The sequence below is a fragment of the Paenibacillus sp. NN59 genome, assembly GCF_057597225.1.
In genome coordinates, this window is the sequence record NZ_CP199678.1 from 3,056,326 (window position 1) to 3,171,668 (window position 115,343).

107 protein-coding genes and 1 pseudogene (1 of these 108 running past the window's edge) are annotated in these 115,343 nt (G+C 44.7%); 88 read left to right on the top strand and 20 right to left on the bottom strand.

What is annotated here, in order from left to right; translation table 11 throughout:
* The 15 genes from ACT89M_RS13550 to ACT89M_RS13620 form a co-directional block, all read left to right on the top strand.
* Positions 1–211: the final stretch of an alpha-mannosidase gene (locus tag ACT89M_RS13550; RefSeq protein WP_487345285.1), read on the top strand. The gene continues 2,594 nt to the left of window position 1, outside the view; only the last 211 of its 2,805 coding nucleotides appear in the window; its start codon lies off the left edge, out of view; it ends in the stop codon at positions 209–211.
* 258 nt (positions 212–469) lie between these two features.
* Positions 470–1,474 carry a Gfo/Idh/MocA family protein gene (locus ACT89M_RS13555; RefSeq protein WP_154889330.1) on the top strand — a complete coding sequence of 335 codons (1,005 nt, stop codon included), beginning with the start codon at positions 470–472 and terminating at the stop codon, positions 1,472–1,474.
* A gap of 256 nt (positions 1,475–1,730) precedes the next feature.
* On the top strand, positions 1,731–2,654 hold the full coding sequence (locus ACT89M_RS13560) for an AraC family transcriptional regulator (RefSeq protein ID WP_261769280.1): 924 nt from the start codon (positions 1,731–1,733) through the stop codon (positions 2,652–2,654).
* A gap of 12 nt (positions 2,655–2,666) precedes the next feature.
* The gene (locus tag ACT89M_RS13565; protein WP_154889579.1) at positions 2,667–3,752 is read left to right on the top strand and encodes a Gfo/Idh/MocA family protein; all 1,086 of its coding nucleotides are present in this window, start codon (positions 2,667–2,669) and stop codon (positions 3,750–3,752) included.
* Between the two features lie 169 nt (positions 3,753–3,921).
* Complete coding sequence (locus ACT89M_RS13570) at positions 3,922–4,635, top strand: glycosyltransferase family 2 protein (protein ID WP_261769279.1); 714 nt, start codon at positions 3,922–3,924, stop codon at positions 4,633–4,635.
* A gap of 267 nt (positions 4,636–4,902) precedes the next feature.
* A complete protein-coding gene (locus ACT89M_RS13575; protein ID WP_154889326.1) occupies positions 4,903–5,655 on the top strand; it encodes a FadR/GntR family transcriptional regulator in 753 nt (250 codons plus the stop codon).
* Positions 5,652–6,863 (top strand): M20 metallopeptidase family protein, encoded by a 1,212-nt coding sequence (locus ACT89M_RS13580; RefSeq protein WP_308721864.1) that lies wholly within the window; start codon positions 5,652–5,654, stop codon positions 6,861–6,863. Before ACT89M_RS13575 ends, ACT89M_RS13580 begins: the two co-directional genes overlap by 4 nt.
* The gene (locus tag ACT89M_RS13585) at positions 6,860–8,431 is read left to right on the top strand and encodes an ABC transporter substrate-binding protein (RefSeq protein ID WP_308721863.1); all 1,572 of its coding nucleotides are present in this window, start codon (positions 6,860–6,862) and stop codon (positions 8,429–8,431) included. Before ACT89M_RS13580 ends, ACT89M_RS13585 begins: the two co-directional genes overlap by 4 nt.
* Positions 8,432–8,535: 104 nt before the next feature.
* On the top strand, positions 8,536–9,453 hold the full coding sequence (locus ACT89M_RS13590) for an ABC transporter permease (RefSeq protein WP_145412920.1): 918 nt from the start codon (positions 8,536–8,538) through the stop codon (positions 9,451–9,453).
* Between the two features lie 15 nt (positions 9,454–9,468).
* On the top strand, positions 9,469–10,401 hold the full coding sequence (locus ACT89M_RS13595) for an ABC transporter permease (protein WP_090915740.1): 933 nt from the start codon (positions 9,469–9,471) through the stop codon (positions 10,399–10,401).
* Positions 10,402–10,419: 18 nt separating this feature from the next.
* On the top strand, positions 10,420–12,531 hold the full coding sequence (locus ACT89M_RS13600) for a S9 family peptidase (RefSeq protein WP_154889320.1): 2,112 nt from the start codon (positions 10,420–10,422) through the stop codon (positions 12,529–12,531).
* A gap of 203 nt (positions 12,532–12,734) precedes the next feature.
* Entirely contained in the window at positions 12,735–13,097 is a 363-nt protein-coding gene (locus ACT89M_RS13605) for an Asp23/Gls24 family envelope stress response protein (protein WP_186809671.1), read from the top strand.
* A 47-nt stretch (positions 13,098–13,144) separates the two neighbouring features.
* A complete protein-coding gene (locus ACT89M_RS13610; RefSeq protein ID WP_154889316.1) occupies positions 13,145–13,753 on the top strand; it encodes a GNAT family N-acetyltransferase in 609 nt (202 codons plus the stop codon).
* An 86-nt stretch (positions 13,754–13,839) separates the two neighbouring features.
* Positions 13,840–14,445 (top strand): pentapeptide repeat-containing protein, encoded by a 606-nt coding sequence (locus ACT89M_RS13615; protein ID WP_090915749.1) that lies wholly within the window; start codon positions 13,840–13,842, stop codon positions 14,443–14,445.
* 65 nt (positions 14,446–14,510) lie between these two features.
* Positions 14,511–15,077, top strand: coding sequence for a TetR/AcrR family transcriptional regulator (locus ACT89M_RS13620; protein WP_154889575.1), 567 nt, complete (start codon positions 14,511–14,513; stop codon positions 15,075–15,077).
* 155 nt (positions 15,078–15,232) lie between these two features.
* Here the strand turns inward: ACT89M_RS13620 and dapA are convergent, their stop codons facing one another.
* The gene (dapA, locus tag ACT89M_RS13625) at positions 15,233–16,102 is read right to left on the bottom strand and encodes a 4-hydroxy-tetrahydrodipicolinate synthase (RefSeq protein ID WP_154889314.1); all 870 of its coding nucleotides are present in this window, start codon (positions 16,100–16,102) and stop codon (positions 15,233–15,235) included.
* A 122-nt stretch (positions 16,103–16,224) separates the two neighbouring features.
* On the opposite strand from dapA, the gene ACT89M_RS13630 reads away from it, so the two are divergent.
* The 7 genes from ACT89M_RS13630 to ACT89M_RS13660 all read left to right on the top strand — a co-directional run bounded on the left by ACT89M_RS13630 (position 16,225) and on the right by ACT89M_RS13660 (position 23,749).
* Positions 16,225–17,130, top strand: a complete 906-nt coding sequence (locus ACT89M_RS13630) for a LysR family transcriptional regulator (RefSeq protein ID WP_308721862.1) — start codon at positions 16,225–16,227, stop codon at positions 17,128–17,130.
* Positions 17,131–17,444: 314 nt separating this feature from the next.
* Positions 17,445–18,599 carry a glycosyltransferase family 2 protein gene (locus ACT89M_RS13635; protein ID WP_186809670.1) on the top strand — a complete coding sequence of 385 codons (1,155 nt, stop codon included), beginning with the start codon at positions 17,445–17,447 and terminating at the stop codon, positions 18,597–18,599.
* A gap of 55 nt (positions 18,600–18,654) precedes the next feature.
* On the top strand, positions 18,655–19,941 hold the full coding sequence (locus ACT89M_RS13640; protein ID WP_154889310.1) for an aminotransferase class III-fold pyridoxal phosphate-dependent enzyme: 1,287 nt from the start codon (positions 18,655–18,657) through the stop codon (positions 19,939–19,941).
* Positions 19,942–19,985: 44 nt separating this feature from the next.
* A complete protein-coding gene (locus tag ACT89M_RS13645) occupies positions 19,986–21,017 on the top strand; it encodes a zinc-dependent alcohol dehydrogenase (protein ID WP_154889308.1) in 1,032 nt (343 codons plus the stop codon).
* Between the two features lie 150 nt (positions 21,018–21,167).
* On the top strand, positions 21,168–22,394 hold the full coding sequence (locus ACT89M_RS13650) for an MFS transporter (protein WP_487345286.1): 1,227 nt from the start codon (positions 21,168–21,170) through the stop codon (positions 22,392–22,394).
* A gap of 79 nt (positions 22,395–22,473) precedes the next feature.
* The gene (locus ACT89M_RS13655; RefSeq protein WP_186809669.1) at positions 22,474–23,067 is read left to right on the top strand and encodes a DUF1349 domain-containing protein; all 594 of its coding nucleotides are present in this window, start codon (positions 22,474–22,476) and stop codon (positions 23,065–23,067) included.
* A gap of 40 nt (positions 23,068–23,107) precedes the next feature.
* Positions 23,108–23,749 carry an HAD family hydrolase gene (locus ACT89M_RS13660; RefSeq protein WP_154889304.1) on the top strand — a complete coding sequence of 214 codons (642 nt, stop codon included), beginning with the start codon at positions 23,108–23,110 and terminating at the stop codon, positions 23,747–23,749.
* A gap of 4 nt (positions 23,750–23,753) precedes the next feature.
* Here the strand turns inward: ACT89M_RS13660 and ACT89M_RS13665 are convergent, their stop codons facing one another.
* Positions 23,754–24,554, bottom strand: coding sequence for an AraC family transcriptional regulator (locus tag ACT89M_RS13665; protein WP_186809668.1), 801 nt, complete (start codon positions 24,552–24,554; stop codon positions 23,754–23,756).
* Between the two features lie 250 nt (positions 24,555–24,804).
* On the opposite strand from ACT89M_RS13665, the gene ACT89M_RS13670 reads away from it, so the two are divergent.
* From ACT89M_RS13670 to ACT89M_RS13760, 19 genes are all read left to right on the top strand, one after another.
* Positions 24,805–25,938, top strand: a complete 1,134-nt coding sequence (locus ACT89M_RS13670; protein ID WP_154889300.1) for an NAD(P)/FAD-dependent oxidoreductase — start codon at positions 24,805–24,807, stop codon at positions 25,936–25,938.
* A 24-nt stretch (positions 25,939–25,962) separates the two neighbouring features.
* On the top strand, positions 25,963–26,211 hold the full coding sequence (locus ACT89M_RS13675) for a hypothetical protein (protein WP_251503372.1): 249 nt from the start codon (positions 25,963–25,965) through the stop codon (positions 26,209–26,211).
* Between the two features lie 46 nt (positions 26,212–26,257).
* Positions 26,258–26,800, top strand: a complete 543-nt coding sequence (locus ACT89M_RS13680) for a GNAT family N-acetyltransferase (protein WP_154889296.1) — start codon at positions 26,258–26,260, stop codon at positions 26,798–26,800.
* A 105-nt stretch (positions 26,801–26,905) separates the two neighbouring features.
* Positions 26,906–27,583, top strand: a complete 678-nt coding sequence (locus ACT89M_RS13685) for a response regulator transcription factor (protein ID WP_154889294.1) — start codon at positions 26,906–26,908, stop codon at positions 27,581–27,583.
* Positions 27,576–28,946, top strand: coding sequence for a sensor histidine kinase (locus ACT89M_RS13690; protein ID WP_154889292.1), 1,371 nt, complete (start codon positions 27,576–27,578; stop codon positions 28,944–28,946). The genes ACT89M_RS13685 and ACT89M_RS13690 overlap by 8 nt, the downstream gene beginning before the upstream one ends.
* A 181-nt stretch (positions 28,947–29,127) precedes the next feature.
* The gene (locus ACT89M_RS13695) at positions 29,128–31,257 is read left to right on the top strand and encodes a serine hydrolase domain-containing protein (protein ID WP_308721860.1); all 2,130 of its coding nucleotides are present in this window, start codon (positions 29,128–29,130) and stop codon (positions 31,255–31,257) included.
* A gap of 174 nt (positions 31,258–31,431) precedes the next feature.
* On the top strand, positions 31,432–33,150 hold the full coding sequence (locus tag ACT89M_RS13700) for an ABC transporter ATP-binding protein (protein ID WP_154889288.1): 1,719 nt from the start codon (positions 31,432–31,434) through the stop codon (positions 33,148–33,150).
* Positions 33,151–33,327: 177 nt separating this feature from the next.
* Positions 33,328–33,789 carry a MarR family winged helix-turn-helix transcriptional regulator gene (locus tag ACT89M_RS13705; RefSeq protein ID WP_260510866.1) on the top strand — a complete coding sequence of 154 codons (462 nt, stop codon included), beginning with the start codon at positions 33,328–33,330 and terminating at the stop codon, positions 33,787–33,789.
* Entirely contained in the window at positions 33,786–34,889 is a 1,104-nt protein-coding gene (locus ACT89M_RS13710) for a threonine aldolase family protein (protein ID WP_308721859.1), read from the top strand. The genes ACT89M_RS13705 and ACT89M_RS13710 overlap by 4 nt, the downstream gene beginning before the upstream one ends.
* Positions 34,890–35,124: 235 nt before the next feature.
* On the top strand, positions 35,125–35,934 hold the full coding sequence (locus ACT89M_RS13715) for a class I SAM-dependent methyltransferase (protein WP_308721858.1): 810 nt from the start codon (positions 35,125–35,127) through the stop codon (positions 35,932–35,934).
* Positions 35,935–35,988: 54 nt separating this feature from the next.
* Positions 35,989–36,618 (top strand): pentapeptide repeat-containing protein, encoded by a 630-nt coding sequence (locus tag ACT89M_RS13720; protein ID WP_308721857.1) that lies wholly within the window; start codon positions 35,989–35,991, stop codon positions 36,616–36,618.
* A gap of 105 nt (positions 36,619–36,723) precedes the next feature.
* Positions 36,724–38,271 (top strand): DEAD/DEAH box helicase, encoded by a 1,548-nt coding sequence (locus ACT89M_RS13725; RefSeq protein ID WP_154889281.1) that lies wholly within the window; start codon positions 36,724–36,726, stop codon positions 38,269–38,271.
* Positions 38,272–38,377: 106 nt separating this feature from the next.
* The gene (locus ACT89M_RS13730; RefSeq protein WP_154889279.1) at positions 38,378–38,731 is read left to right on the top strand and encodes an MmcQ/YjbR family DNA-binding protein; all 354 of its coding nucleotides are present in this window, start codon (positions 38,378–38,380) and stop codon (positions 38,729–38,731) included.
* 68 nt (positions 38,732–38,799) lie between these two features.
* Positions 38,800–39,702: an alpha/beta hydrolase gene (locus tag ACT89M_RS13735; RefSeq protein ID WP_308721856.1), complete on the top strand. Its 903-nt coding sequence runs from the start codon at positions 38,800–38,802 to the stop codon at positions 39,700–39,702.
* Between the two features lie 184 nt (positions 39,703–39,886).
* Positions 39,887–41,044, top strand: coding sequence for a type III polyketide synthase (locus tag ACT89M_RS13740; RefSeq protein WP_487345287.1), 1,158 nt, complete (start codon positions 39,887–39,889; stop codon positions 41,042–41,044).
* Positions 41,031–41,759: an SAM-dependent methyltransferase gene (locus tag ACT89M_RS13745; RefSeq protein WP_154889273.1), complete on the top strand. Its 729-nt coding sequence runs from the start codon at positions 41,031–41,033 to the stop codon at positions 41,757–41,759. Before ACT89M_RS13740 ends, ACT89M_RS13745 begins: the two co-directional genes overlap by 14 nt.
* Positions 41,756–42,895 carry an NAD(P)/FAD-dependent oxidoreductase gene (locus tag ACT89M_RS13750; protein WP_154889271.1) on the top strand — a complete coding sequence of 380 codons (1,140 nt, stop codon included), beginning with the start codon at positions 41,756–41,758 and terminating at the stop codon, positions 42,893–42,895. Before ACT89M_RS13745 ends, ACT89M_RS13750 begins: the two co-directional genes overlap by 4 nt.
* Positions 42,896–43,073: 178 nt before the next feature.
* Positions 43,074–44,264, top strand: a complete 1,191-nt coding sequence (locus ACT89M_RS13755; RefSeq protein ID WP_154889269.1) for an aminotransferase-like domain-containing protein — start codon at positions 43,074–43,076, stop codon at positions 44,262–44,264.
* A 305-nt stretch (positions 44,265–44,569) separates the two neighbouring features.
* Positions 44,570–44,833 carry a hypothetical protein gene (locus ACT89M_RS13760; protein WP_253500458.1) on the top strand — a complete coding sequence of 88 codons (264 nt, stop codon included), beginning with the start codon at positions 44,570–44,572 and terminating at the stop codon, positions 44,831–44,833.
* 94 nt (positions 44,834–44,927) lie between these two features.
* Here the strand turns inward: ACT89M_RS13760 and ACT89M_RS13765 are convergent, their stop codons facing one another.
* A complete protein-coding gene (locus tag ACT89M_RS13765) occupies positions 44,928–45,353 on the bottom strand; it encodes a MaoC family dehydratase (protein WP_154889266.1) in 426 nt (141 codons plus the stop codon).
* Positions 45,354–45,549: 196 nt separating this feature from the next.
* Here ACT89M_RS13765 and ACT89M_RS13770 point away from each other — a divergent pair, with 196 nt between their 5' ends.
* The 8 genes from ACT89M_RS13770 to ACT89M_RS13805 all read left to right on the top strand — a co-directional run bounded on the left by ACT89M_RS13770 (position 45,550) and on the right by ACT89M_RS13805 (position 54,395).
* The gene (locus ACT89M_RS13770; RefSeq protein WP_090915779.1) at positions 45,550–46,425 is read left to right on the top strand and encodes an AraC family transcriptional regulator; all 876 of its coding nucleotides are present in this window, start codon (positions 45,550–45,552) and stop codon (positions 46,423–46,425) included.
* An 86-nt stretch (positions 46,426–46,511) separates the two neighbouring features.
* Positions 46,512–47,789 (top strand): ABC transporter substrate-binding protein, encoded by a 1,278-nt coding sequence (locus ACT89M_RS13775; protein WP_154889264.1) that lies wholly within the window; start codon positions 46,512–46,514, stop codon positions 47,787–47,789.
* A gap of 239 nt (positions 47,790–48,028) precedes the next feature.
* Positions 48,029–48,919 carry a carbohydrate ABC transporter permease gene (locus tag ACT89M_RS13780; RefSeq protein ID WP_154889262.1) on the top strand — a complete coding sequence of 297 codons (891 nt, stop codon included), beginning with the start codon at positions 48,029–48,031 and terminating at the stop codon, positions 48,917–48,919.
* Between the two features lie 15 nt (positions 48,920–48,934).
* On the top strand, positions 48,935–49,816 hold the full coding sequence (locus tag ACT89M_RS13785; RefSeq protein WP_487345288.1) for a carbohydrate ABC transporter permease: 882 nt from the start codon (positions 48,935–48,937) through the stop codon (positions 49,814–49,816).
* 163 nt (positions 49,817–49,979) lie between these two features.
* The gene (locus tag ACT89M_RS13790; protein WP_487345289.1) at positions 49,980–51,752 is read left to right on the top strand and encodes a spore germination protein; all 1,773 of its coding nucleotides are present in this window, start codon (positions 49,980–49,982) and stop codon (positions 51,750–51,752) included.
* Between the two features lie 43 nt (positions 51,753–51,795).
* Positions 51,796–52,911, top strand: coding sequence for a GerAB/ArcD/ProY family transporter (locus ACT89M_RS13795; protein WP_154958647.1), 1,116 nt, complete (start codon positions 51,796–51,798; stop codon positions 52,909–52,911).
* Positions 52,904–54,106: a Ger(x)C family spore germination protein gene (locus ACT89M_RS13800; protein WP_186809666.1), complete on the top strand. Its 1,203-nt coding sequence runs from the start codon at positions 52,904–52,906 to the stop codon at positions 54,104–54,106. The genes ACT89M_RS13795 and ACT89M_RS13800 overlap by 8 nt, the downstream gene beginning before the upstream one ends.
* Before the next feature lie 70 nt (positions 54,107–54,176).
* On the top strand, positions 54,177–54,395 hold the full coding sequence (locus ACT89M_RS13805) for a hypothetical protein (RefSeq protein WP_487345290.1): 219 nt from the start codon (positions 54,177–54,179) through the stop codon (positions 54,393–54,395).
* Between the two features lie 126 nt (positions 54,396–54,521).
* On the opposite strand, the gene ACT89M_RS13810 is transcribed toward ACT89M_RS13805, so the two are convergent.
* Positions 54,522–55,802 (bottom strand): stalk domain-containing protein, encoded by a 1,281-nt coding sequence (locus ACT89M_RS13810; RefSeq protein WP_154889252.1) that lies wholly within the window; start codon positions 55,800–55,802, stop codon positions 54,522–54,524.
* Positions 55,803–55,980: 178 nt separating this feature from the next.
* Here ACT89M_RS13810 and ACT89M_RS13815 point away from each other — a divergent pair, with 178 nt between their 5' ends.
* Together ACT89M_RS13815 and ACT89M_RS13820 are read left to right on the top strand one after the other, a co-directional pair.
* Entirely contained in the window at positions 55,981–56,349 is a 369-nt protein-coding gene (locus ACT89M_RS13815) for a hypothetical protein (RefSeq protein WP_154889250.1), read from the top strand.
* Positions 56,350–56,368: 19 nt separating this feature from the next.
* A complete protein-coding gene (locus ACT89M_RS13820; RefSeq protein ID WP_154889247.1) occupies positions 56,369–57,601 on the top strand; it encodes a sialidase family protein in 1,233 nt (410 codons plus the stop codon).
* A gap of 124 nt (positions 57,602–57,725) precedes the next feature.
* Here ACT89M_RS13820 and ACT89M_RS13825 read toward each other — a convergent pair whose 3' ends face one another.
* On the bottom strand, positions 57,726–58,151 hold the full coding sequence (locus ACT89M_RS13825; RefSeq protein WP_154889245.1) for a hypothetical protein: 426 nt from the start codon (positions 58,149–58,151) through the stop codon (positions 57,726–57,728).
* A gap of 213 nt (positions 58,152–58,364) precedes the next feature.
* Here ACT89M_RS13825 and ACT89M_RS13830 point away from each other — a divergent pair, with 213 nt between their 5' ends.
* From ACT89M_RS13830 to ACT89M_RS13865, 8 genes are all read left to right on the top strand, one after another.
* On the top strand, positions 58,365–58,673 hold the full coding sequence (locus ACT89M_RS13830; RefSeq protein WP_090915790.1) for a hypothetical protein: 309 nt from the start codon (positions 58,365–58,367) through the stop codon (positions 58,671–58,673).
* Between the two features lie 212 nt (positions 58,674–58,885).
* A complete protein-coding gene (locus tag ACT89M_RS13835; protein WP_090916475.1) occupies positions 58,886–59,458 on the top strand; it encodes an esterase/lipase family protein in 573 nt (190 codons plus the stop codon).
* A 300-nt stretch (positions 59,459–59,758) separates the two neighbouring features.
* Entirely contained in the window at positions 59,759–60,499 is a 741-nt protein-coding gene (locus ACT89M_RS13840) for a LytR/AlgR family response regulator transcription factor (protein ID WP_154984092.1), read from the top strand.
* A gap of 1 nt (position 60,500) precedes the next feature.
* Positions 60,501–61,799: a sensor histidine kinase gene (locus ACT89M_RS13845; protein ID WP_090915792.1), complete on the top strand. Its 1,299-nt coding sequence runs from the start codon at positions 60,501–60,503 to the stop codon at positions 61,797–61,799.
* Between the two features lie 111 nt (positions 61,800–61,910).
* Positions 61,911–63,962 (top strand): serine hydrolase domain-containing protein, encoded by a 2,052-nt coding sequence (locus tag ACT89M_RS13850; RefSeq protein WP_487345291.1) that lies wholly within the window; start codon positions 61,911–61,913, stop codon positions 63,960–63,962.
* Positions 63,963–64,208: 246 nt separating this feature from the next.
* The gene (locus ACT89M_RS13855) at positions 64,209–65,198 is read left to right on the top strand and encodes an SDR family NAD(P)-dependent oxidoreductase (RefSeq protein ID WP_308721852.1); all 990 of its coding nucleotides are present in this window, start codon (positions 64,209–64,211) and stop codon (positions 65,196–65,198) included.
* A 530-nt stretch (positions 65,199–65,728) separates the two neighbouring features.
* On the top strand, positions 65,729–66,622 hold the full coding sequence (gene murB, locus ACT89M_RS13860) for a UDP-N-acetylmuramate dehydrogenase (protein ID WP_090915799.1): 894 nt from the start codon (positions 65,729–65,731) through the stop codon (positions 66,620–66,622).
* Positions 66,623–66,831: 209 nt separating this feature from the next.
* Positions 66,832–67,551, top strand: a complete 720-nt coding sequence (locus ACT89M_RS13865; protein WP_308721851.1) for a hypothetical protein — start codon at positions 66,832–66,834, stop codon at positions 67,549–67,551.
* Positions 67,552–67,573: 22 nt separating this feature from the next.
* Here the strand turns inward: ACT89M_RS13865 and ACT89M_RS13870 are convergent, their stop codons facing one another.
* Positions 67,574–68,344 (bottom strand): DUF817 domain-containing protein, encoded by a 771-nt coding sequence (locus ACT89M_RS13870; protein WP_308721850.1) that lies wholly within the window; start codon positions 68,342–68,344, stop codon positions 67,574–67,576.
* Between the two features lie 225 nt (positions 68,345–68,569).
* Here ACT89M_RS13870 and ACT89M_RS13875 point away from each other — a divergent pair, with 225 nt between their 5' ends.
* The 7 genes from ACT89M_RS13875 to ACT89M_RS13905 all read left to right on the top strand — a co-directional run bounded on the left by ACT89M_RS13875 (position 68,570) and on the right by ACT89M_RS13905 (position 74,050).
* Positions 68,570–68,914, top strand: a complete 345-nt coding sequence (locus ACT89M_RS13875) for a YojF family protein (protein WP_090915805.1) — start codon at positions 68,570–68,572, stop codon at positions 68,912–68,914.
* A 20-nt stretch (positions 68,915–68,934) separates the two neighbouring features.
* Complete coding sequence (gene bshB2, locus ACT89M_RS13880) at positions 68,935–69,612, top strand: bacillithiol biosynthesis deacetylase BshB2 (protein WP_154889229.1); 678 nt, start codon at positions 68,935–68,937, stop codon at positions 69,610–69,612.
* Between the two features lie 282 nt (positions 69,613–69,894).
* Positions 69,895–71,292, top strand: coding sequence for a right-handed parallel beta-helix repeat-containing protein (locus ACT89M_RS13885; RefSeq protein WP_341180852.1), 1,398 nt, complete (start codon positions 69,895–69,897; stop codon positions 71,290–71,292).
* The gene (locus tag ACT89M_RS13890) at positions 71,289–71,891 is read left to right on the top strand and encodes a nitrous oxide reductase accessory protein NosL (protein ID WP_244159196.1); all 603 of its coding nucleotides are present in this window, start codon (positions 71,289–71,291) and stop codon (positions 71,889–71,891) included. The genes ACT89M_RS13885 and ACT89M_RS13890 overlap by 4 nt, the downstream gene beginning before the upstream one ends.
* Before the next feature lie 24 nt (positions 71,892–71,915).
* Positions 71,916–72,737, top strand: coding sequence for an ABC transporter permease (locus ACT89M_RS13895; RefSeq protein ID WP_154958632.1), 822 nt, complete (start codon positions 71,916–71,918; stop codon positions 72,735–72,737).
* On the top strand, positions 72,730–73,443 hold the full coding sequence (gene ccmA, locus ACT89M_RS13900) for a heme ABC exporter ATP-binding protein CcmA (protein ID WP_253494706.1): 714 nt from the start codon (positions 72,730–72,732) through the stop codon (positions 73,441–73,443). Before ACT89M_RS13895 ends, ccmA begins: the two co-directional genes overlap by 8 nt.
* 13 nt (positions 73,444–73,456) lie before the next feature.
* Positions 73,457–74,050: a redoxin domain-containing protein gene (locus ACT89M_RS13905; protein WP_308721847.1), complete on the top strand. Its 594-nt coding sequence runs from the start codon at positions 73,457–73,459 to the stop codon at positions 74,048–74,050.
* A 75-nt stretch (positions 74,051–74,125) separates the two neighbouring features.
* Here ACT89M_RS13905 and ACT89M_RS13910 read toward each other — a convergent pair whose 3' ends face one another.
* Together ACT89M_RS13910 and ACT89M_RS13915 are read right to left on the bottom strand one after the other, a co-directional pair.
* A complete protein-coding gene (locus tag ACT89M_RS13910) occupies positions 74,126–74,464 on the bottom strand; it encodes a hypothetical protein (protein ID WP_244159198.1) in 339 nt (112 codons plus the stop codon).
* 48 nt (positions 74,465–74,512) lie between these two features.
* Positions 74,513–74,644 (bottom strand): annotated as a pseudogene (locus ACT89M_RS13915) (TetR/AcrR family transcriptional regulator); the annotation flags it as partial.
* Positions 74,645–74,858: 214 nt separating this feature from the next.
* Between ACT89M_RS13915 and ACT89M_RS13920 the strand changes: the two are divergent.
* Positions 74,859–76,364 carry an NAD(P)/FAD-dependent oxidoreductase gene (locus ACT89M_RS13920; RefSeq protein ID WP_487345292.1) on the top strand — a complete coding sequence of 502 codons (1,506 nt, stop codon included), beginning with the start codon at positions 74,859–74,861 and terminating at the stop codon, positions 76,362–76,364.
* Between the two features lie 262 nt (positions 76,365–76,626).
* Here ACT89M_RS13920 and ACT89M_RS13925 read toward each other — a convergent pair whose 3' ends face one another.
* Positions 76,627–77,199, bottom strand: coding sequence for a flavin reductase family protein (locus ACT89M_RS13925; RefSeq protein ID WP_487345293.1), 573 nt, complete (start codon positions 77,197–77,199; stop codon positions 76,627–76,629).
* Between the two features lie 125 nt (positions 77,200–77,324).
* On the opposite strand from ACT89M_RS13925, the gene ACT89M_RS13930 reads away from it, so the two are divergent.
* The 4 genes from ACT89M_RS13930 (at position 77,325) to ACT89M_RS13945 (ending at position 81,484) form a co-directional block, all read left to right on the top strand.
* Entirely contained in the window at positions 77,325–77,669 is a 345-nt protein-coding gene (locus ACT89M_RS13930; RefSeq protein WP_154889219.1) for a winged helix-turn-helix transcriptional regulator, read from the top strand.
* Between the two features lie 235 nt (positions 77,670–77,904).
* Positions 77,905–78,579, top strand: a complete 675-nt coding sequence (locus ACT89M_RS13935) for an MBL fold metallo-hydrolase (protein ID WP_154889217.1) — start codon at positions 77,905–77,907, stop codon at positions 78,577–78,579.
* Positions 78,580–78,880: 301 nt separating this feature from the next.
* On the top strand, positions 78,881–80,305 hold the full coding sequence (locus ACT89M_RS13940; RefSeq protein WP_154889215.1) for a glycoside hydrolase family 1 protein: 1,425 nt from the start codon (positions 78,881–78,883) through the stop codon (positions 80,303–80,305).
* Positions 80,306–80,308: 3 nt separating this feature from the next.
* Positions 80,309–81,484, top strand: coding sequence for an MFS transporter (locus ACT89M_RS13945; protein ID WP_308721844.1), 1,176 nt, complete (start codon positions 80,309–80,311; stop codon positions 81,482–81,484).
* Between the two features lie 102 nt (positions 81,485–81,586).
* On the opposite strand, the gene ACT89M_RS13950 is transcribed toward ACT89M_RS13945, so the two are convergent.
* Positions 81,587–82,330 (bottom strand): MurR/RpiR family transcriptional regulator, encoded by a 744-nt coding sequence (locus ACT89M_RS13950; protein WP_154889211.1) that lies wholly within the window; start codon positions 82,328–82,330, stop codon positions 81,587–81,589.
* 280 nt (positions 82,331–82,610) lie between these two features.
* Here ACT89M_RS13950 and ACT89M_RS13955 point away from each other — a divergent pair, with 280 nt between their 5' ends.
* Positions 82,611–84,479, top strand: coding sequence for a beta-glucoside-specific PTS transporter subunit IIABC (locus tag ACT89M_RS13955; RefSeq protein WP_487345294.1), 1,869 nt, complete (start codon positions 82,611–82,613; stop codon positions 84,477–84,479).
* Between the two features lie 159 nt (positions 84,480–84,638).
* On the opposite strand, the gene metE is transcribed toward ACT89M_RS13955, so the two are convergent.
* On the bottom strand, positions 84,639–86,936 hold the full coding sequence (gene metE, locus ACT89M_RS13960; RefSeq protein ID WP_308721842.1) for a 5-methyltetrahydropteroyltriglutamate--homocysteine S-methyltransferase: 2,298 nt from the start codon (positions 86,934–86,936) through the stop codon (positions 84,639–84,641).
* 283 nt (positions 86,937–87,219) lie between these two features.
* Here metE and ACT89M_RS13965 point away from each other — a divergent pair, with 283 nt between their 5' ends.
* Entirely contained in the window at positions 87,220–87,909 is a 690-nt protein-coding gene (locus ACT89M_RS13965) for a hypothetical protein (protein ID WP_308721841.1), read from the top strand.
* A 143-nt stretch (positions 87,910–88,052) separates the two neighbouring features.
* Here the strand turns inward: ACT89M_RS13965 and ACT89M_RS13970 are convergent, their stop codons facing one another.
* A complete protein-coding gene (locus ACT89M_RS13970) occupies positions 88,053–88,865 on the bottom strand; it encodes an undecaprenyl-diphosphate phosphatase (RefSeq protein WP_154889202.1) in 813 nt (270 codons plus the stop codon).
* 299 nt (positions 88,866–89,164) lie between these two features.
* Between ACT89M_RS13970 and ACT89M_RS13975 the strand changes: the two genes are divergently transcribed.
* Positions 89,165–90,205, top strand: a complete 1,041-nt coding sequence (locus tag ACT89M_RS13975; RefSeq protein ID WP_308721840.1) for an ABC transporter substrate-binding protein — start codon at positions 89,165–89,167, stop codon at positions 90,203–90,205.
* Between the two features lie 114 nt (positions 90,206–90,319).
* On the opposite strand, the gene ACT89M_RS13980 is transcribed toward ACT89M_RS13975, so the two are convergent.
* Together ACT89M_RS13980 and ACT89M_RS13985 are read right to left on the bottom strand one after the other, a co-directional pair.
* Positions 90,320–91,234 (bottom strand): AraC family transcriptional regulator, encoded by a 915-nt coding sequence (locus tag ACT89M_RS13980; protein ID WP_154889200.1) that lies wholly within the window; start codon positions 91,232–91,234, stop codon positions 90,320–90,322.
* 24 nt (positions 91,235–91,258) lie between these two features.
* Positions 91,259–91,681 (bottom strand): MerR family transcriptional regulator, encoded by a 423-nt coding sequence (locus ACT89M_RS13985; RefSeq protein WP_090915837.1) that lies wholly within the window; start codon positions 91,679–91,681, stop codon positions 91,259–91,261.
* Positions 91,682–91,893: 212 nt separating this feature from the next.
* Between ACT89M_RS13985 and ACT89M_RS13990 the strand changes: the two genes are divergently transcribed.
* A complete protein-coding gene (locus tag ACT89M_RS13990; RefSeq protein WP_154889198.1) occupies positions 91,894–92,934 on the top strand; it encodes an NAD(P)-dependent alcohol dehydrogenase in 1,041 nt (346 codons plus the stop codon).
* A gap of 196 nt (positions 92,935–93,130) precedes the next feature.
* Here ACT89M_RS13990 and ACT89M_RS13995 read toward each other — a convergent pair whose 3' ends face one another.
* Positions 93,131–94,111 (bottom strand): aldo/keto reductase, encoded by a 981-nt coding sequence (locus ACT89M_RS13995; RefSeq protein ID WP_308721839.1) that lies wholly within the window; start codon positions 94,109–94,111, stop codon positions 93,131–93,133.
* 467 nt (positions 94,112–94,578) lie between these two features.
* Here ACT89M_RS13995 and helD point away from each other — a divergent pair, with 467 nt between their 5' ends.
* The 7 genes from helD to ACT89M_RS14030 all read left to right on the top strand — a co-directional run bounded on the left by helD (position 94,579) and on the right by ACT89M_RS14030 (position 102,245).
* Positions 94,579–96,999, top strand: coding sequence for an RNA polymerase recycling motor HelD (gene helD / locus ACT89M_RS14000; protein ID WP_308721838.1), 2,421 nt, complete (start codon positions 94,579–94,581; stop codon positions 96,997–96,999).
* A 327-nt stretch (positions 97,000–97,326) separates the two neighbouring features.
* Positions 97,327–99,312, top strand: coding sequence for a methyl-accepting chemotaxis protein (locus ACT89M_RS14005; protein WP_253494692.1), 1,986 nt, complete (start codon positions 97,327–97,329; stop codon positions 99,310–99,312).
* 220 nt (positions 99,313–99,532) lie between these two features.
* Entirely contained in the window at positions 99,533–99,733 is a 201-nt protein-coding gene (locus ACT89M_RS14010; RefSeq protein WP_308721836.1) for a gamma-glutamyl-gamma-aminobutyrate hydrolase family protein, read from the top strand.
* The gene (locus ACT89M_RS14015; protein ID WP_308721835.1) at positions 99,723–100,283 is read left to right on the top strand and encodes a gamma-glutamyl-gamma-aminobutyrate hydrolase family protein; all 561 of its coding nucleotides are present in this window, start codon (positions 99,723–99,725) and stop codon (positions 100,281–100,283) included. The genes ACT89M_RS14010 and ACT89M_RS14015 overlap by 11 nt, the downstream gene beginning before the upstream one ends.
* A gap of 334 nt (positions 100,284–100,617) precedes the next feature.
* The gene (locus ACT89M_RS14020; RefSeq protein WP_154889188.1) at positions 100,618–100,968 is read left to right on the top strand and encodes a DoxX family protein; all 351 of its coding nucleotides are present in this window, start codon (positions 100,618–100,620) and stop codon (positions 100,966–100,968) included.
* A 25-nt stretch (positions 100,969–100,993) separates the two neighbouring features.
* A complete protein-coding gene (locus ACT89M_RS14025) occupies positions 100,994–101,698 on the top strand; it encodes a response regulator transcription factor (RefSeq protein WP_154889186.1) in 705 nt (234 codons plus the stop codon).
* A gap of 121 nt (positions 101,699–101,819) precedes the next feature.
* On the top strand, positions 101,820–102,245 hold the full coding sequence (locus ACT89M_RS14030) for a MarR family winged helix-turn-helix transcriptional regulator (RefSeq protein ID WP_154889184.1): 426 nt from the start codon (positions 101,820–101,822) through the stop codon (positions 102,243–102,245).
* A gap of 184 nt (positions 102,246–102,429) precedes the next feature.
* On the opposite strand, the gene ACT89M_RS14035 is transcribed toward ACT89M_RS14030, so the two are convergent.
* Together ACT89M_RS14035 and ACT89M_RS14040 are read right to left on the bottom strand one after the other, a co-directional pair.
* Positions 102,430–104,751: an MMPL family transporter gene (locus ACT89M_RS14035; RefSeq protein WP_308721834.1), complete on the bottom strand. Its 2,322-nt coding sequence runs from the start codon at positions 104,749–104,751 to the stop codon at positions 102,430–102,432.
* Positions 104,752–104,831: 80 nt separating this feature from the next.
* Positions 104,832–105,449 (bottom strand): TetR/AcrR family transcriptional regulator, encoded by a 618-nt coding sequence (locus ACT89M_RS14040; RefSeq protein ID WP_253494688.1) that lies wholly within the window; start codon positions 105,447–105,449, stop codon positions 104,832–104,834.
* A 1,119-nt stretch (positions 105,450–106,568) separates the two neighbouring features.
* Here ACT89M_RS14040 and ACT89M_RS14045 point away from each other — a divergent pair.
* Complete coding sequence (locus ACT89M_RS14045) at positions 106,569–107,813, top strand: saccharopine dehydrogenase family protein (protein WP_154889177.1); 1,245 nt, start codon at positions 106,569–106,571, stop codon at positions 107,811–107,813.
* Between the two features lies 1 nt (position 107,814).
* On the top strand, positions 107,815–108,942 hold the full coding sequence (nspC, locus tag ACT89M_RS14050) for a carboxynorspermidine decarboxylase (protein ID WP_154889175.1): 1,128 nt from the start codon (positions 107,815–107,817) through the stop codon (positions 108,940–108,942).
* A 132-nt stretch (positions 108,943–109,074) separates the two neighbouring features.
* Here nspC and ACT89M_RS14055 read toward each other — a convergent pair whose 3' ends face one another.
* Positions 109,075–109,857, bottom strand: a complete 783-nt coding sequence (locus ACT89M_RS14055; protein ID WP_154984070.1) for an SDR family NAD(P)-dependent oxidoreductase — start codon at positions 109,855–109,857, stop codon at positions 109,075–109,077.
* 114 nt (positions 109,858–109,971) lie between these two features.
* On the opposite strand from ACT89M_RS14055, the gene ACT89M_RS14060 reads away from it, so the two are divergent.
* A complete protein-coding gene (locus tag ACT89M_RS14060; RefSeq protein WP_308721833.1) occupies positions 109,972–110,328 on the top strand; it encodes a MerR family transcriptional regulator in 357 nt (118 codons plus the stop codon).
* 143 nt (positions 110,329–110,471) lie between these two features.
* Entirely contained in the window at positions 110,472–111,344 is an 873-nt protein-coding gene (locus ACT89M_RS14065; RefSeq protein WP_154889169.1) for a YitT family protein, read from the top strand.
* A gap of 85 nt (positions 111,345–111,429) precedes the next feature.
* On the opposite strand, the gene ACT89M_RS14070 is transcribed toward ACT89M_RS14065, so the two are convergent.
* Positions 111,430–112,101 (bottom strand): cyclase family protein, encoded by a 672-nt coding sequence (locus ACT89M_RS14070; RefSeq protein ID WP_253494687.1) that lies wholly within the window; start codon positions 112,099–112,101, stop codon positions 111,430–111,432.
* A 181-nt stretch (positions 112,102–112,282) separates the two neighbouring features.
* Here ACT89M_RS14070 and ACT89M_RS14075 point away from each other — a divergent pair, with 181 nt between their 5' ends.
* Together ACT89M_RS14075 and ACT89M_RS14080 are read left to right on the top strand one after the other, a co-directional pair.
* Positions 112,283–112,480, top strand: a complete 198-nt coding sequence (locus ACT89M_RS14075; protein ID WP_145330658.1) for a hypothetical protein — start codon at positions 112,283–112,285, stop codon at positions 112,478–112,480.
* A gap of 221 nt (positions 112,481–112,701) precedes the next feature.
* A complete protein-coding gene (locus ACT89M_RS14080; RefSeq protein WP_154889165.1) occupies positions 112,702–113,835 on the top strand; it encodes a serine hydrolase domain-containing protein in 1,134 nt (377 codons plus the stop codon).
* Between the two features lie 235 nt (positions 113,836–114,070).
* Here ACT89M_RS14080 and ACT89M_RS14085 read toward each other — a convergent pair whose 3' ends face one another.
* Positions 114,071–115,105 (bottom strand): DMT family transporter, encoded by a 1,035-nt coding sequence (locus ACT89M_RS14085; protein ID WP_261769270.1) that lies wholly within the window; start codon positions 115,103–115,105, stop codon positions 114,071–114,073.
* Positions 115,106–115,343: the final 238 nt, after the last annotated feature.

A 115,343-nucleotide genomic window follows, 5' to 3' on the forward strand; every position in this document is an offset into this window, starting at 1 on the left:
CGCTTTGAAGATTGCAGAAGAAACAGGAGATGTGATTGCACGTTGGTTCAATTTGAGTGCTGATCCGGCTGATTTGCATGTACAGACTGGCTTCGAGTGTGTCTCCACATATGAGAGTGATGTGCTGGAGCGGGTGAAGGGTGCGCTTGAAAATAATCATCGGACGGTAGCGGGATATAAAATTGTTACGCATGGTTACGAGCTATTGTGATACCGAACGAATCAACAGAGTCAGCTGAAGTTTAGGCTTTAGAGCTTAAAGCGTTAACTGTTGGATGAGAAGCCGCCTGTGAGCGGCTTTTTCATATTTTAGGAGAATGAGGGAAAGTGCAACTGTGATAGTTTAATAATATTAAATGTCGTAATTTTATATATGAATTGTCGTGAGTTTCGATTAAAAATAAATAAATCATGTGATACCTTATAGATACGTTGTCAGAATATTATATACTATGGAGGGAAGACATCCGTGACCATTCGAATTGGAAAAATCAGTTTGTGGCATGTACATGCATGGGATTACATCAAGCAAGCCCAGGAACACGAGGATACAGTAATCGCCGCCGTGTGGGACGAAGACCCGAAGCGTGGGCAGGAAGCCGCTGACCGCTTGAACGTGCCCTTTTATGCATCGCTTGCGGATATGCTGGCACAAGATGACATTGATGCGGTAATTGTAGATGCGCCTACACGTCTCCATGAAGAGGTGATTACGGCTGCAGCCAAGGCGGGTAAACATATTTTTACCGAAAAAGTCATTGCCGCTACGCAAGTGGAGTCTAGTGTTATTCTGAGAGAGATTCAGGCAAACGGAGTCAAAATGACCGTTTCTCTTCCTCGTCTATATGCTGGATATACGCTGACCATTCAAGACGTGCTTGAGCGCGGATTACTCGGTCAAGTTACATACGTGAGGGCACGATTATCCCATGATGGAGCGATCACAGATTGGCTGCCTCAGCACTTCTATGATCTGCATGACTGTCAAGGCGGAGCTCTGATTGATCTGGGCTGTCACCCGATGTATTTAACGAGATTGTTTCTAAATCAGCCAATTACCGATGTGAGCGCACACTTTGGTTATATTACAGGCAAAGAAGTTGAGGATAATGCAGTGGCAACACTCTCTACATCAACAGGAGCTATTGGGGTAGTGGAAGCGGGATTTGTGAACAGTCACTCGCCTTTTACCATTGAAGTACATGGCACAGAGGGTACAATGTTATATGGAACGCCGGATTCCACATTGTTGATTCGCACGAAAGTAGCGGAAGGTCAGTATACGGATTGGACCGAACTTCCTGTTGCTGAAAATGTAGAAAGCGCATTCAATCAATGGGTAGGACACATTCAAAATGATACCGAGGACAGCGCAAACATCAACATGGCGATGGAATTGACCCGGTTGATGGAAGCGGCGAATCGCTCAGCGAAGGAAGGTAGACGAGTTGCGCTGACTGAGTTGCAAAGTTAGATATCAAGCTAGACAGGATAGATTGGATTATATAAGTTGAATGATTCATTTACACGTTAACGGAGAGGACAGGAAAAAGCTGAAAAAGCGAAGCGGTCGCCTTTATCACCGGATTTTTCCCTTTATAAAAGGGAATCAAAAAAATCTGGGGATAACAGCGATTGGAAGGTTATCCTGTCATCGGAGTGGACTGTGTAAAATCTGTTAGTTCAACTTATATAAATTACTCCTGTAAGGCGTTAAGGAGGAAGGCATCTTGAGTCTGTATCCGTATGAGAAAATGCTGGATCGGCAGGATCTCCTGGAGCGGCTTGATATTACCGTGGTATGGGGGCATTACGAGATTCGTGTGCTGCGATTTCATCTGACGACATTTCCAGCGGGGCGGATTGTCGATTTTCATAACCATGCGGAGTATGAGTTCCATTTCATTCCTAGAGGGAAAGGCAGAGTTATTATTGATGATCAGTCCCATGCATTATCGGAAGGGTTATTGTATCTGACCGGACCTGGGGTTGTTCATTATCAGGAAGCCGACGCCGAGCAGGATATGGATGAGTTGTGTCTTCATGTAGATATCGTGCATAAACCACGAGAGCATGTCGATCCATGGGAAGTTGCGGAATCAGAAGAGACCATTGAAAAACTAGAGACACTTCCGCATAAACCGGTTCAGGATTATCACCGTGCAATGCTCTGTTTTCTCGAAGCGTATGAAGCATGTGACCACAAGATGGTCGGATATTATACTTCGATTAAGCAGCTGGTTGTTAGCATTTTGTTAAAAACAGTTCGCGCTTACGATACGGGCGGAATTCGAGCTGAAGCTCCTGTACGGGATATGACAGTGTATCGATACGATTATGCTGTACAGTACATGGAAGCTAATCACGCTTCTGTGGTGACGCTGGAGCATGTCGCCGAGAAGCTGCACATCAGCAGCCGCCAGTTGCAACGCATTTTTTATCAGGTAAAGCCTGATATGCCGTTCAGCCGAGTGCTGGAGGACATTCGCCTGCGAGCGGTGTGCCGTAATTTACAGGAAAGCAACGTGTCTATTGAACAGATTGCGGTTGGCTCAGGCTTTAACAACGCCAACTATTTACATGCTGTGTTTCGAAAACGCCTTGGGATGACCCCGTCGGCTTTTCGCAAAATGAAACAACCAATACTAAAGTGAGGGTGACTTATGATGAGTAAATTATATCGCATTGGAATTATTGGCTGTGGCGGGATCGCAAACGGCAAACATCTGCCAAGTCTGAGCAAGCTGGAGAACGTTGAACTGGTTGCTTTCTGTGATATTGTGGAAGAGCGTGCCGCAGAGGCGAAGAAACAGTACGGTTCTGCCGATGCCGAGATATACACGGATTACCAGGAACTGTTGAAGGATGAGACACTCGATATTGTGCATGTGCTTACCCCGAACATCTCCCACGCAGAGATTTCAATTGCAGCGCTGGAGGCTGGCAAACATGTGATGTGTGAGAAACCGATGGCCAAGACTGCGGCTGAAGCTCAGCTTATGTTGGAAGCGGCCGAACGTACAGGTAAAAAATTGACGATCGGTTATAACAACCGTTTCCGTCAGGACAGCATGTACTTAAAGCAACTGTGTGAAGCGGGCGAGCTAGGTTCGATCTATTTTGCCAAAGCCCATGCGATTCGAAGAAGAGCCGTGCCGACTTGGGGTGTGTTTCTGGATGAAGAGAAACAAGGCGGTGGACCGCTGATTGACATTGGAACACATGCACTGGATCTGACCTTATGGATGATGGACAATTATCAGCCAAAAGTAGTACTTGGCACTACGCATCATGAGCTCTCCCAGAGAGAAAATGCAGCGAATGCTTGGGGACCGTGGGACCCACAGAAATTCTCGGTGGAAGATTCCGCCTTTGGTATGATTGTCATGGAAAACGGGGCAACGATCATGCTGGAATCCAGCTGGGCGCTGAACTCGCTTGATGTGGACGAAGCTAAATGCAGTCTGAGCGGCACCGAGGCAGGTGCTGATATGAAAAACGGACTGCGTATCAATGGCGAGAAGTTCAGCCGCCTGTATACCAATGAAATTGAACTCAGCTCTGGCGGTGTAGACTTCTATGAAGGACAGTCCGAAAATGCACCGGATGTGGAGATGCGCAAATGGATTGAAGCGATCGATAAAGATTTGGAGCCCGTAGTTACACCGAAACAGGCACTAGTGGTATCGCAGATTTTGGAAGCTATTTACGAGTCGGCACACACGGGCAAGGCAGTATACTTTAATAATTAACGGAGAAGCTTCAATAGATTGTTCTGTTAACATAATTAGATTCCTAAACCTTTGTCCGTTTATCCGGTCAGAGGTTTTTTGTTATTTTTCCATAATAGAGGGAGCCGTCCATACCTGATATGGATCAAACACATAGGATGAATGGAAATAAGCTGAAAGAGGGGATGTTGTGTCTAGGTATCTTACACCTATGGGAGTTTCCATCGTTGTTTGCACCAACCGTCCACAATTTTTGGATAACATCCTGCAGAATTATGTTCGCCAGCGTTACAAGGTCAAGGAATTGATTATCATTCTGAATCTCGACAGCATGAACATGCGTTTAATTCGGAAAAAGGTGCAGAAATACGCGAATGTCCACGTATACCAAGTACCCGAACGTATCTCACTAGGACAGTGTCTAAATGCAGGCATCACCAGAGCTCGTTTTTCACTCGTTGCGAAAATGGATGATGATGATTACTACTCTCCTTATTATCTGGAAGAACAGGTACGTGCGCTCAGGCAAACCGGCAGTGATATTGTGGGTAAACACTCCTGTCTGGTTTATCTGGAAGCTTCCCGAACATTGCTGATGAGGTCACCGGGCGAGAGCAATAAACCTGTGGAATTTATCCAGGGAGGCACGCTGTTATTCAGAAAAAAGGTGTTAAAAAGGATTCGATTTACGGATCGTTCGGTGGGGGAAGATGTTACGTTTCTAAGGCAATGCAGGAAGAGAGGGTACAAAACGTATGCAACATCACCTTACAACTATGTGTATCTGCGCAGGCAGAACAAAGCAAGTCATACGTGGAGAGCAGAGGATCAGTTCTACCTTGAAGGAAGCGAGCGACTGGCTGTAACCAGGACTTTTAAACCTTTTGCAAACAAAAAGTTGTAGAAAAGGGAGACACTGCATTTTTAAGCGAAGAGTCGGATATCGTCATTCAGAAAAAAGTATAACATCCATTTGATCCAGAGAGGTTCTGACCGGTGCAGAGCGTCTTTTTTCTTTATAGATAGAGTTTAATTTCGATGTGGAGAGAGTGATCTATATGGGGGATTAAAATAAATGTTGGATTTTAGCAAAAAAAGTATTGCATATCAGTTTAGTCGGAATTATATTAATGGTATAAGGTCTAGACCATATACAGATCGGAGTGATCAGATGTCTAATCCATTCTCCTTTCATTTCGAAAAAGTATCGACTAAAAAGGTTAGTGAATTTATTCGGGAACAACTGGAAGAAGCCATTATTCTAAAAGAGTTGATGAGTGAGGAGCAGCTTCCCGCTGAACGGGATTTAGCCGAGATGTTTGATGTAAGCCGTATTACGGTTCGCGAAGCGCTCTCAGCACTGGAAGATAAAGGACTGATAGAAAAAAGAGTTGGAGCCAAAGGTGGAACTTTTGTTCTGCCACTCACGACTAATTCGCATAAACGGACAAGAGAAGAGATCAAACGAGGCTGGGCTCAGATGCTCAAGGTGTTTGAGTACCGGACCATTATTGAGCCGGAGGCGGCTTTTCTGGCTGCTGAGCGGATCACCGCAGGCGAACTGGAACAGCTGTATAACTATATGGAGCAAAGTATCGAGCCGGATTGTACACGGGAATGGTTCAGGGCACTGGATGTGAAATTCCATCTGACTATAGCCAAAGCATCACGAAATCCATACTGTGAAACAGCCGTCAGACAAATTCGAACGAAGATTAACCCGGCGCTCGATCTGATGCCCTACGATGACCGAATTCGTTCCGTAAACTACGAAGTACATATGAAAATTCTTGAAGCACTGAAGTCAAGAGACAGCGTGAGGTCACGGGATACGATGAAAAGGCATATCGAATTCTCGGCTGATGCCATCTATGCGCGCTTGGTGTCAGAATCCGAGGAACATGAAAGGAATGAGATCCAATGAAGCAATCTGAATTAATACAACTGGCTCAGCCGCTACAAGCGAAGTTAAGTGCCTGGCGCAGAGACCTGCATCGCCATCCGGAGATTGGTTATGAGGAGCATCGTACCTCTGCCATTGTGGCCGAGCATCTGGAGAGCCTTGGACTTGAGGTTACTCGTCATGTTGGGAAGACAGGTGTAACTGGCCTGCTTCGCGGAGAAACAGATGGCCCTACCTTTGCACTTCGAGCAGATATGGATGCATTGCCGATTGAAGATCAAAAATCAGTGGAATATCGCTCAACGGTGAAAGGCAAGGCACACCTCTGTGGTCATGACGCACATACATCGATTCTGATGGGTGCTGCTGAACTACTCACAGGGCTTGGCAGACCGAAATCCGGTAACATTAAGTTCATCTTTCAACCTGCGGAAGAGGGACTAGCCGGTGCAAGAGCCATGATTCAGGACGGCGTGCTGGAGAATCCAAAGGTGGATGCCATTGCTGGCTTGCATATGACACCTGGTCAGGATACGGGAACAGTTGGGGTGAGCAGGGGAGTTGCTTTTGCTTCGGCTGATCCGCTCGTCATCAAGATTGTGGGTCAGGGAGGTCACGCGGCTCGTCCGCATGAAGGTATTGATGCGATCGCCGTATCCGCTCAGGTGATTACTGCGCTACAGAACATCGCCAGCCGTATGATTGACCCGCTTGAACCTGTAGTTGTCACGATTGGTAAAATCACCGGAGGTTATATGGGTACTGCTATAGCGCCTGAAGTCGAGATGATTGGCACAGTCCGCACATTATCTCCTGCAGTGCGTGAACGGATGCCATCTCTGATCAAACAAGTCGTGAACGGTGTCTGCAGTTCATTCGGAGCGGAATGTGAAGTCACCTACGGTGACGGTTATCCGGTTGTTGTGAATGACCTTGGCATGGTTGATCTGCTCACAGAAGTCTGTGAAGAGGTGAATGCGCAGAAGGGGTGGAGTTACATCAAACCGTCGACAGGCGGGGAAGACTTTGCTTTTTATTGCGAACATGTGCCTGGTGTGTTTTTCCGGTTAGGATCGGGAAATGAAGAGGAGCGTACACGGTATCCGCTTCATCATCCGAGATTTGATCTTGACGAAACGGTCATGCCTTACGGCGTAGGCTTGTTGTCAGCAATTGCATTTGAATTTTTGGCAAGGAATACAACTTCCAAGGGGGAAGAATCACAATGAAAAAGAGACAATGGACAGGCTTGTGGATTACTTTGCTGGCAATCGTGATGGTGTTAAGTGCTTGTGGTGGGGGCAGTAAAGGTACGACGAACAATGCAACCTCTGAAGGAAGCGGAAGCGAAAGTGCTGCTGCCAGTAGCACGTTAACAATTGCGGCGGCAACGGATATCGAAAGCTTTGATCCACACAACAATAACAATACCGCGAGTGAAGCTGTGCTTGTGAACGTATTTGATTATTTGATCAAAAACGACAGTCAGCAGAAAAAAGTTCCTGCGCTCGCTGCTTCATGGGAGCAAGTGAAAGATACAACGTGGAGATTCAAGCTGCGTGAAGGTGTAACGTTCCACAATGGCGACCCGTTCACTTCCGCTGATGTGAAGTACACGCTGGAGAGAGTCGCTAAAGATAATACGCTGAAGCAAAATAGTTATTTCAAAAACATCGTTGAAGTCAAAGCGGTGGATGAGCATACGGTAGACATCATTACCGATGGTCCAGACCCATTGTTGCTCAATCGCTTGTCCAAAATGGGCGCTGGCATCCTGCCTTCCAAATATATTGCAGACAAGGGCATGGACACGTTCCTGAAAGAGCCGGTGGGTACTGGCGCATACAAGTTCAGCAAATGGACCAAAGACGACCGGATTGAGCTTGTGAAAAATGAAAACTATTTCGGCGGTGAGCCGAAGTGGAATGAAGTGGTATTCCGTGTCATCCCTGAGGCTTCCACACGTGTATCTGAATTACTTGCTGGCGGAGTTGACGTTGCGTCATCCATCCCGTCAACAGATATTGCACGTATTGAAGGCGAAGCAGACAAAAAAATTGTGAAAGCACCTATTCAGCGTGTTCTGCAACTGATCTTCCGTCAAACGGAAGGCAGCATTACAGCTGATCCAAAAGTGCGTGAAGCCATTGATCTGGCGATTGATAAACAAGGGATCGTAGACAGCATTGCCGGGGGAGCAGGGATCGTTACACGTACATCTGTAACACCTGGAAACTTCGGAGCTGACCCGTCACTGTATAAGACATCATTGTATGATTTAGAAAAAGCAAAGCAGTTGCTGAAAGAGGCAGGCTACGCTGAAGGCACGGCCGAGATGACTATCTCCGTATCTTCTCAGTACAAGGAACAAGCTGAGGTTGTTGCAGCCATGCTGGATCAGGCCGGATTCAAAATCAATCTGGACGTGCTTGAGCCGAGTGCATTCAGCGAGCGTTATAGCTCCAAATCATTTAAAGAAATTTTCATGATCGGAATCGGTAACTCCCTGTTTGACGCGTCCAACAACTATAACCGCTATATGGTGGAAGAAGCCAAAGGGGAATCAGACTACAACAATCCGGAAGTGGAGAAGTTGCTGCAATCTGCGCTTGTAAACATGAATCCTGAGTCTCGTGAGAAAGAATATCAGCAAGTACAACAGATTTTCTCAGAAGAGCGCCCTGCCGTATATTTGTATCAGATGGAAGGCGTCTATGGAACAAATGACAAAGTGAACTTTGCACCACGCAGTGATGAGATGTTCTATGCGGATGAGATTACACCTGTTGCAAAGTAACAGAGGCTAATACCACCTGTCATTGCATGAGTAAGCCGTGAACGGCAGGGACTGAATGAACAAGTTCCTGCCGTTCTTTTTTGGAAAGAGGAGGTGAGCCGGGAGTGGGAAAATACGTATTCAAATCTTTACTGCAGGTCATTCCGGTGCTGTTTATTGTCTCATTAATTGTTTTTATTCTGGTTCGGGTCACGGGTGATCCTGTGGCTCTGATGTTGCCTGAGACCGCTACAGCAGAGGACAGGGCTGTGTTGACGCAGGCACTGGGACTCGACCAGCCTTTATACGCGCAGTATATGAAATTTCTCGGTAATGCCATTCAGGGAGATTTTGGTCAATCCTTCCGTTACGGTCAGCCTGCACTTGAGCTTGTGTTAGAGCGATTGCCTGCAAGCTTTGAACTTGCCGCGGCTGCCATGTTATTTGCAGTATTGATGGCTGTTCCGCTGGGAGTGATCTCGGCAGTGAAAAGAAATACATTTACCGATCTTCTCATTTCAGGTATTTCGGTGATTGGCAAAGCGATGCCAAACTTCTGGATGGGCATTATGCTCATTCTGTTATTCTCCGTTGTGCTGGGCGTTTTACCGGTTTCGGGTCGCGGAGGTTTATCCCATCTGATTCTGCCCGCTTTTACGCTGGGGGTGGGACTTGCTGCACAGATGACACGGCTAATCCGATCCAGCATGCTGGAGATTCTGAATCAAGATTACATTCGCACGGCACGCAGTAAAGGACTGGGACGCATGACAGTGATCGCGAAGCATGCGTTCCGTAACGGTTTAATTCCGGTTGTGACCATTATGAGTCTGCAGTTTACCAGTCTGATCGGAGGTACTTTGATTACAGAAACCGTATTTTCCTGGCCAGGCTTGGGTCAACTGTTAGTAGTGGCCGTAAATACACATGATATGGCGATTGTGCAAGCAGCCGTGTTTGTGATTGCATTCATTGTAGTGGTTGTTAATATTCTCACGGATGTGTCCTACAGACTGCTGGATCCACGTATCAAATATGACTAGAAGGGGGTGCGATCTATGAGAGACAACGATGAAACAAATGTTCTGGTTACCGAACCGGACAACAGAAGTTCGCGTACGATTGCCGGAATTCGATCCATCTGGCAACAGCTAATCATCAGCAAGACCGGATTCATCGGTGCAGTGCTTGTATTGGTTGTTGTCCTGATTGCAATAGCCGCACCTCTGCTAACGAGTCATGATCCGTCAGCGGTCAACCCGCTGAACCGTCTCAAACCGCCTGCGTGGCTCGAAGGCGGAAAGGCCGAATACTGGCTGGGAACCGACAATCTGGGCAGAGATATGTGGAGCCGTATTGTATATGGCGCACGCGTGTCTTTAATTGTAGGTATGGGCGCCGTCATTGTTTCCGGAATAATCGGAGCCGTTCTGGGTCTGATATCCGGATTCTATGGAAAGTGGCTGGATGCCATTATTATGCGTGTGGGTGATGCATTCATGGCGATACCAACGATTCTGTTCATGTTAGTAGTGATGGCTATTGTGGGTCCAGGTATGACCACGTTGATCTTTGTTATCGGTGTAACCAACTGGGTGCCATTCACCCGTGTAGTTCGTAGTGAAGTGCTTAGTATGAAAGAGCGGGATTTTGTATTTGCCGCCAGATCGATTGGTGCCAAAAATGGACGGCTGATTATCAAGCATATTTTGCCTAACGTATTGTCGTCGTTTATTGTCATCTGCGGCATGAATGTAGGCACAACAATCATCATGGAAGCGTCGCTGAGTTTTCTGGGACTTGGAATAAAACCACCGGATGTATCGTGGGGTGGCATGTTAAGTGACGGACGGCAGTATGTAGCCACGAGCTGGTGGGTTGCTACATTTCCGGGACTAGCTATTACGTTTACTGTGCTGGGTGTTATTTTTCTCGGCGATTGGTTGCGGGATGTGCTTGATCCTCGAACAGAGTCAGCTCAGAAATCATAACGGAAGGGAGTTATGGATATGAAAAAAAGCCAGATTACGCCGGAGGATCTCTATCACTACCGCTGGATCAGTCAGCCGGTGATCAGTGCAAATGGACAAGTAGCCTACGTTGAACAAACGATTGATCGGGCGAAGAACGAATATAACACACAAATTCGGGGAATTTCGCTGGATGGGACAGAAGATGTAGCGCTGACGGATGGAACGAAGGATTCCTCTCCTGCATGGTCACCAGACGGCAACAAGTTGACGTTTATTCGATCGACTCAGGCTGGAAAAGGACTTTGGTCTGTTCATACGGAATGTACAGAACCGTCCATGCTCATATCTCCTGAACGTAAAATCATGAGTTACGTCTGGTCTCCCGATGGGAAGTATATTGCGTTTACGAGTAAAGCTCAGATGAGTTCAGCTCAATTATCAACCGATGAGTTGGCGAAAGACGCTAACGATGAAGCAACCCGGCAACCAGAAGCGACATTGCGGGGAAAAGTCTACGAGCGCACTACGCCGAAAGCTGAGGGATCAGGTTGGTGGGATGGTCAGTACAGCCATTTGTTTCTTTACGAGATCAAGAGTGGACTTATCAAGCAGATAACCTCCGGGGTATGGAACATCACTACCCCCGTCTGGTCACCGGACAGCCTGAAACTTGCCTTTATCTCCAAACAAGTAGAAGAAGCAGGATCAGATCCGGATTTGCTTCATCATACGGACGTGTACATGACCAGCATTGAAGCAAGCTCAGGAAAAGTTGAAGAACCTTTCAAAGTTACGGATTCCAGTCTCCAGATCACCCAATTTTCTTTTACAGCCGATGGAAAACAACTGATTCTGATTGCAAGCGATCGTAAATACGGAAGTGGAAGTCATCATCAACTGTTTACACTTCCCGTGAATCGGGGGATACCCAGGCTATTCGCACCTGAGCTAGATATGCACATAGGTAATGCTGCACTGGGGGATATGAAGTCGGCAAGCGCCTCTCCTTCGCCAATCATTAGTCGTTCATCTTCTCAACCGGGAGTATATGTACTAGGCACACATCACGGTAATGTCGATGTATACCGAATTCAGTCCGATGGCAACTGCGAAATGATCACAACAGCAGGAGAAAAAGATGTTTATCAGTATACGATCTCTGCAGATGAAGAGACTTTGGTTGTAGCTGCACTCACGGATAAGCATCCAGGAGAGTTGTACACTGTCGGCATGAAAAGCGGTAAAATGGTCAGACTCACTCATCGTAATGATGAATTTATGGGGCAACGAATGGTTAACGTACCGGCAAGAGTGGAATTCACCTCATCGGACGGTTGGCGGATTCAAGGCTGGCTAGCGATGCCTGATTTAACGAAAGATGCAGATTGGACTGAAGCTACGGGTGCAACGACCCCATCGTCCGGAATTCAGATTGAAGATGAACTGCAATCTGATCGTAAGTTACCTTTGATTTTACAGATTCATGGTGGACCTCACGCGATGTATACTGGAGCATTCAGTCATGAGATGCAGACACTTCTCGCAGAAGGTTATGCTGTATTATGGGTTAATCCTAGAGGTAGCATAGGTTATGGCCAGGAGTTCGCCAGAGCTTGTCGCGGAGACTTCGCTGGCGGTGATTATCGGGATCTGATGGAAGCTGTGGATGACGCACTGGCAACGAATTCAATGCTGGATGTATCTCGTTTGGGTGTTGCCGGCGGTAGTTATGGCGGGGTCATGACCAACTGGATTGTCGCTCACTCAAACCGTTTCAAAGCAGCTGTGACACAACGCTGTATCTCCAACTGGTTATCCATGTACGGCACAAGCGACATCGGGATTTCTTACGTGGAGGGTGTTATTGGGGGTAATCCTGCGGAGAATGCTGCATACCTCTGGTCTCGATCGCCGCTTGCTCATGCGCACAACATCGAAACTCCGTTGCTTATCATGCACGGGGAACAGGATTACCGAACACCGGTAGCTCAGGCGGAGGAATTGTACACGACATTGAAGCGTTATGGAAAAACAACCAAGCTCATTCGTTACCCGGGTTCCAACCATTCACTGCTCAAAAGTGGCAAACCTTCTCTTCGAGTCGATAGCTTCGAACAGGTGAATGCCTGGTTTAACGAGTACCTGTAGCTCATCAAATGCAGAATGAATTCGAGAGTTAGCCTTTCGGCGAATCTTTTTATAGAATGAACACCTAATATAGAGAAGCAAAAAAAACCGCAATTGATGCGGTTTTTTTTGCTTTATGGAGAAATAGTTGAATTCAGTTGTTGAATGATATATATTTTAGTTAAATGATAGTATTTACTATCAAAAAAATGGAGGCGATTCATATGATGAATCAACAAACGTTAGGTCAGATCCAAATATCCGATGAAGTCATCTCCAAAATGGTCGGTAAAATAACAGGTGCTACCCGCGAAATTTCTTCCATGTCGGCTGGATTGGTTGAGAGTATTAGCAAAATATGGAGCGGTCGTAGCGGGCATAACGGCATTGTCATTCGCAGAGTAGACAATAGCGTGGAGATTAACGTGAAAATCATCGTTCATTACGGTAGTAAAGTACACGAGGTTTGCAGAGAGTTACAGCAAAAGGTCATTGACCAGGTAGAACATCTTACTGGGATATCCATTCAAGCGGTGAACGTTTTTGTAGATGGCATGACATCCGAAGCATATCCGTCCAAATCTTAAGATCGAAGAGACGAGAGCTTACTAAGCATACATGAGGAGTGATCACCATGAGCCAAATATCTATTCAAAAAGCAAATCCGCAAACCGCCGTCGGAGGAAAACTAACGGAGATGGCGCTTGATTACATGAAATATTCATTGGCGGGTTCCAGGGAGCCCGCAGTTATAGATAAGACCTTCCAGAAGCTTTGGAAGTCCCGAAATAATCGGTTTAGTCACGAGTACGCTTACGAAGCGGTTCGGGAGGGGAAAACACTCGGCATGATCATGTGTTATCCAACGACACTGATGAATAAGCTGGCATGGCCGACGTTCTCACAGCTGTTTGACATACACAAATGGAAGCTGATCGGATACAACCTGCGTAACTGGAAGGAGTTTTATACGATGGTAACGTTAAAAGAGGCAGAGAACGATGAATACCACATCGGAATCATTGCCGCTCTACCAGAAAGCAGGGGGCTTGGGATCGGGACAGAATTGATCCGTCATGCGGAGAAACAGGCGCTTCTGCAAGGGTTTGCAAAGTCTTCCTTAACCGTCAAACAGGAGAATGCAGGTGCCATCAAGCTCTATGAACGTCTGGGGTACAACAAAGTGGGAGTGATCAGTAAACCTGCTGTATCCATGTATCGAATGTCGAAAGCACTTCACTGAATGAAGTGATCTCATATGGTATAGTAGAATGAGTTGTTATTTAAAATGACTACGACGTTAACACGATACCAAATGAGGTGTAATCCATGTATCAATATAAGGATCAGGAATATGAGGGCGTTCATTTTGAGGGACGGGATTTGCGTTACGGCGAGCTAATTAGCTGTGTGTTCAAGCATTGCACGTTCATGAATGCCTCCATGGAAGAAGTCGAAACAAGCCATTGCCGTTTTATTGAGTGTGATTTCAAAGGGGCATCCATGAATGGTTCCATACATACGGAGTCTGCATTTGAGAATTGCCTGTTTGGGGGTGCCAACCTGTTTGCTTCCAAATTTACAGCTTGCAAGATGACGGGATCGGATTTTTCCGGTGCCCAGATGGACGGCATTACACTTGTCAAAGGAGATTGGTCTTATACCAATCTGAGATATACGCGACTTGGGAGACAGGATTTGCGAGGGATTCGTTTTTTTGAAGCGGATCTAGCTGAATCCGATTTAAGCAAAGCGGATTTGCGTGATTGTGACCTCACGAGAGTATCCATGAGTAAGGTGAAGCTACAGGGTGCGGATTTGCGGGGGGCCATTTTGGATGGCATTGATCTGAAATCTCTAGATCTGAAAGGGGTGCGAATGGATCGCGAACAGGCCGTTCTGATTGCACGCTCCTATGGAGCGAAAGTGGACTAGCTTGACCTCTGACTCGAAATTGCCATTCTTCACTTATAATGAATCAGACCGAGGTGCCGTTTGAGATGAAAAATGAGAAGTTAACATTTAAGCAAAATCGAATGCTAGCCATTCTGGATGAAGCCACAAAATTACTGATCGAGAAGCCCAATGCGTCGATGAACGACATTGCTGAAGCCGCGAACATCGGAATTGCCACATTACATCGGTATGTTGAGAGCCGTGAGCAACTGATGATTCACTTGGCGATGCGTGCAATTGATGTTGTTAACGAGACGTTGCAACACGTCAAGCTCGATGAGGAGCAGGTTGAACACTATATCCCGGAGCTGATTGAAGCGCTAATTCCACTTGGGGATAAGATATATTTTCTGGCTCACGATGCAACCGTCAATTATAATGCCGAGATTGAAGGGGCCGATCAGAAGCTGAGACAACCGGTGCTTCATGCCATTGGTATACTTCAAGAGAAAGGCTTTTTTCGTTCGGATGTGGACAAAACGTGGATTGTAGATGTTCTGTATTCAATTCTTTTCTTGACGTGGCAACAAGTGATCCATGGCAATATCGCCAGAAATGCTGCGCCTGCACTTGTTGTGGACACGTTCTATCACGGTTTTGTTACGAGATGAGCTGAAAAAGAAGCAGGATATCAAGCATTTTTACGTTGTTGCTTCTATGGAGTGTTAAACAAGTGCACAGCAAAAGCCGCAGATGAAACTGCGGCTTTTTATATTTCGACCTATGGCTATCTGTGGCTATGTTCTATAGAGGTGTTCCGCTTAATTTACAGTGCAATCTTTGCTTTTAATTGTTCAGATGCTGGCATGAGAGGCAGGCGCAGCTGTGCAGAAGCGATAATGCCTTGCTGTGCAAGCAGATGTTTCAGCATGGCAGGCGCAGGCTCTTCGAAGAGATTTTTAATGAACGGAAGCAACTGCGTATAGAGACGGTAGGCATCTTCTTTTTCACCAGCCACAAAACGGTTATACACTTCCAGGAACCGCTCTGGATTAATACTAGCCGATGCCATCATGCCACCGGCTGCACCTCTCGTTAACATATCGAAGAAGAAGGTATCATCTCCACACAAAATGGGCTTCGAGCCGCAACGTACCAGTTCAGTCATAAGATCGAGGTTATTTGTGCTATCCTTAAGACCAATAACACCATCGATGTTCATAATTTTTTTCATCATATCTATGGAAACTCTAACCCCTGTACGGGCTGGGATTTCGTATACCATCACGGGTATGCCCACGCTGGCTGCCATGCGGAAGTGCTCGTAAATGCCCTCTTCCGTGGGTCTGTTATAGTATGGAGTAACGACAAGAACAGCATCGGCTCCGAGTGCGGCAGCTTTCTTTGTTCTTGCCACCGTTGAAGCGGTATCATTGGTTCCAGTTCCAACCATAATGGGTACGGAGGAGTTGATGCTGCTCAGAGTTTCCTTAGCGGCCTTCACAAGTTGTTCCACTTCATCCCATGTCACGGTAGGTGACTCTCCAGTCGTACCATTAATCACCAAGCCATGGATGCCACTGTTAGCCATAACTTTGATGTAATTTTGGAACGAAGGAAGATCAAGTTCGCGTTCTTTGGTAAAAGGTGTGATTACAGGTATATAAATACCTTGAATCTGTTGTTCGGTTAACATCGTATTACCCCCAAATGTATGTTGGAATTCCATTTCATTCACTTTACCATGGGAAAAGGTATCATAGTTAGCTATAATAGATGATAGGTGTTATCAATAATTTCGATGATGTGAGGGAATAAATGATGGATTTGAATTATTTTCAAACCTTTCGTGAGGTGGCATTGAGGCAAAGCTTTACCAAAGCAGCCGAAGAGCTTGGTTACGCGCAGTCAAGTGTGACAACCCAGATTCAAAAGCTGGAGAAAATTTATCAGGTCAAACTATTCGAACGTTTTAATAACAATAAAATTAGGCTGACTTCGGCTGGAGAAGAGCTGTTTAAGTTGTCTGGACAGCTTCTGGAGATATTTGAACATTCTCAGGAGAAGCTGACCAAACAGGGCGGCGGATCACTTACCATTGCTACGATGGACTCGCTTGCTTCTTATTATCTGCCGGTGCCCATTCAAACGACACGTAAACAATATCCCGAGCTTGGCATTCGGCTACAGACCGATCGGGAAGATCTGATTCTACAAAAAGTCAGAGAAGGGGAGGCAGACGTGGGTCTTATTCTGGCCAATGCTTCACCGGAATCCGGATTACAATGGATTACGATTCGCGAGGAACCGCTGGTGCTTATCGTGAATTCAGACCATCCACTTACAGCTAAATCCGAGGTAACATTGAGTGATTTGGCGGACGAAGAATGGATCATGCCGGAGGATTCGTGCAATTACAGGCAGTTGCTGGAGAAAGTACTCCGAACGAATGGAATCCCTTATAAAGTAGGGCTGGAGCTGGGAAGCCCTGAGGCCATTAAACGAAGTATTATGGCTGGTCCGGGCATCTCGCTTTTACCTCGTATGATTGCCATGGATGAGATCCAAAGACAGAAGCTTACGGTGCTGCCTCTAGTTCATACGGACTTTACACTGGAAATTCAGCTTGTTATTCATGCCCGCAAATGGATATCGCATGCACTGCAACAATTCATCACGAATCTGGGTGCCAAAGAGTCCGATTGGTTGCCTGCAAAGGCATAAAGTTAAGCAATTATTGACGTATTTAATAAATGAAGAGCAACTCTAAAAACTCTTGATCGGTGTCGCATTAGATGCGAGGGGCCCATCGAGAGTTTTTTTGATTTTTAAAGAGATTCAGATATTAATAGAGTTCAGAATTTAAGATTTAAAACTTCCAAAAAATGATATAAATTTCTATTAGATTCAAATCATTACCAAATTAAGACAAAGTTTGAGTGGAGGAGGACGACAGAGAACAAATAGTTATATCTTGCACATATTCATAATCTTGGCCAACGGGTTCCATCAAAATTAACTTCATGAGGAGGAATTGTATGCTTTATACCATTATTGTACCGGTCAATCAGGACTATAACATTCTGAACCTGTTTACAGACTCGCTGCTTCGAACAGTCGTCCCATCAACACAAATTATTTTTATCAACGACGGATCTGGCTCTGCCGTCTTCCAGCACCTGGATAAACTCAAACAAGAGGTTGGAGAAGGTGTGACCATTGATATTCTTCAGCATGACTTTCCACTTGGCTGCGCCGTATCCATTAACAGCGCCCTGAATCTTGCTAAGGGAGAATATATCTTTTTCCTCGACTCCGACACGATATTGCAGCCCCACTGGCAAACGATGATGAAGGAGACGCTCGACACGGATATTACGATCGGTATGATCGGAGGCGTACTGTTGTATCCGCAGACTGGCGGTGTGCAGCATTGTGGTATCGCCTTTGCCGACTCGATTGGACGCCATCTTTTTCTGAACGCATCCCCGGATGATATCCCGAAGGAGACATTCTCCGTGCAACTTGTTGTATTTGCGATGTTTGGCATGAAACGGGAAGTTTATGAGACAATTGGCGGCCTGGATGAAAAGTTTTTCAACGGATATGAAGATTTTGATTATCAGATGCGCGCCAGAGAAGCGGGTTATGATACGGTTATTAACCCTAATATTCAAGCCTATCACTGGGAACGCAGCAGCGGCATTCATCGCAATTTTAACCGCAAGAACAATCTGGCACGATTTTGGAAAAAGTGGGGAAGTCAGATCGAAGCCGATGTATGGCCTTTCGTATTCAGTCATCTAAAGGAGCAATTGCATCATCAACGCGAATACGAGCATCTGCCAATGATCGGTATCGATCTTGCCGAGGTTCGAAGTGATGCGGACACGTTCTGGAGCAAGCTTGACGAGGCAGGTATCGCGCCCCTTGCCGACGTGCGAGACTACTCCAACCGCTTTAACTCGAATGGAGCCATATGGCTACCCCAAGTATTAGGCAAGGAGTTAATTCATAGCGAAAATCGGTTGCTGTTTCTGGTGGACAACTTCACCCGATTGTTGGAGAACCGCTATTGGATCGAAATGAGGCATGCCCATAGAGCCAAGGATCTAATTATTGACCTCTACGGTAACGTGATTACGATGGATCGCATCTATGATGGATGTTGGCCGGGCACGAAAGTGCGATAACTTAATCATTCAGGTTGTGATACACCACTATTAAGCCTTAGGGAGGTACTTCAAAGTGAGCGATGAAAAAAGCACGCTGGATCGTGCCGCAAGATTTACTCAAAATCTGGAGTGGCTGGAGAAGGTTGAAAAGGTTATTCCGAGCGGGTGCAGTACACTAGCCAAAGCGCCAGAACGCTTATTTCCGGGACATACCCCGGTCTGCTGTGCGGAAGCATATCATTCCCGATTCACAGATATTGACGGTAATGAATGGCTGGATTGTGAGATGGCCATGGGCACGGTTCCTTGGGGGCACGCCAGACGAGAAATTCAGCTTACAGTCATTCATCAGTTGAAAAAAGGAACAGGATTTTCACTCCCAGCGGATATTGAACTGGAGTGTGCCGAGTTAATTCTGGAGCGGTTCGAGGGACGTTATCCGTCCCTGCGCTTCACCAAGAGCGGTGCAGATGCGGTAAGCGGAGCGGTGCGGCTGGCCCGTGCGGGAAGTGGTAAAAGCAAGGTCATTGCAACAGCTTACCACGGGTGGCATGACTGGTCCGCGTATGGTTATTACGGCAGTCAGACCAAAGAACGAGGCATTCCGGTGGATATTGAGCGTTCCACGATTTGGGTGAACAAGCCTTCCTATACTAACATTCGGGAACACACTTCATCTATGGATGATATCGCTTGTATTGTCTTGTGCCCCAACGAGTGGAATAAAGAAGAACTGGAGAAGGTAGTGAATTTATGCCGCTCTCTGGACATCATTATTATCTTCGACGAGGTTACTTCGGGAATACGAATGGGCAAACAGGCGACTGCAGGAGAGTATGACATCTGGCCGGACTTGCTCTGCATCTCCAAGGGTATGGCCAACGGACTTCCGCTTGCAGCAGTAATGGGGCCAGAGCACCTCATGTCCCTTGCAGGACAGGTGCGATTTAGCAATGCGCATTCCAGCGAGACAACAGCGCTTGCGGCGGCTATTGCTTGCGAAAGGTTAATTAAAAATGCCAAAGTCTGGCCCACTTGGCGTGAACCCGCTACACGGATCATGAAACGACTGGAATCCGAACTTGTGCTGCTTGGTCTCACGGAACAATTAGTCTTAAAGGGAACCTACGCGAGCTTTTACATCCAATCTTTGGATGAGCAAAATTTTCAGACGGACCCGTTCCGCGAATTTATGGTGAAGAAGATGGCTCATTACGGCATTTTCACCAAAGGTTACTTTATTTTCTCGGATACGCATACGCGGGAGGAATTGATTTGGGTGGAGGATGCACTGCTTCAGATCTTGTCGGACTGGAAAGAAATGCAGAAGCTTGAACATCTGAAATATGCCAATCTGTAAGGAAAGTAACACGAAAATTTATGATATGACCAGGAGGATATCTCATGAAAGCACTCGTATATCAAGATTTGAAACAGGTGGAGCTACAAGAGATTGAGGAGCCCAGCATTCAAAGACCGAATCAGGTCAAAGTGAAAATCTATGGATCAGGGATCTGTGGAACAGATTTGAACATTGTTAAAGGTAAAGTCCCAGCAAATAAAGGAACCGTTATCGGTCACGAAGGTGTAGGGACTGTGGTCGAGGTGGGAGATGAAGTACGGGGTATTCGCGTAGGAGATCGGGTTCTCGTGGACCCGACTCAATCTTGCGGACACTGCTCGTATTGCCGTGAAGGCTTGTTCATTTACTGTGAAAATTTCGATGACTACCAAGTAGGAATGACCACACATGGAACGTTTGCCGAATACTTTGTGGGAGATGAAAAATATATCTATCCCATTCCCGATTCAATGAGCTGGGAAGCGGCCATGATGATTGAACCTCTGGGTTGTGTATTGCAAACATTCATGAAAGCAGGCGTGAAGCCAAGTGACTCTGTACTCGTGCTGGGGTCAGGCGCCATTGGTTCGCTGTGTCAGCTGGTGAGCAAACGACTGGCAAGACTTACGGTGGGTACTGAGATTGATCCTTATCGCAAACAATTCGCAGAAGGGATCGCTGATCATGTCTACTATCCGCAGGATCTAACACTGGACAAAGTATATGAGATCAACAATAACAAAAAGTTTGATATTGTTGTCGATGCTGTAGGGAATCAGCTTCATGTCGGGTTTGAGATGATTGCTAAAGGCGGCCGGATCATCCCAATGGGGTATGACGACAGTTACGAAGTGACTTTTAAATCAACCCATGTCATTAACGATGGACTCAGTATTATTGGTGCGGTAGCTGTACACTCCATGATTAGCACAGCGTTGAAATTCGCGCAAAGCATTCCTGAGCTAGAGCAGATGGTAACAGCCAAAGAATTTTTGACGGACTATGAGCAGGCTTTCAATGGCACCATCGGTTATGACCTGCAAAGCGGGGAGAAGCTGCCGATGAATTCGGTGAAAACCGCATTGATTCTATAATGATGTAGATATTGTGGGGTTCTCCGCTGTGACCAGTGAGGTATAAGGCGTTAAGCACAAGTGAGATGTGTTCTCGATTGGATCTTGCAGGTTACAGCGGAGCGATCCGCAGAGAGAAAGAAGGGATATGGAGTGAAACTGCTTCGGGATTTGCCGAGAAATCCGCGGTATTCTATTTTACTTGAGCCGGTGTGGGCCATTCCGGGAACGATTGTTTTGTTTTACGCTCCTTTGTATATGAAAGAGGCCGGTTTGTCCGACATTGAGATAGGCATCATTAATTCGGTGAATCTGTATTTTGCCTTCATTTTTCAACTATTTGCAGGGTCAGTGACTAATAAGCTGGGACGTAAACGAACGACACTGATCTTTGATTTACTCGCCTGGAGTGTACCCATGTTCATCTGGGCATTTTCACAAAATTTCTGGCTGTTTCTCATGGCTTATTTGCTTAATGCGACATCAAAGTTTGTCACGGTGTCTTTCAATTGTCTGATCATTGAAGACGTAGAAGAACATAAACGATCCAAGGTGTTCGCCATGCTGAACATGATTATTACCGGTGCGGGAGTGCTTACACCGATTGCGGGAGTTGTGATTGCAGACTTTGGCATCGCGCCTACGCTAGCAAGCATTTATTTTGTGGGCGGGCTGTTGATGACAGCGATGTTTTTTATTCGTAATCGCTACACGGAAGAGACTGAGGTTGGCAAGGAATTGATGGGCATACACAGCAAAACGCATGTATTTCGCAGCCTCGTCACCAGCCTTCGTCTGTTTGGAAGGTCGTTCTACAAGCGCAGGTTATTTCCGATCATTTTAATTACGGTATTGTCCAATCTGGTTCTACAGTTAAACTTCTTTCAGGTCATCTATTTTAAAGAGCAGTTAAGCTTTGGTGATCGAGTGATCTCGTTTGTTCCGGTCGTGACAGCGGTTACCGTCATGCTGCTCTATCTAGTTATTCTTCCGCGCTTGAAGCAGAGATCGGAAGAAAAGTATGTTAGCTTCTCCATTGTGCTTAGTACCGCGGGTGCTGTGTTATTTCTTCTGATTCCGGCCGGTAATATAGCGATGCTGTTTCTTACCCTTATTGTACTTGCTGCCGGGAACTTCATTCTGCAAACGTACCGTGATTCATTACTGATGAACCGACTGGGCACGCATGAGAAGGCGGATATGTTCTCGGCTGTACAGACGGTTATGACGTTAACAGCAATACCTTCCGGGTATCTAACCGGGTTGCTGTATCATTATCATCCGGTCCTTCTGTTCGGCGTTATTCTTGCACTTTATATTTTCTTGATGATTATCATGTTGTTTTTACATGATCCACAGCAACGCCCCCAAGTGATGGAATCTTACAAAAATATGTAGAAGAAGGGCTTTTCTGTATGTTGCCGAATATATAAAACGGTAAAATGCAGTTATTAGCACAATCCTTGGGAGGTTTTGAATGATGAATGTAATGACAACGGAAGCAAGGGAGAAACTGAGCTGGATCAATGAGCCGCACAACTGGTCATATACGGATCAAGGTGGACTGATCATAGAGGCGCAAGCCGACTCGGATTTTTTCCAAGACCCGGCAGGCAAGCATATTCGAGCGACCGCACCATTCTTGTCGATGCCCGTGGCTGGTGATTTCGAAATGACTGCACAGCTGACGGTAGAGATGAAGCATCAATATGATTCCGGTTGTTTGATGGTGATGGTTGACGAACGTAACTGGTGCAAACTGTGTTTTGAATATGATGGTAAAGTCGCAACGATCGTATCTGTCGTTACACGCGATGGTTCATCCGATGATTGTAACTCGACAGAGGTGCCTGTGTCAGATCCTTACCTGCGTATACGAAAAGTGGAGGGATGTCTATCCTTCTTTTACTCTCCCGATGGGGAAGAATGGAAGTTAATTCGATACTTTGGCATGCCGATGGATGGAGAGCTTAGAGCTGGAGTTGTTGCTCAGTCACCGACCGGCACGGGTTGCACTTGCCACTTTTTATCCGTAAGCATGACCCAGCCGGATTTGACTGCACGCTTCTGATCCGTTTCTCCAGCGATGGTTGAGAGAGAGGAATGGAACAATGGTACAGAAGTTAAAAGCATTTATATTTGATTTTGACGGCCTGATTGTCGATACAGAAACGCCTTGGTATTATGCTTTTCGTGATATTTATGAAGAGCATGGTGTGGAGCTGGGACTTGAGCTTTGGTCTAAAAACGTAGGCACCTCCTTCGAGGAATTTCATCCGTATCGATATCTGGAGCAGATGTTGCAAAAAGAGATCAATCATGAGCAAGTCCGCTTGCTCTCTGAACAGAAGTACGAAGCATATTTGGGACAAGCAAGCATACTCCCGGGCGTACTTGAATTGCTGGACGCTGCCCGGGAGAGGGGAATTCGGCTTGCGGTTGCTTCGAGCTCCACTCGTGATTGGGTACAAGGGTACTTGCAAAAGCTTGGGTTGTTTGATTATTTTGAAGTCATTCATACCTCGGATGATGTGAAGCGGGTGAAACCTGACCCGGAGCTGTACCTGCTCACGCTGCAGAAACTTGGTGTGGAGGCAGATGAGGCGATTGTTTTTGAGGATTCTCCCAATGGACTAAAGGCAGCAAATGCCGCAGGTATCCGTTGTTATATCGTGCCGAACGAGGTAACACGCGGTTTGGAATTCACCATGCATGAACGGCGGTTATCCTCGCTGGCTGAGATGAAGATATGATTTTTTATCTCTGAAACTTTTTGCGCAGTTCAATGGGTGAGATGCCTTCATATTTTTTGAATACGGAACCGAAATAACTGGCACTGTTAAAACCGACGGCTTTTGCAATCTCATGTGCGGTGATATCTTCTTGCTGGACAAGCATCTCCTTGGCCTTAAGCAAACGATAGCGAACCAGGTAATCGAGTGGAGTCATATGGAACTCTTTTTTAAAGATGCGGTTCAGATGTTGCTCGGTCACATTCATCTGATCCGCGAGTAGGGAGAGGGAGAGATCTTGTTGATAGTTTTCTTTGATAAAAGCAACAAGCTCTGTCAGACGCAGGCGAGCCTCAGAGCGCTCAACCTTGCTGTAGCGTTCACTCTCAATAGTTAAACGAACCAAAAGAGTATAGAGCAGTGTAGAACCGTGCCAGATGTAATCCTTGTGACGGGACTGTAGCGCCAGTGTGATCTCACGTAACAGAAGGCCAAGTATGCCTTCCGGTTTGAAGGCGCGCAGTTCCCCGATCTGCAAGGAGTGCAGGAAACGCGGCAAAATGTAGCCATTAAATGACAAACAATCAAACTGTAATGTGTTACTTGAATTGTTATAACGGTAGGGAACTTCAGGAAACATGATAAGCGCTGTTCCTTTCCGAACAGAAAGCTCGAGATTTTTGGCAGCGATTCTCCCTGTTCCGCCGATGCATTGTACAATGGTGTAATCCCGTGAATGGTCGCTCCAATCCATTAATTCATTAACGGTTAACCGGTTTTGCCCAGTAATCATGAGAGGCATATCGGGCACTAGCAGATTTCCCATGTTAGGTTTCAGCATCGTTGAATAATTCCTCTTTTCGTTAAAAGGTCTTGTGCAGGTAGCATGATTAGAGCATGAAAGAAACCTGAATAGAATTATATTACATAAATGGAATTATTTTAAATGTGTCGACATCTTAGCTTTGTATTTTACCGAAAACGGTATCCGCGGTATCCAGGTGCCACAGCTTGCCAACAGAATGGCAAAAAGGGTACGCTATATAGATGAATGGACGAAGGAAAGGAATACTCGTATGAAAAAAGTCATCGTAGTCGGAGCGGGCATATTAGGAGCATCAACAGCCTATCATTTAGCAAAATCAGGAGCAGAAGTGCTTCTTATCGATCGGAAAGATGCAGGGCAGGCCACGGATGCGGCTGCTGGTATCATCTGTCCTTGGTTGTCTCAGCGTCGGAATCAGGATTGGTATCAGCTAGCCAAGGCAGGTGCTCGTTATTACCCTGAGCTTATAACTGAATTAGAATGTACTGGGGAAACCGAGACGGGGTATGCACAGACAGGCGCACTCAGCATACATACGGATCAGGAGAAGATTAACAAAATAGCGGAGCGTGCCAAGTTGCGCAGAGAAGATGCGCCTGAGATTGGTACAATCACATGTCTGGATGAAAATGAAACCCGTGAACGGTTCCCTTTACTTGGGGAAGGTTATTCATCTGTACACATCAGCGGTGCTGCGCGTGTGGATGGAAGAGCGCTGCGTGATGCATTGATCCGCTCTGCACAGCGGCACGGCGCTCGTCTGATTGAGGGAGAAGCCAGAGTGCTCTATGAGGATGAGCAAGTAACTGGCGTTGAAGTGCAATCGAAGCATTATGTCGCGGATCGGGTGGTTGTGTGTGCAGGTGCGTGGGCGAATGAGTTAATGAAACCACTGGGGATTCATTTTAACGTCCATTATCAGAAGGGTCAGATTGTGCATTTGCGTACTTCTAATCAGCAAAATACAGAAGAGTGGCCTGTCATTATGCCGCCTACTGATCAGTATTTACTTGCGTTTGCAGAACAGAAAATAGTTATTGGCGCCACACATGAAAATGATGTTCACGGTTACGATACACGAATTACTGCCGGAGGCATGCAAGAAGTGTTGAACAAGGGACTAGAACTGGCACCTGAGCTTGCAAACAGCACACTTGATGAGGTTCGTATAGGTTTTCGCCCATTCACCCCAGGATTTTTGCCCGTTATGGGACATGTCCCGGGATGGTCAGGTCTGATCACAGCTAATGGATTGGGTGCTTCCGGTCTAACCATGGGGCCTTATATTGGTAGTCAGCTTGCCAAATTGGCTTTAGACATGGCACCGGATATCAATATAGATGCGTATGATGTAAGTAAAGCGATCGAGTCGAACGCAGAATAACAGCTACATGAATGAGGTGAGCAAATGACGTATTCACAGCGTTTATCCGGCGGAGCAAGCCTGTCGGAAGTATTGTATCTGGAACAGCAGATTGATCAAATCAAAGAAGAACATGTCGTAGCTGTTGAAAAACTGAAGCAGTATGAACAAGTCGCAGAGAACGAGCAGACAAAGGTTTTACAGAAAAAGATTGCTGACGCGAAACAACATGTGAATATGCTGTCAGCTCGGCTTGAAGAGCTGGAGAATACATTGGATGAACTAGTGGATTAGGCCGTTTTCAGATGACATGAACTGAACTTCTAAGGAGTAACTTGAGATGAAATATGAGGCGGAACGAATTTATATCAGAGCTTGGACGTTAGAAGATGCTACGTTGCTTCAGGAGTTTCAAATGGGCAATAGAGAAGAAATAGAGAGGACTTCGGCTGGTCATCGAGATGAAGCATTTTATAGTCTGGATGGACAGACCCGTCTGATTGAGAAATGGCTTGAGCTGAGAAAAGAAGGAACAAGACATTCTTTTGGCATTTTTCTTAAAGATACAGATGAACTGGTGGGCGAAATCTCATTATTTCGAATTGAACTGAACGGTGCAGATAAATGGGTGATAGGTTATGCAACCGATCGGCAACACCACGGTAAAGGATATATGAGCGAAGCGTTAAAACGTGTGCTTCAATATGCCAAACATGAGATGAGCATTACGCATGTTGAAGCTGGTGCTGTTCCAGACAACATCGGCTCCATTCGTGTGCTTTTGAAAGCAGGCTTCCAGGAAAGTGGCACACACGATGTACCTATTCAGGGAGTGATGAAAAAACATACGATGTTCACGATATCTCTGACGGATGTGGAATAAGCAAAGAGGATCGAATGAGATTGCAAAGAACGAGGATTCACTAAATTTACAAACTGGCGATATAAATGCATAACAATTCGTATAATGTTGCCGAAGGAGAAGCATATGGCTACCATATTAGTTGCAGACGATGATGCGAATATTCGTGAGCTGGTCTGTTTGTTTTTACGAAATGACGGATTCGATACCGTTGAGGCTGTGGACGGCTATCAGGCGCTCACGCTATACAAGGAACGCTCGATTGATCTAGTGGTACTGGATATTATGATGCCAGTGATGGACGGGTGGGCATTGTGCAGAGAATTGAGACAAATGAACGCAGATCTACCCTTACTTATGTTGACAGCTAGAGGTGAGACATGGGAAAAGGTGAAAGGTTTCGAACTGGGCACAGATGATTATTTAACAAAACCATTTGACCCGTTGGAGTTAACTGTACGTGTGAAAGCTCTGCTAAAACGATACAAGATTGGCTCCACACATATGATTCAATTTGGAGACGTCACACTGGATCGTCAGAGTTACAAAGTTATCCTGGGTACAGAGTCGTTAACTTTGCCACTCAAGGAATTTGAATTGTTATACAAGCTGGCCGGAACACCGGGGCAGGTCTATACACGAGAGCAATTGATCGATCAGATCTGGGGGCTGGATTACACAGGGGATGATCGGACAGTGGACGTACATATCAAACGTTTGCGTGAACGGTTTGCGACGACGCCTGATTTTCAGATTGAAACGGTTCGTGGTTTAGGATATCGGTTAGAGGTCAAGCATGATTAAGTCTTTGTATATCCGGGTTGTTGTGACTTTTCTCATTTCTGTGATTGCCGGGACCGTGATTGCTTTCCTCTTATCCACCTGGATTTTTGAAGATCAGCTCAATGAGAATTCACATATCAACATACGCAACTTCGGTCAGGATGTTGTACAGATATACAAAACGCTGCCACTCTCCGAAGCGGATGCATTCGTCAACAACATGAAGCAGCTCGATTTGTACTATATTCGGATGTATGAGCCGTCAGGACAGTTCCAAACGTACGGGAAGGCTATAGATCATAAACCGATTTCAGTGACGGAAGAGCAGCTTCAGAAAGTACTGGGAGGAGCCGTAGTCGAAGCGACTCCGAATGGTCTTGGTACAGTTCTACTGGGATTGCCGGTCCAGACTGCTGGCGGGACTCGAGCCATGTTTCTGGAGACGCTGTCGCCGCCTGCTGCCGCTGCTGTGATTCAATGGGGTACAATCTTTGCCACCTCATCTCTGGCCGCCGGAAGTCTGATCATTCTGATTGCTTCTATGTTCTTGGTTAGACCCATCAAAACATTGACCCAGGCAACCAAACGTATTGCAGCAGGTGATTTCAATGTAAAACTGAATATTAAGCAATCTAGTGAACTGGGCACGCTCGCTCGTAGTTTCGAAGATATGATGAAGGATCTACAGCAACTGGAGCAGATGAGAAGAGAGTTTGTAGCCAACGTCTCACACGAGGTACAATCACCGCTTACTTCCATATCAGGGTATGCCCAAGCATTGAAAAATGTAGAGTTACCGGATCAGGAACGAGGACGGTATCTCGATATTATCATTTCAGAGGCGAAACGCATGTCTAAAATGAGTGATAATTTGCTTAAGCTCAGTATGCTGGAATCACAATCTCATCAGTTGCAACTCGCCACGCGTGATCTTGATGAACAGATCCGAAGGGTTATCGTTGCATTACAGCCCCAATGGTCCGCTCGGGATATTCGTTTTGAGCTGGATTTACAGAAGGTTCAAGTCATCGCAGATCACGATCAGTTGAATCAGGTATGGACGAATATTCTCAGCAATGCGATTAAGTTTTCAGAGAATAAAGGCGTAATTCACGTCAGGATGGAACGGGATGTCAGGACTGTAACAGCATATATAACGGATGAGGGAATTGGTATTCCTCTCGAAGATCAAAAGCGTGTATTTGAGCGCTTCTTCAAGGCCGATCGTTCCCATAGTCGGAAATATGATGGTAGCGGGATGGGGCTTGCGATCGTGAAACAGATTATTTCGTTACATAAAGGGGATATCGCGGTGGAGAGTAAAATGGGCCAAGGAACAACATTTATAGTAAGCTTGCCAATTAGTCCACCGACGGCAGGCTAGTCAACTTCTTTTTGTGTGGTTCTTTGCTACGTTCATGTACAAGTTCGCTTGTATGTGATGTAGCTTTTTTGGTTTGTTCATGTTCCGTTCATATAGACTTCATGAAGAGTACATCTGAATCGATTAAGCTTGTTCCATATCGTAAGGTGAAGATCTGACCACAGAACAGGAGGAGATGTGAATGATAACCCAAGATATCAAGATCAATAAGGGCATGATCAAAACAATAGTTAAGAAACGGACTTCAATTGTTGCGTTGAGTCTGGTGATAATTATGTTAACACCAGGTACTATTATGGCTGCACCTTCTGTCACTAAGAGCAATGACCTGATGTATGAGACTACCAAGAAAACAGTGGTGGAGAAGGCTAGCCTACTTACCGAAACATACGGGGTAACCAGTGTGCAATATGCACTGATGGATCAAGGAGAGATTGTTGTTTCCGGGCAGACAGGCAAAAATGACTCCAAAGGGGAAGTTCCACTCACATCCGATACCATCTATGGCATAGGGTCGACTAGTAAAATGTTTCTTACAGCATCTGTGATGAAGCTTGTTGACGAAGGCAAGGTAGATTTGGATCAACCAGTGACGCGTTATATTCCAGAATTTAAGATGAAAGATCAACGTTATAAACAGATTACACCACGCATGTTATTGAATCATTCGGCGGGTCTTCTTGGCACTTCAAGCCACAATGCAACACTATACGGGGATAATGATACGCTCTCACATGCTACGTTCTTGGATCAACTAGCAACGCAACATCTAAAGGCAGAACCAAGTGCATATTCGGTATATTCTAACGATGCTTTTACATTAGCTGAACTTCTGGTTGAGAGAGTCAGTGGGTTGAGCTTTACGGCGTATATACACAAACATTTTACAGAGCCCTTGAAAATGGAGCATACGAAAACACCACAGGATGTGGTTAACCCGGCAAATATGGCGGGAATCTATTCACCGCTATATAAAGGTCAGCTCCCTCAAGAGAATTATAATATCATCGCTACCGGAGGCATATATTCCACCGCTAAGGATCTTGTGAAATTTTCGCAAATCTTCACTGGTGAGGTTAAAGGGATTCTTTCCGAGAAGTCGGTAAAAGCCTTGGAACAAAAGGAGTACCGACGAGGCATGTGGCCAGAAGAGAGTGATTCCTCTATCTCTTATGGATTAGGGTGGGATAGTGTGAACTTGTTCCCATTCAATGATTATGGCATCAAGGCGGTTACAAAAGGTGGAGATACGGTGTCATTCCATTCATCCCTCATCGTGCTTCCAGAGCATAATCTGGCTGCGGCCGTTACTTCTTCAGGAGGTTCGAGCGCAATTGACCAATTGATAGCGAGCGAACTGTTACTTAGCGCACTCGAGACTAAAGGCATCATTCAAGAACGCAAACCTGAAAAGTCGTTTGGCATGCCTGTAAAGGCGGATATGCCAAAAGAGATGTTTGAGTATGCGGGAACCTATGGTGGCAACAATTCGGTTATGAAGGTGGATGTAGGTTCTACTGGAGAACTGTCGATTACTCCCCAAATGGTTCCGAATAGTCCTTCGGATCAATACATCTATACGTCGGATGGAACGTTTGTTAATAAGGAAGGCACAAAAAAATTAAAATTTGTTAAAGAGTCAAATGGTCATATCTACTTGTGGTCTCGATCCTATCTGTCCATACCTGGCTTAGGGCAACTTGCTTTCTCGGAATATACGGCACAAAAGCTCGAAAACAATGAATTGCCTAAGGATATTCAGGCGGCATGGGATCAGCGTGATGGGCAGCGGTATTATTTGATGAATGAAAAATATACCTCCACGGCATATCTCCATTCTTCAGCAATCATTCCATTGGATACAGGGAATGGCGTTCCCGGGTATATGATCAACCACAAAATTGTTGGAGCCGACCATGCAGTGAACCAACTCCAGATTCCCGGCATGGCTGGTAGGGATGCGAGGGATATCTACTTTTCCAGTAAAAATGGTATAGAGTATATTCATTTTACAGGCTATGAATACGCCAGTGAAGAGATTGTCCAGACACTTTACAGTGGCAATCAATCTAAGATAACGATCCAGCCAGAAGGTTATAACAGATGGTTCTCCGTGCCATCAGCTGCCGTAGGTCAGGTTATGACAGTGAAGATGCCAGCAAATGCCGCCTTTGCTGTATATGATCAGACAGGAGTTTGTGTGAATCATACAGTGGTTAGTGGCAAGAATGAGGTTGTTCTACCTGAAAACGGGCGTATTGTATTCGCGGGTGAGACAGGTTCTCGATTTGAAGTTTCATTGAAAAAATAGAAAGCGTATTCGCACGTATTTACAGAATCAACATGTAAAAAGTCTTCTCTATGATATGGGGGAGGCTTTTTAGCTATCGATCAACGAGAATAGGTTTACATGTTTTGGAAGACTGTATAGAATGGTATACACTGTATAACGAAATATGAATGTGGAGAGTGAGTGTGAATCGAAATGCTTCGTCGTTTTTTTTCGTATTACCGACCGTATAAAAAACTGTTTTTGATCGATTTTGGCTGTGCTGTATTTGCGGGTTTGCTGGAGCTGGCATTTCCGCTTGCGGTTAGTAAATTTATCAATGAACTGCTACCAGGCCAAGACTGGCCGCTGATTTTACTGGCGTGTATCGTGCTGTTATCGATCTATGCACTTAATACGGTATTGAACTACGTTGTTACATACTGGGGGCATATGCTGGGAATTAACATCGAAACGAATATGCGGGAAAAAATGTTCGCCCATCTGCAGAAGCTTTCGTTCCGGTTCTTTGACAATCGCAAAACGGGGCATCTGATCGGTCATCTCACGAATGACCTCAATGATATTGGCGAAGTGGCTCACCACGGACCAGAAGATGTATTCATCGCCGTGATGACGCTGATTGGCTCATTCTGGCTGATGGCCAATATTAATCTGGAGCTGGCTTTGCTGACATTTATCATCATTCCGATTATGGCATGGGTGATCATTGTATTCGGTGGTCGAATGACCAAAACGTACCGCAGACTTTTCGGAGACGTCGGTAACTTTAATGCACGTATTGAAGACAACGTAGGCGGGATGCGTGTCGTTCAGTCTTTTGCCAACGAAGATCATGAGAAAAAACTGTTTGCTGTAGATAATGCCAATTTCCGTTTAACCAAACTGCTCGCGTACAAAACGATGGCGAAAAGCATCTCGGTGAGTTATATGATGATGCGTCTGGTGACCGTGTTTGTCATGATCAGCGGAGCGTGGTTTTACATCGATGGCAGAATCAACATGGGCGATTTCATGGCGTTCCTGCTATTGTCGAATATTTTCTTTCGCCCGATTGAGAAGATTAATGCCGTAATTGAGAGCTACCCGAAGGGGATCGCGGGGTTCAAACGTTACCTGGAGATCATTGACACCGAGCCTGAGATCGCGGATCGCAAAGAGGCGGTTGAACTGCGCGAGGTGAAAGGGGATATCCGCTTCGAAAATGTGTCGTTTGGTTACGAATCCAGCCGGCGTATCTTGAATCAGATTAGCTTGTCGATTCATCCGGGTGAAACCGTAGCTTTTGTCGGGCCTTCAGGTGCAGGGAAAACGACGATCTGTAGCTTGCTTCCACGCTTTTATGAAGTAGAAGAAGGCCGAATTACGGTGGACGGGATGGATATTCGAGACATTAAGCTGCAATCTTTGCGTAAACAGATCGGGATTGTACAGCAGGATGTATTTCTGTTCTCGGGTACGATTAAGGAAAATATCGCGTATGGCGATCTGACCGCAACCGAGGATCAAATCTGGGAGGCGGCGCGCCGTGCTTCACTGGAAGAACTCATTCTGAGCTTGCCTGACGGCATGGACACAATTATTGGAGAACGAGGAGTGAAGCTGTCCGGTGGGCAAAAACAACGTCTGTCCATCGCCCGCATGTTCCTCAAAAATCCGCCCATTCTAATCCTGGATGAAGCGACATCTGCCCTGGATACGGAAACGGAAGCACTCATTCAGCAATCTCTTGCCGAATTGTCGGTAGGCAGAACAACGTTGGTAATTGCTCACCGACTGACCACGATCAAAAATGCAGATCGAATTATCGTGGTGAACACCGATGGCATCGCTGAACAAGGTAATCACGAAGAGTTGGTTGCTGCCGGAGGTATCTACAGCCGCCTGCATCAAGTTCAACACAATCACTCTTAGGCTGGTGTCTCACCAAGTTCTTTAAATTGTTTGAAGTTGCCGCGCAATGCGCGGTTTTTTTGTGTTCGTTTAGAGATCCGATGTCTGGAGATGTTGAACTGGAAGAATAATGTTGACAGTGTCCACAATCCTTATTAATATAATGTTGACAATGTCCACTAAAAGGGAGGTTTCGTAATGAGCTCTCAACATATTCAACCGGAAGTTCTGGCAGACATGCGGCGGTTTAACCGTTTTTATACCAATATTCTCGGGGTGCTTGATAAGCATATTCTCGGAACAGGATATTCTTTTGCCGAGGTACGCGTCATCATCGAGATTGGCATGCGCGGCGAAAGCATTGCGAACAACCTGGTCGATACCCTCACCATTGATCGCAGCTATATGAGCCGCATCGTGAACAAGCTGACGAAGGAAGGGTTACTCATTAAGGTGGATTCCACAGAAGACAGCCGGGTTAGCCTCATTCGCCTGACGGAAAAAGGGCAAGTGTTGTTTAATGAGCTGAATGACCGATCCGATCAGCAGATTATGAAATTAATGCAAAATTTAAACGAAGAAGAGATTCAAGAGGTATATGCCTCTATGATGAACATCCAAGAGAAGCTGAACAAGAAAGCAGGAGAGAGAGCACGATGATACGATTTGAATGTGATTATAACGAAGGTGCGCACGAACGCATTTTGCAGCGATTAATGGAAACTAATATGGAGCAAACGAGTGGTTACGGCACAGATGATCATTGTGAGCGTGCGCGTATGCTGATCCGGCAGGCCTGCGGTCAAGAAGAGGCAGATGTACATTTTCTCGTCGGAGGTACACAGACCAACACAACGGTAATTGCATCTATTCTTCGTCCACATCAAGGCGTCATTGCAGCGGTATCTGGCCATATTGCTGTTCATGAGACAGGTGCGATCGAGGCGACAGGACACAAGGTGCTGACGGTTCCGAGTCTGGACGGTAAAATTACGGCTGCGCAAGTGAAAGCTGTCTATGATGCACATGCACAGGAATCGTCACCAGAACACAGTGTGCAACCGGGCATGGTATACATATCCCAACCGACCGAGTATGGCACAATGTATAGCAAAGCTGAACTTGAAGCGCTGTATGCAGTAAGCAAGGCGTGTGGTCTGCCATTTTTTGTGGATGGAGCACGTCTCGGTTATGCTCTTGCATCCAAAGATTGTGATATGACGATGGCCGATCTTGCTCGACTCTGCGATGTATTTTATATTGGCGGAACCAAAATTGGTGCATTGATGGGTGAGGCGGTTGTTATTCTCAATGATGCGTTGAAACGCGATTTCCGTTATATTATCAAGCAAAAGGGTGGATTATTGGCGAAAGGAAGACTTCTAGGTATTCAGTTTGAAACGTTGTTTGAGGATGGTCTGTATCTCGAAATTTCCCGTCATGCCGTAGATATGGCTTTGAAAATTCATGATACCCTTAAGCAACATGGTGTGCAGTTCTTGTATGATTCTCCAACGAATCAGCAGTTCCCGATTTTGCCGGATTCCTTGCTGGCACAATTGAGCCAAGACTACACATTTACATTTTGGGAAAAGGTTGACCATTCCCGCAGTGCCGTTCGCTTCTGTACCAGTTGGGCCACTCGTCCAGAAAACGTAGAAGCACTAACGCGTGATATTGTATCACTGCTGCAGAAGGATAAAGATCCAGCTGAATTCGCTGAAGCGGTTGCGGTGTTAGAGACAGCGGCAATGGTATAATTAGAGGCGTGCATACGATCATTCTATAGCTAATTATAGGATGAGATGTGCCTAAGATAGAAATGGAGAGTGTCTTGCAGGTGAGATGTAACCTGTAGGGCACTTCTTTTTATTTTATATGGAAATGATCCAATCCGGATTTTATGTAGAAGTGGTTAGATTAGATTGACATCATTCTCTGATTGATTTAAGTTATTGTAGATACTTTATGTCTTTAATATGAAGGAGAGATGTTATGCAACCGGAAGAGAAATCCTTTTCAACGAATAATTCACTGGCTGGGAATCAGTCTGCTTTTTCTTTATATGAATCAACTCAAGCGATCCAAACTCTACAAGCGATGCTTCCTATACAATCCATGCCTCTCCTAACGATGTTACAGCCATCTCCAGGAGAACGGATTCTGGATTTGGGATGTGGGAATGGCATACTGACAGCTAAAATTGCGGCAACCGGAGCGATCACCACCGGAATTGATTTTTTGAAAGAGAGTATTGCGCAGGCTATGGAGAAACATCCCGGACTGGATTTTCAGATCGCAGACGCTGCTCATTATCGGACAAAGGAACGTTATGACGCTGTATTTTCTCATGCTGCATTTCACTGGATGGCTGATGCTCCAGCTGCCTTGAAAACCGTGCAATTAGCGTTAAAGAGAGGAGGACGTCTTGTTACTGAGTTTGCAGGAAGCGGTAATACGGCGATCCTTCTTCATGCGGTTCGGGACGAGTTGCTCACAAGAGGATACACATGGGAAGGGCGGAATCCGTGGTATCACCCTACCGTAGGGGAATTTTCAAGCTTACTGGAGCAACATGGATTCCGAGTGTTATTCATACAGCATACCGACACGATGAGGCCGCTGAAACAAGGAGTCCGTCAATGGTTGAGCAGCTTTGCATCGTATCTGTTCCATGATATTGAAAGAGCGGAGCAGGAGATGATTATGGGGATCGTCGAAAAGAAAGTAGAACCGTTGCTTTATCATGATGGGCAGTGGAATCTGGATATCGCCAGATTGCGAGTTGTCGCTGTAAAAGGTTAACGAACGAGAATAGCCCGGCTGGCATAAACCACACAAAAATCCGAGGAGGCTCGCATGAAAATAGAGAAACCCAAGCTGACCTTGCAGTTGCTTGAATCGGAACCAATCTATACTTTGGATTCGAAAACAGAGTACAAGGACAGACTGTTTGAACATATGACACTGGACATGCTGGAAGTGAGCAAAGCATCATTCGAGAACGTCGTGTTTCGGCATGTAACCATTCTGGAGTCATCACTTGAACATTGTGAGTTTACGGATGTGCGGTTCGAGCACTGCGACTTTTCCAATGTGAATCTGCAAAATACGTTTATGCATCGCACGGAGTGGGCCAATTGCAAACTGGTCGGCACGTACTTTTCCGGTAGCAGGTGGCAGAACGTTAGCATTCTGCAGAGTATATGCGATTATAGCAATTTCCGTTTTACCCATCTTAAACAAGTGGAGTACCTCGAATGTAGTATGATCGGTGCAGACTTTGCCTATCTGAAATTACAAAAGATCGCATTCGGTGCATGTAGACTGGATCAGGTGACGTTTACCGGAACACCAATGAAAGGATTGGACCTGAGTGATAGTGAATTTGATGCTCTTTTCCTTACGCTAGAGGATCTGTCCGGGTGCGCAATCGCACCGCATCAAGCAGCAACGTTTGCCGGATTAATGGGACTGATCATCAAATAACGTTCAAAAAGATATACAGAATCGTGATTTAGTGTTATCCTTAACTGTTACGTGTGACATAAAGATTCGTTTTATGTAGAGATGTGCGTAGATGAAGGAGATAACATGACATTTCAGGAATTAAATATTATCCCTCCGATATTGGAAGGATTGAAAAAAGCAAATTACAGTAAACCTACTCCGATTCAGGAGCAATCCATACCTGCCGTGCTTGCGGGCAGAGATTTACTTGGTTGTGCGCAGACGGGAACAGGTAAGACAGCGGCATTTTCGGTGCCCATTATCCAGTTGTTGAGTCAAGGCAGCAAGCAGAAACAAGGGTCTCCCGGTAAACAGTCAGATCAAAAAGTAAAATCCGTCCGCGCGATTCGCTCACTGATCTTGTCCCCAACAAGGGAGCTGGCCATTCAAATATCCGATAATATTAAAATGTACAGCAGATACACCGACATTCGCTCCGTGGCAATTGTGGGCGGCGTATCCCAAAGAGTGCAGGAGCGCGCACTGCAACAGGGCGCAGACATTATTATTGCTACACCTGGACGCTTGATGGACCTGGTGAATCAGAAGCAGATTGATCTGAGCAAAGTAGAGATTCTTGTACTCGATGAAGCTGACCGTATGCTCGATATGGGTTTTATTCATGATGTGAAGCGCATCATTGCCAAGATGCCAAACAAAAAACAGACTTTGTTCTTCTCGGCAACCATGCCGCCAGAGATTGTGAAGATGGTGCAAACACTATTGGTGAACCCTGTGAAAGTGGAGATTACCCCGGTATCTTCAACGGTAGATCGTATTCAACAGTCTGTATATTTGCTGGAGCAAGGCAAGAAGCAGAACATGTTAAATCATATTTTGCAGGATAAATCTATCGCTACTGCACTGGTATTTACTCGTACGAAACGCGGAGCAGATCGGGTCACGCGAGATTTGGCCAAAATTAATGTAACGGCGCAAGCGATTCACGGCAACAAGTCACAGAACGAACGCCAACGGGCGCTGAACAATTTTAAAAGTGGTGTAACTCGTGTGCTGGTTGCAACTGATATTGCAGCGAGAGGTATCGACGTGGAGGAGTTGACTCATGTCATCAACTTCAATCTGCCGAACATCCCTGAGACGTATGTCCACCGTATTGGACGGACAGGCCGAGCGGGGAAAAGCGGGATGGCGATCTCGTTCTGTGAGAAGGATGAACTTCCTTTCCTGAAAGATATCGAGAAAGTTATCAAAAAATCGATTCCCGAAGTGAAGGATCATCCTTACCCGATGACGAACATGCCTGTGTTTGTACCAATGAATCAAACGAATCAAGGTAAACGGACAAAACCAAGTTCCAGAACAGTGGACAGTAGATCTGGATTTAATCGCGCTACTGCGGATAAACCGGCGAAATCCAAAGCCAATCCGGCGCGTAAGCCAAAGTCCGAATGGTTTACCAAACGAGACAAAGTAGCATCCGGTGGTAGAAGCGAAGAGCGTAGCTCGAATGGTTCACGTTCCGGACGTAGCGACAACCCTCAAGCCAAAGTTAAGGGTGCATCGTCATCTGAGAGAGTACGTAAAGCAGATCATAGCCAAACTGGTAGCCGTTCTACGTATCAGAGCCAACAGCGCCGTAGTAAAACGCGCAATGATAAAGTTAATTAACATACTAGGAACGAAGCCTTCTCCGATCTATTGGAGGAGGTTTTCTTTGTGTAAGGCTTCGATTAAAATGGAAGATAAACGAGTTCAGTTTAGAGGGGGAAATGTTGTGACTAATAGTATTATGAATTATTGTCTTGGCAAAAAAGGTGCTGTGAAGGAATTTCCATTCGGGCCTGACGCGGCAGTGATTAAGGTAGCCGATAAAATGTTTGCACTTCTGTTTGAAGGCAATGGAGAGAACAGTCGTTTGAATCTGAAATGTGATCCGATCATTGCGGAGAACCTGAGAGAGCAGCATGAGGCTGTTATTCCCGGTTATCACATGAATAAAAAGCACTGGAATACTGTTAAACTGGATGGTTCCCTACCAAATGAGGACATATATGCCATGATTGATCACTCCTATGACCTGATCGTGCAGAAGCTTCCAAAGAGGATTCAGGAGACACTGAGCGAATAGATTTAATGAGACCAGATGCGGTTGTAGCAGTTTTCGGAATACACAAAGATGATGAGGAGTGGATGTGAATGGATCAACAGCAGCAGATCGCCATGGTTCAACAAATGCGTCAGCAAACCTCGGGAAATGATCAGAGTCTCCAACCAAGTCTTACATATGATGTTATTGTAAAAGAATACACGATTCCTACCTCCGCCGGAGAAACCCGGGTGTTGGTGTATGTGCCGAACCGCAAGAAGAACGAACAAGCCGTAACTTGGCCCGTGTTCTTTAACATGCATGGAGGCGGCTTTGTGCTGGGTCAGGCTGACGGGGACGACCCTTGGTGTCGTTTGATTGCAGATCGTGCAGCATGCCTCGTCGTGAACATTGATTATAAGTTAGCACCTGAACACAAATTTCCCACGGCTGTCCATGAGTGTTATGACGTCGTGAAATGGATGCATTCCAATGCAGATCAGTTCTCTGCTAATGCAACTATGTTCGCTATTGGTGGTCATAGTGCGGGAGGCAATCTGGCAGCATCGGTATGCTTGCTGAATAGGGAACGTGGGGGCGAATTACCAATACTGCTCCAAATTATTGATTATGCTGTGCTGGACGTGGCTACAGAACCCGGGGAGAAACCTGACTTTCCGGAAGCTATCCCAGCCCATGTGGCTAGAACGTTTAATGCAATGTATTTATCAAAACCAGAGGATGCTTCGAACCCCTTAGTTTCTCCGTTGCTTGCCGAATCACTCTCTAATTTGCCTGAGGCTCTGATTATTACTGCGGAGAGAGATTCTCTAGCTGAAGAAGCGCGTGCATATGCCGCGAAGCTGGAAGCAGACGGTGTAAAGGTGACCCACAAAGAGTACGCAGGGGCAGTGCACGGTTTTACACATCATGGCGATATTGAAATGGCTGAAGATGCTTGGTATTTGATGAGTGACAAGTTAAGGAACGTTTTTAGCCGCGCAGAAGTTTGATATAGAACGATGACGTTGAAGCCGCCTATGGGCGGCTTTTTTGTGTGAAGTTATAAAGTTCGTCAAACGGGGCTTCTGAGTATGTCATCATCTTAATAAAATATATAATTGGGGATTACAACTTTTTCATAAAGGGTAAGAGGTGTTAATTGCAGGTAATCATAACCAAAATCAGGAGGTTCATATGAATCTAAATAATCCTTCGAGTGATATCGCCATTCTTGGCATGGGAACGGCTCTCCCTGTACACAAGGTAGCTCAGCTGGACATTGCGGAGCTTATCGCTTCTTCACTGGTTGATCGACCGGATTTGGCGAGGTTCGCCAAGCGTATTTTCAAATCTTGTGGTGTAGAGACACGGTATACCGTAGAGCCGAGTTATCTTGGCACATTGGAAGAATGCCGTTATATCCCCTCAGGTGAACAGCCAGATATTCCAACGACACGGGAACGCATGGATACATACCAGCGGGAGGCGCTTCCTCTGGCGATCAGAGCAGCGGAAGAAGCGATGCAAGACGCGCAGATATCTCCCGAAGCGATAACTCATATGATAACGGTTAGCTGCACCGGACAGTATCTGCCAGGACTAGATGTGCAACTGATCCAACATTTCGGACTTTCTGCTCGAGTGAACCGATTACCACTTATTTTCCAGGGTTGTGCAGCAGGATTAAAAGCAATCCAGATGGCTCGTGACGTCGTACAGGGTGCTCCAGGCTCGCAGGTGTTGGTTGTTTGCGTGGAATTATGCACACTTCATTTCCAGCCGGTGCAAGATCGGGAGGCACTGTTTGCTGCGTCGTTCTTTGGAGATGCCGCTTCTGCATCCATCGTGGGTACGCCAGAAGCGCAGCACAGAGACTACCTGAGTCTGGGAACCGGCTATTCGGTGTTGCTACCCGATTCGACGGAGGACATGACGTGGAAAGTGGCCGATTATGGATATGATTTGCATCTGTCGCCACGCATCCCGAAGTTACTTGGCAATCATTTGCAAGAAGAACTGAGTCTTTTGCTGCAAAGTGAACAGCTCCCCGAACTATGGGCAATACATCCGGGCGGACGAGGAATCGTAGATTCTGTTCAGGAAGTGATGAATTTGAAGTCGAAACAGACGAAGTACAGTCGGGATGTTTTGAGAGATTACGGCAACTTGTCTTCGAATACGATCTTGTTTGTGCTGCAAGCGATGCGCATGGATATGAAAAAGCAGGAACAATCATCGACGGAAGGCGTAGCTATGGCTTTTGGTCCCGGACTTACTGCAGAATTAATGAAATTCACGTATGTTCCGGCGTTAACATCGGTCATGGAGGAGCAGGATCATGTCCTTCTTTAGAAGATTAAGCAGTCGTGCCAGAGAAGACGAACTGATGGATGACTTTTCGATGGGTGGAGAAGAACTGCGTGAAGCGTTGCGACATTTACGGCGGTTGAACAAAATATTTGCTGCTCCGGGTCCCACCGTGTCCGGTGTGGAGAAGTTATGGAAATCCGTCGGTAAGCCGGATACCCTGACACTACTGGACGTTGGTGCGGGTTCAGGAGATGTGAATCAGAAGCTATTACATTGGGCGAAAAAAAAAGGGATAGATATGCAAATTACGCTAGTGGATCTGACCGAAGAGGCTTGTGAGGAAGCAAGACAGTTGTTTCAGAACGAGCCTCGTGTTCGAGTACAGCGTGCCGATCTAACAGCGTTGCCTGATGATTCAGCCGATATTGTGACAGGCTCACAGTTCATTCACCATTTCGAAGGAGAACAGCTTGTGGACATGGTTGGTCATATGCTTCGTGCTTCGAGATATGGCGTGGTTATCAACGACATTCACCGTCATCCGGTGTCTTATAAAGCGGTATGGATTACAACCAGACTTATCTCGCGTAACCGTTATATTCGTCATGACGGACCGTTGTCGGTAGCCAAGGGATTTACAGATCAGGATTGGCAGGAACTCAAGCAGCGGTTGAACCATGACACGATGACCTATGAGTGGAAACCGTTATTCCGGTATTCTGTGGTGATTCCGCGAAAGGGAGGCCTCGTAACATGATGAAATCAACCGATGTAATCATTGTTGGAGCTGGCATTGCGGGCAGTAGTTGTGCGATCGAACTGGCCAGGCAAGGTCATCGAACGTTGTTACTCGATCGGCAACAGTTTCCCAGACATAAAACATGTGGGGAGTTCATGTCACCTGAAACGAAGGAGATGCTGGAGCGTCTTGGCATTCATCTGTTGAATCAGGAGAAGAGCCCCAGCAGTATGGATCATGCTCGAATTACGATGCCGGATGGTGGTGAGATTGAAGCACCTTTGCCTGGATTCGCCTATGGAATAAGCCGATATGAGCTGGATCAACTTCTGCATCAGCAGGCTTATACCGCCGGGGCTGAAATTTTAACGAAAGTGAATATTACTTCGATCCGGCAACTTGAAAATCAGAGTTATGAAGTCGAGGTGAAGCAGGGCAATGAACGGAGATGTTATCAAGCCAAGGCGGTTATCGGGGCATATGGCAGCAAAAAGTTGAGAGGAACAAGTAGCGAAGAAGGGGTTCGGGACGAGACGATATATGTCGGTGTCAAATCTCATTACAGAGGTATTAACATACCGGCTAGGGTAGAATTATATTTTTGTGATGGTGGTTATGTGGGCATATCCCCGATTGAAAACGACACGGTTAATGTTGCCGCATTGTTAACACTTGATTCTGTACAGGGGAGCGGCAAGTCGGTAACAGAGATTTTGCAGGCGGCCGCGATGACGAATTCAAATCTGGCGGCTCGTTTAGCAGAAGGGGAAGCCATTCAGGGAACCCAAGTGTCTGTTGCGCCTTTGCAATTGTCTCATGTCCCGGAACCGTGGTCCGATTATCCGCATATTGGGGATACTATGATGGTCATTCCACCTCTGTGCGGAGACGGGATGTCCGTTGCCCTTCGTTCTTCGATCGTGTGCGTGCGGTGGACAGATGCATACCTTAAGGACGAGGTTGACTATACCACATGGCAAAGCGAGTATACACTCGAAGCGAATCGGGAGTTCGCACCATTGCTTCGAAGAGCCAGAACGATTCAGAATCTTGCCTTCGCCAAAACCAACCGCTTTTATCCTGCTCTAGCTCGAATGTTTCCAGGATTGGCAACCTACGTTGTAAAAGCGACGAGACTGTCTGAGATGAGATAAGCTGCCGAGAGCAGCTTTTTGTCGTTACTACAGGTGTTCAAAACAAGGATTCACAACATTTTGTATGAAAAAGGAGCATGACTCTTTGGCAAATTGAAAAATGCTCGTATAATAGAGTCTAATGTATCAATAGAGCTAGAACTCAGATAGATTAGATGCCGAGAGGATGTTACTAAAGATGAATTATACCTTTTCCAACCGGATTGCATCACTGCAACCGTCTATTATTCGTGAGATTTTGAAAGCTTCTTCAGGTCAAAATGTAATCCCATTCTCAGCAGGCAATCCTGCGCCAGAAACGTTCCCGATCGAAGCGATTCGTACCTTCACCCAGTCGATTCTGGAACAAGATCCGGTTACCGCGTTGCAATATGGCATTACGGAAGGATACGTACCGCTTCGTGAAGCACTCCAGCAACACCTGGAACAGAATTTCAACACAGGTAAGCCGTCTGACCAACTTTTTATCGTGTCAGGGGCACAACAGGGGATTGAGCTTGCGTGTAAAGTGCTGTGTAATGAAGGCGATACAATTATCTGCGAAAGTCCCAGCTTTATCGGTTCTCTGAATTCCTTCCGTGCTTCCGGTGCGAAGCTGGCAGGGGTTCCGATGGAGACGGACGGTATGGACATTGATAAACTGGAGCATGCGCTGCAAACCGAGCCGAATGTAAAAATGATCTATGTTATTCCTAGTTTCCAAAATCCTACAGGTGTAACCACCAGTCTGGAGAAGCGCCAAGCGATCTATGCACTGGCTAAGAAGTATGGTGTTATGATTCTGGAGGATAATCCATACGGGGAGCTTCGATTTAAGGGTGAGGATGTGCCAACGATTAAGTCTATGGACGAAGACGGCTTGGTCATCTATGTCGGATCGTTCTCCAAAATTTTGTCGGCCGGACTGCGAGTTGGCTTTGTACAGGCGCCGCATGAAGTCGTGGAGAAGATGGTTGTAGCCAAGCAGGGGGAAGACGTACATACAGCGATGCTTCCGCAGATTCTGGCTCATCGTTTTATGACGGAGTATGATTATGCAGGGCATATCAATCTTATTCGTGATGTCTACCTCCGAAAGGCTACACTTATGATGGACAAACTACAAGAGCATCTAGGCGATGCTGTGACCTATACTCGTCCAGATGGCGGACTGTTCCTATGGTGTGATCTGCCTGCTCATGTACCGATGGTGGATTATGCCAAAACTGCTGCTGCGCAAGGTGTAGCTGTAGTACCAGGAAATGCGTTCCTCGTGAATGAGCAAGATCCGTGCAATGCCATTCGATTGAATTTCTCAACACCGTCAGACGAACAAATTGTTAAAGGTGTGGAGATCCTTGGACAAGTGTTAAGGAACTCGTTCTCGTAAAAAAACAAATTTATGACGAAGCCGCCCATGGGCGGCTTTTTGTATGATCAGATTAGCCAGTCGTCATTATTGGGTTCGTAAAACAAGCGAAGATAGAGGTTATAAGTCTGGTACAGCATTTCATAACCGAATATTTATCTGCACGCCAGCAAACATTAAAATCTTGTTCAATGTTGACAGAAGTCTACGTGGCTACTATAGATGACTTATGTGCATTGACACAGATGAGCAAAGGAAACTTATACCATCACTTTAAAAATAAAGAGGTACTGTTTCTCCAGCTGCTTACTCAGCATACTGAACAAATGTCACAAAAATGGCTTCGTTTGATGGAGCATACTTCGTCTCCCAGCGAACAGCTGCTTGAAATGGCTGATTTATTCGGAAGAGATTGTGAAAGTCCATTAATCCAGGCGCTTGAAGAGTATTCCAGAACACTTTCTAGCGAATCCGAGTCATTGACTACATTAAAGGAGATCACAGAAGTAGCCTATACTGCAATTAGGCAGGTGTTGCAGACGGAGATGAATACGCGGCTCTGCATGTCAAAGCGGTTAAGTTGCTTTTAAAGGGAATTGCTATAGGTTGACCAGGGAGTCGTCACTATTCGGTTGTTTGTAGGGTACAAACATTTTACCGAGTAGACGACTCTTTTTTAGTCTTTTAATTGTCCACCAGCGCACTCAATTCTGCCCGAAATACATTCTGGCCCTTTTGGTTATATGTACTGAGCAATACCGTCACCGTGCCATTCCCGGTTCGTCTCGGACGAAGTTCGGTGACTTCAGCGATAACGTGAAGTTCATCCCCTGGATAGACAGGTTTCAAAAATTGAATATGGTTCATACCAGTGCCAGCGATAATATGCTCACCATACACGCCAACATCGATCCATAGTCGGAACGTGACATTCAGGGTCTGCATGCCTGATGCAATCAGATCTCCGAAGCGTCCTTTTTTCGCTTTGTCCTCATCCAGATGCATATATTGCGGATCGTAAAGTTCGGCAAAATGAAGAATGTCCTCCCTCGTTAAGAGAACCGATCCGGTTTCGTAACGCTGTCCTAGTTTAAAATCGCTGAATTTCATGTTTGACCACTCCGATTTCTTTGGATTTACTTAGCATATATTAACATGCTTATGTTCAATCTCCCTAACCATTGAGATCAGAAATTTGGATGTTTGGTCCTATTTTAGATAGAATATGAGAAACGGGGAAGTACATGCAGGCATAAGTATAGAAACATGAGGCAGATGTGTATGGAAAAAAGAGGAGGCAAATGACATGGGCGTACCTACTTTTCTCGAAACAGGTCACATGGCCGAAGGGTTTCCCATTCGGTTAATTTATACAGGTGCAGAATTCAATTATGCGGCACATTGGCATGATGAAGTGGAACTTGTTATCGTGACTGGAAAACATGCACGAATCGGTGTAAATGAGCAAATTTTTGAACTGAACCAAGGGGATATGGTTCTAATCAAGCCGGGGGACGTGCATTATTTTATGCCAGGCACCGGAAGGCTGACGATTTTGCTGTTTCGGCTTGAATTGTTAACCGGGAGCTTTACGAGTGAAGCGGAGATGCAAGAGCTGGGAACACTTTTGAATCAAACGTCCATCATTCCGTCGGGCAGTCAGTCCAACCCGGGTCCTTATATTGATGCGATTGCCGTGGAGAAAACAAATCAGAAACCCGGTTACCGCTGGATTATGGTATCTCGGTTATATGATCTAATCGTCTTGTTACTACGTACCACGCCCCCGGCTTCACAAACGGATTCGTCGCCATGCTGGCCTTGCGTATCTTCCAAAAAGTTCGAGTTTCTCGAATCCGTATGCGAGTATTTGGAAGAGCACTATGCCGAGCCGATTAAGCTGGAGCAGGTGGCAGAACATATGAAGTTCAGTAAGTTCCATATCTGCAAACTATTCAAAGAAATCAAGGGCATAACGTTAATGGAATATTTGAATCATTTTCGCATTATTAAGTCGGAGTGGGCGCTTTTGTTTCGTCAGGAATCCATTTTGGAGATTGCGATCAGTCACGGATTCAACAATGTGAACTCCTATAATCGTCTTTTTAAAAAATATAATAACTGCACGCCGTCCGAATTTCGCAAACGTCATCGTTCCAATATCGCAAAATATCAAGGATGATTGACAATATTTGTGGAGAAAGCCATCGCTCAAATTCTTATACTCAAATAAATTGTAAGCGTTTCCTTTTCAGGGAGGGTACTTTTATGAAGAGATGGTTTAAGCGGTTTGTTGTACCAGTCACGCTGCTTGCAAGTTCTATACTCTTGCTCGTCGGTTGTCAGACAGGTGCATCCAATCAAGCGAAGCAACAGGAGATTACGGTCTGGAGTTTTACGGATGAGGCAGGCTATGCGATTGAGAAATTCGAAGAGAAGTATCCAGATATCAAAGTGAATTTCGTTAATATTCCAGGCAACTTTTACCTGACCAAGCTCAAATCAGCACTTCAGACCAGTTCCAAAGCACCCGACGTGTTTATGATTGAAAATGCAAATATTCGGGAACTCATTGATGTACCATATTTGGAAAATTTATCAGCTGCACCATACAATGCAAACGAGTTAATTAAGGAGCAGTACCCTTTTGTTCAGGCTAATGAGCAGGATAGTGAGGGGAACGTTCGCGCCATTGGATATCAAGGTACACCTGGTGGCATCTATTATCGCCGTGATCTGGCGAAGGAATATCTGGGTACCGATGATCCAGAGAAAGTCAGCGCCCAGATTGATACATGGGAGAAGATTTTTGCTATCGGAGAAAAGGTTCAAGAACAAAGTGGCAACAAGGTACATGCACTGGCGAACTGGAACGGGATAGCCAACTCGTACGGTGGCATTCCTTGGGTGAAAGATGGGAAGCTCGTCATTGATCCTACGTATATGAAGGTGCTTGATCTGGTGCGTGAGGCAAGGGAGCGGCGTGTACTTGGTGAGTACGAGGATGGAAGTGCAGGGTATGCAGCGTCCATGCAAAAAGGTGAAGTGATGTTCTATCCTGCGGCGACTTGGGGATTGCAGTTTACATTCAAAGCAAACGCACCCGATACCGAAGGGTTATGGGGTTTGGCACACGGGCCTTCGTCCTTCAGTTCAGGAGGGACTTACATCGCGATGTATAACAAGAGTGATCAGAAGGATGCCGCCTGGAAATTCATTGAATTTTACAACTTTAATCACGAATTTCTGACGGGACTTGCCAAGGAGCAGGATTACTTTACGAGTAACATGGTCGTGAATGACCAGCTTGCAGACTCGCTGACTTCAGCCTATCTGGGTGGACAAAAGCATTTTGAATTTTTCTCAGAGGCCGCCAAGCAGGTTCCGGTGTATGAACGCACTAAATATGACGGTATCATCAGCAATGATATCTATCGAAACTTGCTGCAGTTGTATCTAAACGGCGATATTCAGACGAAGGAAGAAGTGGTGAAACGCATCAAACGTGACGTGCGCTTAAGGTTCCCAGAATTAGAGGTAGAGTAAGTTGAACAAATATGGTTACACAAGCACTCCGATGACAGAAGAGTCTTTCAATCGCTGTTATCCCCAAATTTTTCTGATTCCCTTTCTAAAAGGGGAAAATCCGGTGATAAAGGCGACCGCTTCGCTTTTCCAGCTTTCTTCTGTCCTCTCCGTTGATTGTGTAAACGCTTAGTTAAACTTAATGGAAGATAAATTAATAAGAGCAGTCATTTTCCAGGTTGATGATTGGAGGACAGCACATGTTTGCCAAGACAATTCGAAAAGACCATTACGGGTACTACTTTATTGCTCCTTTTTTTATCGTGTTTGCCATCTTCGGACTGTATCCGATTCTCTACTCGCTATATATCAGTTTCACGAATTTCGACGGGATCACAACACCTGAGTTCGTCGGAATTGGTAACTATGTCGCGGTGCTTCAAGACCCGCTTTTCTACAAAACATTGTTTAATACACTCTTCATTTGGGGTGTATCGGTAGTACCACAACTGACGGTCTCCCTTGTACTTGCTTTTATTTTGAACGACAAGTTGTTAAAAGGACGGGATATTTTCCGGGCGGTATACTTCTTCCCTAACATCGTTACGGCTGCTTCGCTCGGTTTGCTTGTCAGTCTGATCTTTGATTGGCAGTCGGGTGGACTGAATCATTTTCTCGTGCAGACAGGGATAATTCAAGACCCGATCAATTGGAAAGATGACCCTTGGTTTATGCGGCTAATCGTGTCATCCATTCTGTTCTTCCAGTACTTTGGTTATTCAATGGTCATCTATCTGGCTGGATTACAAGGGATAGATCCAGCGCTGCAAGAAGCTGCACAAATCGATGGTGCCAAGAAAAAACATATTTTTCTGCACATCATCGTGCCGATGCTCAAACCTATTATATTGTTTCAGATTATTACCTCGATCATTGGGGGCATTCAGATCTTTGACCAGCCGTTTACGTTGACCAATGGTACAGGAGGGCCGGACCGTGCGGCAATGACCAGCATCATGTACCTATATAATGTAGCGTTCCAAAGTACACGTTTTGGTTATGGAGCTGCCATTGCATTTTGTCTGTTCATCATTATTATTCTGTTATCGGTTGCATCCTTCATCATGACCAAACGGAAGAGCCGTTCATAGGGAGGGAGAGATTGTATGCCAACTGCTAAAGTTGCCGCGCAGCGAGAAGCCGTAGTTCAACATCATGCGCTTCGTCAGCGGCTGACATTGGGGAAAATCCTCATTTATCTGTTTCTGATCACCCTCGCTGTATTGTGTGTGATTCCGTTTTACCTGATGCTGATCTATTCTACACATAACAATGCGTCGATTGCTTCAAGCTTTACGTTTCTTCCGGGTGCGTTTCTGATAGACAATTATGTGAATATGGCTTCAAAAATCAACATTTGGCGTGGCTTTGCCAACAGTTTCTTTATCGCTGGCAGCTCTACAGTGCTGTCGCTGTATATCGGTGCTTTAACGGCTTATGGTTTTGCCAAGTTTAACTTCAAAGGACGCACCGGATTGTTTCTGTTTCTGCTCGCCACGATGATGGTTCCGGGTCAACTGGCGCTAATCGGGGTATACCGGTTGTTCAGTACACTTGGCCTGCTGGACAGTTATGCGGCGATTATTTTACCCGCGGCGGCGAATGCCTTTAACGTATTTTTCATCAAACAGTTTATGGAAAGCAGTATTCCGGATGAGATCATTGAGTCGTCAAGAGTAGACGGTGCAAATGAGTTCAGGACGTTTAATCAGATTGTACTGCCCATCCTTGGGCCAGCGATCTCGGCTCTGGGGATTTTCACCTTTATCGGGTCATGGAATAACTTTCTGACACCACTCGTACTCTTTTTCTCCTTAGATAAGTATCCGCTACCCGTCTTGGTCGCTCTCGTTCAGGGCTACTACGGTATGGATTACGGATTGTTGTATCTGGGCGTAGCGATTTCGATATTGCCGATTATTGTTGTGTTCGCCGTATTTTCGAAGCAGATTATCGGAAGCGTTGCACTGGGTGCTGTAAAAGGATAGCTACTACACACAATCTGTGCAGTGGCAGTTAAATGTTAGTTTAGAAGAGAGTCGCTCACGGAGCGGCTCTTTTCGTCGTTCGGATTGCATATTTCTGGTGAAGGAAGCAAATGATATCTTTTACTGAGAATACTTGGACGAATCGGCGGAAAGGGGGGAGCCCATGAGTCAAAACAGTCAAAATACAAATACCAACTCAGGAACAAACTCAAACACGAACTCAAGTACAAATACCAACTCAAGCACAAGCACCACGGAACAACAGGATTCGAAGCAAGGTACAGAGCGGTCAACCGAACAAAATATGAAACAGGATACAAAAGAAGAAAAAAGACAAGAACAAGATCAAGATCAGCAAGAAAAAGAAAAAGAAAAAGAAAAAGAAAACGACGAAAACAGCGGAAACAGCGAAAAATCAAAACAGAATAAGGATCAAAACGCGAAGAAAAATACGGATCAGGATTCAAACGAGAAAGAGAAAGAGAAGAAGAAAGAGAACAAAGAGAACAAAGGCAAGGATCAATCGGATCAAGAAAAACAAGAAACGCAGCAGGACTTGCCCTTAACAGGAGATTTGGTTATTGATGAAGAGACATTACGCGCCGTATTTACGGACTGTTCCGATGTCATATTTCATTCATTCGAGACCGCGGGCTTCACCTCGGCACTATGTGTATATTGTGTGGGTTTATGTGATACGGAGCGGCTTGAGCGTCAGGTGCTAACGCCAGTTCAGGAGATTGGCATGGAGGCTGCTCAGGTTCCTCTATCTTCCGTAAAAACCGTTGAAACGTCGAAAGAGGCCGCAGAAGCGATATTGGAAGGAGAAGCACTTCTGTTGCTGGAAGGCTCCAATGTCGCAACAACGTATCCGCTTTATAAAGCCGCTAATCGTTCGACAGAAGAGCCTCTAGCTGAATCAACGGTTCGTGGTGCAAGGGACGGATTCACTGAATCGCTCGCAACAAATCTTTCTTTGGTTCGTAAACGGCTCAAAACACCTGCACTAAAATTCCGAACACGCACCGTTGGAGAAAGCTCCAATACCAGCATTGCACTTGCGTACGTAGAGGGTATTATTGATGCCTCTCTGGTGAAAGAGGTGGAGCAGCGACTGGATCGGTTAAGAGTCCGGGACATTCTGGAAAGTCAGTATATTGAGGAAGATATCATCGATCAGCGATTCTCTCCTTTTCCTCAAATGATTGCTACAGAACGTCCGGACGTGGTGGCCTCCAATCTGATGGAAGGGCGATTTGCGATACTGGTGGACGGAACACCGTTCACACTGGTTGCCCCTGTAACGTTGTTTTCCATGCTGCAGTCGCCTGAAGATTACTATCAATATGTGTTTATGAGCGTATTCCTCCGCTGGCTGCGATACGTATTTTATGTTTTGTCCTTGTTGTTGCCTTCGGCTTATGTCGCGATCACGACCTATCACCAGGAGATGATCCCTACAGTGCTGCTACTCAGTATCGCTAGGGCCAGAGAGGAGATTCCTTTTCCCGCACTTGTAGAGGCACTGATTATGGAAATCGCCTTTGAAGCGCTCCGGGAAGCCGGTGTTCGCCTGCCGAAACAGGTAGGTTCCGCGGTCAGTATCGTTGGCGCACTGATCATTGGACAAGCTGCAACCACGGCGGGTATCGTCTCCGCTCCGATGATTATTATCGTGGCGATCACAGGGATTGCGTCCTTTATGATCCCTCGTTACTCTGCTAGCATATCGACACGACTTCTTCGTTTTCCCATTATGATTTTGGCTGGAACGCTGGGCTTAATCGGGGTTATGTTGGGCATCATTTTGATCGTCATTCATTTGAGCAGCCTTCGCTCATTTGGTGCACCGTATCTGTCTCCGGTTGCACCAACGAATGCCAAAGGGTTGAAGGATCTGTGGTGGCGTCCAGCACCTTGGAACAAGCCGCGATAGGGATTAGATTGCATTAAGGATGTAGGAGAGGGCGGGAAGATTCATGTTAACTGACCAAGGAAGAATATCGGAGACACAGCTGGCGTTCATGATCTTCCCGGCTGTTATTGCCACTGCGATCTTGTCTGTACCTGGAATTACAATGCATTATGCCGGACATGATATGTGGTTATCTCCTATTATTGGATCGGTTATAGGACTTGCCGCCATTGGTATATCACTTGGACTAGCACGGATGTACCCCGGAAAATCGCTCATTGAATCCAGTGTGCTCGTGGCTGGTCTCATTCCAGGCAAGCTAGTCGGACTTATTTATATTTTGTTCATGCCTCATCTAACCGGGCTGATTATAAGAGAATATGGTGAGTTTATCGCCAATAATGCACTTCCGCGCACACCGATGTTTGTAATCATGGGCACGATGATGCTCGTTTGTGCGATTAATGTCAGACTTGGCATAGAAGTGGTTGGCAGGACAGCCCAGGTTTTTGTAACACTGGTCATGGCTATGCTGGGTCTCGTCTTCGTACTGCTCATTGGGGAATTGCACCCGTCAGAATTGTTTCCTTTTATGGAAAATGGGCCGATGCCTGCCGTCAAAGGAGCGCTCGCTCCTGCCGCCTGGTTCAGTGAATATATCGTAATTGCCTTTCTCCTGCCGTATGTAAATCGCCAAAAAAGAACCGCTCGTGTGATGCTCGGCTCTTTATTGACAACAACGATAGTGATGACCGTTATTAATGTGGTTTGTCTCTTTTTAATTGGAGATTTGACCGATACATTTGTTTTCCCGGTGATGATCGCTGCCCGGTACATTACGATTGCAGACTTTCTACAACATATTGAATCCCTCATAATTGCCGTGTGGATCTTTGGTATGTTTGTGAAGGTTTCCGTATTTCTATATATATCTGTGACGTCCACAGCGGAATGGTTCGGTCTGAAGGATTACAAGCCCCTAGTGAGCCCGCTTTCCTTTCTCTGTATGATTTTTTCGTTTTGGGTAGCTTCGAGCAGTTCGGGGTTATCCAGTTTGGTAAGTCCTTCAGCCAATTTGTATACGATCGCCGTTTTACTGGTTCTTCCAGGGGTGACTTACGGGATAGCTTGGGTGAAAAAGGGGTGGGCTTATGTGCGAAAAAAACGTACGGATGGCTGATCCCATGAAAAAAAGAATGATCTCTGCATGCAATACTTGGCTTCTTATCTGTTTTTGTTGCACATTACTCACGGGATGCTGGGATCGGATTGAGATTAATGATCTCGCGATAGTACTGGCAACCGGAGTGGATTACAAAAATGATCAGATCGAACTGACATCACAGATCTTTATTCCCCGTAAAGCTGGGGGAGGAGACAGCACGGGGAGTGGAGGCAGTCCAAGCGGGGTAACACTAACTCGATCGGCTGAAGGTCATACCATTGCAGAGGCTTTGAATCGCTTGCAACGGAAAGTGCCGAGAAATATGTTTTGGGGACACTGCGAAGTAATTGTGATTAGCGAAGACGCCGGAAAAAAAGGCATACGCGAATTTATCGATTTTTTCCTTCGATACCCCCAGATCAGGGAACATGCTTATGTTTTTTCAACACCTGACCCTGCCAAAAACATTCTTGCCTTGCTGGACCCATTGGAACGAAGCTCTGCGGAATCTTTGCGTGAGATGGCCAATATGAAACTAGGTACACGGATAACCGTTCTGGAACTCGCTCAATCCATTGAAGGCCCTAACCAATCTGTCATTTTGTCCCGTATGTTGACTCTTGCACCTGACGAGGGACAGGATAAATTAACAACGACGCCATATATCAAAGGACTAAGTCTTTATAAGGGCGATAGGTTTAATCGGAGTGTACAGGAGCCGTTAACCGTTGGCATTTTAATGCTTGCTAATGAATTAAACAACATCATCATGCCTGTAAATGTAGAGCCTGAGAGAGGTTCCTTTTCGATCCAGCCGCTAGAAGTGAAGACGATTTTGAAGCCGAAAATTTCGGGTTCACAGTGGAGCATGCAGGTGGATGTACAGGCAAGGGGAGAGGTGTTGTTGAATACAACCAACGGGGATCTCACAGATCCTGCTGTGTTGAAAAAGCTGGAGGAAACCTGGGCGTCACAATTGAAAGACATGGCAGAGTCGGCCCTTCGATTATCCCAGCGAGAGATGCGAACGGATCTGTTCAAGTTCGCGGTGGAGTTCCGCAGATATTATCCGAAACAGTGGAAGGAGCAGGAGAAGAGATGGGAGCAGATCTACTCTGAGCTTGATGTGGATATCCAGATTCATGCGCAGGTTGTACGTACAGGTAAATCTGCCGGGCCTCAGGGCATCCCGGATGAGCAGGGGAGATGAGCGATTAACTGTGGAAGTAATGCCATCACTCATGGGGATACGAGATATGATAGACAGAAGGTGATAAGTTATGAAAATTGCTTCTATGTTAGGTATTCTGTTGTTAGCCGGAACGATCATCTATGTGGAATGGAAACATAGCGAAGAAAAAAAAGTCCGGATGATTACAACAGGAGTCAGTGCTATCAGTGCGGTTATTGGCACGATCCTGTTATTTGATCCCCAGTTGCCGGGACCGGGTGTGATCATTAAGCTACTGTTTGGTGGTATAGATAAGGTGATGAAATGAAAAGAAAAGGTGATGGAGTATACAAAAAAAGCACGTTCCTTGTACAGTCAGTCAAGGAGCGTGCTTTTTCCTGCTTATTTTGAATTAGATTATGAAGTTCAATATAGCTATGAGAAGGTAGCTTTATTATTCCTTAATTACCGATGCTTGCACAGCAGATTGCATATCAGCGCTATACGTGCGGAATAGGCCAAGCCGCCAGAAGGCTGCACCCTTCAGATCGTAACGCTTGGCAAGTCCGAGCTTGTCCCCGACAGATGCAGGTGTCTCACTATTGATGTTGATGCCAAGCAAAATCTTTTCTTTGGGCACTCCTGCCTTGAGTGCGAGTGCAATTGCCTGATTGACCAGACTGTTCGGCTCCGCAACTTGAGCTTTGGTTCCTGCAGGATTATATTGGTAGGCCATAATGATAAGGTCATCCGCCAGCGTAGCCAGTGTTTTGTAATCATACCCTTTGTAGGCGCTATTGAGCGGAGGAACAGCCAGAGAGATGGCGATCTCTTGAGGTAGCGATTCCCTTAGCTGTTTCACATACTGATTCAGCAATTGTTGTTGCTCTACAGCGTCCAGTTTGAAGCCGAGTCCCTCAAAATCAAGCACAACCCCACCAAAGCCATACTCCTGAATGGCTGCTTGAATGCCTTCAATGGATTTTTGCCTTAAAGTGCTGTCACCCAGTACTTTAGTTAGCTCGCCATTTCCATCCAGCGCATACACCATCAAACTGGGCTGGATTTGTTGACTTGCCGCGTCAGCTACAATGGATTTAGGGGTTACTTCACCCGCGGCAGCAGGAACCTGATATTCTTTCCCTTCCAGTGTAAACGTACCATCTCGGTCAATGCGGCTCCATCCAAAAGCAACCGAATTCATAGAAGGTAACAGATCGATTTCATGGTAGGCTTTTACGGCATAGAACGCTCGGAGATGCATTTCACGTTGAGGTGATACCATAGAGACGGTTCGTGTAGCCTGATCCCAGCCTGTACGGACATCGAATTGGCTACTGAATGAACTCAGCGGAATAAGTACACGTCCTTCCCGTTGCACAGGTGCGGCAGGGAGATTCACTTTCTCTCCATTTACAGTAGCTGTCTTGCTTCCAACCTGAAGAACAACTTTCGTTGTTTTTCCTTTGGATGTGTTCACCGCGGTTATGGTCTGTGTTTTGTTGTTCCAGCTAATACCAATGCCGAGTGCTTCTCCGACCGTCCGGAATGGAACATAGGTTACTCCTTTATCAATCCGGGGTGCTGCATCGAAGGTTAAGGGTACATGATCCAATTGAACAGAGATCGCAGGGGCTGCTTGAAGTTTTTGGGATTGAGTTGCAGGTATACTGCCCATCATGGATATTACCATGGCGGCTGCCACAGCGATTTTCCCAGTACGTTGTATAAACATAAATAGGTGTACCTCCAGGCGTTGTGGTTTGGCGTAAATCTACCAAACTAATGAAATTTGGCAAATCTATCATAACAAAATTTTCATATTGTTCCAATACAAGAAAACATAGAATCTGCATAACACAAGCTGAATGGAAAGTATAGTGGAGTATATGGTGTGAAAGGAGTGTGACTCTTTGCCGAACTCTACAGGGTTTATCTACAATCCAACTTCAGGTCCGACACAGTCTACACAAATTATCGTCACTTGCATTAACGATTCGTTGAATGCTCCTGTCAGTGTTGAATTGGAGGTATTCAGGTGGGATACAACTCAATTGACTCGGATTCCTATTGGTCATGATTTAGTTGAAATCTTGCCGCAAGCAACAAGGACTTTCATCTATCCGTTGATTAATGCTGCGTTTTTTGAAGTTCAAAGTGATTTCTTTAGCGCAACCAGTACGGTAATCCATGTCTATGGCGTTGATTCTACGGGTCAGATTATACAGCGCATTCTACAATCTGAAATGACGTTAATTGACCGATTCACCAATATCCCTTAGAAGAAAAGAGGTGAAGAGAATGGCCGTTGTAAATATTACTGGTGCTTTGGCGGGAAATCAGTTTGAACCCTCTATTGCAGTAAATATTTTAAATCCTAATATTATGTGTGTTGTTGCTGTAGATACCAGTACGGGACCAACGTTAACAGGATTTTATCGCTCCATCGACGGTGGAACGACATGGTCCACAACGGTTCTTCCGCAACCCGCAGGCTATTCGGGGGCGGAAGCACCAACCATCGACTATACGTTTCCGAGCACTTTTATCGTCACGGTGCATGTGTTTAACGGGATTAATGACGGGACCATTGTAAGTTATACTTCATTTGATGACGGTGCAACTTGGCAGCCGCCTATCATTGTACAATTAGGATTTGGAACAATCGTGCATAATGATGAACCTTTCATTGCTGTAGATCGCTCTCCTGGCAGTCCATATCGAGGCCATGCGTATGTAGGTTATACACCGCTTGCAACAACTTCTTCTGCTATTTTTACTCAAAGATCTGTTGATCAAGGAATCTCGTGGGAACCCCCGGATCGACAATCGAGTCCTCGTGGAATCCATGACCGGGCAGCTTTGGCCGTTGGCTTCTCCGGTGAAGTCTATGCAGGTTATATCATTACAGGGCCAGCCAGCCCTTCGGCATTGCTACGCATATCGTATGATGGGGGAATCAATTATCAACCGCCCATAGAACGGCAGTCTACGTTCATATCTTCCGTTGTGCCGGCGCCATCGCCGCTCCCTGTTCCGAACTATAATTTTCGAGTGCAGACCAATCTGAGTTTGGCAGCAGACATATCCATTGGACCGAACAGCGGTACCGTTTATGCCGTATGGAATGACGCTCGCGCGGGGTATACCGATGTTTTGCTTTGTGAATCTCCCGATGGACTTCTTTGGTCAGATCCAATAAGCATTACTAGCGCACCGCCAGGTACACAGAACTTTTTTCCTGCCATCACGGTGTCTCCATTTGCTGGAACCATTCGGGTAATCTATTACTCCAATCAAATTGACGGGTTCCTGCTTGATGTTTTTGTTGCCGAGTCCTTTGATGGCGGAGCAAGCTTCAGTAATCGCCGGCTAACAACGACCTCCTTTAATCCGAATGGTGTCTCCCCAGTGCCAACCGTTCTAATCGGTGACTATATTACAGCAGCTACATATGCTCCGGATAACCTGGCTGCCGTGTGGATGGCTACTACACCTCCGACAGGTAAGCTGGATGTTTATTTCGGAAATTAGCTGGACATATAAAAGCCCCAAACGTGTAATCTACAATACAGATGTAGATTACACGTTTGGGGGCGCTAAGCATTACATACGAGACCTTAATCTAAAACTTAATCTAAAGCGTTAATCTTAAACATTAATCCGAAACGATAAATCCGTCGAAGCTTTCAGGACCTACCCGGACCGTACCAAGCAGATTGGTACTGATAAAAGCGGTGTAGGTGATTTGCGGAGTTACAGGCGGATTATAATCATTGGCGGAAAAAATGATGACTTCAGGTACAAGCAATCCGTTCAGACCATACGTGTGATTGGCTGAATATATGAGAGGATCTGTCGCAACCGTGCCACGGACAATCGTAATTCGGACTTGGAAGAGAGCGAGTGGAAGCTGAACTGTAATCGTTCCTTTCATAGAAACTCTTGGATTAGGACCTGCCCCAGCAGTTAGTAACCCGATTTGTGCAAATAATGTAGGTGTATTGATGACAGGAATAGGAATGGCAATGGAATTAAATGTAGCTGCATTCAATGACACCCTTGCATCAAGTAATTGGGTCATGTGATATTCCTCCTTCACATTCAGATAGAATACTATATTCAATGAGGTCACATTCGCATGGACGAGCGCTCAGGACTAGCCAAATTAGGAAAGTTAGATGGAGTATTAAAGCAATTTTGAACGTATGTTTTGACACATTAAGAACGAAATGAGAAAATACCTTTCTATGATATGAAGAAAAAACAAATAATTTGAAGTTGGAGGCATAACGAGATGAACCAGCGTTTTAAAATAACGAGATCGATGCAGGAAAACAATCCGGAACAACATATTTCTTTGGAGGAGTGCAGCACATATTTTGCTACCAAGCCGGAGTTTACTTACTCCACAGTGCTAAATATCGTTGGCGCGGAGAGCACGATGACCATTGAGGGTGACTTTTTTATGTGGGAGCATGAAGGACAACAATACCCATTCCGATTGTATATGGGGGAGTTGTACGTTGCTATTTCGAATGAAGCGATTGTTCCGGTTATGATGGAAGCGGCATCGCAGCTGCATGCGGATATTGTAGAGGGATAGTTTTCTCGTGCTCCGAGTCGTACGATGAGCCAGGCTGAAAGAGGAGAACCTCTGTATTTCGACAAAATAATTAGCAGTAAACATCATACTCCATTGGTTAAATGAGACTAAAATACCATTTATTTTACAATTTTTAAATTGTAAAATGTGGATATTCCATTTACAGGAGGATGATCTGATTGAGAAGGTTAAGACCACTGCTAATTGTTTTGATGAGTGCGATTTTTGCTTTTGCTTTACCAGGAATTGGGCAGAGTACGACAGCTTCTGCTGCCACTGCGCGGACACCCATTGTTTTTGTTCATGGATTGACAGGCTCGGACAGTAATTTTGCCTTAATTGAAAGGTATCTGCGCGGTGAAGGATGGTCGAATAATGAGCTATTTGCCATTGATCTCCCGAGCAAAGCAGGGAATCAATTGTTGAATTCTGCGGCGATAAGCCGATTTGTGGACGATGTTCTTCGCCAAACGGGGCATTCCAAAGTTCATATCGTTGCACATAGCATGGGTGGAGCTAACAGCCTGTACTATATATTGAATCGCGGTGGCATAGATAAGGTGGATAAATTGATTACGCTGGGTGGGGCGAATCGGTTGACAACGAACAGCGCACCAAGCGGCATTAAAGTTACCTCAATCTACTCCACCAGCGACACCATTGTTTCGCCTCTTTTATCCAGACTGGACGGGGCAAACAATATTTCCGTTAGTCTGGTAACTCATATCGGATTGCTCTATAACTCAAGGGTAAATGCATTGATTAAGGCCGCACTCATCGAATAGCTGTGGTTGAAGAACTTATATACTCATCCTATATTAGCGGTATTAACAAGACTGACCACTCCTGGTCAGTCGTTTTTTTTTTTGTTCAAGAGTAAGGTGGTGCTTACAACCAAGGAAGTGGAAAGATCAAAAAACAACCAAAGGATGGAACAAGGACGCATGATCACGTCGTTGTTCTTTTTACGTTTGCATTTCAGGGTAGTGTAAATGCTTTTCAATCCATTCTTAACGATCTGAGCGTGATAAGATAGTATATTAGAATGAATAAAAACGGTTTGTGTTCGAGAAAGGCGGGATGAAATGTATCAGGTAGCGATATGTGACGACGACGAGCAGCAACGAGAATTGATGAGACATATGCTGACAGCGTTCTCGCTCAAAACCAATATCGAGTTTCATATCACCATGTTCAGTTCAGGAGAACAACTCCTGGCTCATTATAAGGATCAGAGAGAGACGTTTCACCTGCTTATTCTGGATGTAGAGATGGGTGGGTTGAATGGCATACAGACGGCACAGGAAATCAGAAAACTCAAGATCATGGATGTGCAGATCATGTTTTTGACCAGTTATCCCGAGTATATGGTTCAAAGTTTCGATGTGATGACGTTCCAATATTTGATCAAACCGATTCAAGAGGCTGTGCTGGAAGAGAAGTTGATCAAACTGCATCAGTATTATCAAGCTATGGATAAAAAGTATCTGGTGATTAAATCAGATTACGATGATTTGATGTTGAAATATGAAGATATTTTATGGATTGAGGTAATCAAAAGCCTCACGGTTAAAAACAAACTAAAGGTAATTACTCGTGATAACTCTTATGAAACGAAAGGTATTCTATCGGCTTATGCTGCAACGCTGACAGAGCATGGTTTTATGCAAATTCACCGATCCGTGCTTATTAATCTAATGCATGTACACAAGTTCACGGGGGCACAAGTCACGATGCTGGATGGAACCTCTCTGCCGATAGGTCGTTCCAAAATCAAAGAAGTCAAGGATACGTATACCAAATATATGATCATGAGGGTTCAATAAAATGAATATTTTGCATCTAGTACCCGTCATTTTGTTGACCCTGCTCATGACCTTTCAAGCCAATTATTACTTTGATGCTGTGCTGGGAAAATCCAGACGTAAACCTCGCAGAACGATTTATTTTGTTGTGTTTGTCCTGCTCAATTTCTTTTATTTGGCTACGCGATTACCTTCTTTTCTTTCGACCTTGCTTGCATTGATTTTTATCTTCACTCTGGCACAATCCTACCGGGTAGAATTAAAACTGAAGATTATGTTTACGGTTATGTATGCAGCGCTGTTAACCACGGTAAATATCATTTCAGTTTATGTTTTTAGTGTGATTGACGGCATCGACTACCTGAAAGTGCCTGTCTATGGCCCGGAAGCGATATGGTTGTTCTCCAAAGTTCTGCTGCTAGGATGCAGCATTATGTTTGTTGTGATCCCCATTGTTCATCTCATTGCCAAACGCAGGAGCTTCCGGGTGCACCATAGGTCTTATCTTTTATTTTTGATCGTTACTGCGATTACGGTGTACCAGATCAATGTCATTTCAATATATAGCGAAAAAAATATCTTTTATATTTTTTCGGTGCTGGGCTCCCTTTTTCTAAACGTATTTATTGTGTATGTGTTTGATAATATCGTGGAGAAGGCGCATCTCGCTCATGAAAATGAACAATTGCAGCGGCAGATGGATTACCAGGATGCCAACTACGAGAAGACCGTGCACAGTTTCAAAAGCATTAAAAGTATTATCCACGATATCAATCAGCAGTTTCTATATATCGAAGAGTGTGTGAAACGTAACGAACTTGCGGCAGCAACAGAGCATATGCATGTTACGATGAACACCATTGAGCATGCGTACCAACGTGTGAATAGCGGTAATCTGGTCATTGATGCTCTCGTTACAAATACGCTAACCGTCGGGCAGGCAAACGGCATTCGAATCGATACCCGCATCAATCTCCATTCTCAACACATAGGCATTGAGCGTTATGATTTGTGCGTGGTGCTCGGAAATATTCTAGACAATGCTGTTGAAGCATCCAAGAAAGTACGGGTCGCCGAGGATCGTTATATCGTAGTATCTATTCATTCTACAGCTTCTGCTCTGGTAATCCAGATTATGAACCATACCGCCCAACCGGCAACGGATCTGAAAAGTGACAAAACGGATTCAGAATTTCATGGTTTTGGCCTGACCAATATATCCAGAATATGTAGCAAATATGGAGGACATATGACCATTGAGCAAGGACAAGGGTCTTTTAACAATATGGTCGTTCTTCCTTACAACACAAACAACGTCTGAACTGTCGTTCAGGGGTTGTTTTTTTCCATTCGGGGTTCTTTTCCGCAGGCCACGTCTTTGCCAGGTATGATGAGTTCATTCAAGTATATCGATCTGAAGGAGGAAATCTGAATGAAAAGGATAATTACGGTTTTATGTGCGTTTATGCTTGTCATCATGCCTGTAGCAGATGTTAAAGCTGAGGCGACAGAAAAGCAGACAACCCAAGCGAAAGCTAAACAACTTGCTGACATGCTGGTTCAGAATTATGGCGTCACAAGTATGCAATATGCGATTATGGACAAAGGTGAAATGATTTTATCTGACGGTGCTGGATTTCATGATAAGGCGAGCCAGAAAGCCGTGGACAAAGATACCATGTACGGTATAGGCTCCGTAAGCAAAATGGTGGTGACAACTGCGGTCATGATGTTGGTCGATTCTGGTAAGGTTGACTTGGACCAGCCACTTACTACGTATATTACCGATTTCAAAATGGCAGACCCCCGCTATAAAGAAATCACACCGCGTATGTTAATGAATCATTCATCCGGGTTGTATGGTTCGCAGTATGGAAACAGCATACTGTTTGATGATAACGACACACGCAATCATGATGAACTACTGATCAAACTTCAGGCCGAACGTCTCAAGTCTAAACCCGGGGAATACTCCGTTTATTGCAATGATGGCTTTCAATTGCTGGAGATTCTGGTTGAGCGCGTGAGTGGGCAAAGTTACAGTAAATATGTGGAACAGTATATCAGCAAGCCGCTGGAACTGAACTCAACGAAGACGCCACTTGATTCCTTCAATAGAGACAGGTTGGCTGAGACATATTGGCCGACGCTCAAACCTAAGATGCCAGTTGAAAATGCAAACATCATCGGCACCGGGGGTATTTATTCAACGGCTGAGGAGTTGACACAATTTGCAGAGGTGCTGATGGGCAACCGCCCGGATCTTCTATCCAAGGCTTCGGTTACTGCGATGCAAAGTCCAGAATATCGCAAAGGCATATGGGTGTCTGACGAAATCAATTCGTTCAACTACGGACTCGGCTGGGATGCAGTAGAACTTGCTCCATTCAGTGAGTATGGCATTAAAGCACTGACCAAGGGCGGCGATACGATCATGTATCACGCTTCATTAATTACGATTCCAGAGCACGACATATCCATGGCTGTGTTATCTTCAGGTGGATCTTCTGTTTTTGACCAGATGTTTGCCTCTAAAGTGTTGCTGGAAGTACTGAAGGAACAGGGCATTATTGACAACATTAAACCGGATCGCACCTTCTCTGTCCCAGTCCAGACCGAGATGCCTGCTGAGTTGAAAGATTACTCCGGTTTGTATGGAACCGTTGGTGCAACAACGGAGATTAATATTCAAGACGGAGCATTCACCTTACCAGCTATGCTGGGCGGACTAATTGCTGAACAAAAGTATGTGTATACAGGTGACGGGTATTTTACCGGCAAGGACGGAAGCGTGAAGGTGAGTTTTGTAAAGGAGCGGAACGCCAAGACCTATGTTAAAGTCCAAGGATATCTTAGCTTGCCGGGACTGGGACAGATGGGCATGAGCACGTACGATTATCAAAAGCTGGAGCCTAACAAGCTGGATGCAGTTACCCAAGAGAAGTGGGCTGCACGGAACGGTGTGAACTATTTTGCGCTGGACGAAAAAATCACATCGCTCTTCTACCTGGTTCCATCACAGCTTATTAAAAATTTTAAGGTCAACGCAGAGCATGGCTATGTAAATGGGACGCAAATCAAGGATGCCAATTATGCCGTTAATGTTGCGGAGATTCCAGTCATGAATGGCCGAGATGCATTCGACTTGGAATTAATGATGAAAAAAGATGCTGAGATTCTCACGCAGAACGGACAGCAGTACATCTCGGAAAAGGCGATTCGGCCTATTTTCAGTGGGAAATCAGGAATTGCGACTATACCAGCTAACGGTCAAGCTCGATGGTATGCGATTGACGGGAAATCAGCTGAAAAAACGATAACGGTGGATTCTCCTAAGCACGGCGGTTATGCGGTTTATGATGATCAAGGTCAGGCGCTACAGTTCTCTATCGCGACTGGTGAACAGTCCACGAAACTTCCGAAGAAAGGCTTTATCGTATTTGGAGGTAACGCCGGTGATGTTTTCCACATTCGTCTGAAATAAAGAGAATAGAAATGGTTAAATGTTTCAGTACATTTAAATATATGTATATGGATAAAGCCGCCGAATGGCGGCTTTTTTGTTCATCCTGATGGCGAATGAAGATCAATGGTGAATTTTCAGGATAGACGTTTTAAGGGGCATGATTTGACTTCGAGTTTACTCTAGGGTGTAGACTGATTATAGAAGTCCTAATAGGGATAAATACTATAAGCAGTTACAAGTGCAAATATGAAGGAGCTGAGTCAGATGAACATAAACAAAGAGACAAGAACAGTTCAGCATAACATACATTCAGGTTTTGACAAGAGTAGTACAGCGGATGAGGTAGTAAACGGACTGGATCTGTCAGGGCATCTCGCTTTAGTGACAGGCGGATATTCCGGTCTGGGATTGGAAACAACACGTGCATTGATTCGAGCGGGAGCACACGTTGTTGTGACTGCGCGCAGACCAGATGTTGCCCGTGAAGCTCTGGCTGATCTTGAGAACGTGGAAGTGGACGAGCTTGATTTGGCTGACTTGTCCAGTGTTGCTGCATTTGCGGAACGTTTTCTTGCAAGTTCACGCAGTATTGACATGTTAATCCTGAATGCAGGTATCATGGCCTGTCCAGAGACCCGGATTGGTCCGGGATGGGAAGCGCAGTTTGCTACGAACCATCTGGGACATTTCGCGCTAACCAATCAATTGTGGCCTGCGCTGGTCAGTGAAGGTGGAGCCCGTGTCGTTTCGCTTTCCTCTGCAGGACATCATTTCTCCCCAATCCGCTGGCATGATATTCATTTTGAACAGGGATACGAGAAGTTTCCGGCATACGGTCAGTCCAAAACAGCGATCAGCTTATTCACGGTAGAACTCGACAGACTTGGCAAGCAGCATGGAGTTCGTGCATTTGCTGTACATCCGGGTGGAATCATGACTCCATTACAGCGTTATATGCCCAAAGATGAGATGGTTGCTCTCGGTTGGATTGATGAATCCGGCAACGTGGCTAATCCGGGGTTCAAATCACCGGAGCAGGGTGCAGCAACCCAGGTGTGGGCTGCGACTTCTCCCAAGCTTGAAGGCATGGGCGGTGTGTACTGTGAAGATTGCAATATCAGTGAGATGGCTCCCGAAGATGGCGGTTTTTACGGCGTGAAGCCATATGCGATTGATGCAGAACAGGCGGAGCGCTTATGGGCGTTATCTGCTGAATTGACAAAGACGGATATTCCGGATAACGATCGTGGATGAAGCGGACTTCTATTCAGAAGATAGAGAAGTTTAAGAATATGTGTTAGAATGTTCAAGCGCTGCGGGTGATAAATCCGCAGCGCTATTGCTTTTTTTGATGCCGTACAATCCGAAAATGGTTGTTCATGTATAATTTAACTTGTATTCAAGTATCTATTCAGTAAACAGGCGAATATCATGATAGTATAGGGTTGAATTTCATCGGCCTGTAAAGGGAAATATAAGGAAATATAAGTTGAACTATTTATTTACACATGAACGAAGAGGACAGAAAAAACCTGAAAAAGCAAAGCGGTAGCCTAAAAGCTTTCTGTAAGAAAGCTACATCGGAAGCATAAGCTCAGCGGATTTTTTCCTTTGGAAAAGGGAATCAAAAAAATCTGGGGATAACAGCGATTGGAAGGTTATTCTGTCATCGGAGTGGATAGTGTAAATTCTTTGGTTCAACTTATATAGATTGTCATTGGAGTGTGTTTCGATTTACAATGTAGGAATCATGTTCTTTTTGAAGAACGCAGGGAGAGAAAATCATGAATATTTTTGAAAATCACATACCTAACGAAAAAGTAAAATTTAATGAACCGCTAAAAAATCATACGTTTATCCAAATTGGAGGCAAGGCCGATATTCTCGTGCATCCAACGACGGTGGAGGAGATTACCAAAGTGGTTGAAATTGCGAACAGCCATCAGCTGCCGCTGACCGTTATTGGTAAAGGCTCCAACGTTATTATTAAGGACGGAGGCATCCGGGGAGTCACGATTTCGCTTAGCCGCTTCGATCAGATCGAAGTCAGTGGAACACGTATCATGGCACAGAGCGGCTCCGATATTATTGACGTATCCAGAGCCGCTTTGGCACATAGCCTGAAGGGTATGGAATTCGCCTGTGGCATTCCTGGCAGTACAGGAGGCGCTCTTTACATGAACGCTGGCGCTTACGGCGGTCAGATCGCGGATGTCATTGAAAAGGCGACGGTCATTACCCGTGAAGGCAACGTTGTTGTTATCCCTCGTGAAGAGATGAAGCTGAGTTACCGCAACAGTCTTTTCAAGATGGATCATTATATTATTTTAGATGCCGAGTTTACGCTTAACGAAGGGGATCAGGAGGAGATCTCTAGCAAGATGAAGGAATTAACGTTCCTGAGAGAATCGAAACAGCCATTGGAATACCCTTCTTGCGGAAGTGTGTTCAAACGTCCAGAAGGACATTTTGCCGGTAAACTAATTCAGGATTGTCAATTGCAAGGCACTCGCATCGGTGGGGCTGAAATCTCGACTAAACATGCTGGATTTATCGTGAATGTGGATCACGCCACTGCCAAGGATTATGAGGATCTGATTCAGTTTATTCAGAAAAAGGTGTGGGACACGTTCCAGGTGGAATTAGAAACTGAAGTGATATTCCTTGGAGAATATTAATTCAGGCACAGTTTATGAAGACTGGGGTACTAAAGCACATGTAAGCCATGACTAGAATATGAGTCGTTAATAAGATGGAGCCGCCATATGGCGGCTTTTTTGCTATATCTTATAAGAAGCGAAAAAACGATTATGATAATTTTGGTAATATTAGATGGGTTTATATGTTATATTGTTAATTTATCTGTTTTCAAGAAGGAGGCTCGAACATGAGTAAAGAAAAAGGAATGACTCTCAATATTATAGTCGCAACGATAGCGCTCTTAGTACTCTCAGTGATATCCGTAAACACATATATGTATTTAAAAGAAAAACCGGGTGGTCTGGCGGATCAGACATTGTCCAAAGCTATGGGGCTGGACGAAACCATGTCGATTCCGATCGGCAGTACGCCAGAGGATGCAGTTCAACAATTAAGAGCGTCGACTCCTAATGTCCGTGTAGTTCATCAGGAGCCTGTGGACGACGGTATGATCGTGTTTACGCAGAGAACGAACAGTGAAGCATCAAGTAATATGCAGCTGGAGTACGTACGAAAAAATAGTTTTGGCTGGAAGTGGGTGTGGGGCGGAGGTTATGGAATAGGAGATATAGATCCGTCTGAGTATGCATTGTATTATATGAACTTACCGAAGCTTGAAGGGATAGAAACTCCTTTTCCAATGGTGTTTGGTACAATCGAGCATCCGGGTATCCAGCGTGTAACTGTTGAAACAGAACAGAACGGCTCCATGTCCATTACTGAAGCCAAGTTGATCAGAACAGATATGGAAGAGTATATCTGGTTTGTGATGCTGCCTTCATCGGAGGGTACACCCTATACCATTAAAATATATGATGAAGAGGGAAAACAAGTGGGCAGCAAACAAAATGAAATGGTAAACGATAGCGGATCATTGACGCTGGGGAAAAGGTCAGCGTCAATGTGATCCGGACATGTTCTTCTTTAAATTATTTTGCTGTGCGATTGGCTTTCACGTGTTTGAGCTGAGCGACGATGATTACACTGATAATAACCAGTAGAAACCATGAACTGATCTTGCTGAAGCTCACCAGTTGCCAGCTCTCATGTTGATCCGGATATTTCCAGCCATTGAAGAAGGTAGCGATATTTTCTGCCAGCCAGATAAAGAAACCTACGATAATGAAAGCAAGAGACAATGGCATACGGTAGGTTGTATGGCGCACCCGGTAGATAATCCACGTTTTCCAGAAGACAACAAAGACAAGGGCTGTCAGCCACCAGCGAAAATCCGGGATAAAGTGGTGGGTGAAAAAATTAAGATAGATTGCTGCGCCGAGTAACATGGAGGGAACCATGCCCGGCCAGCCGATCATATCCATACGCAGTCTTCGCCAGATCTGACACATGAAGCTGGCTACACTGGCGTACATAAATCCGCTGTATAGCGGAACGCCAAATATTTTGCTGTATGCGGGCTCCGGGTAAGACCATGATCCCATATGTACTTTGTAAATTTCGAGTAAGAGACCGATTACGTGGAATACGCAAATAACCTTGATTTCGTCCAACGTTTCCAGTCCAGTGCGAAACATCAAATATTGAACAGCAAGCAGAATAAGCAGAATGGCATCATAGCGGTGGATAAAAGGAAATGGAATGATCGTTGAAAGAGCCAGTGTACCGAAAATGGCTACGGGAAAAATGCAGCTCATGGCCTGATGATAGCCAAAATGCAATAACTGAATGATTGATTTCATAGGAAGTAGCTCCTTTTGACACTTCTGATCTGGAGTAAATTTGAGTGTGCATGATCACTTATATTAATCTAATCGATTTTGTCCCATTTGAAAAATAGAAAAAAATAAAGAAGAAAGTTCATATTTTTGTCTGTCATTTTATGCAACTGAGCAGCTTTAAATGTATATTCTTTGATGCATATGATAAAATGGAGTTCATACTTTACAAGAAACAAGGAGGCCGTCATGCAACTGATACAACCACAAGATATCCAGCTTCGGCTCGATCGCCTTGTTGATCAGGATGTATATATGCATCTTGAGATGACAACGGGCGCTTACGCTCAACATTACGATAGTTCACGGCATCCGGCTTCAGCTTTTATCACCAATGCCGCCATTCGATATACACAGGGCTCCATTTCAGGTGAGGGACCTTACCGTGTCGGTCTCAAGACGACAGATGGCTGGGTGTATGCTGAAGGGCTAACCCATATTGATGAGCAGGAACAAGATAGATTGATTATGGCCGGCCATGACACCCAGGGCAAACTGGTTGTGGCTCTGCAGCTGAGCCGGGAGAAGTTCTAATGGAAGTGGAGGAACAACATATGACAAAGAATGCACACGATGAGCATCAACGCATCCTGGTGGTTTATCCTCATCCAGACGACGAAGCATTCTCCGTATCGGGCACGTTAGCCAAATACATTGATTCTGGAGCACACGTTACATATGCTTGTCTGACGCTGGGTGAGATGGGACGTAACATGGGTATTCCGCCGTTCGCGAACCGCGTGACCCTGCCATCTATCCGCAAAGATGAGCTTATTGAAGCGGCTAGTGCGATTGGTATTCAAGATTTAAGAATGCTCGGATTTCATGATAAAATGGTAGAGTTTGAAGATCCTCAATTGCTCGATGGCAGCATTATGGCTCTTCTTGAGGAGATTAAGCCATCACTGATCTTTACATTTTATCCTGGATACAGTGTTCACCCCGATCATGATGCGACAGGAGCTGCGGTGATCAGGGTTGTTAGCCGTCTACCGCTGGAAGAGCGTCCTGTCGTTCACTGCGTAGCTTTTTCTAATAATCATGAGCAGCATATTGGCAAGCCAGATGTAACCGTAGATGTCTCCCAATTTCTGGCGCAAAAGCTGGCTTCGATTCGTGCCCACCGCTCGCAATTTCAAGCCGCAGAGTTGCTTGGTAATCGCAAGCTGAACGACGAAGAACTTCAAGCACGCTTTGGACGTGAGCGGTTCTGGACCTATCGATTTGCATAAGTTGAAACTTACTAAAGTCGCCAATTTGGCGGCTTTTTTTCATTCAATCACAATTTGGACACAAAAGTAAGCAAGCTATAGCCTGATGGGGCTATATGGGAAATTTATCATTTTCGATACACTGTGTGAAGGACTGGGATCACACGATACTGTGACAACAATAAGAAGGAACTGGAGGAACGTGGTGATGATATGGATGCAAAATACAGGAGAATTGGGGGCTTATACATTCTGAACGTGAGAGATCGATGGAAGAACAATAACAAAAATACAATCAAAAATATGAACAGTAATAAACGATTCAATATCCGTAGGCTTGCAGCGAATACTCTGATCGTGATCGGACTGAGCCTCCTTCTAGTGTTTCAAACTACCGTGAATGCTACTGGAGTCACTGGAGATCGTGAATCCGTCCTACTTCAGCCCATTATAGACCAAGCGGATGCCGGAGCGGTTATTCATCTTGAACCTGGTCGATATGAAGGCCCCGTTCTCATCTCTAAAGCACTCACTCTAATTGGGGATGATTCGGTTACCATCCATAATGAACAGGAACAAAGTGCGATATCCATTCAGGCGGAAGGTGTGAAATTGGAAGGGTTTACAATCGAACATAACGGTCGTCAACCAGCAGCAGCTGTGCAGATTACGGGCAGCAATAACGAAATATCCGACCTTAAGATTCGTACCAAGGGGGCTGGTTTGCTTCTGCGTGATGCAGCTACTTCTGTAATACGAAATAATACGATTGAATGGGCAGGTGCAAGCACAGCATCCAGCAGTCAAAAAGGCAACGGGATCGATCTCTACAATTCGCATAACAGTAGGATTGAAGGGAATCAGATTGAGGGTGTGCTCGATAGCATCTATGTGGAGAACAGCCGAAACGTAGCGGTGAACAATAATCGTTTCATGCAAACCAGGTACGGTATTCATTGCATGTATATCGATGGATCATCTGTTACGAATAACACAGGAGAAGGTAACATGACAGGTGCCATGATCATGGGTGTTAAAAATACGGTTGTATCAGGCAACACGTTTCGCAAACAAAGTTCAAATGTTCATTCGCAAGGTATTTTGCTCTATGACGTGCATCAGTCCAAGATCCACAGCAATACAGTAGAGGGCAATCGTGTGGGCATGAATATCGCTGAGTCCTCAGGCAATGAAATTGATGACAACGGCTTAATCAGTAATTTCGTTGGAATCCAGATGGTGCTCGCTGAGGGAAATCAATTTACGCAAAATCGATTTGTTTCCAACGTTATTGATGCCTCGACAATGGACAGCAAGGATAATATTTTGAAAGAAAACTATTGGGATTCCTTTCAGGGGTTGGATCTGAATCAGGATGGAATCAGCGAGCTTTCCTATGCGATCAACCCGTTCTACGAACAAGTAATAAGCAGAAATGCAGCGTACCAGCTATTTTTTCAATCACCGGGCATGGTCTTTCTGAGTGAACTGCACTCGGAAGGGAAAAGCAATTGGACAACAGACGAGTCACCGCAGATGAGCATTGTGAAAAAGCATACTGAAGTTGCAGCAACATCGGGAACATCCGGGACAGCTAGAACAAATGTGGGAACCTGGTCTAGTCCCGTTATGATAATCAGTTTACTTTTACTTGGTTTGTCTGCTAGTACGATGATCTATATGGGGGTATGGAGAAAATGAATAAACGATGGATTTTGGCAATGGTGTTGCTGTTAGGGACTTTGATGTTAACGGCTTGTGGGCAGAAGTATGCGGCTGTGCCCATTAATGAGGACGTGGATATCTGTGCGATCTGTAACATGCAGGTGAAGGATGATGCGTTTGCCACACAGCTTACAACGAAGGACGGTAAAAACTTCAAGTTCGATGACCTTGGCTGCATGAATGAATGGAAAAAAGAAAATGGCACAGACAACATTGGCATGGACTATGTGCGTGATTATAACGATAAGGAATGGATCGAATTCAATAAAGCGACTTATGTATATGACCCTTCACTCAGAACACCCATGGCGTATGGCATTGTTAACTTCAAGGATAAAGCTTCTGCCGAGGCTTTCGTAGCCGAGCAGGGGGTAGGCAAGGTTATGACTGCGGATGAACTTGCTTCTCACGATTGGACTCAGAATATGGATAACATGAATATGGACGGAGACGGGCACGGACATGGTCACGATGAGGGCGGGACGGATCAAGGCTCGAAGCATGATATGGGTGAAGATATGAGCAAAGATATGCATCAAGAAGGTGAGTCGAAAGAAGGATCAGGCAACCACTGATGCTGATGGGGGGTGCTGAAGCCGATGTCTGATATGTTACAAATAACAAAAAGAGAGTTGAAAACGGGGTTTCGTAACCCCTGGTCGTATTCGTTTCTCGTTCTTTTTTGCACATTTAGCTTAAGTTTATTACTACTAAATGCACAGAATCCAGTAGAAGGATACTCGGGCACGACAGGTTCTATGCTGAACCTTATCCTCTATCTTTTGCCGCTGATGACGCTTTTTCTGGGTTCATTCTCATTGACTGCTGAAAAGGAAGACGGAAGCTGGCAGCTTCTATCGACGTATCCCATCGGTACGTTATCGTTCATTACAGGCAAATATCTCGGACTAGCCGCGGTGCTGCTACTCATCGTGACATTTGGCTACGGCCTGATGGGGCTAGTTAGCGGGTTGCTTGGCAATCCGATCGATCTACTGACCTATCTACTGTTTTTAGCGTTTTCTTGTGGACTTGTGCTGTTATTCCTAAGTGTTGCATTGCTGATCGGCTCACTGTCTCGCAATCGCTGGCAAGCTTTAACGATTTCCGTATCGATCTGGTTTTTCGCCGTTATTGGCTGGCCTACATTATTACTTGCAATATTAGGGCTAATGCCGTACCTCTGGATAAAACCGTTGCTGGTGGTGTTAACTTTTCTGAACCCGGCTGAATTGGTACGGCTGTTTATTGTGATCAAGCTCGGTGGCGGTTCTATACTGGGGCCTGAGTATTATCAATGGGTTACCTGGGTGCAACAGCCAAGCGGCAGTGCCATATTTGTTGGAATGTGCTTGTTATGGGTGAGTTGCTCGATCCTTGTTGTTTACGTTATATGGGAAAGGGGGCGCTCCCGTGCTTGAAGCGGAAGTTATCGTGAACGGTTTAGACAAACAAATCAAAAGTCAAAAAATTGTAGATGATATCTCCTTCCGACTTGGTTCTGGTCAGGTACTTGCCGTATGCGGCGGGAACGGTGCAGGCAAAAGCACCTTGCTACGTATGCTGGCAGGCATTCTGCGTCCAACGTCAGGGGAAATTATGGTGAATAACGTACGTTGGTCACAGGATCGCAAGCGGTATGCGAATCAGATTGGGTATATGCCGGATGATTATCAGTTCAGCCAAGGTCTTACGGCCGAGGAATCTTTATTATTCTGGGCATCTCTGCGTAAACTTCCCCGAGATAGGGTGCAGGAAGTATTAGTGATGGTTGGACTTGACGGGCAAAAACATAAACGGGTAACGACCTTTTCCAAAGGGATGCGCCAGCGTGTATTGTTTGCTCAGGCGATGCTTGCAAAGCCTGCTCTTCTGATCATGGACGAGCCTACCAATGGACTAGATCCCTTCTGGATGCAGGAGTTCGTACATTTGCTGAGAGGTATCAAACATCAAGGGCATATGGTTGTGTTCTCCACACATCAGCTTGAAGTGGCGAATGATATCGCAGATCAGGTGATGTTTATGAATCAGGGGTGTAATGTCGGGGAAGGTACTGTAGAAGATATTCGGAATCAGTATGGTTCACTTCATGCTGCTTTTCATCAGAGTCTGGGAATAAAGTGAAGGTGATGTGAACATGCAAAACAAGCCGCAAAGTATGGATACGAACAGTGCACAACAGGACGGACAAAAAAAGACAGGGTCGAAAATAAGACGGGTTGTTACGATGTTGATTGCACTGGCAGCATTGGCTACAGGTATATGGGCTGTGCTGACAAATTTATCGGACTCTGATTCGAAAAGTAGCAATCCAATTCGTACAGGAGTCGAGGCTCCTGATTTTACAGCAGTTAATTCCAAAGGGGAGCAAGTCCAGTTGTCTGATTACCGGGGCAAAGCCGTGATGATTAACTTCTGGGCATCATGGTGCACGCCATGTGTAAGAGAGATGCCCTTGGTTCACGAGCTAGCGCAGCAAAATCAAAATAAGGTGGAGACACTGTTTGTTAACGTGGGGGAGAGCAAGGGCACAATTAACGAGTTTATGAAAAGTCATCAGTTCGATTTTCCAGTGATCATTGACGCAACGGGCAAAGTATCCAAGCTGTACCGTATCACTGGCCTACCAGCCACAATGGTTATTGACCAAGCGGGACAGTTTAGCCATATTTTGCTCGGTGAACTGACAGAGGATATTCCTTTGCAGCAATGGCTGGAGGAAAGTATGTGAATGTTGATGATTAGCCAAATGAAGCAAATACAACTCACTCTAAAATCAGCCATTGATTTGAAAGTGAGTTGTTTGCTATTCCAACATGATTTTCTCATTAACCATTTGATAATAATACTCATCCATCTGTTCTGCCGTAATATCTTCTTCAAGATGATATATCCACCACGTCACAAGTAAACTAATGACTCCTGAATGATATTCGGCTAAAAGTTCAATTGGAGCTGAAAGCTGTTTACCTCTTCGTTTTAGTTCGAGAAAATCTCTTCTGGAAATATCTCCGATATAAGTTTTGAAAAAATCAGTAAATCCTTTATCATTCTTCTGATTTTGAACAATCGGTTCTAATAAATTCTCCAACATGAATCTGGATAAGCTTTGCAAGGGCTGCCGTAGCCGATCTTCTATATTCATGTGTAAATAATCCTGAAGCACCCAGGTTAGTGTCGAGTGTAACAGTGCAAATTTATCCTCGAAATGTTTGTAAAATGTGGTACGGTGAACCATCGCTCTGTCGCATATTTCATTAATCGTGATATTACTGAATGATTGTCCTTGCTCGGATAACAGATCTTTAAAGGCAGTGGTTAACAACTTTTTAGTTCGGGCAACTCTTAAATCAACCTTTTTCTCTATAATTTCATCTACACCTCCTGGTTATCGTAGTTTAACTATACAGCGTCTTTATATTGATTCTTACATAAGAGAGATTTTGATTATATATTGGTATTATAAGTAATATTTTTAGTGATCTACAACCGTACATTCAATATAATTCTGAAGAAAGGATGAAGTTGAAATGTCTGACATGAAAAAAGCGATAGTCATTGGGGCAGGGATTGCAGGGTTGATTACTGCAAGAATGTTAGCTGACTATTATGACGAGGTATGTGTGATTGAAAGGGATGAGTTCCCTTTGAATCCAGATAACAGGCAGGGTGTTCCTCAATCATTTCATCCACACCGTGTACAACCACGTGGCGCACTTATTATGGAGCATTACTTCCCGAGATACAATGATGAATTAATTCAAATGGGAGCGATATCCTCACATGATGAGCAGTTCCTGATTGCTAACCGATACGGCACATTAGTCAACAAGGAGGACTCTTCTTCGTTTGAAATTGCATCGTGTAGCAGAGCTTTACTGGAATGGGTGCTGCGCAAGCGAATCCAGAATATGTCTCAGATCAGCTTTTTAACAAACAAAGAAGTGACTGGACTAATCGTATCTGAAGATCAGCGTGCCATTACCGGCGTTTATACCAAAGAAAGAAGCGGAGAAAAGAAGGAAGAGCGAATTCCAGCAAATATGGTTATTGATGCTTCTGGACGTTCCTCCAAGATCATCAGATGGCTTAATAAGATCGGATTAACAGTACCAGAGCCTGAAGTGCTTAAGGTATCTCTTGGTTACAGTACCCGGTATTACAAAATAAAAGGCTCCATTCCGAACGAATGGGTGATGTCGGACTCCGATCCTGAGCGAGGTATTCGTGCAGGTATATTTACGCGTATTGAGGATGATATTGTTGGACTCATTCTTTTTAATGCAGGAGGAGATGAATACCCGTCTACTCAGCCGGAGGAGTTTCAAGAACAAATCAAACATCTGTTTGCAGCAGATAAAATCGTCGGACTTATGGAGCAATTAGAGCCCTTGCAAGGGCCTAGAGGATACCGTATTTCCGAGTCTGTTCGTCAGCATTTTGAACTGATGGAGAATTGGCCTTCGGGCTTACTCGTTCTGGGTGACGCATTGTGTGGTTTTGATCCTATTCACGGACAAGGCATAACTGTTGCGGCGATTGAAGCCGAGACGATAGGCAAATGTCTGGAAGAACAGCGCATACAACATGAACCACAGTTTGAGCGTAAGGCGTTACAGCGTATGCAGCAGGCCATCGAACCGGCTTGGTGGCTTAGTTCTGTGGCTGACATGCGTTGGAAAGGGGTGGAACATGGAGGACCTTACGAACTGAAAGGAGTTACTTTTGGTCAGAAATATATCAACTTATTTACGAAGAAAGCGATGGAAAAAGCGGATCAGGAAAAAGACAACTATCTCTTCTCTATGCAATTCCTGATGAATGCGCTGATCCTTCCTCCAAGTGAATATTTTAATTGTGACGTGCTGAATATGATTCTGGACGATAATGGTTCAGAAGAGGAGATGGAATTAAGGGCAGAGCTTGGTGTACATGATTCTGATTTGTTCCAGCAAAGATTGGATGAGATTCTTCCATCATTTGAACTGGAGTATGATGAGCAGATTAAACAACTGCTGGAATCACTTCAGCCTGCGATGAGCTAACCCTTTCATTGTAAAGTATTACTAGCTTCCTTAACCATTGAATATGCTTTTAATCGGAATTTGACTTATCATTAATAGTGAAAGATGAACTTAGCTTTAACCCCAAAACACAAAAAGAGTCGCTATTAGTAGCTACTTTTTTTGTGTTTTTTTGTATATTTCAAAAAAGATTCCCCTGTTCGTACTGAGAAAATTTATATTATCTCTTTGATCATTTCATGTAACCAAAATGGAAGTTGAGAGTTTTCTTTACGGATGTAATTTAGTCTTTACCAGGTCCGTGATTAAATTTAGTACCTTTTCCAATCGCATAGAATTGACCGCCAGCCACATAGTGTACTGTACGTAATTCATCAGGAGCATCATCAAAAATCCAATGTCCGTTGTTGAATACTCGATCATCACTCCAAGCACCGACAATTTCACCCATGAAAAGATCAAGTTCTTGTTCATTTTGAGAATTGGGGATAACCTTGCATACTAGCCAGCCAGCGGAACCTTCAACTAGTGGTAAATCAAACTCTTCTTGGTAAAAGATTGGGATATGTTCAAGTTTGTTGTCCATTCCTTTAGCGCTGTGCTCACCAACATACAAGACCGTTTCCATTTGTTGAAAAGTTGGAACATGTACTACATAGTAACCACTCTTTTCAACGAGTTCACGTGTGAAAGCTTGTTTGCCGATGTATGCCATCACTTTATTATTTCCCACCAGACCGACCCAAGCGGCTGCCATTACATTTTCTATCCCATCGTGTTTAGCAGAAATCATGGTTGTTGGACCTACTTGCAATAAACGGTATGCTTTCTTTAAATCAACAGGCTTAATTGCCATTATTTATTCACCTTTTCATTATTAGCTTATTTTCTTGTTGAACACTGATGTATAGTATAATGCAAGCATAAAAAAAGAATAGTATGCACTTTTTAGTGAGATACTATCCAAAAGGAGAGTATTAGATGATTCCAAGTAAAACAAAAAATGAAAAAGAAGACAGCAATGAATCATTTGTGTATACCTTATCGCTAATTAGTGGTAAATGGAAATTACATATCTTATTTTTACTACTGAAGGAAGACATTATGCGTTATGGTGAGTTGAAAAGAGCGCTTCAAGGAATTACACACAAAATGCTCAGTAATCAATTAAAAGAGCTGGAGGCTGATTCGCTCATTACACGCCATGAATACTCACAAGTACCGCCTAAAGTTGAGTATTACCTTTCAGAGCGTGGCAAGTCCCTCATCCCTGCTCTGCAAGAGCTATGCAAGTGGGGAGTAGATCATATGGATGATGAACTATAAGTTGCGAGTCATTCTGAATACAGCACTAAATAGTGAGAAACCCGGGTGAATTATAACCTTGGGTTTCTTTCATTTTCAAATGAAAACGTACAAAAAAGAAGAAGAGAAGGCATCTTTTTTAGCTATGTTTGTAGCATTAAGTACCAAACCAATAAGAGAGTGAGCTGAAAAAGTGTTGACTTCTGACTTACTTTAAGTAATATAATATCTTTACGAATTCAAGGAGTGAATGTCTATGTCTCAACCGAATACCGGAATCAAAACGATAAAGCTTGAAATGGAATATTATGGAGAACCATTTATAGTATATCCAACATTGTTATGGGATGAACAGAATGTAGTGCTCGTTGATACGGGCATTACTGGGCAATTGGCACAAATTCGTACGTTACTCGAAAAGAAGAATTTCAGTTTCAATAAGCTGACGCATATCATCATCACGCATCAAGATGGGGATCACATTGGCAGTCTGCCGGAATTAGTTGAGGCAAGAGGGAGCGAGGTGACGATACTTGCGCATGAGGAAACGGTACCCTATTTGACCGGAACCGTTCCGCTTATTAAAAGTAAAGATTTCGCACCGTCTGTGCACGTTCATACCGCTTTAAAGGATGGAGATATCCTGCCCTTGGCAGGTGGTATTCAAGTCGTCTTTACACCAGGACACACACCAGATCATATGTCGCTATATCATATCCCGAGCCAAACGTTAATTGCTGGTGATGCTTTAAATGCGGAAGATGGTCGTCTCTTGTCCTTTAATGACGAGCAAACTTTGGATCATACGACTGCGCTAGAGTCAATTGCCAAACTGTTAGAGCTTGATATTAAAAAAGTGATTACGTATCATGGTCACGAAGTTACGAATCAGATTAAGGAAAGTCTCCAGAACTTTGTAGATATGAAATAACTTATCATGGATGAAGTCGTCATTTTGGCGGCTTTTTTTATTTTGTTACATAACTATGATGGCGTAGTTGAATGCAGTTACCCTTGAGCTTGCACGTATTAAGCTTCTGAAACACTGTGTTACTTTTATGTTACAAATGTGAATCTCTGATACCTTGTACTAAATACGAAATAACATGTATTTTATGCACTAAACTATGTAACATAAGTTGTGAAAACAAATACAAGATAAAAAACCGATACAGCGTGATTCGTTTTATATCCAGATCCGCAGAAGGTTTAAAAGAAAGGTGGATTACCAAATGAGTAAAACATTTCAATTTCCTAACGGTTTTTTGTGGGGAGGTTCCGTCTCTGCAAACCAAATAGAAGGTGCATATCAAGAAGATGGAAAAGGACTTTCCATTCAGGATATCATGCCAAACGGCATTCAGACACCTCCGACGAATGAACCGACAGAGGATAATATGAAGTTATTTGCGATTGACTTCTATCACCGATATAAAGAGGATATTAAACTCCTTTCCGAAATGGGTTTCAAAGTTTTTCGTACGTCGATAGCTTGGTCCAGAATCTTCACGAAAGGGGATGAACTTGAGCCAAACGAAAAAGGTCTCCAATTTTACGATGATCTCTTTGACGAGTGCCTGAAATACGGGATTGAACCTTTAGTTACAATCTCTCATTATGAGACTCCGTTACATCTCGTTAGAGAATACGATGGCTGGGCGAACCGAAAAATGGTCGATTTCTATGAACGATATGTGCGAACCATTTTTGAAAGATACAAAAACAAAGTGAAGTATTGGCTCACATTTAACGAGATTAATTCGATTCTTGAACACCCGTTTGCAAGTGGCGGGATTAAGACCCCTAAGGATCAACTTAGCAAACAGGCCCTGTACCAAGCGGTTCACCACGAGTTTGTTGCAAGTGCACTGGCGGTTAAAATTGGGCACGAAATTAACCCGGATTTCAAAATTGGTTGTATGGTCATTGCTATGCCGATTTACCCGTTGACTCCTGACCCTAATGATATGATCAAAGTGATGGACGCGGATCATAAGAATACAGGCTTTACGGATGTTCACGTGCGTGGTTATTACCCGGGTTACATGAAACGTTATTTGAAAGATAACGGAATTACCATTCATTTCGAGCCTGGTGACGAAGAAATTTTGAAAAATACCGTTGATTTTATTTCCTTTAGCTATTATCAAAGCAGTTGCGAAACGGCTGATCCTGCCAAGCAAATTAAAGGAGAAGGAAACCTGATTGGTGGTGTTCCTAATCCGCTCTTGACTGCGAGTGATTGGGGTTGGCAGATTGACCCTCAAGGCTTAAGGTACATCATGAATGCGATGTATGATCGTTATCAGAAGCCATTGTTCATCGTTGAAAATGGATTAGGAGCCGTAGATGAACTGATTACGGACGAAAATGGTAACAAAACCGTTATTGATGACTATCGCATTAAATATTTGAAGGAGCACTTGCTTCAAGTCGCTGAAGCCATTAAAGATGGTGTTGAATTAATGGGATATGCATCATGGGGTTGCATTGACTTGGTGAGTGCCACAACTGCAGAAATGAAAAAACGGTACGGATTCATCTATGTAGATCGCCATGATGATGGTTCAGGAACATTGGAACGCTATCGTAAGAAGTCCTTCCACTGGTACAAAGATGTCATTGAAAGCAACGGGAGCAGTTTGTTTCGGGAGTAGAAGATGAGAAAAAAAAGTATATTTTTAATTATTGCATTATTTGTTGCTACATTGAATTTGCGCCCAGCTATTAATTCTATATCTCCACTGCTAGATACGATTCGGGAAGATTTGGGGATGAGCGCTGCACTAGCCAGTTTGCTAACGTCAATACCTGTATTATGTATGGGCGTATTTTCACCTTTTGCCGTCAAAGCAAGTGGGAGATGGGGAATAGAGCTAATCATTGGATATTCCCTGATTGTGGTGGGAATCGGAATAGCCACTCGGCTATTTACACAGTCTACGTCCGTTTTACTTTTATCTGCATTGATCGTAGGTATCGGGATCGCTTCGATTGGCCCGTTAACTTCAGGCTTTATAAAAAAGTATTTTCCCGATCATGTTCCATCTATGATTGCACTCTATAGTATTGCAATCACTGTAGGGGCTGCGGGCAGTTCAATGGTATCCATTCCCTTAGAGGCATATTTCAATTCTTGGCAGATCGCAGTAGGAGGGTGGGCAGTCATTGCCTTTGTAGCAACGATCATGTGGTGGATCATGGTGAAACCGCGATCTGAATCTGCTCATGTGAGTGGAATAAAAGAACGTCCGCAAATCAAACTTCCCTGGGGAAATAGAAGAGCATGGACGATTACGCTCTCATTTGGATTAATGGCGATGTTGTTTTATTCTTTTACAGCGTGGCTCCCGTTGATGATTCAGGAAATGGGGTATAGCAAATCCTATGCAACGCTTTGTCTGACCATATTTGTTGTCATCCAAATTCCGATTAGCTTTGTACTTCCTGTATTATTGAAGAACTTTCCTTCAAGAAGAGTATGGTTGGTTGGTGAATCTCTGTTCATGATTGTTGGGTTGGTTTTATTGATGATGAATTTCATGCCGATGGTTTCCGTTATACTCTTTGGAGTTGGGGCAGGGGGCTTGTTCACTTTAAACCTGATGTTACCGATTGATTCTACAACCAATGTGAACGATGCTACTTCTTGGTCAGCGATGCAGCAATCTGCTGGATATGTGATTGGAGCGATGGGTCCAATATTGCTAGGCTGGATTCATGATGCTTCACATAGCTTCACACCTGCTATGATTGGAATGATGGTGATCATCATTCTAATGATCATGACACAAATTGCAGCAACACGGAAGAAAAAAGGAATGGAAAGAGCTTAAAGTAAGCATTCATTTGAGAACTATAGCAGCGTAAAAGAGAGTCGAAATGACTCTCTTTTTGTTTGCGTAAATTTAGAAAGAATGGATGCTCCACTAAAACTCTTATTCTAGTTTTGCAATAAGATTGTAAACCTCTTTACCTAGCCATTCTAATAAGAAAATAACAGGTGTGTGTGTAGTGAGGTCAATACTTCCGAGATACTCTTCTTTTACATAATATGGAATACATACATCTGAAATTTTAGCCATGGTAGATTGGCGATTATTTGTAATTGCAATAATTTTATGCTTATCCTGCTTGATCCGCTCGAGATAAGGTTGAACATATGGGTTTTCACCTCGTGTAGACAAAGCAATCGTAATACTGTCTTTTTGAATTCTCGTATGAATAGGATAATGAGGATCTTTTATGTACATAGAGAATATCCCTAAATTTGAAAATAACCTAGCTCCATATTCACCCATTACTCCAGAGCTTCCGATACCAATAAAAATGACATTACTAGCTGTAGCAATTAATTTCGCTGCTGCTGAAATTTTTTCCACCAATTCAGGAGATTGAGAATGTTCAAAAAACGCATACACAGCATGATGAGGACTTTTCAACTCTTGCTTCGTTAATTTATCTTTTTGGGAAACGAGCATCTTAAGTTTTACTTTAAATTCGGAAAATCCCTCACATTGATTCTTTCTGCAAAATCGCAGAATGGTGGCTGTAGATACATGAGTTTCATTGGCCAGTTCTCTAATACGCATGTAAGCCACTTTTTCCATGTTCTGAGAAATATAGTTGTATAAAGATAGTTCTAAATCGTTATAGGATGAGATTTGCTCACTGGTGAACATAAATATGCACTCCTTAGACCATAGTCAAAATAATAAGTAGCCTGCTTAGACAGTATATATTACCTACGATTTAGAAACAACGCGTTACACTTTTGTAACAAAAATCATTTCGTGTCAAAGCAAACTAAACACTTAAATCATATATATTTTCTTCCCTGTTCTGAGTAACATGACGTTATAACATATGTTTTGTACTTCCATTATATCTGGCCAGACGCGTCCATGGTCAGAGAATACCTTATTCTACGTCGAAGGAGCCTTACAACATGGATAAACAACAATGTCCAAAGATATTATCAAACTGGTTGGTGGGGAAAAGAATATCGAACAAGTTACACACTGTATGACTCGACTCAGATTCAATCTGAACGATAACAATCAAGCTGACAAAACTACGTTGAAAAACACACCTGGCGTTATGGGTGTAACGGAAAACGGCGGACAGTTTCAGGTGATTATTGGCAATGAAGTTTCCGAAGTGTACAAAGCACTAATGAACAATATGAGCAATAAGCCTAGCGCAGAGAGTGCTCCAAAAAGCGAAAAGAAACAAAGGAATCCGATTAGCGCATTGTTTGATTTCATCTCGGGCATGTTCACGCCAATCCTGCCAGCCATTGCTGGCGCAGGTATGATCAAAGGGATCATATCCATTCTGGTGGCTGTTGGTTGGATGACGAATACAAGTTCAACCTATATCATTTTATCCGCCGTTGGCGATGGTGCATTCTACTTCCTGCCTATACTTCTAGCCGTTAGTGCTTCGAAGAAAATGGGTAGCAATGTTTATGTAGGAGCTGCCTTAGCTGCTGGTCTTATGCACCCTACCATTGGAGCCTTGTTTCAAGGGGGGAATACATCGTTTGCAGGGATTACAGTTATTGCTACATCCTATGCTTCATCGGTTATTCCCATCGTCATCGCAATCTGGATCACTGCTTACGTGGAGAGAGCGATAGACCGTATTACGCATGCTTCACTCAAAATGATTATTGTACCAACGGTAACGTTACTTATCATGGTACCACTAACCTTGATCGCGATCGGGCCACTGGGTGGTATTATTGGAAACGGTTTATCCGGAGGTATCAGATGGTTATTTGATAACGCATCCATTTTTGCAAGTATTTTGATTGGTGGCACAATGTCTGTACTGATTATTACAGGCATGCATTATGCACTGTTGCCGCTTGCAGTTGGTTCGATTGCAACACTTGGTTACGATTTTATCGTTCCGTTGATGTTCGCAGCTAATATGGCCCAGGGTGGTGCTGCATTTGGGGTTGGCTTCAAGTCTAAAAACACCGATACCAAATCACTTTCTTATTCGACAGGACTGACCGCTCTTATGGGGATTACGGAGCCTGCCATGTACGGCATTAACATGAAATTCAAAAAACCATTTATTGCAGCGCTCATTGGGGGCGCAGTCGCTGGAGCGTTTCTGGGAGCCTTTTCGGTTAAAGCCTATTTCATTAGCACAGTAGGTCTTCCGGGAGCTGCCTCATATGTGGGTCCAGACATTAGCAACCTGCTATATGCACTGATTGCTGCTTTAATTGCATTCGTTGTAGCTAGCGTCATTACTTATATTCTGGGCTTCCAGGAAGACGTACCTGCACCATCAGCAACGTCTGGAACTATACCTGTAGTAACTGAAGAGACTAATGTAGTAGCTGAAGATATTAAATTACAGGATGAACAAATATTCAGCCCAATCAATGGGGAAGTTAAGCCACTTAGCGTGGTTCCAGATCCTGCTTTTTCAGAAGAAATGATGGGTAAAGGATTTGCCATTCAACCTTCAGAAGGACGTGCAGTTTCCCCGGTTAACGGCATAGTATTCTCTGTTTCTAAGAGTGGTCATGCTATTGGTCTCGTAAGTGATCTTGGCGCAGAGTTGCTGATTCACATTGGAGTTGATACGGTAAAGCTGAAAGGCCAATTTTTCTCGCCAAAGGTGCAGGCTGGAGCTAAGGTATCCGTAGGCGACCTATTGATGGAATTTGATCGTGAAGAGATCGAAAAAGCGGGTTACAGCATGATTACGCCGGTCATTATTACAAACATGCATCAATATACCGATGTGGAATCAGCTGGTCGTACCCATATTCTTGAAAAAGAATGGATGTATACAGTCAAAGTTTAATCTGGTTCCCCTGCACAGGGAGATACTTTAAAAAGCCGCAATCCTGCATGATCAGGATTGCGGCTTTTTCAGTGTTGCTATTAGAACAAAACAGAGACTATGCAGATTAAGTTTATCTGTTATTAAAACTTCCATACGAATCATCAGTTGTAAGCTTATCTAGTTCAGAACAGGAGTAGCATTGTACTTCGCTCGGGCAATCCGGGTAGCATCTACCATGTTTCTTAGTGAAGCCACGGTTTCTTCCTGTCCGCGGGTTTTCAGGCCGCAGTCTGGATTAATCCAGAACAGTTTCGGATCGAGCACACGCAAAGCACGGTCAATCATGTTACTCATTTCTTCGACGCTTGGTACACGCGGGCTATGGATGTCGTATACGCCAAGTCCAATACCGAGCTCATACGTATTCTCTTCAAAGCTGTGAATTAACTCCCCATGGCTACGCGATGTTTCAATGGAGATCACATCGGCATCCATTGCTCCGATAGAATCAATCATATCGTGGAATTCGCAATAGCACATATGGGTATGAATTTGGGTGGTTTCCTGTACGGTGCATGTCGTAATGCGGAACGCTTTGACGGCCCAATCCAGATAATCGGTTTGTTTATTCTCCTTGAGCGGCAGGCCTTCACGGACGGCAGGTTCATCCACCTGAATCATGCCGATGCCTGCTTTTTCGAGCGCTTCAACCTCTTGTCTGAGTGCATACGCCAATTGATACGCGATGGTTTCCCGTTCAATATCATCCCGTACAAAGGACCAGTTCATGATGGTGATCGGGCCTGTCAACATACCTTTAACAGGGCGGTCTGTCTTCGACTGGGCGTACTTCGTTTCCTCAACCGTCATTTCACCTACAAATTCGACATCTCCGAAAATAACAGGTGGTTTCACGCAACGTGATCCGTAGGACTGTACCCATCCATATTGCGTAAAGGCAAATCCAGCCAGCTTCTCGCCGAAAAATTCGACCATATCGGTGCGTTCAAACTCACCGTGAACCAGCACGTCAATACCAATCTCTTCTTGAATGTTAATCCAGCTGTCAATCTGATCGCGGATAAAGGAAGCGTATTGTTCATTGCTTAGCTCGTTTTTGCGCCATTGTTGGCGAGCTTTTCGAACCTCCGTGGATTGCGGGAAACTGCCAATCGTTGTCGTTGGGAAGAGAGGCAATTGCCACTTTTCTTGCTGGGCAACATGACGTTTGGCAAATGGACGTGAGCGGTTAGGCTCTTGTACACGGATGGAAGCAACGGCTTCCTGCACGGCTTTGCGGTTACGATCTCCGGAGCTTTGCAATGCCTGTAGTTTTTGCTCGGCGTCTTTAATTTTAGCGGTGATGTCCGCATCAGTGCTGCGGATTGCTTGGGTCAAAATAACGATCTCATCCAGCTTTTCATCCGCAAATGCAAGTGCATCTTTGAGCTCAGCAGCAAGTTTAGCTTCGCGTGCTGTTGTGACAGGTACATGCAGCAAGCTGCAGGAGGATTGCACAATTAACCTTTCAGGGTTAACGAGTGAAGTAAGCGTCTGGAGTAATGTCAGCTTGTCTTGAAGGGATGCTTTCCAGATGCCGCGTCCATCAATGATACCCGCACCCAGCACTTTGTCTGCCGGAAAACCGTTCGTTTGAATAGATTGCAAGTTACCTTCCAATCCATGTACGAAATCAAGACCGATACCTTGAACTGGCAAGCTGATGATTTCGTTGTAGTTTTCAACGGATTCGAAGTAGGTTTGTAACAAGATATTTAAGCCAGGAACTGCGGATGCAAAGGCTGCATAAATCTTATTCAGGCGCTGAACATCCGCATCATTCAATTTCGTTACGAGCACCGGCTCATCAATCTGTACCCACTGTACGCCAGCATCTGCAAGTTCTTGCAGCACTTGAGTGTAGAGAGGAAGTAGCTGATCCAGCCAAGTGTCTGTTTCGGAGGCATCATAGCCTTTGGAGAGCTTCAGGAAGGTCAGCGGTCCAACGATGACCGGTTTGCCTTCAATGCCGAGTTTCTCTTTGGCTTCAAGGTATGCGATCAGCGGTTTATTCTCGGTTAAAATCGGCGAAGCATCATTCAATTCAGGTACAATATAGTGATAGTTCGTATTGAACCATTTGGTCATTTCACTGGCTGCGGCATCTTTCGTTCCACGGGCGATGCCGTAATAGGTGGAGAGAGGCACAGCACCTCCGGTATAAGCAAAGCGTTTTGGCACAATACCAAACATCACGGCTGTATCCAGAATATGATCATAATAACTGAAATCGTTCACTGGAATCAGATCGATACCTTTGGCTTGTTGCTTGCGCAAATGATCTAAACGAATCTCTTGTAATCTCGCGTGAAGTTCGTTTTCTTGTATTTTTCCTGACCAGAAGGCCTCAAGTGCTTTTTTCCATTCCCGATCGGCTCCAATTCGCGGGTATCCCAATACGCTACTTTTTGTCATTTGCCATAACCCCTCTGCAATGTGTTAACAACAAGGTATCACAGAAGTATGGTTATTAAGTAATTCCATTAAATTATATCCAGCTATAGCTATGGACTATAACAGACGGGACTAACAAGATAGAGGAGTGAGGATAAGAGAGTTAATTAGGAAAGGTTTGATAGGGAAGGTGATTTGAAGCAGTGACCTCCATTGAAGGAAGATAATCTGCTATGGAAGTAGACATAGGAGCGTTCCAATGGTTAACTAGGCTTATAGCAAGAAGGAAGGGAAGGCGGCATCCGTGAATCTATTTTATGTGCAGTCGATTGTAGGCGGAGTCAGTAAAGTGAAAAGTTTTCTGGAGGATAACTACATCGGCATCCCGTGGTCGGAGCTTGGCGATCTGGAGCAAGCGTCATCGGAGGAATTACGTGAACTGTTGGAGCAAACCTATGGAATTATTGCGGATAATTCAGGCGACGTTTTGGAGACGATCCAGCTGTTTGCAGACGCGATGAGTGACGGGGATTATGTTGTGATTAAGGATGAGGATTGGATGTATTTCGGAGACCTCGGCGATTACTATTATGACGACTCCATTGGCACAAGCGAAGACTTAATATGCCACCGCAGGGGTGTAACCTGGCTTGGACGGGTACCGCTGGAGGATATTAATGAACACATGCAAACTTTGCTGCAAGAACCCAACGTTGTTGCCCAATTTAAGTTGCCTGTAAAGCAGGCGAGGCTGGATCAAGCTCTTAGGGGGAATAGCGATACAGCGGGGAGTGTTGGGACAGCATTGAACCAAGAAACTCAGCGGGTAGCACCAGAATTATTCAAAACGTTAACACATGATCACACACTTCCACGAGTTGAGCAATCCACGATTGATAGCGCGCTGCAAGTACTTCAAGAGGCATTGCTGAGCAAAGATGAAGGACTGCGAGTACAAGCGGCTATCGCCATTTTGCAATATGCCAAACCGTAAGCTCAGCATCAAAGTGGAGTGTAGAACTAGTAAGAGTAAAAGCTATAACCGAGCGAATGAGAGGAAACCAGCGGATAAAACGAATTACAAGCACAAAGGGACAACCGCCATGGTTGTCCCTTTGCTGTGTATAGAGATCCTTTTTATAAAAAGATAAGTAACAATGTTCCTGCCGCAAAGCAGTAATATGAAAAATACTTCAGATTACCACGGGCCATAATGCCCATAAACCATCTCATTGAGAAATAGGTAACGACCAGCGTTGTGATAAACGCGATCAGGTAAGGAATAGCCAGCTGTGCACGGTTAGGATCATGCGCTATATCTGAAGCACCCATAATCACACCGCCGATACTGATCGGAATATAGAGCATAAAGGAGAATTTTAACGCCGTTTCCTGTTTCATACCGACCGCAATAGAAGAGATAACGGTAGCCCCTGAACGACTGATTCCCGGAATAAGAGCAACGGCCTGAGCGAGTCCAACCAGCACGGCGTCCTTTGTTTTTAAGTCACCGTCCTGTTTGCGGCCTCGCAGATTACGAATAAGCCAGAGCGCCACACCTGTAATTAACAGGGCAACAGCAACTGTATAGACGGATGAGAAAATTTCTTCAATCTGATCCTTGAAAAATACAGCGATAACAGCAGCCGGAATCGTTCCGATCACGATATATAAGCAAAACATAAAGTCTGCTCGATATTCCGGTTTACGAGTGGTTAAGTAACCCCATCCACCGGTAATCAGCTTCATGATGTCTTCCCGAAAAATAAAAACAATGGCAATTAATGAAGCGGTGTTCGTCAAAATTTCAAACGAAAGGCCATTTTGCTTCAGTCCCATTAGTCGCTGGGCAATAATTAAATGACCGCTGGAGGAGACCGGAATCGGCTCCGTTGCCCCTTGAACGATACCCAAAAAAAAGTACTTTAACCACAGTATAATCTGATCCATCTTGTCCTCCTTGAAACATTTCTCTACATTCTCAAAAATCATGTTCTAAAATCATTCTCTTTGTTAAATCTCTCTATCCACTCTAATGATGATAGCCTTTTAACTTACTAGATGGCAAGTTTGGAATGAAATTGTCAGTAGAAATGGGATGTATATTCTCTTTTTTCACTTAATAGACGAAGTTTGGAATGAATATATTAAACTTGTATTGTAAAAAAGCTAGAGTCGTGATATCGTTGATAACGATTATCAATATCATTTATTTGATTGAATCCAATACATTAAAGGTGGGGTTATTTTTGCGTAGTACAAAAAGAAGTTCAATTTGGATCATGATGGCGCTTGTGTTCATGCTGATCTTGAGTGCATGTGGTCAGTCTGCTTCAAATACAGCTAAAGATGGGGCGGAGAAGACTACTGCATCATCCGATGCGGGAAGCAAAACCAGTAACAATTCAGATGGTTCGACCGACACGGGAGCGGATGCAGAAGATGAGATGGTTTCATTCCAGTCTGATGCCGGTGAAGTGCAAGTGCCGAAAAATCCCAAGCGGATTGTGGATCTGACGGCCTTCTCTACGGGATACTTTGTCGCACTGGATGCTCCAGTGGTGGGGGCAACTACAGGTGCAATGAACAACAAATACATTAAAGAGCAGCTTGCTGCACAAGGAACAGCAGATTTAGGTGATCAGCCGCCAACACCGGAGCAACTGCTTGCTTTGAAACCCGATCTGTTTATTGTGTACACAGGTACAGAAGGCATCGACAAGCTGTCACAGATTGCACCTGTGGTTCAGATTGAGTACGGTAAACGTAACTACAAAGACTTAATGCTGGAGATGGGCAAACTTACAAACAGGGAAGAAGCAGCTAAGGCCTGGATAAGCAAGTGGGAAGCTCAGATTAACGAGTTGAAACCGAAGGTAGAAGCAGCTGTAGGTAATCGTACCGTATCGATCCTGAATCCGTATGATAAAGGGGTGTATGTCTTCGGTCATAACTATGGCCGCGGGGGAGAGATTATTTATGGTGAGTTTGGACTGAGAGCACCAACTAAGGCTCAAGCGGAAGCTATTGATAGCGGAACAGGCTGGGCTTCCATCTCGATAGAAGTGCTGCCGGATTATGCAGGAGACATTATTTTCACCAGCCCGTGGTCCGGGGACACGAGTGATTCCAAAAAGATTTACGAAAATAAGTTATGGAAGAACCTCCCGGCTGTCAAAGCCAATCATGTATTTCAGCTAGATCCATCGTCTGATACGTATAACGATCCGGTATCGTTGGAAGGACAGCTTAAATTTATTACGGATAGCTTACTTTCGGCATCCAAGTAGTTTCGGGCAGGCAGACTGTATTTTAGAGCAAATGGAACGAAGAAAAAAAAGAGGCTCTCACCGTTTAGGTGTGAGTCTCTTTACGTGGAACGGGATTATTTTCTGGAGATGAAATCAGTACGTACTGCCTCTCAAACGTTTAATATCCTCCATTGGCGGACAACCAAACATGCGTGAATACTCACGGCTGAATTGTGACGGGCTCTCGTATCCAACCTGATAAGCAGCCTCTGATGCGTCTACAGCTTGAGACATTAAGAGACGACGTGCTTCTTGTAGCCGCAGTTGTTTGATGAACTGAAGCGGGCTCATCGCAGTGACTGCTTTAAAATGTCGATGGAAGGAAGCCTGGCTCATATTCGCCAGCTCTGCCAGTTCTTCAATCCGGACGGGCCGACTAACATGTGTCACCATGTGTTCAATCACGTTACGAATACGGTACGCGTGAGATCCTTCTTGTGCCATCTGCTTCAGCGCACTGCCCTGAGGTCCTTTGAGTACTCTGTACAAAATCTCCTTTTTAAACAATGGAAAGAGCATGAAGATATCCTCCGCATCCCCTTCAAGCAACTGAGCTAATCGGATCACGGCATTCAGCAGCTCTGGAGAAGTTTTGCTCACATACATGGCTCGTCTGGTAACATCGTTTGTATCGTTCGAATTAGGGGAGAGACGGGTATGCTGAATTACCTCCAAAATTTCACTGCCTGTGAATTCAAGCTTTAATGCGAGATAAGGAGCGACAGGCGAAGCCTCTATGACTTGGCCGCTTACAGGCAAATCCATCGTAGCTACAATATAGCTGCCAGGTCCGTACTGGAAACGTTCCTGTCCCAGCAACATTTCCTTTTGACCCTGGACGACGATACAAAAAGAAGCTTCGTTCAACCTGAAAATCGGTTCAGTGATGTCAGATTCACGAATCAGAGAAAGGGAGGGAAGTTCGGTTGAATGGACCCCTTCATTGACCGTGTGCTGATGAATAAGTCTGGCAAGTTCATCTAACTGCTGCTGAAATGGCTTAGACATAGGATGAAATCCTTTCGTTTAACTCTAGGAGCTTGCTGCGTGCTCAGGCTTAGGAGCCAGTGTAGTTTTATGAATGTTCTCCGTTCCAGCTTCGATGGCCTGCTGATAATAACTGCGCTTATGCTCAATAACTTCCATTGTTCTCCGAAGTTCTTCCATTTGAGCCTCGACGCTGGCTTTGCGCTCGGTAAACATGTCATACCTCTGATGCAAGGTTGCGTCACCTTCCGAGCACCAGGCTATGAATTCCCGGATATCCTTGATCGGCATTCCGGTAGCTTTCAGACATTGGATTATTTTCAGAAAATCAATATCGGAGTCCTTGAATTGTCTCGTTCCGGTCGAATTACGTTCGACGAAGGGCATGAGTCCCTCTTTGTCATAATAGCGCAATGTATACACAGTCAGATCCAATTTTTTAGCGACTTCACTAATGGAATAGGTCATATCGAGTTTGTTCCTTTCAGTTCTAGATCAGATCGAGATTAAACCTTGTATGGTAAAGGGCTCTCGTTGATGCGAGTGAATTCTATCATGCGGCCTGGAGTGATGTCAAAACGAGCAATTTTTTTGAAAAAAGTAGATTAAAACATTTGACCTAGAGTTAACTATAGGGCGTAAGATAAAGAAGATTCCAAAATCATGAGGAGGTTATACTATTGATTACAGCTAAAGCCAGAGCCGTGGATGGACCCGATAAACCCTTCCGTTCCGCAGAGATTAACCGCCGTGATCTGGATACCACGGATGTATTAATTGAGATTAAGTTTGCCGGCATCTGCCACTCGGACATTCATACCGCTCATGGGGAGTGGGGACCCGTTAATTATCCACTCGTACCGGGACACGAAATTGCCGGTATTGTGACTGAAGTAGGTAGTGGTGTATCAAAATATAAAGTAGGCGACCGCGTAGGCGTTGGATGTATGGTTGACTCTTGCGGCGAATGTGAGAATTGCCGTAAAGGAGAAGAGCAATACTGCCTGAAAGGTAATATTCCAACGTATGCAGGAGTAGACAAATACGGTGAGCCAACCCAAGGCGGTTATTCCACACATATCGTGGTAACCGAGGATTTTGTAGTGCGCATTCCTGACAATATTGAGCTGGATGCTGCTGCACCGCTGCTATGTGCCGGAATCACAACCTATTCTCCACTACATCACTGGGGCGCTGGCCCGGGTAAGAAAGTCGCAGTCGTAGGGATGGGTGGCCTTGGTCATATGGCAGTTAAAATCGCACATGCGATGGGAGCTGAGGTTACGGTTCTTTCTCAATCCCTTAGCAAAAAGCAAGACGGGTTGCAGTTTGGCGCAGATCATTACTACGCAACGAGCGACCCGGAAACATTTGAAAAGCTCGCAGGCTCATTAGACCTGATCATTAATACAGTAAGTGCAAGCATTGATATCAACGCTTATTTCTCGCTACTCAAGTTGGACGGTACACTCGTCAATGTAGGAGCTCCGCCAGAGCCACTCCCCGTCAATGCATTTGCGTTGATTGGTCACCGCCGTTCATTCGCAGGTTCCATGATTGGCGGCATACGTGAGACACAGGAAATGCTTGATTTCTGTGCCGAGCATGATATTGCACCTAGCATTGAAGTCATTTCGGCAGATCAGATTGATGAAGCATATAAACGTGTGCTCGCTTCAGATGTAAAATATCGCTTTGTTATTGATACAAGCACCATTTAACAGAGCAGAGGGGAAGGAGTTCAGTTAACGCCTTCGCCTTTGAATAAATAAAACTGATGTATTAGCAAATAGCCCCTATTTCCGCATATGGAAAGGAGGGGCTATTTGTTGTTACGATAACATTTTAAAGACCGTATGCCACGGTACCTATCGTTGATAGATCATAAATATATTTCTTGTGCTCCATCAATGTTGTTTACTGTGCGCCCACGACAGGATGCGGAATATAAGGCCCTTCCAGAAAAGCGATGTCCTCTAGGGTAAGCTTTACCGACAATGCGCCTATGGCAACATCGAGATGTGAATGTTTCGTTGCGCCGATAATCGGAGCAGTCACGGTCTCTTTCTGTAACAGCCATGCCAGCGCTATGTGTGTACGAGGCACATCATACTTCTCGGCAATAGCCGCCACCCGTTCGACAACAATGCGATCCGCGTCACTTGTGGCATTGTACTTTGATTTCTGAATCATATCCGTTTCAGAGCGATGCGTCGTCACCGACCAATCTCTTGTTAACCTGCCGGAAGCGAGTGGGCTGTATGGCGTAACGCCAATCTTTTCCTCTTTGCAAAGTGGCAGCATCTCCCGTTCCTCTTCACGGTAAATCAGGTTCAAATGGTTCTGCATGGAAACAAATTTGGTCCAGCCATTTTTCTCCGCTGTATATAATGCTTTCTGGAACTGCCATGCGAACATGGCGGAAGCTCCAATATATCTGGCTTTCCCGGACTTCACCACATCATGGAGTGCTTCCATTGTTTCTTCTATAGGTGTGTTATAGTCCCAGCGGTGAATGATATATAGATCTACATAATCCGTTTCGAGTCGTTTCAGACTTTTGTCGATTTCACTTAAAATGGCTTTCCTGGACAACCCGGAGCCGTTGGGGCCTTCATGCATTCGGCCATGAACCTTGGTCGCAATCACGACCTGATCACGGTCTGCGTAGTCTTTCAAAGCCCGTCCCAGATATTCCTCGCTCGTACCAAGAGAGTATATATTGGCTGTATCGAAGAAATTAATACCAAGATCCAATGCCTTGCGAATCACGGATCGGGAGTCTTCTTCGTTCAGCACCCACTCGTGAACCCATTTACTGGCGTCCCCGAATCCCATACATCCGAGACAAAATCGCGAGACATCGAGTCCTGTATTACCAAGTTTAACGTATTCCATCGTAATCACATTTCCTTTCTTCTCCAAGTTGCCACATATTCCACATATCTAATAGGATGGCTGTGTTCTGTTCTATTATGTCATGATTCTCTAATGAAACTGTAGTTCATTTCAATCAAAAGTTTGCCTGATCCGATCAAAATGGGAGTAGCACTCTTTTACGTATAGAAACGTAGAGCACCTAATAAAATAAAGCCCCATGGAACAGACCAAAGGGCTTTAAAGAGAGTGGAGCTATCGTTTAAATGTTGAAACTTTGATATGCAGAGGTCTCATGACCGTAAATATAATAAAAAAAGATTGAACGCAAAAATACGCTGTGATATAATCATGAGCGCAGTTGATTTCGTTGAATATGTAATTGATGTATCATTATTTCTCCTAAATTAATCATACATCGGATTCTTCGGTTTGTCAACGCGCTTTTTTTCTCCAAAAAAAATGGGCTGAGGAGTGTGGTTAAAGATATGACAGAAACGAACGAATGGCAATTGGAAAAAGAAAGATTGGCTTACGTGCGAAATGAACTGCAGGCGAGACTTGCTGAACTTGAACCCCAAGTTGAAGGTCTTGCGGATCAGGCTACGGAAATTCGTAAACGTTTCTGGGAAGAAGTCACGATTAATACGGGTTCATACACGGATTTTGAAGAAGCCTTTTATACCATTAATCAGCAAGCGAGAGTGTTGGCTGAACGAGAACGTGGGCATAAGTTATTAGTACAGCAGTGGAAAAATGTAAATCGTTTATTGCCTTTACCTTACTTCGGACGTATTGATTTTAAGGAAAAGGGTCTTGGTGTTACGGAGCCAATTTACATTGGGGTGTCTTCTTTTACAGACAAGGAAGGCTTGGATTTTCTCATCTATGATTGGCGTACACCTATCGCGAGTCTCTATTATGACTATGGCTCCGGTACGGCAGATTATGAGACACCTATGGGGAAAATCGAGGGGACCGTTGAACTGAAACGTCAGTTTCAAATTCAGGATGGTCAGTTGCTGGGCATGTTTGATGCTAGTGAAACCATTGGGGATGCCATGCTCCAGGAAGTGCTCTCCAAAGGTGCGAATTCTCAGATGAAAAGCATTGTAGCAACGATACAAAAGGAACAGAATGCCATTATTCGTGATGATCGCAGCCGAATGCTGATTGTTCAGGGCGCCGCAGGTAGCGGCAAGACATCCGCTGCGCTCCAGCGAGTGGCCTATCTATTATATAAACATCGCCAGACGATCAAGGCAGATCAGATGGTTCTTTTTTCGCCAAATCCGATGTTTGCGAGTTATATCTCGACCGTTTTGCCAGAGCTAGGTGAAGAGAACATTCAACAGACGACGTTTCAGGAATACTTGAATTATTGGCTCGGATCGAGCTTGAGTCCGGAAGATCCACTTGATCAGATCGAGTATGTACTTACTGCTGGTGCGGAACCAGATTACACTGCTCGTATGGAAGGCATTCGCTATAAAGCATCCGCGGAATTTATGAAAGCTTTGAAGAACTATGGGGAATGGCTGGGGCGTGAGGGGTTAAACTTTATCGGCATCCGGTTCCGTGAACGGGAGTTCATTACTTCAGCTCAGATGAAGGCACAATTTTCAACGTATGACGTCCATCTTCCGTTGCCAAGCCGCATATTGTTATTGCAGGAATGGTTGCTGAAACAGCTGTCTGTTCTAGAGCAACAGGAACGACAAGCGGACTGGGTGGAGGAAGAGTTGAATTATCTCGATACGGACGACTACACGGATGCGTACGGTAAGCTGCACAAGGAAAAGGCTGTGTTCGAAGTGGCGGAGCAGTATGCGGCAAGAGAGAATGCAAGCAAGCGTGCTGATCTGGATGAAGGTGCTTTCGATTTTGGCGAGAGGGAAGAAGAATTGCTACGGCGAAAAATAGTGAAGCAAACGTTCAAGCCTCTAAGGCAGCGTGTTCGAAAGTTCAAATTCGTCAATGTACAGTCAGCCTATGAACAACTATTTGTAGATTCCGCAGCCTATCAAGAACGTACGAATGGAGCGGCAGTTCCACCTCACTGGGATGAAATCTGTATCCAAACCAAAGATATGTTGCGTCAGAACAAGCTGTTCCATGAAGATGCTACCCCGTATTTATATGTAAAAGAAATCATCGAAGGGGTACGAATCAACACGGATATCCGTCATGTGTTCGTCGACGAAGGTCAGGATTACTCGGCATTTCAATATGAATATCTCAAAAAGCTGTTCCCTCGTGCCCGCATGACGGTACTAGGTGATTTCGGGCAAGCGATCTATATGCAGGCGACAGAACTTGCCGCTACTGATTCGCCATTAATTTCGTTATATGGGGACAAAGAAACGACGCTTATTCGGCTAGTACAGAGCTATCGCTCAACTCGTGAAATTGTTGAATTCACGAAGGCGATGCTACCGGGCGGTGATGAGATTGTTGCTTTTGACAGAAGGGACCAGAAGCCGGCTTTAATCCGGGTGGAGGCAGGAGAGAACGAGCGTGATGAGTTCATTCGATCTGACGTTGAGGCGCTTCAAACAGAGGGTTTTCGTTCGATTGCGATCATAACCAAAACGGCAGCCGAGAGTCACCTTGCATATGAATGTTTGCGAGAGGTCGGTGTAGAGGGACTAAGGCTGATTACGAAAGACACGGAGCAGTTTGAAAAAGGCGTGATGGTCATTCCCGTCTACCTCGCCAAGGGTGTAGAATTCGATGCAGTGCTTGTATATGATGCCTCCGCAGTTCGATATGGGGAAGAATATGACCGCAAGCTTCTTTACACGGCTTGTACTCGCGCGATGCATCGGTTGAATCTATATACGTCGAAGGACTGGTCGCCTTTTTTGCAGGCATTGCCTGAGAACTTGTATGATGTGAAAAATGTATAAGAGCCCCTTTTTCCATATTTATCCTTAACATATTTTACAGTCTATGCTATGATACGGTTCAAATAAGGCTTGTTACTGATTTTTCAGGCAATACCTATGTTTACACACACTCAGTTTTTCTCTGAGTGTGTGTATGCATGGGTTTTTTTGCGTTTATCCAATGATCAACTTGGCTCCATTCCCGTCTTTAACGCAGGATGATGGCGAAATTGAAGCTGAGTTTATTAAATAAAAGTCAACTGATTTGATTCAGAAAGGGAGATTGGATTGAAGCAGAACAAGAGAAAGGTTTCATTTTGGAAAAAAGGGATTTCGGCATTACGTTTGATGAGCACACGTCTGACAATCGCATTTCTTGCTGTACTTTTGATTCCTACCGTACTTATCGGATATTTTTCGTATACCAGTGCCAAGGATCAGGTTCAGCAAAAAATGACAGCACCCATCCAAACGATCTTAACGATGGTAGGGCAGCATATTAACAACACCGTTGGTGAGCGAGTGAAGTTACTTCATTATATAGACGATTTGGTGGGTACAAATCCAGGAACGGAGCAGTATGAAGAAGTTAGGCTAGACATGAATCGTTTCTCGACTACATATCCGGAGATTCTGGATTTCTCCATGGCGAATGAACAAGGGAAGTTTATTACGAACTCCAATATCGAAGAAACAACCTCCGATGTTCGCAATACCGAATGGTACAAAAGCGCCATTAGCGATGGTGGCAAAATTCATTTTTCAAACATTACCAAAGATGCAGCTTCCGGAAAAATATACGTAGAAATATCAAAGAGACTTTCGGGTGATAAAGGGGCTGTACGCATTCAACTGGATCTGACTTCATTAGCAACAGAGATAGCCGCGATAGAGGTTGGCGGTAATGGCAGCTTAATTGTTGTGGATCGCAATCGTTCCATAGCGGCTTGGTCAGGGGCTATTTCCAAAGGAGGGGGCGGTGAACTGGGTGGACCGCTGATCGAAGGCATCCCGGTAAACCCTAATACGGCGTCTGATGTGGATGAGCCCATGGCTTTATCTCATTTTGTACGTACAGACCTGGAATATGATTTGGATGTATATAACGGTGTTAACGCCTTAACGGGATGGAATGTGATTGTGCTTATGGGGCATGAAGACTTTATTGTTGCAGCCAAACCAATTTTGATTACAAGTCTGACGGTCATTGGCATCTCGGTCCTTATTGCCGGATGGATCATTTTTCTGATATTGAGAGCCTTTATTGTTCCGATGAGAAAACTCAGAGTGGCTGCACGTAAAGTACGTGAGGGCAATCTATCTGAGCGAGTTGGCCTGAATTCTGCTAACGAATTTGGTATGCTGGCTCAGGATTTTGATGAAATGACTCAATCCCTTCAATCTGTTGTCCTTGAGCTGAACAAGACCTCTTCGTTGCTGGGGGAATCTTCACAGATGATTCAAGAGAGCACAGAGCAGACGACCCAATCTGTTCAGCATGTAGCCGAGATTATGCAACAAACGGCTGAGACAGCCGTAAATGGAGCTGAAAGCTCGCGTCAAACCGCTAATGCTGTGGAAGAGATGGCAAGAGGAATCAGCACCATAGCAGCATCAGCAACGACGATTGTGGATTCGGCCGAAGAGACGGAACGTGCAGTAGTAAGCGGTGGCGATACGATTAAACAAGTGGAAGAACAGATGGGACTCATATTGGAAGTCGTGGAAGAAACCAGTTCACTGATGAATCAATTGTCTGCTCTTTCCTCGGAAGCAAGTCAGATGAACGATGCCATAGCAGATATTTCTCGTCAAACGAATCTGTTGTCATTAAATGCTTCCATTGAAGCATCCAGAGCTGGAGAACATGGCAAAGGGTTTGCGGTTGTTGCTTCGGAAGTTCGCGAGCTATCCCAGCAGTCCAAACAAAGCGCCGAACAGATTGGCAGTACTATTGAGCACATGCTGAACTTGATTGAACAGTCGACAATGCTGATGAATCAGCAGGTTCGGAATCAGGTAAGTGAGGGTATGCGCATTAGCATAGAAGCTTCCACAACCATTCGAAACATTGAACAGCACACGTCTAAAATAGTAGATCAGATTCAGGATATCTCCAGTATATCTGAAGAGCTGTCTGCGAGTACCGAACAAGTTTCGGCTGCAGTAACCGAGATGGCGGACATCTCGAAGGTGTCTGCGGACAGTGCTCAGACAACCTCGGCAGCGGCACAGGAGCAAATGGCTGCAATGGAGGAAATCTCGGCATCCACGGTTCAGCTGGCCCAAACGGCTGACAATATGCAACAGCTGGTTCAACGCTTTACACTCTAATACGTCAAAGGAAAGTCGCTGCGTACAGCGGCTTTTTTTACGTTGAAATCTATTTTTTCACATGCTAACAAAGCATGTAACAGGTAAGGAAATGCAAGGTTTTGTGCATGTTGTAAAGCGGAAACTCTGATAAAATAAAACAAACTTGAATGTAAATGCCGGTACGATATAAACAACGAATGAAGCGCTGAATCCAATATAAATCAGGAGGTGGCTTGAGATGAACAAACCGATGATAGGGGTACTGCCTTTGTACGATACGGACAAAAAAAGTTACTGGATGCTTCCTCACTATATGAAGGCCATTGAAGATTCAGGGGGTATACCGGTCATGCTGCCATTAACGACAGACGAGGGCATGATCACAGCGCTAGCGCACACCTTTGAAAGATTTCTGTTTACTGGTGGCCATGATGTTTAATCCGGAACTTTATGATGAGCGGATGCAGAGCGTCTGTGGCGAGTTGTGTATGGAGCGGGATCAGATGGAGGCTTTTCTTTTTCATAAAGTAATAGCGCTTGGTAAACCTGCCTTCGGCATATGCCGCGGATTACAGCTGTTTAACGTAATATTAGGCGGTACGTTATATCAGGATATTCCTACAGATATGGAAGCAGAGCAGAAGATTGTCCATCAGCAAAAACCCCCATACACCAATCTCGCACATTCCGTACATATTGAAAAAGATAATCTGCTTCATGATATCTTGCAGACGGATCAGATTCAGGTTAACAGTTATCACCATCAGGGCATCAAAACGTTATCCGATCAATTAGTGGCTGTTGCCATTGCGGAGGATGGATTAGTTGAATCTGTCGTCATGCCAGGTTATTCGTTTGTACTCGCTGTTCAGTGGCATCCGGAGTATAGTTATGCCGTGGACGGGTACAGTCAGCAGTTATTTGCAGCTTTCGTCAGAGCATGCAGTTCAGCACGATTTAAGAGCCCTGTGCAGGACATTACGGCTTGATTCTAGTTCGATGGATATGAAAGGTTGAACACAAAAATCACTTTCGAGTATAGCTTAGAGCAAACGCTTGAAAGTGATTCTTATTTTTTATTCGAGATAACGTATGAATGGTTACATTTTAATAAAGTTATACTCCAGGGTTGACATTAGATTAAATTTAAAACAAAATATATGCTATAGCATATAGAATGCGAATGGGAATGATGGTTGTAGTTAAACGTGAGAGCTGTCAGTGCAACTAAATAACCTTTTTCATAAGCAGAGTCACAGACCAGATACATGGTATAGCATGTAATTGATTTGCGATCTATATGTAATAACGAATGAAAGAAGGATAGCGATGTTCATTTTTATTACGGTTTTACAGGTTCTGTTAGGCCTCTTTTTTCTGGTTACAGGAAGCAAGATTATTTCGGGGAAGATGGCCGATGAATTCAAACGTTTTGGATTGCCTTCATTCTTTAATATTTTGACCGGATCGTTTGAGATTGTTGGAGCTATGGGTATGCTTGCTGGCATATGGGTACCTGGTGTTGCATTTTGGGCAGGTTTGTTACTGGGGGGGACAATGCTTGCTGGAGCCTTTACTTTGATTGTTTTAGCTAAAGATCCCATACAAAAGGCCATTCCTGCCATTGTTCTATTCGTTCTTAGCTTGATTGTATCACTGTATTATTTCTTCTAAGCGCTGAATAAGGAGGAGACGTAAGATGGGACTACAATCCCAACAGATTTTAATTGTTGAAGATGAGCTGAGAATTCGAAATCTTCTACGGTTGTATTTAGAGAGAGAAGGTTTCGAAGTAGATGAAGCTACCACAGGAGAGATTGGTCTGGAAAAAGCACTTCGTTATGACTACGATATGTTGATCCTTGATGTCATGTTACCCAGCATGGATGGCTTTTTCGTAACTTCAAGAATACGTCAATATAAGACAACTCCCATCTTGATTTTAACTGCAAAAGATAGTGAAGAGGATGTTATTCAAGGTTTTGAGTCAGGAGCGGATGATTATGTCACCAAACCGTTTAGTCCACGTGAAGTCGCTCATCGTATTAGAAGTGTCGTTCGGAGAAGACAAGCGGGGAATCACGAAAACCTTACTTTTCATCGAAGATTGAAATTGCGTGATTTCATATTGGAAGACGATCACAAATTGTCTTCTAGGGGGAAAGAGATTCATTTAACTCCTAAAGAATACGAATTGTTATTTTATTTAGCGACGTCACCAGATAAGTTGTTTTCGAGAGAGAATATACTTCAAAATGTATGGAACTATGATTATAGTGTGGACTATCGTACCGTAGACACACACATCAAACGAGTTCGGGAAAAGCTGGATTACATTTCGGCGGGTTCCTCCTCTATGATCAAAACGATATGGGGGTTAGGATATAAATTTAAAATTGATTAATTAAGCAAGTATCTGATTGAAAATCAGTTTAGCCGCCTCATTCCTTGATGAGTGTCGTTTGTAACATTCGTTCAGATCACCTATAATTGGGTGTAAGAAAATGATGAATGAGGGTACAACAATGGACTTATACAGTGTGACTGGTTTTTTAATTCACCGAACAGATCTCAAGCTTACGAATTATTTTATCAAACAATTGAAGCCTTACGAGGTCACACCTGAACAATGGAGTATTATATCTTTCATGGATCTCGATAAAGCTACGACTCAAAAAGAGCTGGCAGAGGCTATCGATCGGGATCAAACGACTGTCGTTCGAATGATCCATTCACTAGAGCGTAAAGGAATGGTTCGACGTATCGTTAATGATCAAGATAAACGTTCACACCATTTATATTTGTCTCCCAAAGGAGAAGAAGTGAAAGAAAAGTTGTTGTTAACGGTCCAAGACGCTCATAACTATGTTACACGAGGGATAGAGCCTGAGGAACTGGAACAATTAAAGGCAATATTAGAAAAGCTGTACATGAATGTGCAAGAAGATTAAGTGAATTTAAGATAGAGAGTTAAAGAACATTTAATACATGCTATAGCATGTATATTGATGTGCGAGAGTTGTTTGGGTTAGATAGTTTTGTGTTAGATAATAGGCTTAATGTAAAGGCCTCCTCATGAGCTGAGGAGGCCTTTTGTTGAAGATATATTATTGAAAATCCGTTGTTGAAAATCCGTTATGATTTGGAACCCGACTGTGACTTAACTTCGTTTTGGGCATTGAGGGAAGCAATCAGTTTTTCGCCTTCCACATCGAGATTAGGCAGGATGCGATCCAGCCATTTCGGAAGAGACCAAGCTTTATCGCCAAACATCGCCATAATGGCCGGAACCAGAGCCATGCGAATGATAAAAGCATCAACTAAAATACCTACCGCGAGTGTGAAGCCGATCTGTTTAATCATGACATCATCAGTAAAGATAAAACCGGCGAATACGGAAACCATGATAACCGCAGCGGCAACAACGACGCGACTAACCTGATTATAACCATGTATAACGGATTCCGTTCCACGGTGACCATGAACATAGGATTCGCGCATCGAGCTAACCAAGAATACCTGATAATCCATGGCAAGACCGTAGAGAATCCCGGTTACGATTATAGGCATGAAGCTGAGCAACGGGCCGCCTGTATCGAAACCAAAGAGGGAGTGCAACCAGCCCCATTGGAACACTGCGGTTGTCATACCGAATGTGGCTAGAATGCTAAGCAGGAAACCAATCGTTGCTTTGATCGGAACGATGATCGAACGGAACACAAGCAACAAGATAATCAATGAAAGTAGAATGATGATACCTACATAGATCGGGAAAACCTGAGCCAGCTTGGCGGACATATCAATATTTACGGCGGTAAGTCCGGTTACACCAAGTTTGACGTCATAGATCTTAGCCATATTAGAGTCTGCTGACCGCAGGTCGTTAACCAACGTCTTAGTCAATTGATCGTTAGGACCTGTCTTGGGAATGAGACTGAAAATAGCCAAATCCTCCGTCATCCCTAGAGGAGAGACTTGAGCCACGTTATTCTGACCCTGCAACTCCATGGCGAGTCCACCCAGAAGCTCTGGTGTCATTTTGGCAGAGGCATTACGTGGATCAGCCACCAGGATTAGCGGCCCGTTAAAGCCTTCACCAAAACCTTTCGAAATGGCATCATAGCTCTGTCTTGCATCCGTATCCAGGTTTGCTGAGGAAGCTCCCGGAATGCCCATTTCCATTTTAGTAATCGGGGTAGCAGCAAAACCAAGGACAAGGATAATCGCAATAACGGTCGCCCAGCGATGTTTAATAACGAATTTGACCCATCTGTTAGCCACGCCATGGCTTGACGCTTCTGATGAGTTGGTAGCTTTCGCACGAGCTTTCTTCGAGCAGATTCGTTCACCAACTAGGCCGAGCAAGGCTGGCAGTAAGGTTAATGCAACGAATACGTTGATCAGTACCGTTGCCGCTGCGACGAGTGCCATCGTGGACAAGAAAGTGAGTCCGATGACGAGCATACCGCAGAGGGCAATAATGACGGTTAGGCCGGCAAAAAATACAGCACTGCCTGATGTGCCAATTGCCCGCGCTGTAGCTTCCTGTGCGCTTAGGCGTTGGTCAATAATCATCCGGCGCTGACGATTGACGATGAAAAGTGCATAGTCGATGCCGACAGCCAAACCTACCATTAGAGCCAAAACGGATGTCACACTTGGCATATCAACAAATTTGGAGATCGAGAATGCTCCCCCAACCCCAATGGCGACACCAAGAAGGGCTGTGATCAGCGGCAGGCCTGCTGCAACAACGGAACCAAGGGTAATGAGCAGTACGATGACCGCGATAACCAGCCCTACAATTTCGGCGGAACCAACCCCGATGGATACGGATTTAAGCGTTTCACCAGGCAATACCTTAATCTGTGTGCCTTCTTCAACCTTCATGACCGATTGAATAACAGAATCAAACACATCTTGCGTAATAGCAGACTGTTCAATCGTGAATTGGAACTGAAACAGTGCTGTGCTACCATCCGATGAGATTAACAAACCTGGTACGGGAACGTTGTTCACCATGAATGGTCCGTATGGAGGCGGCGAGGCTGTAGCCGATTGGGCCATGTTCATCGCTTGAGCCGCGTCCGCAGATGCCCCTGAGTTATTCGCTTGCGCAGCTGCATAGTCGGCTGGATTAATCACTTTATCCAGCCCGTATACTTCGCTGACACCTTTCATAATGGCAGCGGTACGTTCAGGTGTATCCAGCCGCTCGTTGTCCGGCGCTTTGAACACAACGCTTCCTTGACCGCCGGAGGCGGCAGGCAGTTCTTTTGCAAGCTGATCCAAAACTTTCTGTGATTCTGTTCCTTCAATTTTCATTTCCGAGCTGATGTGCACGCCGTTGATACTGATCATGGAGATGACGATCCCCAGAATGATCACCCAGCCAATAATAAAATATCCCGGCTTGCGAAAAGCGGTTTTTCCTATTTTATATAATAAGGTAGACATTTCTCTTTTTTACACTCCTTCTATTATAAGTATGACAATTCTAATGGTGGATTATGATTAAAGACGATAAAAGAAGGGGCTTAAAATCCTTTTCGCAAATGTTCAAACACCGTTTCCATAAACTGCTCAAACGGGACTGCATCTGAACCTGAGCCTGCGGGGATTTGCTTACCGGGCAACAGTACGTTCAGTCTTCCTTCAATTAAGGGCAACACGGTGCCATAAATAGCGCTGATCAACAAGTAAGTATAGATTTCGTCGTTTTGGCCGTTCGACAGGTCGAGCAGGGTTTCCTGCGCCTGAGTTTGCAGTCTGTGCATCGCTGCCAAATAGTGAGGTTCAAGCACGGGATAGGTTCGGGACAAGATGACAAGTTGATGCAGTCTGCCAATCAATTCGGACGTGAGTTGCATTTTAACCAGTTCATACATAATTTCCAGCAGTGAGGCATGATCCGGAATCTCTGTGATCAGATGTTCAAGCTCGGCTGTATTTGGTACAGATAGAGCTCCAAGCGCAACAGCTTCTTCCTTGCACGTAAAGTAGTTGGCAAATGTTCTACGAGAGCATCCGACCTGTCGCACGATATCTTCTACCGTAAATCCATCTAGTCCATGCTCCAGCGTCAGATTAAAAGCAACTCCGGCAAGGGCTTTCTCCGTGGCTTCTTTTTTTAAGTGTCGCAACGTTCGTTTCATAATTTATACCGCCTATGCGTTCACCTCCTTAAGATGGATTAAAGGAAAATATCCACAGTATCTCTTTTGTGAAAATAATCATAACAACAATTTGCCCAATGTGCAAATTTACTCATTGTGCAAATTAATGGTGTGAATGAATATCCAATAATAGTTTATTAATATGCACCTTATTTCGATTTAAAATTTGTACTTTATAGACACAGTGCATGCTTTGATGCTCTTTGGATTACATCCCTGTAAATTGTTTGAATTATTCGTAAACCACCATTAGAGAACTATATAGACAAATGGAGAAACGTTTTTTCGAAAAAGTATGGCTTCATTAGGAAAATATATCGATTAAATCAATACAGAAGGATAGAGGCTGAAGTTAAAATATAACAGTCATGACTTTATCTATAATTACGTGAGAAGTGGACTTGAATAAAAGAGGGGGCATATTTATGCAGAAACATTGATCTCTAGTGGGAAACGCTGAAGATGACTTTAGAGGTTATGACGACCTGTTGATTCCTGATCTAATAAAAATAAAAAATAAATTTTAAAATATCCCTTGATTTTTCGGGAAACGTCTGATAGTGTAATACCTGTGATTTTGGAAAGTTGATTTATCAATATGAATTAGAGCTTTCCAGCAGATAATTTTTGACCACTTCTACCAAGGAGTTAAGGCCATACGGACAGCCGGGTCAAATGCCGATTGGCAACTTCTGTTGCCTTATTGATTGAGTTCAAAGCTCAAATTTTATAAGTTGGTTACTTTACAACCAGTGCATCTGCACATCAACTTGTGAAACGGTCAATAAGAGTGGTAAAGGCGAATTATTTGCTATATAGACTCTGATCCAATATTGATATACATGAAGAAGCTTTCCGCTGAAGGGGTTCTTATGGACTTTTTTGGTCAAGGAGTCTTCACGTCTTTTTTATGATGTATATCGACAAGCAAGTGTGATGGTGTGCGCAAAAGTGCGACATTTTTCACCTTGCTTTTTTTATTGTATCAGGAGCGGGTGGACGTTGCATAATGAAACAATACAACTGCGAACGTCTTGGAATTTTACGAAAAAAACAAAAACTAAAAAATCCTAATTATGGGGATAGGAGAATGAGAAAATGGGAAAAGCACTAATCATCGGCGCCGGCGGCGTAGCTTCTGTAGCAGTACACAAATGCGTTCAAAACAGCGAGGTTTTTGAAGAAATCTGTATCGCAAGCCGTACCAAATCCAAATGTGATGAACTGAAAGCAAAATTGGATGGCGGCAAAACAAAAATTACAACAGCTCAAGTGGACGCGGACAATGTAGAAGAGCTGATTGCATTGATCAACGAGTTCCAACCGGATATCGTAATGAACTTGGCATTGCCATACCAGGATCTGACGATCATGGATGCTTGCCTGGCTACGAAAACAAACTACATGGATACAGCAAACTATGAGCCGGAAGATACGGCGAAATTCGAATATAGCTGGCAATGGGATTACAAAGAGCGTTTCGAAAAAGCGGGCATCACTGCATTGCTGGGTAGCGGATTTGACCCTGGCGTAACGGGCGTATTCTCCGCATACGCATTGAAACACTATTTTGACGAGATCGAATATATCGATATCCTCGACTGCAATGGCGGCGACCATGGTTACCCATTTGCTACGAACTTCAACCCTGAGATCAACATTCGTGAAGTTTCTGCGAACGGCAGATACTGGGAGAATGGTGAATGGATCGAAACTAAACCGATGGAAATCAAACGTGTGTACGACTTCAAAGAAGTTGGCGAAAAAGATATGTACCTGTTGTACCATGAAGAGCTGGAGTCTCTGGCGAAAAACATGCCTGGCTTGAAACGTATCCGTTTCTTCATGACATTTGGCCAAAGCTATCTGACTCACCTGAAAGCTCTGGAAAACGTAGGCATGACTTCCATCGAGCCGATCGAGTTCGAAGGAAAACAAATCATTCCTTTGCAATTCCTGAAAGCTGTTCTGCCTGATCCGGCGTCCCTCGGACCTCGTACAGTAGGTAAAACGAACATCGGTTGTATCTTCAAAGGTAAAAAAGACGGTCAAGACAAAACATATTATGTGTACAACATCTGTGATCACCAAGAGTGCTATAAGGAAGTTGGTTCCCAAGCGATCTCTTACACAACTGGTGTACCGGCAATGATCGGTGCGGCTATGGTGATGACAGGAAAATGGAACAAACCAGGCGTATACAACGTGGAAGAGTTCAACCCGGATCCATTCATGGAAGAACTGAACAAATGGGGACTTCCTTGGGTAGAAGACTTCAATCCGGTTCTCGTGGATGAGCTGCCAGAAGAGTCCAAAGCAAAAGAATCGGAGCTTGTTCGCTAACATGCGGTTCGAGCAATTACCGACACCCTGTTTTGTTGTTGACGAAGGTCTGATTGAGAAAAACTTGAAAATCCTGAACGGTGTAATGCAGCGTACAGGAGCGAAAATCGTGCTTGCGCAGAAGGCGTTCTCCATGACGGCGATGTATCCGCTTATTGGAGAATACTTGAGCGGTGCGACTGCGAGCGGTTTGTATGAAGCGCGTCTTGGTCACGAAGAGATGGGCAAAGAGAATCATGTCTTTGCTCCGGCTTTTCGTGAGGAAGAGATGGATGAGATTGTTTCGATCTGTGATCACATCATTTTTAATTCCTTTTCACAACTGGCAAAATTCAAGGATAAAGCACTTCAAGCGGGCTGTAAGGTTGGTTTGCGTGTGAATCCGGAATGCTCCACTCAGGAAGGACACGAGATCTATGATCCGTGTGCTCCAGGTTCACGCTTCGGCGCGAAGCAGGAGGATTTCCGTGCAGAGTTGCTTGAAGGGGTATCTGGACTGCACTTCCACACGCTGTGCCAGCAAAACTCGGACGACTTGGAAACAACGTTGAATGCATTTGTTGAGAAGTTCGGACAATGGTTGCCGCAGATGGAATGGATTAACTTCGGCGGAGGACACCATATTACCCGTGAAGATTACGACATTCCAAGACTCGAAGCTTGCATTAAACGGATGCAAAATGATTATGGTCTGGAAGTGTACCTGGAGCCGGGAGAAGCGGTTGCACTTAATGCAGGTTATCTGGTGACTTCCGTACTGGACTTCCACAAGAATGGCATGGATATTGCCATTTTGGATACTTCAGCAACTTGTCATATGCCAGATGTTCTGGAGATGCCGTATCGTCCGCCATTGATTGGATCGGGTGAAGTGGGCGAGAAAGCTCACCTGTATCGTCTAGGTGGTCAAACATGTCTGTCTGGTGACGTGATTGGCGACTATTCATTCGATGAGCCTTTGAAAGAAGGCGACCGTCTCGTATTTGAAGACATGGCGATCTACTCCATGGTTAAAACCAATACGTTTAACGGCATGCCGCTTCCTGCCATTGCGGTTAAACGCAAAGATGGAGATTGCGAAGTTGTACGTGAATTCGGATATCAGGATTTTAAAATGCGATTGGCATAATACTTTATTATATATCGGAGCAATATAGAGATATTACAATAGAGAGCAATAATAGTGCAGTACAAGTAAAAAGGCTGTCCAAGGTCACAGGCTTCGTGTGACCAGAGGACAGCCTTTTTTTGGCTACTTCTATTATTCGTTAGAATCGACAGGTTTGCTTGCAGCTCTTGCGGCATAGGGGAAGATTGGGTCTTTCAGTTCGAATTCATACGTTAGACCATTCACAATACCTACAACATGTTTGCTGTCATAGAGATCGAGTAAAAATCCAGCCATTTGCTCGGCTGTATGGAACTTGGGCACACGGCCTTCATACTGGAACTGATCCAGATCAAAGGCACGTTCAGCAAACTCAGTTTCTGTGGCCGCAGGTGCCAGCACTTTGGCTTGCATTGGAGCGCCTTTGCTTTGGAGTTCTTGTGCTAGCCCTTCGGTAAAGGCACTGACATAAAACTTCGTGGCACAATAGGTCACCGCATCTGGAACGATAGTGTAGCCGCCCCCTGAAGAGATGTTGATGATCCGCGTGCCCGGAGTATTGGCATAATCCCGAACATACAGAGTGGAGAGAATCGTCAGTGCTTCAATATTCAGATGAAGCATTTGCTCAATTTTAGGCAAATTTTGCTCACCGACCGAAGCAAAGTTGCCAAAGCCTGCGTTGTTGATCCATGTTTCAATGGAGTAACCTTTCAAGCTTTCATAGAAAGCATGTACATCTGCGGCAATGGACAAATCCACTGTACGAACAACAACATCGAGTTCCGAGTTGAGTTCGGCGATTTTATTTTTTAACATATCCAAAGCTTCGGTTCTGCGGGCTGCTAAAATGAGATGTTTGCCTCTGGCTGCAAAAGCCAAAGCGGCTTCATATCCAATGCCTGAGCTGGCACCGGTAATAACGGTATATTTCATGTGAATTCCTCCTGGGATCAATGCTAAGCATTATTGTGGGATGACCACGAATTGATTATACTGATTAGAGTTTACTCTAAGTCAAGCACTCAAGTGGAGGAGGTGAAAACAACCATGCATACCATTGGAGAAGTGGCTGAACTGCTGGGCATCAGTGCACATACACTACGTTATTACGAGAAGGAACAGATCATAATACCTTTACGGGATTCCAGTGGGGACAGGCGCTATAATGAGTCGCATCTTAAATGGCTGCAGTTTGTCATCAAGCTGAAAGAAACACAAATGCCGATTGCGATAATCAAACAGTATGCTTCTTTATTTCAAGAAGGTGAGCATACGACTCCAGGACGTTTGAAGTTGCTCGAGAACCATAAAAAAGCCGTTGAAGATCAGATGAATACCCTTCATGCGGCGAATGAAATGCTTGAACTTAAAATCACGGCATATCGATCCTTTATCGGGAAATAATGTAACGTAGAAAGAATGCGATCGGAAGACTGAACTAACTTTTGGATTGCCCTTCTATTGCCAAATGTGTGATTTTTGTTATAGACTATTTTTTATGTTTGTTAAAATTTATCGTGTTTATCGTTTATCAAGGGGGAAATGGAATGAATCAACACAAACCACACAAGTCGAACCAGCTCAAAATCCTTTCCAAAGCGCTACTCATCATTATCGGGGGATTCATCACGGCCTATGGTCTGGAGGCCATATTGATTCCAAACCAGGTATCCGATGGTGGCGTAACCGGTCTCAGTATCGTCGGCTCGAATTTGTTCGGCTTGCCACTCGGATTACTAATTGGATTGCTAAACATTCCGTTTGTCTGGCTCGGTTACAAGCAAATTGGTAAAAGCTTTGCACTTTACTCCGTCATTGGTATTGCGTCACTGGCGATTAGTGCCAGTCTGATGCATCATGTGCCCACGATTATTAAAGGGGACACGTTGCTGGTAACGGTTGTGGGTGGTATCATTATCGGTTTTGGTATGGGTCTTGCACTACGTAACGGCGGAGCACTTGATGGGATTGATATGCTTGCCGTATTGTTATCTCGTAAGCTTCCCTTCGGAACGAGTGACCTGATTCTATTCCTGAACATGTTTGTATTTATCGTTGTTTCGACCGTATTTGGTCTGCAAGGTGCGATTTTGTCAGGACTCGCTTATTTCATTGCCTCTAAAGTGATACATATTGTCGAAGAAGGTTTGAGCGGTTCGAAGACATTCAAAATTATTACGACACAACCGGAAGTCATGGTGGAGACTATTCGTGATCGACTCGGACGCGGAGCAACGTACACCGAGGCATATGGTGGATACTCCAACGAGCAGTTCAAGGAAATCACTTGTGTCATCAACCGGATGGAAGAGAGTAAAATCAAAGAAATCATTAACGAGATTGACCCTACAGCCTTTGTTGTTGTCTACGATGTAGCCGAAGTGAAGGGCGGCAATTTCAAGAAGAAAGACATTCACTAAGAACAAGCGTTGATAAGAGCAGCCCTCTTGTCGGCGCTTTTTCTTATCTTTTTTTCACAAAACCATAATCATTCGCTAGCCAGCGTTAATCTTCCGTAAAAACAGTAGCAAAGCTGCTGTCGACGCCTTCAATGTACAGAGGGATCGCGTAGACCCTGGAGATATGGGAAAGATCCTGATTCAGATTCAGATCTTCAATGACGAGAATGTACTTACCGTCGACCCGACCTTTACCCAGAATAATCTGGTGAAAAGCAACGGCTTCGTCTGGATGATTCGCTGCACCAGCGGATATCATATCAATACCAATAGCACGCAAGGAGTTGAAAATCATCAGGTACTGTGCTGCCGAGGCGGATAAACCCGGGTTATGATTGGCGTATCTGTCAGGATCAGATGAGCGAATTCTGCCAAATCCCGTGCGAATCAGCAGCAGGTCAGCTCCAGCGATCTGATGCTCATAAGGCTGCAGATCAGCTTTGGTGATCAACTCATCATCACTTTTGGGAATATCAATCACCACGGGGTGTGTAAAAATAAAATCATCTATCGGAATCTCACTGATCTTTTTGCCTTGAGGATTAAAATGCCACGGCGCATCAATATGTGTACCATTATGATTAAGGCTTGAGACAATAAACTGGTTGTAGGCATCACCTTGAGCGATACTGGATTGTTGCTGTATCACGACGGGAGGATTACCTTTGTACACCGGGGTGTTCACACCCAGCGGATAAGATAAGAGAAGTCGAGCCATAATTAGACCTATCTCCTTTCCTTTGTGTTAACTTGGATTACTTACATTTACTTGCATAAGTGGGGCTTCTGTATGGAAAGCTTTTGTATATAAGTCGAACTGGATTGGTGTGCAAATTCTTTTTAGTTCGATTTATATAGTGAGAAGACGTACAAGACATTTCAATATGGAGGTTAGTGCGATGACAAAGCAAGACCCGCAGGAACTTTTGAAACAGAAGCACGAACAGGATGAGCACAAAAGACAATTTACCAATTTCTCCCGCAACGTATCCGGTCATGGTGAGATGGAGGCAGGGCAGGAATTTAGTCAGGATCACGTAACGGATGACCAGAATCGTATGAAATCGGTTGAGAATAGACGATCTTATCCAAATTAGCGTGCGAATATGATTTTAAGGTTATTAGCTGGTCCAGTTATGGATCGGCTTTTTGCCATTCGAATTGCAATATCTGGCCTGACGAAATTAACATTTAATCAAACTAGTCAACAGGTTCAAAAGGTCGTATAGTAGTATATGTCGTAGGGAAGAGAAGTATATTTCGCTAAGTGCTCTTCGTGGCACAAACAACACAATTTTACATATAAGGATGGGGAAATATGGACTTTAAACCGGTTGCTTCATTAATTGATCGTTTAACCTCATGGAGAGTTCCATGGGCAGAAGTGCTTATTATGCATCAAAACGAAACCGTTTTCCAGTATCGCAATGGATTTGAGAATCTGGAGGAGAAGACTCCAATTCGGGATAACGCCATCTTTAATTTGTACTCCATGACCAAGATTATGACCTGTGTTGCTGCACTGCAACTGGTTGAGAAAGGGGATATCCTTTTACTTGACCCGCTTTCTCAGTACTTACCTGAATTTGAGGAAATGCAGGTGAAAAAGGCACTTCCGAATGGCGAGGTGTACTATGAGAAAGCGACAAGACCAATAACGGTGCGTGATCTATTTACGATGACTGCTGGTTTTTCATATGATATCCATTCGCCAAGTATCAAGGAAGCCGTAGAACGCACGAATGGAACACTGCCAACGCGAGAGTTTGCGAGAGCTTTGGCGAAAGAACCACTCATGTTTGAGCCGGGTACCCACTGGAATTATAGCATGTGTCATGATGTGCTTGGTGCGCTGGTCGAAGTCGTAAGTGGCAAACGATTCGGCACGTATTTGCAAGATGAGATCATTAAACCACTTGGTATGCATGATACCACCTTTGACCTGAATGAAGCTCAACAATCTCGCTTGATTCCGCAATATCTTTTTGATGAAGAGCAAGATAAAGCGGTACGAATGGACGGCAACGGTTTCCGTGTAGGTACAGAACTGGATAGTGGCGGTGCCGGATTGTTATCTACCGTGAACGATTACGCCAAGTTCCTGAATGCACTGACCGGATTTGGCACAAGTCCTGAAGGCGTGCGGATTTTGTCCCGAGCTTCCGTGGAGCTCATGAGAGCCGATCATCTGAATGACATGACACGACCAGACTTTTCATGGGATCATATGTATGGTTATGGCTATGGTCTCGGCGTTCGTACACATATCTCCACAGCAGGCAGTGGATCACTGAGTCCGATCGGTGAATTTGGATGGGCTGGTGCGGCTGGCTGTATGGCCATTATAGATCCGGATTCCGGGCTGACAGTGATGTATGCACAGCATCTGTTGAACAGCCAGGAGCATTATGTGCAGCGCCGCTTGCGTAATGTAGTGTACTCTTGCCTATAAAAAAGCTGTATGCTCGAAAGCTATTCTGATTAATATTAACTTATTTTGAACCCTGCTAAGGAAAAACAGCAGGGTTTTTGTTTGTTTTAATGTGATAAGGAGTGGGCCACGTACTCCTTATTATTTACATTTACCGTGGGAGAAAGTATGATATTATGGTTTAGGTAATTGGAACTAGAGGGAGATGTTTCCTCTTACATGATCATATTGTGATATTATAAACAAAAGCCGCTGATTAGCGGCTTTTTGTCATTCGAAGTGCGTTTACACGGTTGACCAGATAAATGCCAACAGATACCAATATTAACGCAACAAGATTTTTTAGTTCCCAGATCGTTTCTCCAAGAAACAATGCGGATAACAGGGCACCAAAGATGGGGATTAAGAAATTATAGACCGATACTTTGCCTACTTTGTTGTACTTCAGAAGCAGATTCCACAGGCAAAAGGCCACGGATGACAGCAAAGCCAGATACACCAGATTCAGTGTGGATTCCCATGTAAAATGAGTAACTTGACCTCCGAGTGACAGACCGAGCAGAGTCAGCACCAATCCGCCAACTAGAAGACTAACGCCGGTGATCACCATAACATCAATTGTTCCAGTTAAACGCTTCGCGTAAATGGCTGTTACCGAGAAAACGAGAGCGGCCATAATGATAAATCCTTCTCCTGTGAAAGAGAATGAAAAGGTAAGCAAGTCTGCATGAAAGTTGACGATAATGACTCCAATAAACCCGATTACACAGCCGATGATTTTGTTACGGCTCAGCTTATCATTTTTATAGATAAAATGGGCCAATACAACACTGAAAAACGTCGTTGTTGCATTCATGATGGACCCTTTGACACCGGTGGTGTTGGCTACGCCTACATAAAAAAACATATATTGCAGTCCTGTCTGCAGTACGCCGAGCATGCTCAAACCTGCCCATTCACGTCCGCTAAGCTTGGGCTTGCGTCTGAAACCAACGCGATATAGAAGTAGTAGCAATATACCTGCCAAACTGAATCGATACCCGGCAAAAACGTATTTTGAAGCGATATCTTCGGGTAAAATGTGAAAAGCAACATAGCCGAGTTTGATGGAAGGATAGGCACTTCCCCATAATAAGCAGCATAAGCCTGCAACGAGCATCACAATGAATGGATCGCTTAATTTGCTCCGATGCTCCTGTTCCCCTTGATTTTTGTTTTCTCGTGCTGTACTTTCACTTTGCGTATGTTCTGTTGCCTTTGGACTAATGAGTGTTGAATCTCTCTCGATCACGCTTAATCTTCTCCTCGCTTGTTGTGCACATCTGTATGTAAGAATAAACAATCATGCCTTATAGACCATATCATAAAAACCTGCTTTTGTGTTGGAAGAAAAATGGATTGGAGCAGGCAACCTTGTTATGAAGTGATGAGAGAAATTACAGAGATGATCGCGAGAAAAGTGTGTATGGATTTTATTTCCAACAACAGAGCGCTTGCCAAATGAAAAATAATGTGATAATTTATGTCTG

What these genes read in the sequence shown, in the direction of transcription:
- ACT89M_RS13565 (WP_154889579.1), top strand. Translation starts at nt 2,667, where the DNA reads ATGAGTAAATTATATCGCATTGGAATTATTGGCTGTGGCGGGATCGCA.
- ACT89M_RS13575 (WP_154889326.1), top strand. Translation starts at nt 4,903, where the DNA reads ATGTCTAATCCATTCTCCTTTCATTTCGAAAAAGTATCGACTAAAAAG.
- ACT89M_RS13580 (WP_308721864.1), top strand. Translation starts at nt 5,652, where the DNA reads ATGAAGCAATCTGAATTAATACAACTGGCTCAGCCGCTACAAGCGAAG.
- ACT89M_RS13585 (WP_308721863.1), top strand. Translation starts at nt 6,860, where the DNA reads ATGAAAAAGAGACAATGGACAGGCTTGTGGATTACTTTGCTGGCAATC.
- ACT89M_RS13595 (WP_090915740.1), top strand. Translation starts at nt 9,469, where the DNA reads ATGAGAGACAACGATGAAACAAATGTTCTGGTTACCGAACCGGACAAC.
- ACT89M_RS13600 (WP_154889320.1), top strand. Translation starts at nt 10,420, where the DNA reads ATGAAAAAAAGCCAGATTACGCCGGAGGATCTCTATCACTACCGCTGG.
- ACT89M_RS13605 (WP_186809671.1), top strand. Translation starts at nt 12,735, where the DNA reads ATGATGAATCAACAAACGTTAGGTCAGATCCAAATATCCGATGAAGTC.
- ACT89M_RS13610 (WP_154889316.1), top strand. Translation starts at nt 13,145, where the DNA reads ATGAGCCAAATATCTATTCAAAAAGCAAATCCGCAAACCGCCGTCGGA.
- ACT89M_RS13615 (WP_090915749.1), top strand. Translation starts at nt 13,840, where the DNA reads ATGTATCAATATAAGGATCAGGAATATGAGGGCGTTCATTTTGAGGGA.
- ACT89M_RS13620 (WP_154889575.1), top strand. Translation starts at nt 14,511, where the DNA reads ATGAAAAATGAGAAGTTAACATTTAAGCAAAATCGAATGCTAGCCATT.
- dapA (WP_154889314.1), bottom strand. Translation starts at nt 16,102, where the DNA reads ATGTTAACCGAACAACAGATTCAAGGTATTTATATACCTGTAATCACA.
- ACT89M_RS13630 (WP_308721862.1), top strand. Translation starts at nt 16,225, where the DNA reads ATGATGGATTTGAATTATTTTCAAACCTTTCGTGAGGTGGCATTGAGG.
- ACT89M_RS13635 (WP_186809670.1), top strand. Translation starts at nt 17,445, where the DNA reads ATGCTTTATACCATTATTGTACCGGTCAATCAGGACTATAACATTCTG.
- ACT89M_RS13645 (WP_154889308.1), top strand. Translation starts at nt 19,986, where the DNA reads ATGAAAGCACTCGTATATCAAGATTTGAAACAGGTGGAGCTACAAGAG.
- ACT89M_RS13655 (WP_186809669.1), top strand. Translation starts at nt 22,474, where the DNA reads ATGATGAATGTAATGACAACGGAAGCAAGGGAGAAACTGAGCTGGATC.
- ACT89M_RS13660 (WP_154889304.1), top strand. Translation starts at nt 23,108, where the DNA reads ATGGTACAGAAGTTAAAAGCATTTATATTTGATTTTGACGGCCTGATT.
- ACT89M_RS13665 (WP_186809668.1), bottom strand. Translation starts at nt 24,554, where the DNA reads ATGGGAAATCTGCTAGTGCCCGATATGCCTCTCATGATTACTGGGCAA.
- ACT89M_RS13670 (WP_154889300.1), top strand. Translation starts at nt 24,805, where the DNA reads ATGAAAAAAGTCATCGTAGTCGGAGCGGGCATATTAGGAGCATCAACA.
- ACT89M_RS13675 (WP_251503372.1), top strand. Translation starts at nt 25,963, where the DNA reads ATGACGTATTCACAGCGTTTATCCGGCGGAGCAAGCCTGTCGGAAGTA.
- ACT89M_RS13680 (WP_154889296.1), top strand. Translation starts at nt 26,258, where the DNA reads ATGAAATATGAGGCGGAACGAATTTATATCAGAGCTTGGACGTTAGAA.
- ACT89M_RS13685 (WP_154889294.1), top strand. Translation starts at nt 26,906, where the DNA reads ATGGCTACCATATTAGTTGCAGACGATGATGCGAATATTCGTGAGCTG.
- ACT89M_RS13690 (WP_154889292.1), top strand. Translation starts at nt 27,576, where the DNA reads ATGATTAAGTCTTTGTATATCCGGGTTGTTGTGACTTTTCTCATTTCT.
- ACT89M_RS13695 (WP_308721860.1), top strand. Translation starts at nt 29,128, where the DNA reads ATGATAACCCAAGATATCAAGATCAATAAGGGCATGATCAAAACAATA.
- ACT89M_RS13700 (WP_154889288.1), top strand. Translation starts at nt 31,432, where the DNA reads ATGCTTCGTCGTTTTTTTTCGTATTACCGACCGTATAAAAAACTGTTT.
- ACT89M_RS13705 (WP_260510866.1), top strand. Translation starts at nt 33,328, where the DNA reads ATGAGCTCTCAACATATTCAACCGGAAGTTCTGGCAGACATGCGGCGG.
- ACT89M_RS13710 (WP_308721859.1), top strand. Translation starts at nt 33,786, where the DNA reads ATGATACGATTTGAATGTGATTATAACGAAGGTGCGCACGAACGCATT.
- ACT89M_RS13715 (WP_308721858.1), top strand. Translation starts at nt 35,125, where the DNA reads ATGCAACCGGAAGAGAAATCCTTTTCAACGAATAATTCACTGGCTGGG.
- ACT89M_RS13720 (WP_308721857.1), top strand. Translation starts at nt 35,989, where the DNA reads ATGAAAATAGAGAAACCCAAGCTGACCTTGCAGTTGCTTGAATCGGAA.
- ACT89M_RS13725 (WP_154889281.1), top strand. Translation starts at nt 36,724, where the DNA reads ATGACATTTCAGGAATTAAATATTATCCCTCCGATATTGGAAGGATTG.
- ACT89M_RS13735 (WP_308721856.1), top strand. Translation starts at nt 38,800, where the DNA reads ATGGATCAACAGCAGCAGATCGCCATGGTTCAACAAATGCGTCAGCAA.
- ACT89M_RS13740 (WP_487345287.1), top strand. Translation starts at nt 39,887, where the DNA reads ATGAATCTAAATAATCCTTCGAGTGATATCGCCATTCTTGGCATGGGA.
- ACT89M_RS13745 (WP_154889273.1), top strand. Translation starts at nt 41,031, where the DNA reads ATGTCCTTCTTTAGAAGATTAAGCAGTCGTGCCAGAGAAGACGAACTG.
- ACT89M_RS13750 (WP_154889271.1), top strand. Translation starts at nt 41,756, where the DNA reads ATGATGAAATCAACCGATGTAATCATTGTTGGAGCTGGCATTGCGGGC.
- ACT89M_RS13755 (WP_154889269.1), top strand. Translation starts at nt 43,074, where the DNA reads ATGAATTATACCTTTTCCAACCGGATTGCATCACTGCAACCGTCTATT.
- ACT89M_RS13760 (WP_253500458.1), top strand. Translation starts at nt 44,570, where the DNA reads ATGTCACAAAAATGGCTTCGTTTGATGGAGCATACTTCGTCTCCCAGC.
- ACT89M_RS13765 (WP_154889266.1), bottom strand. Translation starts at nt 45,353, where the DNA reads ATGAAATTCAGCGATTTTAAACTAGGACAGCGTTACGAAACCGGATCG.
- ACT89M_RS13770 (WP_090915779.1), top strand. Translation starts at nt 45,550, where the DNA reads ATGGGCGTACCTACTTTTCTCGAAACAGGTCACATGGCCGAAGGGTTT.
- ACT89M_RS13775 (WP_154889264.1), top strand. Translation starts at nt 46,512, where the DNA reads ATGAAGAGATGGTTTAAGCGGTTTGTTGTACCAGTCACGCTGCTTGCA.
- ACT89M_RS13780 (WP_154889262.1), top strand. Translation starts at nt 48,029, where the DNA reads ATGTTTGCCAAGACAATTCGAAAAGACCATTACGGGTACTACTTTATT.
- ACT89M_RS13785 (WP_487345288.1), top strand. Translation starts at nt 48,935, where the DNA reads ATGCCAACTGCTAAAGTTGCCGCGCAGCGAGAAGCCGTAGTTCAACAT.
- ACT89M_RS13790 (WP_487345289.1), top strand. Translation starts at nt 49,980, where the DNA reads ATGAGTCAAAACAGTCAAAATACAAATACCAACTCAGGAACAAACTCA.
- ACT89M_RS13795 (WP_154958647.1), top strand. Translation starts at nt 51,796, where the DNA reads ATGTTAACTGACCAAGGAAGAATATCGGAGACACAGCTGGCGTTCATG.
- ACT89M_RS13800 (WP_186809666.1), top strand. Translation starts at nt 52,904, where the DNA reads ATGGCTGATCCCATGAAAAAAAGAATGATCTCTGCATGCAATACTTGG.
- ACT89M_RS13805 (WP_487345290.1), top strand. Translation starts at nt 54,177, where the DNA reads ATGAAAATTGCTTCTATGTTAGGTATTCTGTTGTTAGCCGGAACGATC.
- ACT89M_RS13810 (WP_154889252.1), bottom strand. Translation starts at nt 55,802, where the DNA reads ATGTTTATACAACGTACTGGGAAAATCGCTGTGGCAGCCGCCATGGTA.
- ACT89M_RS13820 (WP_154889247.1), top strand. Translation starts at nt 56,369, where the DNA reads ATGGCCGTTGTAAATATTACTGGTGCTTTGGCGGGAAATCAGTTTGAA.
- ACT89M_RS13825 (WP_154889245.1), bottom strand. Translation starts at nt 58,151, where the DNA reads ATGACCCAATTACTTGATGCAAGGGTGTCATTGAATGCAGCTACATTT.
- ACT89M_RS13830 (WP_090915790.1), top strand. Translation starts at nt 58,365, where the DNA reads ATGAACCAGCGTTTTAAAATAACGAGATCGATGCAGGAAAACAATCCG.
- ACT89M_RS13835 (WP_090916475.1), top strand. Translation starts at nt 58,886, where the DNA reads ATGAGTGCGATTTTTGCTTTTGCTTTACCAGGAATTGGGCAGAGTACG.
- ACT89M_RS13840 (WP_154984092.1), top strand. Translation starts at nt 59,759, where the DNA reads ATGTATCAGGTAGCGATATGTGACGACGACGAGCAGCAACGAGAATTG.
- ACT89M_RS13845 (WP_090915792.1), top strand. Translation starts at nt 60,501, where the DNA reads ATGAATATTTTGCATCTAGTACCCGTCATTTTGTTGACCCTGCTCATG.
- ACT89M_RS13850 (WP_487345291.1), top strand. Translation starts at nt 61,911, where the DNA reads ATGAAAAGGATAATTACGGTTTTATGTGCGTTTATGCTTGTCATCATG.
- ACT89M_RS13855 (WP_308721852.1), top strand. Translation starts at nt 64,209, where the DNA reads ATGAACATAAACAAAGAGACAAGAACAGTTCAGCATAACATACATTCA.
- murB (WP_090915799.1), top strand. Translation starts at nt 65,729, where the DNA reads ATGAATATTTTTGAAAATCACATACCTAACGAAAAAGTAAAATTTAAT.
- ACT89M_RS13865 (WP_308721851.1), top strand. Translation starts at nt 66,832, where the DNA reads ATGAGTAAAGAAAAAGGAATGACTCTCAATATTATAGTCGCAACGATA.
- ACT89M_RS13870 (WP_308721850.1), bottom strand. Translation starts at nt 68,344, where the DNA reads ATGAAATCAATCATTCAGTTATTGCATTTTGGCTATCATCAGGCCATG.
- ACT89M_RS13875 (WP_090915805.1), top strand. Translation starts at nt 68,570, where the DNA reads ATGCAACTGATACAACCACAAGATATCCAGCTTCGGCTCGATCGCCTT.
- bshB2 (WP_154889229.1), top strand. Translation starts at nt 68,935, where the DNA reads ATGACAAAGAATGCACACGATGAGCATCAACGCATCCTGGTGGTTTAT.
- ACT89M_RS13885 (WP_341180852.1), top strand. Translation starts at nt 69,895, where the DNA reads ATGAACAGTAATAAACGATTCAATATCCGTAGGCTTGCAGCGAATACT.
- ACT89M_RS13890 (WP_244159196.1), top strand. Translation starts at nt 71,289, where the DNA reads ATGAATAAACGATGGATTTTGGCAATGGTGTTGCTGTTAGGGACTTTG.
- ACT89M_RS13895 (WP_154958632.1), top strand. Translation starts at nt 71,916, where the DNA reads ATGTCTGATATGTTACAAATAACAAAAAGAGAGTTGAAAACGGGGTTT.
- ACT89M_RS13905 (WP_308721847.1), top strand. Translation starts at nt 73,457, where the DNA reads ATGCAAAACAAGCCGCAAAGTATGGATACGAACAGTGCACAACAGGAC.
- ACT89M_RS13910 (WP_244159198.1), bottom strand. Translation starts at nt 74,464, where the DNA reads ATGAATATAGAAGATCGGCTACGGCAGCCCTTGCAAAGCTTATCCAGA.
- ACT89M_RS13920 (WP_487345292.1), top strand. Translation starts at nt 74,859, where the DNA reads ATGAAAAAAGCGATAGTCATTGGGGCAGGGATTGCAGGGTTGATTACT.
- ACT89M_RS13925 (WP_487345293.1), bottom strand. Translation starts at nt 77,199, where the DNA reads ATGGCAATTAAGCCTGTTGATTTAAAGAAAGCATACCGTTTATTGCAA.
- ACT89M_RS13930 (WP_154889219.1), top strand. Translation starts at nt 77,325, where the DNA reads ATGATTCCAAGTAAAACAAAAAATGAAAAAGAAGACAGCAATGAATCA.
- ACT89M_RS13935 (WP_154889217.1), top strand. Translation starts at nt 77,905, where the DNA reads ATGTCTCAACCGAATACCGGAATCAAAACGATAAAGCTTGAAATGGAA.
- ACT89M_RS13940 (WP_154889215.1), top strand. Translation starts at nt 78,881, where the DNA reads ATGAGTAAAACATTTCAATTTCCTAACGGTTTTTTGTGGGGAGGTTCC.
- ACT89M_RS13945 (WP_308721844.1), top strand. Translation starts at nt 80,309, where the DNA reads ATGAGAAAAAAAAGTATATTTTTAATTATTGCATTATTTGTTGCTACA.
- ACT89M_RS13950 (WP_154889211.1), bottom strand. Translation starts at nt 82,330, where the DNA reads ATGTTCACCAGTGAGCAAATCTCATCCTATAACGATTTAGAACTATCT.
- ACT89M_RS13955 (WP_487345294.1), top strand. Translation starts at nt 82,611, where the DNA reads ATGTCCAAAGATATTATCAAACTGGTTGGTGGGGAAAAGAATATCGAA.
- metE (WP_308721842.1), bottom strand. Translation starts at nt 86,936, where the DNA reads ATGACAAAAAGTAGCGTATTGGGATACCCGCGAATTGGAGCCGATCGG.
- ACT89M_RS13970 (WP_154889202.1), bottom strand. Translation starts at nt 88,865, where the DNA reads ATGGATCAGATTATACTGTGGTTAAAGTACTTTTTTTTGGGTATCGTT.
- ACT89M_RS13980 (WP_154889200.1), bottom strand. Translation starts at nt 91,234, where the DNA reads ATGTCTAAGCCATTTCAGCAGCAGTTAGATGAACTTGCCAGACTTATT.
- ACT89M_RS13985 (WP_090915837.1), bottom strand. Translation starts at nt 91,681, where the DNA reads ATGACCTATTCCATTAGTGAAGTCGCTAAAAAATTGGATCTGACTGTG.
- ACT89M_RS13995 (WP_308721839.1), bottom strand. Translation starts at nt 94,111, where the DNA reads ATGGAATACGTTAAACTTGGTAATACAGGACTCGATGTCTCGCGATTT.
- helD (WP_308721838.1), top strand. Translation starts at nt 94,579, where the DNA reads ATGACAGAAACGAACGAATGGCAATTGGAAAAAGAAAGATTGGCTTAC.
- ACT89M_RS14005 (WP_253494692.1), top strand. Translation starts at nt 97,327, where the DNA reads ATGAGCACACGTCTGACAATCGCATTTCTTGCTGTACTTTTGATTCCT.
- ACT89M_RS14010 (WP_308721836.1), top strand. Translation starts at nt 99,533, where the DNA reads ATGAACAAACCGATGATAGGGGTACTGCCTTTGTACGATACGGACAAA.
- ACT89M_RS14015 (WP_308721835.1), top strand. Translation starts at nt 99,723, where the DNA reads ATGATGTTTAATCCGGAACTTTATGATGAGCGGATGCAGAGCGTCTGT.
- ACT89M_RS14025 (WP_154889186.1), top strand. Translation starts at nt 100,994, where the DNA reads ATGGGACTACAATCCCAACAGATTTTAATTGTTGAAGATGAGCTGAGA.
- ACT89M_RS14030 (WP_154889184.1), top strand. Translation starts at nt 101,820, where the DNA reads ATGGACTTATACAGTGTGACTGGTTTTTTAATTCACCGAACAGATCTC.
- ACT89M_RS14035 (WP_308721834.1), bottom strand. Translation starts at nt 104,751, where the DNA reads ATGTCTACCTTATTATATAAAATAGGAAAAACCGCTTTTCGCAAGCCG.
- ACT89M_RS14040 (WP_253494688.1), bottom strand. Translation starts at nt 105,449, where the DNA reads ATGAAACGAACGTTGCGACACTTAAAAAAAGAAGCCACGGAGAAAGCC.
- ACT89M_RS14045 (WP_154889177.1), top strand. Translation starts at nt 106,569, where the DNA reads ATGGGAAAAGCACTAATCATCGGCGCCGGCGGCGTAGCTTCTGTAGCA.
- nspC (WP_154889175.1), top strand. Translation starts at nt 107,815, where the DNA reads ATGCGGTTCGAGCAATTACCGACACCCTGTTTTGTTGTTGACGAAGGT.
- ACT89M_RS14055 (WP_154984070.1), bottom strand. Translation starts at nt 109,857, where the DNA reads ATGAAATATACCGTTATTACCGGTGCCAGCTCAGGCATTGGATATGAA.
- ACT89M_RS14060 (WP_308721833.1), top strand. Translation starts at nt 109,972, where the DNA reads ATGCATACCATTGGAGAAGTGGCTGAACTGCTGGGCATCAGTGCACAT.
- ACT89M_RS14065 (WP_154889169.1), top strand. Translation starts at nt 110,472, where the DNA reads ATGAATCAACACAAACCACACAAGTCGAACCAGCTCAAAATCCTTTCC.
- ACT89M_RS14070 (WP_253494687.1), bottom strand. Translation starts at nt 112,101, where the DNA reads ATGGCTCGACTTCTCTTATCTTATCCGCTGGGTGTGAACACCCCGGTG.
- ACT89M_RS14075 (WP_145330658.1), top strand. Translation starts at nt 112,283, where the DNA reads ATGACAAAGCAAGACCCGCAGGAACTTTTGAAACAGAAGCACGAACAG.
- ACT89M_RS14080 (WP_154889165.1), top strand. Translation starts at nt 112,702, where the DNA reads ATGGACTTTAAACCGGTTGCTTCATTAATTGATCGTTTAACCTCATGG.